94 protein-coding genes, 7 tRNA genes and 3 rRNA genes (2 of these 104 running past the window's edge) are annotated in these 115,343 nt (G+C 44.5%); 55 read left to right on the top strand and 49 right to left on the bottom strand.

All coding sequences use genetic code 11. The features are described from left to right. Positions 1-529, top strand: partial view of a DNA-binding transcriptional activator PunR gene (punR, locus tag VCA1004_RS11230; protein ID WP_086981831.1) — the 3' portion only. The gene continues 371 nt to the left of window position 1, outside the view; the window shows 529 of its 900 coding nt (coding positions 372-900); its start codon lies beyond the left edge, outside the window; its stop codon occupies positions 527-529. A gap of 48 nt (positions 530-577) precedes the next feature. Here punR and murQ read toward each other — a convergent pair whose 3' ends face one another. The 6 genes from murQ to ilvG all read right to left on the bottom strand — a co-directional run bounded on the left by murQ (position 578) and on the right by ilvG (position 7,919). Beyond that, the gene (murQ, locus tag VCA1004_RS11225; RefSeq protein WP_086981830.1) at positions 578-1,477 is read right to left on the bottom strand and encodes an N-acetylmuramic acid 6-phosphate etherase; all 900 of its coding nucleotides are present in this window, start codon (positions 1,475-1,477) and stop codon (positions 578-580) included. Positions 1,478-1,591: 114 nt separating this feature from the next. Then, positions 1,592-3,136, bottom strand: coding sequence for a threonine ammonia-lyase, biosynthetic (ilvA, locus tag VCA1004_RS11220; RefSeq protein ID WP_086981829.1), 1,545 nt, complete (start codon positions 3,134-3,136; stop codon positions 1,592-1,594). A 6-nt stretch (positions 3,137-3,142) separates the two neighbouring features. Further along, on the bottom strand, positions 3,143-4,984 hold the full coding sequence (ilvD, locus tag VCA1004_RS11215) for a dihydroxy-acid dehydratase (RefSeq protein ID WP_086981828.1): 1,842 nt from the start codon (positions 4,982-4,984) through the stop codon (positions 3,143-3,145). A 65-nt stretch (positions 4,985-5,049) separates the two neighbouring features. Continuing rightward, complete coding sequence (locus VCA1004_RS11210; RefSeq protein WP_086981827.1) at positions 5,050-5,988, bottom strand: branched-chain amino acid transaminase; 939 nt, start codon at positions 5,986-5,988, stop codon at positions 5,050-5,052. Between the two features lie 30 nt (positions 5,989-6,018). Continuing rightward, positions 6,019-6,273, bottom strand: a complete 255-nt coding sequence (gene ilvM, locus VCA1004_RS11205; protein WP_086981826.1) for an acetolactate synthase 2 small subunit — start codon at positions 6,271-6,273, stop codon at positions 6,019-6,021. Continuing rightward, complete coding sequence (gene ilvG / locus VCA1004_RS11200) at positions 6,273-7,919, bottom strand: acetolactate synthase 2 catalytic subunit (RefSeq protein ID WP_086981825.1); 1,647 nt, start codon at positions 7,917-7,919, stop codon at positions 6,273-6,275. The genes ilvM and ilvG overlap by 1 nt, the downstream gene beginning before the upstream one ends. A 460-nt stretch (positions 7,920-8,379) precedes the next feature. Between ilvG and VCA1004_RS11195 the strand changes: the two genes are divergently transcribed. Together VCA1004_RS11195 and VCA1004_RS11190 are read left to right on the top strand one after the other, a co-directional pair. Continuing rightward, positions 8,380-9,903: a YifB family Mg chelatase-like AAA ATPase gene (locus tag VCA1004_RS11195; RefSeq protein WP_086981824.1), complete on the top strand. Its 1,524-nt coding sequence runs from the start codon at positions 8,380-8,382 to the stop codon at positions 9,901-9,903. A 103-nt stretch (positions 9,904-10,006) separates the two neighbouring features. Continuing rightward, on the top strand, positions 10,007-10,894 hold the full coding sequence (locus VCA1004_RS11190; protein ID WP_086984586.1) for an acyltransferase: 888 nt from the start codon (positions 10,007-10,009) through the stop codon (positions 10,892-10,894). A 240-nt stretch (positions 10,895-11,134) separates the two neighbouring features. Here the strand turns inward: VCA1004_RS11190 and VCA1004_RS11185 are convergent, their stop codons facing one another. The 4 genes from VCA1004_RS11185 to VCA1004_RS11170 form a co-directional block, all read right to left on the bottom strand. Next, on the bottom strand, positions 11,135-11,734 hold the full coding sequence (locus tag VCA1004_RS11185) for a thiol:disulfide interchange protein DsbA/DsbL (protein ID WP_086981823.1): 600 nt from the start codon (positions 11,732-11,734) through the stop codon (positions 11,135-11,137). Positions 11,735-11,800: 66 nt separating this feature from the next. Further along, on the bottom strand, positions 11,801-12,802 hold the full coding sequence (locus VCA1004_RS11180; RefSeq protein ID WP_408646858.1) for a serine/threonine protein kinase: 1,002 nt from the start codon (positions 12,800-12,802) through the stop codon (positions 11,801-11,803). Between the two features lie 57 nt (positions 12,803-12,859). Continuing rightward, positions 12,860-14,242 (bottom strand): cytochrome c oxidase accessory protein CcoG, encoded by a 1,383-nt coding sequence (gene ccoG / locus VCA1004_RS11175; RefSeq protein ID WP_086981822.1) that lies wholly within the window; start codon positions 14,240-14,242, stop codon positions 12,860-12,862. Positions 14,243-14,465: 223 nt separating this feature from the next. Continuing rightward, positions 14,466-14,732, bottom strand: a complete 267-nt coding sequence (locus VCA1004_RS11170) for a YihD family protein (protein ID WP_086981821.1) — start codon at positions 14,730-14,732, stop codon at positions 14,466-14,468. 676 nt (positions 14,733-15,408) lie between these two features. Between VCA1004_RS11170 and VCA1004_RS11165 the strand changes: the two genes are divergently transcribed. Together VCA1004_RS11165 and trhA are read left to right on the top strand one after the other, a co-directional pair. Beyond that, a complete protein-coding gene (locus VCA1004_RS11165) occupies positions 15,409-16,194 on the top strand; it encodes a sporulation protein (RefSeq protein ID WP_086981820.1) in 786 nt (261 codons plus the stop codon). Between the two features lie 83 nt (positions 16,195-16,277). After that, a complete protein-coding gene (trhA, locus tag VCA1004_RS11160) occupies positions 16,278-16,928 on the top strand; it encodes a PAQR family membrane homeostasis protein TrhA (RefSeq protein ID WP_086981819.1) in 651 nt (216 codons plus the stop codon). A 32-nt stretch (positions 16,929-16,960) separates the two neighbouring features. Here the strand turns inward: trhA and VCA1004_RS11155 are convergent, their stop codons facing one another. The 5 genes from VCA1004_RS11155 to def all read right to left on the bottom strand — a co-directional run bounded on the left by VCA1004_RS11155 (position 16,961) and on the right by def (position 22,735). Continuing rightward, positions 16,961-18,406, bottom strand: coding sequence for a TrkH family potassium uptake protein (locus VCA1004_RS11155; protein ID WP_086981818.1), 1,446 nt, complete (start codon positions 18,404-18,406; stop codon positions 16,961-16,963). Positions 18,407-18,422: 16 nt separating this feature from the next. Next, entirely contained in the window at positions 18,423-19,799 is a 1,377-nt protein-coding gene (gene trkA, locus VCA1004_RS11150; RefSeq protein ID WP_086981817.1) for a Trk system potassium transporter TrkA, read from the bottom strand. A gap of 73 nt (positions 19,800-19,872) precedes the next feature. Next, a complete protein-coding gene (gene rsmB, locus VCA1004_RS11145) occupies positions 19,873-21,153 on the bottom strand; it encodes a 16S rRNA (cytosine(967)-C(5))-methyltransferase RsmB (RefSeq protein ID WP_086981816.1) in 1,281 nt (426 codons plus the stop codon). 79 nt (positions 21,154-21,232) lie between these two features. Continuing rightward, complete coding sequence (gene fmt, locus VCA1004_RS11140) at positions 21,233-22,192, bottom strand: methionyl-tRNA formyltransferase (RefSeq protein ID WP_086981815.1); 960 nt, start codon at positions 22,190-22,192, stop codon at positions 21,233-21,235. A gap of 30 nt (positions 22,193-22,222) precedes the next feature. Further along, positions 22,223-22,735 carry a peptide deformylase gene (gene def, locus VCA1004_RS11135; RefSeq protein ID WP_232012601.1) on the bottom strand — a complete coding sequence of 171 codons (513 nt, stop codon included), beginning with the start codon at positions 22,733-22,735 and terminating at the stop codon, positions 22,223-22,225. Positions 22,736-22,865: 130 nt separating this feature from the next. Between def and VCA1004_RS11130 the strand changes: the two genes are divergently transcribed. From VCA1004_RS11130 to VCA1004_RS11115, 4 genes are read left to right on the top strand one after another with little or no spacing between them, the layout of a single operon-like run. After that, the gene (locus VCA1004_RS11130; protein ID WP_086981814.1) at positions 22,866-23,972 is read left to right on the top strand and encodes a LysM peptidoglycan-binding domain-containing protein; all 1,107 of its coding nucleotides are present in this window, start codon (positions 22,866-22,868) and stop codon (positions 23,970-23,972) included. Beyond that, positions 23,969-25,120: a DNA-processing protein DprA gene (gene dprA / locus VCA1004_RS11125; RefSeq protein WP_086981813.1), complete on the top strand. Its 1,152-nt coding sequence runs from the start codon at positions 23,969-23,971 to the stop codon at positions 25,118-25,120. The genes VCA1004_RS11130 and dprA overlap by 4 nt, the downstream gene beginning before the upstream one ends. A 24-nt stretch (positions 25,121-25,144) precedes the next feature. Next, the gene (locus VCA1004_RS11120) at positions 25,145-25,618 is read left to right on the top strand and encodes a DUF494 family protein (RefSeq protein ID WP_086981812.1); all 474 of its coding nucleotides are present in this window, start codon (positions 25,145-25,147) and stop codon (positions 25,616-25,618) included. 41 nt (positions 25,619-25,659) lie between these two features. Next, positions 25,660-26,274 carry a DNA topoisomerase family protein gene (locus VCA1004_RS11115; protein WP_086981811.1) on the top strand — a complete coding sequence of 205 codons (615 nt, stop codon included), beginning with the start codon at positions 25,660-25,662 and terminating at the stop codon, positions 26,272-26,274. Between the two features lie 151 nt (positions 26,275-26,425). Here VCA1004_RS11115 and VCA1004_RS11110 read toward each other — a convergent pair whose 3' ends face one another. Together VCA1004_RS11110 and purE are read right to left on the bottom strand one after the other, a co-directional pair. Further along, on the bottom strand, positions 26,426-27,562 hold the full coding sequence (locus VCA1004_RS11110) for a 5-(carboxyamino)imidazole ribonucleotide synthase (protein ID WP_086981810.1): 1,137 nt from the start codon (positions 27,560-27,562) through the stop codon (positions 26,426-26,428). A 5-nt stretch (positions 27,563-27,567) separates the two neighbouring features. Continuing rightward, positions 27,568-28,053: a 5-(carboxyamino)imidazole ribonucleotide mutase gene (purE, locus tag VCA1004_RS11105; protein ID WP_086981809.1), complete on the bottom strand. Its 486-nt coding sequence runs from the start codon at positions 28,051-28,053 to the stop codon at positions 27,568-27,570. Between the two features lie 237 nt (positions 28,054-28,290). On the opposite strand from purE, the gene VCA1004_RS11100 reads away from it, so the two are divergent. Genes VCA1004_RS11100 through VCA1004_RS11085 form a run of 4 tightly spaced genes read left to right on the top strand, consistent with a single transcriptional unit; the run spans position 28,291 to position 30,901 of the window. Then, a complete protein-coding gene (locus VCA1004_RS11100; protein WP_086981808.1) occupies positions 28,291-28,848 on the top strand; it encodes a Sua5/YciO/YrdC/YwlC family protein in 558 nt (185 codons plus the stop codon). An 8-nt stretch (positions 28,849-28,856) separates the two neighbouring features. After that, on the top strand, positions 28,857-29,771 hold the full coding sequence (gene hemF, locus VCA1004_RS11095; protein WP_086981807.1) for an oxygen-dependent coproporphyrinogen oxidase: 915 nt from the start codon (positions 28,857-28,859) through the stop codon (positions 29,769-29,771). A gap of 35 nt (positions 29,772-29,806) precedes the next feature. Beyond that, positions 29,807-30,634, top strand: a complete 828-nt coding sequence (gene aroE / locus VCA1004_RS11090) for a shikimate dehydrogenase (RefSeq protein ID WP_086981806.1) — start codon at positions 29,807-29,809, stop codon at positions 30,632-30,634. A 3-nt stretch (positions 30,635-30,637) separates the two neighbouring features. Beyond that, positions 30,638-30,901 carry a DUF1488 family protein gene (locus tag VCA1004_RS11085; protein WP_086981805.1) on the top strand — a complete coding sequence of 88 codons (264 nt, stop codon included), beginning with the start codon at positions 30,638-30,640 and terminating at the stop codon, positions 30,899-30,901. Between the two features lie 37 nt (positions 30,902-30,938). Here the strand turns inward: VCA1004_RS11085 and VCA1004_RS11080 are convergent, their stop codons facing one another. Beyond that, entirely contained in the window at positions 30,939-31,478 is a 540-nt protein-coding gene (locus VCA1004_RS11080; protein WP_086981804.1) for a gamma carbonic anhydrase family protein, read from the bottom strand. A gap of 643 nt (positions 31,479-32,121) precedes the next feature. Here VCA1004_RS11080 and VCA1004_RS11075 point away from each other — a divergent pair. The 6 genes from VCA1004_RS11075 (at position 32,122) to VCA1004_RS11050 (ending at position 37,513) form a co-directional block, all read left to right on the top strand. Further along, positions 32,122-33,664: ribosomal RNA gene (locus VCA1004_RS11075) — 16S ribosomal RNA — on the top strand. A gap of 68 nt (positions 33,665-33,732) precedes the next feature. Continuing rightward, positions 33,733-33,809, top strand: a tRNA-Ile gene (locus VCA1004_RS11070). A gap of 35 nt (positions 33,810-33,844) precedes the next feature. After that, a tRNA-Ala gene (locus VCA1004_RS11065) sits at positions 33,845-33,920 on the top strand. A 308-nt stretch (positions 33,921-34,228) separates the two neighbouring features. Then, positions 34,229-37,116 (top strand): 23S ribosomal RNA (locus VCA1004_RS11060). A 137-nt stretch (positions 37,117-37,253) separates the two neighbouring features. Then, positions 37,254-37,369: ribosomal RNA gene (gene rrf / locus VCA1004_RS11055) — 5S ribosomal RNA — on the top strand. Together the 16S, 23S and 5S rRNA genes with 3 tRNA genes alongside form the textbook arrangement of a ribosomal RNA operon. A gap of 67 nt (positions 37,370-37,436) precedes the next feature. Further along, positions 37,437-37,513 (top strand) — tRNA-Asp (locus VCA1004_RS11050). A gap of 529 nt (positions 37,514-38,042) precedes the next feature. Here VCA1004_RS11050 and pssA read toward each other — a convergent pair. Beyond that, a complete protein-coding gene (gene pssA, locus VCA1004_RS11045; RefSeq protein ID WP_086981803.1) occupies positions 38,043-39,383 on the bottom strand; it encodes a CDP-diacylglycerol--serine O-phosphatidyltransferase in 1,341 nt (446 codons plus the stop codon). Positions 39,384-39,469: 86 nt separating this feature from the next. Continuing rightward, positions 39,470-39,907, bottom strand: a complete 438-nt coding sequence (locus VCA1004_RS11040) for a GNAT family N-acetyltransferase (RefSeq protein WP_086981802.1) — start codon at positions 39,905-39,907, stop codon at positions 39,470-39,472. A gap of 66 nt (positions 39,908-39,973) precedes the next feature. Here VCA1004_RS11040 and murB point away from each other — a divergent pair, with 66 nt between their 5' ends. Then, on the top strand, positions 39,974-41,032 hold the full coding sequence (murB, locus tag VCA1004_RS11035; RefSeq protein ID WP_086981801.1) for a UDP-N-acetylmuramate dehydrogenase: 1,059 nt from the start codon (positions 39,974-39,976) through the stop codon (positions 41,030-41,032). Positions 41,033-41,043: 11 nt separating this feature from the next. After that, positions 41,044-42,018 carry a bifunctional biotin--[acetyl-CoA-carboxylase] ligase/biotin operon repressor BirA gene (birA, locus tag VCA1004_RS11030; RefSeq protein WP_086981800.1) on the top strand — a complete coding sequence of 325 codons (975 nt, stop codon included), beginning with the start codon at positions 41,044-41,046 and terminating at the stop codon, positions 42,016-42,018. A gap of 12 nt (positions 42,019-42,030) precedes the next feature. Here the strand turns inward: birA and coaA are convergent, their stop codons facing one another. Next, the gene (gene coaA / locus VCA1004_RS11025; RefSeq protein ID WP_086981799.1) at positions 42,031-42,954 is read right to left on the bottom strand and encodes a type I pantothenate kinase; all 924 of its coding nucleotides are present in this window, start codon (positions 42,952-42,954) and stop codon (positions 42,031-42,033) included. 206 nt (positions 42,955-43,160) lie between these two features. On the opposite strand from coaA, the gene VCA1004_RS11020 reads away from it, so the two are divergent. The 16 genes from VCA1004_RS11020 to VCA1004_RS10945 all read left to right on the top strand — a co-directional run bounded on the left by VCA1004_RS11020 (position 43,161) and on the right by VCA1004_RS10945 (position 59,624). Then, positions 43,161-43,236 (top strand) — tRNA-Thr (locus VCA1004_RS11020). A 54-nt stretch (positions 43,237-43,290) separates the two neighbouring features. Then, positions 43,291-43,375, top strand: a tRNA-Tyr gene (locus VCA1004_RS11015). Between the two features lie 61 nt (positions 43,376-43,436). Next, positions 43,437-43,511: transfer RNA gene (locus VCA1004_RS11010), tRNA-Gly, on the top strand. Positions 43,512-43,525: 14 nt separating this feature from the next. Further along, a tRNA-Thr gene (locus VCA1004_RS11005) sits at positions 43,526-43,601 on the top strand. 99 nt (positions 43,602-43,700) lie between these two features. After that, entirely contained in the window at positions 43,701-44,885 is a 1,185-nt protein-coding gene (gene tuf / locus VCA1004_RS11000) for an elongation factor Tu (RefSeq protein WP_086981798.1), read from the top strand. 252 nt (positions 44,886-45,137) lie between these two features. Next, positions 45,138-45,515, top strand: coding sequence for a preprotein translocase subunit SecE (gene secE / locus VCA1004_RS10995; protein WP_086981797.1), 378 nt, complete (start codon positions 45,138-45,140; stop codon positions 45,513-45,515). An 11-nt stretch (positions 45,516-45,526) separates the two neighbouring features. Beyond that, on the top strand, positions 45,527-46,075 hold the full coding sequence (nusG, locus tag VCA1004_RS10990; protein WP_086981796.1) for a transcription termination/antitermination protein NusG: 549 nt from the start codon (positions 45,527-45,529) through the stop codon (positions 46,073-46,075). A 145-nt stretch (positions 46,076-46,220) separates the two neighbouring features. Next, positions 46,221-46,649 (top strand): 50S ribosomal protein L11, encoded by a 429-nt coding sequence (gene rplK, locus VCA1004_RS10985; RefSeq protein WP_086981795.1) that lies wholly within the window; start codon positions 46,221-46,223, stop codon positions 46,647-46,649. Positions 46,650-46,653: 4 nt separating this feature from the next. Beyond that, on the top strand, positions 46,654-47,358 hold the full coding sequence (rplA, locus tag VCA1004_RS10980; protein WP_086981794.1) for a 50S ribosomal protein L1: 705 nt from the start codon (positions 46,654-46,656) through the stop codon (positions 47,356-47,358). A 277-nt stretch (positions 47,359-47,635) separates the two neighbouring features. Continuing rightward, a complete protein-coding gene (gene rplJ / locus VCA1004_RS10975; protein ID WP_086981793.1) occupies positions 47,636-48,130 on the top strand; it encodes a 50S ribosomal protein L10 in 495 nt (164 codons plus the stop codon). Between the two features lie 57 nt (positions 48,131-48,187). Then, the gene (gene rplL / locus VCA1004_RS10970; RefSeq protein ID WP_086981792.1) at positions 48,188-48,556 is read left to right on the top strand and encodes a 50S ribosomal protein L7/L12; all 369 of its coding nucleotides are present in this window, start codon (positions 48,188-48,190) and stop codon (positions 48,554-48,556) included. 278 nt (positions 48,557-48,834) lie between these two features. Then, positions 48,835-52,863 (top strand): DNA-directed RNA polymerase subunit beta, encoded by a 4,029-nt coding sequence (gene rpoB / locus VCA1004_RS10965; RefSeq protein WP_086981791.1) that lies wholly within the window; start codon positions 48,835-48,837, stop codon positions 52,861-52,863. Positions 52,864-52,954: 91 nt separating this feature from the next. After that, entirely contained in the window at positions 52,955-57,154 is a 4,200-nt protein-coding gene (rpoC, locus tag VCA1004_RS10960; protein WP_086981790.1) for a DNA-directed RNA polymerase subunit beta', read from the top strand. Between the two features lie 270 nt (positions 57,155-57,424). Continuing rightward, positions 57,425-57,934 (top strand): helix-turn-helix domain-containing protein, encoded by a 510-nt coding sequence (locus VCA1004_RS10955; RefSeq protein WP_086981789.1) that lies wholly within the window; start codon positions 57,425-57,427, stop codon positions 57,932-57,934. Then, positions 57,931-58,776 carry an IS3 family transposase gene (locus VCA1004_RS10950; RefSeq protein WP_086981067.1) on the top strand — a complete coding sequence of 282 codons (846 nt, stop codon included), beginning with the start codon at positions 57,931-57,933 and terminating at the stop codon, positions 58,774-58,776. Before VCA1004_RS10955 ends, VCA1004_RS10950 begins: the two co-directional genes overlap by 4 nt. Positions 58,777-58,781: 5 nt before the next feature. After that, positions 58,782-59,624 carry a DMT family transporter gene (locus VCA1004_RS10945; RefSeq protein WP_086981787.1) on the top strand — a complete coding sequence of 281 codons (843 nt, stop codon included), beginning with the start codon at positions 58,782-58,784 and terminating at the stop codon, positions 59,622-59,624. A 68-nt stretch (positions 59,625-59,692) separates the two neighbouring features. Here VCA1004_RS10945 and rsd read toward each other — a convergent pair whose 3' ends face one another. Further along, the gene (rsd, locus tag VCA1004_RS10940; protein WP_086981786.1) at positions 59,693-60,184 is read right to left on the bottom strand and encodes a sigma D regulator; all 492 of its coding nucleotides are present in this window, start codon (positions 60,182-60,184) and stop codon (positions 59,693-59,695) included. Between the two features lie 449 nt (positions 60,185-60,633). On the opposite strand from rsd, the gene nudC reads away from it, so the two are divergent. The 6 genes from nudC to VCA1004_RS10910 all read left to right on the top strand — a co-directional run bounded on the left by nudC (position 60,634) and on the right by VCA1004_RS10910 (position 67,632). Continuing rightward, the gene (gene nudC, locus VCA1004_RS10935) at positions 60,634-61,410 is read left to right on the top strand and encodes an NAD(+) diphosphatase (protein ID WP_086981785.1); all 777 of its coding nucleotides are present in this window, start codon (positions 60,634-60,636) and stop codon (positions 61,408-61,410) included. A gap of 240 nt (positions 61,411-61,650) precedes the next feature. Further along, positions 61,651-62,718, top strand: a complete 1,068-nt coding sequence (gene hemE / locus VCA1004_RS10930; protein ID WP_086981784.1) for a uroporphyrinogen decarboxylase — start codon at positions 61,651-61,653, stop codon at positions 62,716-62,718. Positions 62,719-62,947: 229 nt separating this feature from the next. Continuing rightward, the gene (locus tag VCA1004_RS10925; protein ID WP_408646905.1) at positions 62,948-64,333 is read left to right on the top strand and encodes a TolC family protein; all 1,386 of its coding nucleotides are present in this window, start codon (positions 62,948-62,950) and stop codon (positions 64,331-64,333) included. Further along, entirely contained in the window at positions 64,333-65,313 is a 981-nt protein-coding gene (locus VCA1004_RS10920) for an HlyD family secretion protein (protein WP_086981782.1), read from the top strand. Before VCA1004_RS10925 ends, VCA1004_RS10920 begins: the two co-directional genes overlap by 1 nt. Continuing rightward, complete coding sequence (locus VCA1004_RS10915) at positions 65,300-66,481, top strand: ABC transporter permease (protein ID WP_331813064.1); 1,182 nt, start codon at positions 65,300-65,302, stop codon at positions 66,479-66,481. Before VCA1004_RS10920 ends, VCA1004_RS10915 begins: the two co-directional genes overlap by 14 nt. Then, positions 66,478-67,632 carry an ABC transporter permease gene (locus VCA1004_RS10910; protein ID WP_086981781.1) on the top strand — a complete coding sequence of 385 codons (1,155 nt, stop codon included), beginning with the start codon at positions 66,478-66,480 and terminating at the stop codon, positions 67,630-67,632. Before VCA1004_RS10915 ends, VCA1004_RS10910 begins: the two co-directional genes overlap by 4 nt. A 6-nt stretch (positions 67,633-67,638) precedes the next feature. Here the strand turns inward: VCA1004_RS10910 and VCA1004_RS10905 are convergent, their stop codons facing one another. Further along, positions 67,639-68,223 (bottom strand): uracil-DNA glycosylase family protein, encoded by a 585-nt coding sequence (locus tag VCA1004_RS10905; protein ID WP_086981780.1) that lies wholly within the window; start codon positions 68,221-68,223, stop codon positions 67,639-67,641. Continuing rightward, positions 68,223-69,164, bottom strand: coding sequence for a D-2-hydroxyacid dehydrogenase (locus VCA1004_RS10900; RefSeq protein WP_086981779.1), 942 nt, complete (start codon positions 69,162-69,164; stop codon positions 68,223-68,225). The genes VCA1004_RS10905 and VCA1004_RS10900 overlap by 1 nt, the downstream gene beginning before the upstream one ends. Positions 69,165-69,271: 107 nt before the next feature. Between VCA1004_RS10900 and VCA1004_RS10895 the strand changes: the two genes are divergently transcribed. From VCA1004_RS10895 to VCA1004_RS10885, 3 genes are all read left to right on the top strand, one after another. Then, positions 69,272-69,865 carry a YjaG family protein gene (locus VCA1004_RS10895; RefSeq protein WP_086981778.1) on the top strand — a complete coding sequence of 198 codons (594 nt, stop codon included), beginning with the start codon at positions 69,272-69,274 and terminating at the stop codon, positions 69,863-69,865. Between the two features lie 285 nt (positions 69,866-70,150). Then, a complete protein-coding gene (hupA, locus tag VCA1004_RS10890; RefSeq protein WP_086981777.1) occupies positions 70,151-70,423 on the top strand; it encodes a nucleoid-associated protein HU-alpha in 273 nt (90 codons plus the stop codon). 94 nt (positions 70,424-70,517) lie between these two features. Next, positions 70,518-71,249: a DUF1481 domain-containing protein gene (locus VCA1004_RS10885; RefSeq protein ID WP_086981776.1), complete on the top strand. Its 732-nt coding sequence runs from the start codon at positions 70,518-70,520 to the stop codon at positions 71,247-71,249. Between the two features lie 100 nt (positions 71,250-71,349). Here the strand turns inward: VCA1004_RS10885 and purD are convergent, their stop codons facing one another. The 4 genes from purD to malI form a co-directional block, all read right to left on the bottom strand. Continuing rightward, positions 71,350-72,636 (bottom strand): phosphoribosylamine--glycine ligase, encoded by a 1,287-nt coding sequence (gene purD, locus VCA1004_RS10880; protein WP_086981775.1) that lies wholly within the window; start codon positions 72,634-72,636, stop codon positions 71,350-71,352. Between the two features lie 109 nt (positions 72,637-72,745). Then, positions 72,746-74,356: a bifunctional phosphoribosylaminoimidazolecarboxamide formyltransferase/IMP cyclohydrolase gene (purH, locus tag VCA1004_RS10875; protein WP_086984582.1), complete on the bottom strand. Its 1,611-nt coding sequence runs from the start codon at positions 74,354-74,356 to the stop codon at positions 72,746-72,748. Between the two features lie 538 nt (positions 74,357-74,894). Beyond that, positions 74,895-75,098: a hypothetical protein gene (locus VCA1004_RS10870; RefSeq protein ID WP_086981774.1), complete on the bottom strand. Its 204-nt coding sequence runs from the start codon at positions 75,096-75,098 to the stop codon at positions 74,895-74,897. A 91-nt stretch (positions 75,099-75,189) separates the two neighbouring features. Beyond that, the gene (gene malI / locus VCA1004_RS10865; protein WP_086981773.1) at positions 75,190-76,212 is read right to left on the bottom strand and encodes a Mal regulon transcriptional regulator MalI; all 1,023 of its coding nucleotides are present in this window, start codon (positions 76,210-76,212) and stop codon (positions 75,190-75,192) included. Between the two features lie 275 nt (positions 76,213-76,487). On the opposite strand from malI, the gene malX reads away from it, so the two are divergent. Both malX and VCA1004_RS10855 read left to right on the top strand, forming a co-directional pair. Then, positions 76,488-78,068: a maltose/glucose-specific PTS transporter subunit IIBC gene (malX, locus tag VCA1004_RS10860; RefSeq protein WP_086981772.1), complete on the top strand. Its 1,581-nt coding sequence runs from the start codon at positions 76,488-76,490 to the stop codon at positions 78,066-78,068. Between the two features lie 75 nt (positions 78,069-78,143). Then, a complete protein-coding gene (locus VCA1004_RS10855) occupies positions 78,144-79,313 on the top strand; it encodes a MalY/PatB family protein (protein WP_086981771.1) in 1,170 nt (389 codons plus the stop codon). A 32-nt stretch (positions 79,314-79,345) separates the two neighbouring features. On the opposite strand, the gene VCA1004_RS10850 is transcribed toward VCA1004_RS10855, so the two are convergent. The 10 genes from VCA1004_RS10850 to VCA1004_RS10805 all read right to left on the bottom strand — a co-directional run bounded on the left by VCA1004_RS10850 (position 79,346) and on the right by VCA1004_RS10805 (position 92,954). Further along, a complete protein-coding gene (locus VCA1004_RS10850; protein ID WP_086981770.1) occupies positions 79,346-79,615 on the bottom strand; it encodes a hypothetical protein in 270 nt (89 codons plus the stop codon). A gap of 187 nt (positions 79,616-79,802) precedes the next feature. Beyond that, positions 79,803-82,703, bottom strand: a complete 2,901-nt coding sequence (locus tag VCA1004_RS10845; RefSeq protein WP_086981769.1) for a type I restriction endonuclease subunit R — start codon at positions 82,701-82,703, stop codon at positions 79,803-79,805. A 3-nt stretch (positions 82,704-82,706) separates the two neighbouring features. Next, complete coding sequence (locus VCA1004_RS10840; protein ID WP_086981768.1) at positions 82,707-84,755, bottom strand: RNA-binding domain-containing protein; 2,049 nt, start codon at positions 84,753-84,755, stop codon at positions 82,707-82,709. A 563-nt stretch (positions 84,756-85,318) separates the two neighbouring features. Beyond that, a complete protein-coding gene (locus VCA1004_RS10835) occupies positions 85,319-86,521 on the bottom strand; it encodes a restriction endonuclease subunit S (protein WP_086981767.1) in 1,203 nt (400 codons plus the stop codon). Next, positions 86,518-88,086, bottom strand: a complete 1,569-nt coding sequence (locus VCA1004_RS10830) for a type I restriction-modification system subunit M (RefSeq protein ID WP_086981766.1) — start codon at positions 88,084-88,086, stop codon at positions 86,518-86,520. Before VCA1004_RS10830 ends, VCA1004_RS10835 begins: the two co-directional genes overlap by 4 nt. A 310-nt stretch (positions 88,087-88,396) precedes the next feature. After that, a complete protein-coding gene (fis, locus tag VCA1004_RS10825) occupies positions 88,397-88,693 on the bottom strand; it encodes a DNA-binding transcriptional regulator Fis (protein WP_027695356.1) in 297 nt (98 codons plus the stop codon). A 329-nt stretch (positions 88,694-89,022) separates the two neighbouring features. Next, on the bottom strand, positions 89,023-89,991 hold the full coding sequence (gene dusB, locus VCA1004_RS10820) for a tRNA dihydrouridine synthase DusB (RefSeq protein ID WP_164520872.1): 969 nt from the start codon (positions 89,989-89,991) through the stop codon (positions 89,023-89,025). Between the two features lie 160 nt (positions 89,992-90,151). Further along, positions 90,152-91,039 carry a 50S ribosomal protein L11 methyltransferase gene (gene prmA / locus VCA1004_RS10815; protein WP_086981764.1) on the bottom strand — a complete coding sequence of 296 codons (888 nt, stop codon included), beginning with the start codon at positions 91,037-91,039 and terminating at the stop codon, positions 90,152-90,154. 129 nt (positions 91,040-91,168) lie between these two features. Beyond that, on the bottom strand, positions 91,169-92,632 hold the full coding sequence (gene panF / locus VCA1004_RS10810; RefSeq protein WP_086981763.1) for a sodium/pantothenate symporter: 1,464 nt from the start codon (positions 92,630-92,632) through the stop codon (positions 91,169-91,171). Then, on the bottom strand, positions 92,625-92,954 hold the full coding sequence (locus tag VCA1004_RS10805; protein ID WP_086981762.1) for a YhdT family protein: 330 nt from the start codon (positions 92,952-92,954) through the stop codon (positions 92,625-92,627). The genes panF and VCA1004_RS10805 overlap by 8 nt, the downstream gene beginning before the upstream one ends. A gap of 371 nt (positions 92,955-93,325) precedes the next feature. On the opposite strand from VCA1004_RS10805, the gene VCA1004_RS10800 reads away from it, so the two are divergent. From VCA1004_RS10800 to VCA1004_RS10785, 4 genes are all read left to right on the top strand, one after another. Then, positions 93,326-93,796 carry a hypothetical protein gene (locus VCA1004_RS10800; RefSeq protein ID WP_086981761.1) on the top strand — a complete coding sequence of 157 codons (471 nt, stop codon included), beginning with the start codon at positions 93,326-93,328 and terminating at the stop codon, positions 93,794-93,796. Positions 93,797-93,815: 19 nt separating this feature from the next. Next, positions 93,816-94,742: a tripartite tricarboxylate transporter substrate binding protein gene (locus VCA1004_RS10795; protein WP_086981760.1), complete on the top strand. Its 927-nt coding sequence runs from the start codon at positions 93,816-93,818 to the stop codon at positions 94,740-94,742. Positions 94,743-94,821: 79 nt separating this feature from the next. Then, entirely contained in the window at positions 94,822-95,265 is a 444-nt protein-coding gene (locus VCA1004_RS10790) for a tripartite tricarboxylate transporter TctB family protein (RefSeq protein ID WP_086981759.1), read from the top strand. Positions 95,266-95,274: 9 nt separating this feature from the next. Further along, positions 95,275-96,771, top strand: a complete 1,497-nt coding sequence (locus tag VCA1004_RS10785) for a tripartite tricarboxylate transporter permease (protein WP_086981758.1) — start codon at positions 95,275-95,277, stop codon at positions 96,769-96,771. 160 nt (positions 96,772-96,931) lie between these two features. On the opposite strand, the gene accC is transcribed toward VCA1004_RS10785, so the two are convergent. The 6 genes from accC to VCA1004_RS10750 all read right to left on the bottom strand — a co-directional run bounded on the left by accC (position 96,932) and on the right by VCA1004_RS10750 (position 104,499). Continuing rightward, complete coding sequence (gene accC, locus VCA1004_RS10780; protein WP_086981757.1) at positions 96,932-98,275, bottom strand: acetyl-CoA carboxylase biotin carboxylase subunit; 1,344 nt, start codon at positions 98,273-98,275, stop codon at positions 96,932-96,934. A gap of 53 nt (positions 98,276-98,328) precedes the next feature. Further along, entirely contained in the window at positions 98,329-98,790 is a 462-nt protein-coding gene (gene accB / locus VCA1004_RS10775; RefSeq protein WP_086981756.1) for an acetyl-CoA carboxylase biotin carboxyl carrier protein, read from the bottom strand. A 108-nt stretch (positions 98,791-98,898) separates the two neighbouring features. Then, positions 98,899-99,357, bottom strand: coding sequence for a type II 3-dehydroquinate dehydratase (aroQ, locus tag VCA1004_RS10770; protein WP_086981755.1), 459 nt, complete (start codon positions 99,355-99,357; stop codon positions 98,899-98,901). Between the two features lie 488 nt (positions 99,358-99,845). Then, the gene (gene acs, locus VCA1004_RS10760; protein WP_086981754.1) at positions 99,846-101,792 is read right to left on the bottom strand and encodes an acetate--CoA ligase; all 1,947 of its coding nucleotides are present in this window, start codon (positions 101,790-101,792) and stop codon (positions 99,846-99,848) included. 257 nt (positions 101,793-102,049) lie between these two features. Then, complete coding sequence (locus VCA1004_RS10755) at positions 102,050-102,688, bottom strand: 3'-5' exonuclease (protein ID WP_086981753.1); 639 nt, start codon at positions 102,686-102,688, stop codon at positions 102,050-102,052. 5 nt (positions 102,689-102,693) lie between these two features. After that, complete coding sequence (locus tag VCA1004_RS10750; protein ID WP_086981752.1) at positions 102,694-104,499, bottom strand: DUF294 nucleotidyltransferase-like domain-containing protein; 1,806 nt, start codon at positions 104,497-104,499, stop codon at positions 102,694-102,696. Between the two features lie 172 nt (positions 104,500-104,671). On the opposite strand from VCA1004_RS10750, the gene VCA1004_RS10745 reads away from it, so the two are divergent. From VCA1004_RS10745 to VCA1004_RS10735, 3 genes are all read left to right on the top strand, one after another. Then, on the top strand, positions 104,672-105,817 hold the full coding sequence (locus VCA1004_RS10745) for a 3-phenylpropionate MFS transporter (protein WP_086981751.1): 1,146 nt from the start codon (positions 104,672-104,674) through the stop codon (positions 105,815-105,817). A 234-nt stretch (positions 105,818-106,051) separates the two neighbouring features. Further along, on the top strand, positions 106,052-109,492 hold the full coding sequence (locus VCA1004_RS10740; protein WP_086981750.1) for a hybrid sensor histidine kinase/response regulator: 3,441 nt from the start codon (positions 106,052-106,054) through the stop codon (positions 109,490-109,492). Positions 109,493-109,503: 11 nt separating this feature from the next. Then, on the top strand, positions 109,504-109,755 hold the full coding sequence (locus VCA1004_RS10735; RefSeq protein WP_086981749.1) for a hypothetical protein: 252 nt from the start codon (positions 109,504-109,506) through the stop codon (positions 109,753-109,755). Between the two features lie 194 nt (positions 109,756-109,949). Here the strand turns inward: VCA1004_RS10735 and VCA1004_RS10730 are convergent, their stop codons facing one another. The 5 genes from VCA1004_RS10730 to VCA1004_RS10710 form a co-directional block, all read right to left on the bottom strand. Then, a complete protein-coding gene (locus VCA1004_RS10730) occupies positions 109,950-111,653 on the bottom strand; it encodes a sodium:solute symporter family protein (protein ID WP_086981748.1) in 1,704 nt (567 codons plus the stop codon). Between the two features lie 9 nt (positions 111,654-111,662). Then, positions 111,663-111,929, bottom strand: coding sequence for a DUF4212 domain-containing protein (locus VCA1004_RS10725; protein ID WP_086981747.1), 267 nt, complete (start codon positions 111,927-111,929; stop codon positions 111,663-111,665). Between the two features lie 272 nt (positions 111,930-112,201). Further along, positions 112,202-112,825 carry a MarC family protein gene (locus VCA1004_RS10720; protein ID WP_086981746.1) on the bottom strand — a complete coding sequence of 208 codons (624 nt, stop codon included), beginning with the start codon at positions 112,823-112,825 and terminating at the stop codon, positions 112,202-112,204. An 87-nt stretch (positions 112,826-112,912) separates the two neighbouring features. Continuing rightward, the gene (locus VCA1004_RS10715; RefSeq protein ID WP_086981745.1) at positions 112,913-114,634 is read right to left on the bottom strand and encodes a potassium/proton antiporter; all 1,722 of its coding nucleotides are present in this window, start codon (positions 114,632-114,634) and stop codon (positions 112,913-112,915) included. 202 nt (positions 114,635-114,836) lie between these two features. Next, a protein-coding gene (locus tag VCA1004_RS10710) for a response regulator (RefSeq protein WP_086981744.1) crosses the window boundary here: on the bottom strand, positions 114,837-115,343 show its 3' portion. The gene runs 129 nt beyond the window's last position; only the last 507 of its 636 coding nucleotides appear in the window; its start codon lies off the right edge, out of view; its stop codon occupies positions 114,837-114,839.

The raw sequence follows: 115,343 nt of genomic DNA, 5'->3' as shown, positions 1-115,343 counted from the left end.
GATCAATATGGAAGTATTTAACGGTTCATGGGAAGCCATTTCTGAAGGGCGAGCCGATGTTGTGATTGGTGCCACATCGGCCATTCCTGTCAGTGGTGATTATGGGGTGAAATCCATGGGCAGTATTGACTGGGCTTATGTGATGGCCTCCGATCACCCATTAGCCAACAAACCGGAATTAACCGATGACGATTTATCTCGAATTCCCGCTATTTGTTTAGACGATACCTCAATTATTCTACCCAAACGCCATACTTGGCATTCAGCGCAACAGCGTCGTTTATTATTACCTAATTGGTTTAGTGCGATTGAATGCTTGAAAAGTAAGGTAGGAATGGGCTACATGCCTCGTCATATGGCCAGCCATTTTATTGCTCAAAATGAACTCATCGAAGTAAAACTGAAAGGCGACAAACCACTCAGTGCTTGTTGTTTAGTTTGGCGTAAAAACCAAGATAACAAGCTGGTGGAGTGGTTAATCGATTATCTAGGTGATAGTGATAAGTTGTATCACGATTGGTTAGAGTAGCGGTTGAGTTATCATTTTAATGCTAATAATTTGATGCAAACAATTCGCTTAGCCTGTTAATGCTTGGCGTATAAAACCGTTGTGGTCGGCTAAACGTTGCTTTGCTTGCTTAGCATCTATATCAGCTAATAACATTAAAATCGCGGTTTTACAGTGGCGCTCACAAGCATTCAGTGCTTGCTCGGCTTGTTGTGGGCTAACCCCAGTGGCTTCGACAACAATATTGGTTTGTCGTTGAATGAGTTTGGCATTGGTGGCTTCTACATCGACCATTAAATTACCAAATACTTTACCACTGCGGATCATCGCTCCTGTAGTGAGCATATTGAGTATCAACTTTTGTGCGGTTCCGGCTTTCATGCGAGAGGAACCCGTTACGATCTCTGGCCCAACAATAGGAGTGATAGCAATGCGCGCTTCTTTCTCCATTGGGCAGTCTGGGTTGCAAGCGACAGAAACGGTCATTGCCCCCACGCTATTAGCATAGTGTAAGCCGCCGATCACATAAGGGGTTCGTCCACTGGCAGCAATACCGACTACCACATCTTTGGCGCTGAGGTTTAGCGCTTTTAAATCATCTTGACCAAGTTCGGCATTATCTTCCGCATTTTCAACCGCCTTTAAAATCGCTTGGTGGCCACCAGCAATTAAACCGACAACGAGATCCGGATGGGTGCCATACGTTGGTGGGCACTCGCTGGCATCTAAAATACCTAAACGGCCAGAAGTTCCTGCCCCCATGTAAATCAAACGGCCACCATTGGCAAATGCTTGAGTAATCGCATCAACAGCTTGTGCAATATTGGGGAGTTGGCTTTGTACCGCAAGAGCGACTTTTTGATCTTCTTGGTTAATAACGCTGAGCATATCCAAGGTTGAAAGGGTGTCTATTTCAGCGCTGGCTTGATTGCGACTTTCGGTGACTAACTGGGTTAAATCGATGTTCATGGTCTCTCTCGCTCAAACGGGTTTGACATAACATAAGCCCGATAATGGAGAAAGTAAACGCAGTAACGATGAGAAAATAAAGCGACCAGATGAGGTCGCTTTTTATAAGGTTGGTTATTTCGCTAAAAAGAACTTATACGATGGGCTGTCGTTTTCATCTTTGTATTGATAGCCAAGCTCTTTTAGGTGCGCTGAGAAACGCTCTAAATCGGAATCTTCTAGTTCAAAACCACATAATACGCGGCCGTAATCAGCGCCGTGGTTGCGGTAATTAAATAAACTGATATTCCAATGAGTGCCCAGTGTGCTTAGAAAGTTTAATAATGCCCCAGGGGATTCTGGAAATTCAAAACTGTATAAGCGCTCTTGTAAGGCTTTAAGTGGCTTACCTCCCACCATATAGCGTATGTGTAGTTTGGCCATCTCGTCATCGGACAAATCCGCCACTGGATAACCACCTTGACGTAACTCAGCAACAATGCGATCTAACTCTTGTTGGCCTTCTTGCAAACGTACACCCACAAAAATATTGGCTTGGCTGTCATCATTGTAACGATAGTTAAACTCAGTCACCGCACGGCCACCAATTAAGTTACAAAACTCAAAAAATGCGCCTTTGCGTTCTGGAATGGTCACCGCCAATAAGCCTTCGCGTTTTTCACCAAGCTCACAACGCTCCGAGACATAACGCAGGCCATGGAAGTTGGTATTTGCCCCAGACAGTACGGTGCCTAATTGTTTGCCTTTGAGTTGGTTTTGCTCGGCAAATTTCTTAAGTCCGGCTAAGGCTAGTGCACCAGAAGGCTCAGCAATGGCGCGAGTGTCTTCAAAAATATCTTTGACGGCGGCGCAGATTTCATCGCTAGAGACACAAATATGGCCATCAAGATGTTGTTGGCATAAGCGGAAGGTTTCGTTACCAATAATCTTCACCGCGACACCGTCGGCAAACATACTGACGCGATCTAATGGTACTGGCTTACCAGCATCGAGCGCTGCTTTTAAACAGGCTGAATCTTCAGGCTCTACCGCAATCACTTTGATTTCTGGCATCAATTGTTTAATTAATACTGCGACACCCGCCGCTAAACCGCCACCACCTACTGGCACAAAGATATAATCTAAGTGGCCGTTTTGTTGCAGCATTTCCATGCCTATGGTGCCTTGTCCTGCGATCACCAGTGGATGATCAAAAGGCGGCACATAAGAGTAGCCGTGCAATTGGGCTAAACGTTCTGCTTCGGCTTTGGCTTCATCAAAATTACTGCCATGCAATAGTACTTCGCCGCCAAAATTACGCACCGCGGTGACTTTAATGTCTGGCGTGGTTGTTGGCATCACTATGATGGCTTGTAATCCTAATAAGCTGCCAGAAAGTGCAATACCTTGGGCATGGTTACCGGCAGAGGCGGTGATCACGCCTGCTTGTTTTTGTGCATCGGTTAAACTGGCGACCATGTTATAGGCTCCGCGCAGTTTAAAAGAATGCACCGGTTGACGGTCTTCACGCTTTAATTGCACTTTATTGCCTAAACGCTCGGATAAGCGAGTCATGTCTTGCAATGGTGTGACGATCGCCGCTTCATACACTGGCGCACGTAGGATGTGGCGCAGGTATTCTGCACCAGTGTGAGGTAATGAGTGTGTGTCTTCAGGCATAAAGGATTACTCCTCTAGCTTAGATTTATCACGCACCGCACCTTTGTCGGCGCTGGTGGCCAGCATCGCGTACGCTTTCAATGCATAAGAGACTTGACGCTCACGATGAGCTGGTTTCCAGCCTTTTACTTCTTGTTGGGCGCGACGTTCAGCTAGTTCTTGTTCGCTGACTTCAAGCTCAATGGTGCGGCTTGGAATATCAATTGTGATGATATCGCCTTGATTCACCAAACCAATGGTTCCTCCATTCGCCGCTTCAGGAGAGGCGTGGCCAATAGACAAACCTGACGTGCCACCAGAGAAGCGACCATCGGTTAACAGCGCACATTCTTTGCCAAGGCCCATCGATTTTAGATAGGTGGTTGGATAGAGCATTTCTTGCATGCCAGGCCCACCTTTTGGACCTTCGTAGCGGATGACTACCACATCACCGGCTTTGACTTTACCTCCAAGAATGCCTTCGACCGCATCTTCTTGGCTTTCAAATACTACGGCAGGCCCTTGGAATTTGAGAATACTCTCATCCACTCCAGCGGTTTTTACGATACAGCCATCTAGGGCGATATTTCCGCTCAGTACCGCAAGGCCACCGTCTTGGCTGAAGGCATTTTCTTTGGTGCGGATACAGCCGTTTTCACGGTCATCATCTAGAGTGTCCCAACGACAATCTTGTGAGAAAGCCTTAGTGGTACGAATACCTGCAGGGCCGGCACGGAAGAAGGTTTTTACTTCTTCTGATTCGGTTTGCATGATGTCGTATTGTGCTAGTTGCTCTTTTAAGGTTAACCCTAATACGGTTTTGGTTTGATTATTGACTAAGCCTGCGCGATCAAGCTCGCCTAAAATTGCCATTACCCCACCGGCGCGATGAACATCTTCCATGTGGTATTTAGGCGTCGATGGAGCCACTTTACAAATATTAGGAACTTGGCGAGACATGCGGTCGATATCGCTCATGTCAAAATCCACTTCCGCTTCTTGCGCTGCAGCCAATAAGTGCAATACGGTGTTGGTTGATCCACCCATCGCAATATCCAGAGCCATGGCATTTTCAAATGCCGCTTTATTGGCAATATTGCGAGGAAGGGCAGAGGCGTCGTCGTCAAGGTAGTAGCGCTTGGTCAGTTCGACAATGCGTCGACCGGCGTTAAGGAATAGTTGCTCACGATCAGCGTGGGTGGCGAGCATTGAACCATTACCTGGCTGGCTTAAACCCAGCGCTTCGGTTAAGCAGTTCATTGAGTTCGCCGTGAACATGCCAGAGCAGGAACCACAAGTTGGACAGGCTGAGCGTTCTACTTGCTCGCTTTGGGCATCAGATACTTTAGGATCGGCACCTTGGATCATGGCGTCGACTAAATCCAGTTTGATCAGTTGATCCGACAGTTTAGTTTTACCCGCTTCCATTGGACCGCCAGAAACAAAGATTACTGGAATATTGAGGCGCAATGAGGCCATCAACATTCCCGGAGTGATTTTGTCACAGTTAGAAATACACACCATGGCATCGGCGCAGTGGGCATTGACCATGTACTCTACAGAGTCGGCAATCAACTCACGTGAAGGCAGTGAATACAACATGCCACCGTGACCCATGGCGATACCGTCATCCACGGCAATAGTATTGAATTCTTTGGCAATACCGCCAGCTTTTTCAATTTCAGCAGCCACTAATTGGCCCATGTCTTTTAAGTGCACATGGCCCGGTACAAATTGAGTAAATGAGTTCACCACAGCAATGATAGGTTTGCCGAAGTCTTCTTCTTTCACGCCAGTAGCACGCCATAAAGCACGAGCACCAGCCATATTACGACCATGAGTGGTGGTGGCGGAGCGGTAGATAGGCATAATATAAAGTCCTTTTTAAATCTTAATAAATTGATAATACAGAGAAATTGTTCATCTACTGGGCGTTATTTACCTTGTGGGTAGACAGGATCGAGCCATCCCCATTTATCTTCAGTGGTGCCATTAAATAAGCCAAAGAAGGTGGATTGAATCTTCTCAGTGATCGGGCCACGTTTACCTGCGCCGACGGTAATTTGGTCGACACTGCGTACCGGTACAATTTCCGCAGCTGTGCCGGTCATGAAGATCTCATCGGCAAGGTAGAGCGCTTCACGAGCAATATTCGCTTCTTCTACTTGGTAGCCTAACTCTTTGGCGAGAATAACAATCGAATCACGAGTGATCCCCGGTAAGATAGAGCTGGTGGCTGGTGGGGTAACAATTTTGCCATTCTTCACCACAAAGATGTTTTCGCCGGCACCTTCTGAAATGTAGCCATTCACACTCAGGGCAATACCTTCATCGTAACCATGGCGACGAGCTTCACCACCTACTAATAAAGAAGAGAGGTAGTTACCACCAGCTTTAGCGGCAGTTGGAATGGTATTGGGTGCGGCGCGATTCCAGCTTGAAATCATCGCATCAACGCCATTGGCGAGCGCTTCCTCACCAAGGTAAGAGCCCCAAGGGAAAGCCGCAATGATAAGCTCCATTTTACTATCAGTAGGAGGACAAACCCCTAAGCCGACATTGCCGATAAAGCCAAGTGGTCGAATATAGGCGGAATCAAGCTTATTAGTACGTAAGGTTTCACGGCATGCTTCCATCATTTCTTCCACAGAATAAGGGATCGGAAAGCGATAAATTTTGGCGGAGTCTTCAAGGCGCTGCATGTGCTCTTTATGACGAAACACAATTGGGCCATTAGGGGTGTTGTAGCAGCGAATCCCTTCAAATACTGAAGTGCCGTAATGCATGGCGTGGGTTAATACGTGAACATTCGCCTCCGCCCAAGGCACCATTTCTCCATTGAACCAAATAAAATCCGCGGTATTTGTAGCCATAGTATTATTCCTTTAAAAATGCTGTTCTTTTTATTCTGTCAGATGCGTTTGCAGCAGTTGGGTATCGACGGTGCGGATGTCCCACAATTTCTCTATTTGATTGGTCAAAATTGAAATAGGACGACTGCTATCAACGATAATTTCAACACTGGCAATATTGCTTTCGTGGTTTACGGTGGCGATCACTTGTCGAATGGTAAAACCACGATGTCGAATCACACGCAATACGCGCTCGAGTAATACCGGCTTGTCGTCGGCTTTTATATTTAATTGATATCTGTCCATTAGGTATTCTCCAACATATCTTGGTTTGCGGCGCCCGGTGGCACTAATGGCCAAACATTTTCTTCTTCTGAAATTAAAACATGCAATAAATACGGAGTGTTGCTGGCAAGCATTTCTTGGAGCGCAGGTTCGACTTCTTCTTTACGCGTAATGGTTTTGCCTGGAATATCGAATGCTTTGGCGAGCATGATGAAATCAGGGTTATCATCCAAGATGGTTTCGCTGTGGCGACCATCAAAAAATAGCGATTGCCATTGGCGCACCATACCTAAACGTTGGTTATTGAGGAGTACCATTTTGACGGGAATTTGGCGACGCTTTAAGGTGCCCAGTTCTTGAATATTCATCATAAACGAACCGTCTCCGGTGATCAGAATTGATTCATCTTGTGGACGAGCAACTTTTGCACCCATTGCCGCAGGTAGACCAAACCCCATAGTGCCAAGGCCGGCTGAGGTGATGTAGTTTTGTGGATCGCGCGGCTGAATGTGCTGTGCCGCCCACATTTGATGCTGACCCACATCGGTCGAGATTATTGAGCTGTCAGGCATCATATCGCTTAATTGTTTGAGAAGCTTGGGGGCGTAGATTAAATCGCCTGGATGATCATAACGCCATTTGAATTTCTTTCTTAAGCGATCGCAATGTTCGCTCCATTCAGAAATATCATTGCTCACTTCTAATAAAGGCAATAATACGTTGAGATCACCACGAAGCGGAGCATGCGCGTGACGAAGTTTGTTAAATTCGGCTGCATCAATATCCAGATGAATAACTTTTGCATGCGGAGCAAAGGTATCGAGTTTGCCAGTAACTCGGTCATCAAAACGAGCGCCGACCACTATCAATAAGTCACATTCTTGAACTACTAAGTTGGCAGCTTTGGTGCCGTGCATTCCTAACATGCCTAAGTAGTGAGGATAATGACGTTCAATGGTACCTAACCCTTTTAAGGTACTGACGGCAGGGATCGGATTCAGTTTTAAAAATTCGCGTACCGTGTCGGTAGCTTTGGCCAGTTGCACCCCACCGCCGACATACAACACCGGTTTGCGGCTTTTGGCTAACACTTGTTGGGCTTGTTCGATGGCATTGTTGCTGGCAACAGGAAGAGCTGGTGGGGTAAATTCCGGTAAGATTCTGACCGGAGCTTGAGCGAGTTGCACGTCTTTGGCGATATCCACTAAGACTGGGCCAGGGCGACCCGATTTGGCCAGTTCAAAAGCTTCAGACAGGGTAGGCGCCAGTTCATTGACATCGGTGACGAGATAGCTGTGCTTACAACAGGACAACGACATTCCGATGACATCCATTTCTTGAAACGCATCGGTGCCGATGTGAGTACTGGCGACTTGTCCGGTGATGGCAACAATAGGAATGGAATCCATTAATGCATCGGCAAGGCCCGTGACTAAGTTGGTCGCACCGGGGCCAGACGTTGCCATACAAACCGCCACATCTTGAGTGGAGCGAGCCATTCCGATTGCCGCCATTGCTGCGCCTTGTTCGTGGCGACATAAGATATGTTCGACCCCACCATCGTATAGAGCATCGTAGATGGGCATGATGGCTCCGCCCGGATAACCAAAAACGGTTTTGATGCCTTCTTGTTGTAATGCGCTGACTACCAATTCTGCTCCATTCATCGTTGGCTCTCCTGCGCGTGCTGTACGTTATCTTCCTGTCGTCTCTGCATGGGCTATATTCCTTGTCCTGCTTTTTTGGCTCTATCTTATTATTCTGTCATCGCCGTGAGTGTGTATTTGGTTTTAAAGTGTGTCTTTGGTTTTAAAAAAGATAAAAAAAAGCCCCCGACTTAGAGTGCGGGGGCTGAATAGTGTTTGGTGTTACTTATCGCTCACTAATCCCCGCGCGGACCGAATAATGACCACGACTAAGAGAATAATCAGAGAGTGAAGACGAGCGATTGGTTTCATTTCAATTCCGTTTGAAAGCGTAACTAAATCCGTACCGTTAGTGGTATCACAAAAATCGTTCAGATTACAAGCAAAAACTCACACTTTTTTCACCAACAGCAACGCCATAAAGTTTGTATATAAGGACTCAGAGTAATGAAATCCATAACTTGAGTGGAATAGGTGAACAATGGAGTTAGCAATAATACATAGCCGGGCCTGCGTTGGGGTTGAAGCGCCGGAAGTTACGGTCGAAGTGCATATTAGTAATGGGATGCCCGGATTTTCTTTAGTGGGGCTACCTGAAACCACGGTGAAAGAATCAAAAGACCGAGTACGGAGCGCGATTTTAAATTCTAATTTTGAATTTCCATCAAAGCGAATTACGGTCAATTTAGCTCCCGCCGATTTACCCAAAGAAGGTGGCCGATTTGATTTGCCGATTGCTTTAGGCATTTTGGCGGCGTCACAACAAATTGCGCTTAATAAGTTGGACAGTCATGAATTTGTCGGTGAACTGGCATTATCAGGGGAATTGCGTCGAGTCAAAGGGGTACTACCCGCCGCATTAGCTTGCTTGAAAATACCCAGAACCTTAGTGGTGCCCAATGATAATGGTGATCAAGCGGCCTTAGTGGGGCAAGAGTTACATAAATCGGCGGCGACTTTATTAGAGGTATGCGCCGATTTGTGTGGTCAGCAAACCATGGGGTTGTTTACTACCTCGGAGACCGCTGTTGAACCTAGTAATGAGCGCGACCTGCAAGATATTATTGGCCAGCAGCAAGGTAAGCGCGCGCTCGAAATTGCCGCCGCAGGTTCACATAACCTGTTATTTCTTGGACCTCCCGGGACGGGGAAAACCATGTTAGCGTCACGCCTGTGTGATTTGTTGCCTGAGATGGACGATGATGAAGCCTTAGAAAGTGCCTCGGTGGCGTCATTAACCGAGTTAGAAATTAATCACCATAATTGGAAGAATCGACCTTTTCGTGCACCGCATCATTCCAGCTCTATGGCAGCGTTAGTGGGCGGCGGCTCGATCCCAAGGCCGGGTGAAATCTCATTGGCTCATAATGGCTTATTATTTTTAGATGAAATGCCTGAGTTTGATCGTAAGGTGCTCGATTCCTTGCGTGAACCCTTAGAGTCGGGGGAAATTATTATTTCACGGGCGGCGGGTAAAACGCGTTTTCCAGCACGCTTTCAATTGGTCGGGGCGTTAAATCCAAGCCCTACCGGTTATTATGAAGGTTCACAAACCCGAGTCAATCCCCAAACCATTTTACGCTATTTAAGTCGTTTATCAGGGCCATTACTGGATAGGTTTGATATGTCGATAGAAATTCCAGCGCTTCCTAAAGGGACGTTATCGCAAGGAGGAGAGCGGGGTGAATCAACCCAAGTGGTCAAGCAACGGGTTTGGCAAGCAAGGCAAGTGATGCTAGAGCGTAGCGGCAAAGTGAATGCGTTATTAAATAGTCGAGAAATTGAAGTGTTCTGTGCGTTGCAAAAGCCCGATGCGGAATTTTTAGAGCATGCCTTACATCAATTAGGATTATCAGTACGAGCTTATCACCGCATTTTAAAAGTAGCGCGCACGATTGCCGATTTATCTCAAGCGCAAGCCATTGAAAAAGCCCATTTAGCAGAAGCGTTGGGCTATCGCAACATGGATCGTTTGTTAAAGCAGCTGACCGCTCAGGCTGTGTGAGTGCTATGAAGCTGTTGACTAAATAGACTCAACAAACAGACATAACAGTATATAATGTTGTGTTTTTTATGAGTTTATTAATAGTGAGGCTGATGTGACGGTGATGGTTTTTATTGCTAGCAGCTTGCTTGTTATTGTGAATACGGCGGTAATTTCGGTTGGGATCTGCCTGATAGCGATCATTAAATGGTTAATCCCCATCGCTGGTTTGCAGCAGCGCATGACCGCGTTAGCTAATGGGCTGATGTGGTTATGGTCAACTGTTAATCATGGCATTCTCAATACCATTAATCCGGTGCAATGGCATATTGAAGGTGGAGAGCAACTGACCAAGCAAGGCTGGTATTTGGTGATGTCGAATCATCAAAGCTGGGCAGATATCGTGGTACTTTGTAGCGTATTGCGTAACCGTATTCCAATGCCTAAATTCTTTTTAAAGCATGAATTATTGTACGTTCCTTTTCTTGGCATGGGATGTTGGGCACTCGATATGCCTTTTATGCGTCGTTATAGTAAAGATTATTTGGCGAAACATCCGCAGAAAAAAGGCCAAGACTTACGTACCACTCGCCGCTCGTGTGAAAAGTTTCAACATAGCGCTACCACGATCGTGAATTTCGTGGAAGGCACTCGCCACCGTTATGATAAAGCCCAAACAAGGCATTCACCTTATCAGCATTTATTATCACCCAAAGCGGGCGGTATGGCTTATACCTTAGCTGCCATGGGGGAGCAATTTGAATACGTGGTCGATATTACTTTGGCTTATCCTGATAATAGGGAAACACCATTTCGCGATATGTTAAGTGGTAAGTTAAAGAAAGTGGTGGTGAATATTGAAGTCATACCTATGACAGATGTCCCCCAAGGAGATTACTTCAACCAAGCGACTTTTAAGCGTCAATTTCAAGCGTGGCTGAGTGGGCGTTGGCAAAGCAAAGATACTTATTTAGAGGCGCTTTATCAGCAACACCATTCATCAGATATTTAACCTCAGCTGTCGATTTGTGATGTTGCCTTATTATTCATCGCAAATTGCAGCATTGAGAGAAAGTCATCAACCTTAGGTACTTGATGGATATTTTTATTAGCTTTATATCAGAAGGTGAGAATTGTTATTGTGACACTCTTATCTGCGGTTGAGGTTAATTAGTGCGGTTGTATTCATTTCAGTCTTATAAAAATGGGAAGCGTTGCGGCTTCCCATTGATGATGAGTTTTTGATCCGAGATTATTTCTTCAATAAGAAATCAATTAAGTCAAAGTACTCATTAATATCTTTAATCTTGCTGGCATCAACAATGTATTTGTTGTTCACAATCACAGTCGGTACGCCTGATAATCCGGAATCTTGGAAGGATTTATCAAAACGACGCACCATAGAGTCAACCGCAAAACTGTTGTAAGTGCCATCAAAGTCTTCAGCCGAAACGCCGTTATCTAAGAATATTTGACGTAATTCAGCTTCATTTTTAGGTGGGTTACGTTGATCGTGAATGCGTGAAAACATCACCGGAACCAATTTATCATCAACTCCAAGAGAGACCATAGTGGCGTAAGCTTTGCTCATTGGTTTACCCATGTTGCCGCCCATGAAAGACACAGAGACTTTTTCAAAATCGGCTTTGCCATTCAGGTGTTGTTTTAGCGCACCGATCATAGGTTCAAAAGCGTGACAATGAGGGCAGTAAAAAGAGAAAAACTCGGTCACGGTTGGCGTGGTTGATTTGGTTAGGTCGATGGTTTTGTAGTAATCGCCTTCCGGAAAACGTTCCGCTTGAGCCGCAAAGCTTAATAACAGCGCAGCAAAAAGGGTAAAGATTTTTTTCATTATAGAATTAACTCCATTTCATTGACGGCGTTTGGCCGCATTGTCGTTGATTATCTCGTACTCTCATTACCATTGAGGAGTAAGGGATAACGCAGGTTGTTGTAAGGCAAAGATTTGCTCTTTAAAGGCTAATACTTGATTTTCCCAGTATTTTGCATCGTTAAACCATGGGAATGCAATTGGAAAAGCCGGATCGTGCCAACGTTTTGCTAGCCAAGCCATGTAGTGCACCATTCTAAGACCGCGTAAAGGCTCGATCAGTTTCAACTGTTGAGGGTCAAAAGTCGCAAATTCGGAATAAGCTTCCAAAATCACTTCTAATTGCAAGCGTTGCTCAGCTTGATCGCCACTGAGTAACATCCATAAATCTTGAATAGCAGGCCCATTACGCGCATCGTCTAAATCGACAAACATGGGGCCATCGCGCCAAAGAATATTACCGGGATGACAGTCGCCATGTAAGCGAATTTGGGATGGAGCGTTGACCCAATGTTGCTCTAGTTGACCAATCAAGCTATCAAGATCACTAAAGAAACTGTTTTCTAAATGACTTGGAATAAAGGACGATTGTTGCAGTAATTGTCGGGGTTGATACAGGTATTCTTCGAGCCCAATAGTGGGACGATGGATGAAAGGCTTGGCTTGGCCCACTTGGTGAATGCGCCCCATAAAGCGGCCAACCCATTCCACTTGATCCAAATTATCCACTTCAAATTGGCGGCCACCGACACTCGCAAAGAGGGCAAAGTAATAACCTTGGTATTGATGCAATGTCATCCCATTGATAAGGCAAGGTGGCGCGACTGGAATATCTTGCTCTAATAGCGCTAAAGTAAACTGATGTTCTTCTAAAATTTGTTCCTGAGTCCAACGCTGAGGGCGATAAAATTTCACTACATAACGTTTTTTCTCTTCATCAACAAATTGATAAACACGGTTTTCATAACTGTTGAGTGCCAGTAACCCGGATTCAGCTCGAATACCGATACTCTCTAAGGCATACCACATAAAATCGGGTGTTAAAGCGTCAAAATGAAAAGCCGTCATCGGAGCATCATGTGTTGTCATATAATAAAAAAGGCCAATTGCTCAGCCTTTCCTTATTCAAATAGATAGAGTGTCGAATTAGAGTTTCTTAATAAAACGACTTTCAACATGCAGGGTAAACCCATTGTTATCGCTGAGTATAAACTCAAACTTGACGATCGGCGAGGTTAACTCATCAGGGTTAACAGCCAAACTTAGTGGTTGGCTGATGAGTTGCCCTGCCGGCACGCTAATGGTTTGACTGCCATACCATTTGACCTCATTTAAGCCATTCACATCAATGTGATATTGCTGAGTTTGTTGAGTTTTATTAAGAACCTTCAAGGTGTAAGTATTTTCAATCCAGCCATGGTTATCGACGCGATACATTTGAGTGCGATCGCGCAATACACTGAGGTTAACAGGATCGGTGGCCACAACTTGAGTAATAAACAGGCCTAGGATCAAGACAAGAGCCACGCCATAGCCTAATAATTTAGGGCGCATGACTTTGGTATGATGACCCGCTAATTTATGTTCGGTGGTGTAGCTAATTAAGCCGCGTGCGTAGCCCATTTTATCCATGGTTTCATCACAAGCGTCAATACAAGCCCCGCAGTTAATGCATTCATATTGTAGGCCATTACGGATATCAATCCCGGTAGGGCAAACTTGTACGCATAAGTTACAGTCGATGCAATCACCAAGATGAGCGGGTTTTTCGCTTTTACGTGAGCGAGGGCCACGCTGTTCACCGCGTTTGGCATCGTAGCCGACAATGTAAGTATCTTTATCGAACATCGCTGATTGAAAGCGGGCATACGGGCACATGTGTAAACACATAATAGAGCGCATCCAACCGGCATTACCGTAAGTACAAGCAGCAAAAAACCACACCCAGAAAGCGGGCCAAAAACTGAGTTCAAAGGTGACAAATTGCGGTAACAGCTCGCGCACTGGAATGAAATAACTAATAAAGACTAAACCGGTAAAAATCGAAATAATCCACCAGGCTGCATGTTTGAGCGTCTTTCTGATGATAAGAGCGTTAGTATATTTAGAGTTATCTTGCTTGCGACGCTTATTGGCTGGGCCTTCTAGCTTTTCTTCAAACCAAATAAATAAAAAGGTCCAAACCGTTTGAGGGCATAAATAGCCACACCATACTCGGCCTAAAAATGTGGTTAAAAAGAAGAGGCCAAAAGCGGCAATCACAAAAATTAATGCCAATAAGGTGAGGTCTTGTGGAAAGAAACTGGCGCCAAAAAAGAAAAATTGTTGCTTGGCAAGATCAAATAGAATGGCTTGGCGTCCTTGATAAGTAAACCAAGGCAGTGCAATAAACAATAAAATTAAAAACCAGCCACCATAACGGCGCAGCATTTGAAAAGCGCCTTGGCTCTTTCTGACGTAAATTTTGCCATTAGCATCCCGATTAGTTTTGGGATCGATGACTTTAACCTCGATTCGTTCATTGCTCATGTCACTTCCTTATGTAAAAGGTATCTCTAGGAGATGGTATGTTCTTTTTATTATGAGAAATCCATGTGCCACAGTATATCGAGAATAAAAAAATGAAGCCGCTATGTGCTTCAAGGTTTGTCATTTTAATGTTGAATATTGGTTAAAATAAAGCCAAGCTACCTCACTAATTTGCAGGAAATTAAGTAGGTGGCTTGGCTGTTATTTATTGATAATAAGAAGCTTATTCAATAATTCCGCGTGCACGCAGTAAGGCGGTTTTGAAGTCATCTTCTTTATCTTTAGCCAGACCTGGGATCATGTCGTCTTTAGCACTGTTACGCATTTTGAGGTGATAAATTAAAATATCATCAGTGAGCTCTTCTAATTTACCTTGGTAACCGGCTTCTTGGCTTAATTTAACGAGAAATTCGAGTAGATTTAAATCGGGATCTTTTTGCCACTCAGGATGGAGTAATTCAATGAGTTCATTAACGCGATGGCATTTCATTTTTTCACCATAAATATAGTAATACGAATCGTGCTCATTATTTGATCATTCTTGTTGGTTAAAAGGCTTGATAACGGTGTTTAACTTTTCGTTTATAAAAGAAGTTAATTGTAGAATAACGACTTATTGAAATTTTAGCTTTGCACTCAAGTCTTTTCCTAGGCAATTTCTGACCATCTAATGAGTGTGATCGGTATAAGGGTAATTGTCTTCAAGCTACGTTAACAAATTATAAAAAAAAGCGCAGCATCTAAATGACGCTACGCTCTTATATACGTTTGTTTGAGCCGATTATTTTTGCTCATTTTCAGCGACAGGAACCTTCGCCGGTTTTGCTACAGGTACAGCAACAAAGTTGGGGCGACGACGAGAAGCGGATCCACGACAAAAAGAAGCTCTAACAGGAACGGGACGCATAGAATTGATTGCCTATAAAAACGCACATCCTTGGCAATTGTTACCTGATCCAACCATTATTTATTTAGATTGTTTGTCCTAATAATGACCAGTAATCGAACATTTTTTCGACTGTGTAATAGTATAGTCATAATGATTTGTTAATGCGATAACCTTTTTATCTCTAAGCGAATAAATTGAGCTAACGCTAAAAATTTAACGGAAGCTAAAATTTAATTAAAGCTAGAAAGCTAGAAAGCTAGAAAAGCGAGGAATATGTATGTCGTTTTTTAAGAAAACCTTAGCCAGTTTTGGCGTGGGCTCGGCTCGAGTGGATGCTGTGTTAAAACAAGATGTGGTGTATCCCGGTCAGACGGTTGCCGTGGATATTCATACTTATGGCGGGGCGACCACGCAGTCCATCGATAATATTTATCTCAAGTTATGTTGTCGCTATCGTGCTGAAAGAATCAACCAAGATGGGCGAAAGGTGGAGGGAAGTAAGGTGGCTCAAACGTATGTTCTGGATAAGTGGTCCTTACCGCATGCGTTTGAAATCGAACCTCATCAAGACAAAGTGTTTTCTGCCGAGCTGCAAGTGCCGTGGAATACACCGATTACCTTGGGGGATTCTAAGGTGTGGTTAGAGACACAATTAGACATAGCGCAAGCCTTGGATCCGAAAGATACGGATTTGTTAACGGTACGTCCTCATCCCTTAGAAGATGGTATTTTTTCTGCTTTGGAAGCGGCAGGATTACGCATCCGTCAAGTGGAATGCGAAGCCGTTGATGGGTTTGAACTGCCTTTTGTGCAAGAGTTTGAGTTTGTTCCTGTGCATGGTGAATATCATGGGCGTTGGCGCGAGCTTGAAATAGTGACCTACCGTACTGAGCATGCACTTAAGATTTGGTTTGAAGTGGATCGCCATAAAAAGGGTATGGGAGGCATGCTGTCTAGTTTTATTGGCAGCAATAAGTTGAAGCGAGAATTGATTTTGCAGCACGACGAAACCCCCGCACAAGCTGGCCGCAAAGTGTTAGCATTTTTGCAGGAAAGCACCTAAATAAACACTTTTTGGGCTTACAACTGTAAGCTCAATGTGACAAAATAATGGCTCTGTTATTTGGATTGCACAAGGTTAGTGATATGTCATCTCAGGAATATACGGTTCGTGAAGAGATCGCCAATAGTATCAGTCATGGTTTAGGGGTGATTTTTGGTATTGTGGCTTTAGTTGCTCTGTTACTCAAGGCGGCAGATTATGGTGCCGATAAGATGACGTATATCAGCATGAGCATTTATGGTGCTAGTGTGATTGTGCTCTTTTTGGCATCCACCTTGTACCATGCGGTGGCTTATCCTCCGGCCAAGCGCTGGCTAAAAACCTTAGATCATAGCGCCATTTATTTACTGATTGCTGGCAGTTATACGCCTTTTCTATTGGTTGGCCTACGAACTCATTTAGCCATTGGTTTGATGGTGGTGATTTGGTCGATTGCTATTTTTGGCGTGATCATGAAGATTTCGTTTGTGTATCGTTTTAAAGCTTTTTCTTTAATCAGTTATTTGGTTATGGGTTGGCTTTCTTTGGTGGTGGTGTATCAATTGGTTACGCATTTGGATATTGGTGCGGTGATTTGGCTGGTTGCGGGTGGAATCATATACTCGTTAGGGGTTGTGTTTTATACCGTCAAGCGCATTCCGTACAATCACGCCATCTGGCACTTGTTTGTGTTGGCTGGTTGTGTGTGCCATTTTATCGGCATTTATTATTATGTTGAGCCGGTTGCAGCTTGACGGTGATGGGGAGTCATCGCGGATTTATGTGTTTAAGTGCGCCAAAATGCTGGGAAGAAAATCACTAAAATAGTCAGGATTTCTAAGCGCCCCATCAACATCCCTAAACTGAGTACCCATTTAGCACCATCAGGTAATGGGGCAAAGTTACCGGTTGGGCCAATGACATTGCCAATACCGGGACCTACATTGGCCACGGCTGTCATGGCGCCGCTGATGCTGGTAATGGGATCTAGCCCCATAGCACTGAGCGCGCCAGCAATGAAAATCACAGTTAAGAGAAAGGTTAATACTAAGGCAACCACTGACCGCACGATATCATCATTAACTGGGCGTTGGTTATAGCGTTGCACAAATACACCAGAAGGATGAATTAATTTCATGATTTGCTTATTTAATAGCGTCGCAGCAATTTGAAAGCGGAAGATTTTTATCCCACCTGAAGTTGAACCTGAACAAGAGCCTACCATTAATAAAAACGCGAAGACGACCGTAGGTAGCGCCCCCCAAGAGGTGTAGTCATCGAGTCCAAATCCTGTGGTTGTCAAAACGGAGATAATATTGAAGGTTGAGATTCGAATGGAATCGAGGAAGGTATAGTTATCTTGGATGGTCATCCATAAGGCCACCAATAAGCTTGTCACGACAACTAAGTAAAAAAAGCCGCGTACTTGCGCATCACGTAATAAGGTTTGGGGGTCTTTTTTGCGTAATGCAGTGACAAACAATAAGAAAGGTAAGCCGCCGAGGAACATAAAGAGTGAACCAACCCAATGTGCGCCATTCGAAAAGTGATTCATTGATTGGTCAGTGGTTGAATAGCCACCGGTGGATAAAGTGGTAAAGGCATGGTTAATCGCATCAAACAGCCCCATTCCAGTGTAAAGGTATCCCAAGGTACATAACAGGGTGAGGGTGATATACACAGCCACGATATTTTTGGCGACGTTTTTGGCGCGTGGGCTGCTTTTATCGGACCAGTCGGAAGATTCGGTTTGGAAGAGTTTCATCCCCCCAACGTTTAGCATCGGTAGAATGGCCACCGCCATCACGATAAATCCTACCCCACCTATCCATTGCAAGGTCGAGCGCCACAAGAGAATGCTAGGCGCCATGGTATCTAATCCACTTAACACGGTTGAGCCAGTGGTGGTAATGCCGGACATGGTTTCAAAGTAGGCATCAGTAAAACTGATGTGGTTGATAAATACAAAAGGTAAAGCAGCGAAGCAACTGGAGACCGACCACACTAAGGTGGTGATTAAAAACATGTCACGGACACCAAGACGAAAATTCTTGGTACGCCCGATGGATAAAAAGAGAAAGGCGGCAAGGTGGGTGATTAATAACGCCTTACCAAATTCAATAAAGCCATAAGTACCGGTGAAAAAAGCCATCAAGGTTGGCACATACATGAATAGGGCGATTTTTGATAATACCAAACCTAAAACAAATGATATGGGACGATAGTTAACCATAGATGACTCGTGCAGATTATAAGAAGAAAGGGCTTGGTTGGAATAAGCGCTCAACGTCTGGCACGTACTTCTTGTCGACTAAGAACATCACCACATGGTCATCTTGCTCGATGACGGTTCGGTCATGGGCTATTAACACTTCTTCACCGCGAACAATGGCCCCAATGGTAGTACCCGGTGGCAGTTTGATATCGCCGATGGCTTTACCGACGACTTTAGACGTGGTTTCATCACCATGAGCAATCGCTTCAATGGCTTCGGCTGCGCCACGGCGTAAAGACGATACGTTGACAATATCAGCACGACGCACGTGAGTTAATAGTGCTGAGATGGTAGCTTGTTGTGGTGAGATTGCCACATCAATCGCACCGCCTTGGACTAAATCTACATAAGCACTACGCTGGATCAGCACCATCACTTTTTTCGCGCCCAGACGTTTTGCCAGCATCGCTGACATGATGTTGGTTTCATCTTCGTTGGTAAGCGCAATAAACACATCGACTTGGTCGATATTTTCTTCGTTTAATAATTCTTGATCGGCTGCATCACCACAAAAGACGATGGTGTTTTCTAGTTCTTCCGACAACCGTTCCGCTCGTTGATAGCTGCGTTCAATCAATTTGACGCTGTAATCTTTTTCTAAACATTTGGCGAGGCTCGAACCAATATTCCCCCCACCGACAATCATGATTCGGCGATAGGTTTTTTCTAAGCGTTGTAACTCACTCATTACCGCACGAATGTGGTTACTGGCGGCAACAAAGAACACTTCATCATCAGCTTCAATAATGGTGGTGCCTTGTGGACGAATAGGGCGACCTTGACGGAAAATTGCGGCTACACGGGTATCAATGTGTGGCATGTGCTCACGTAGCGTAGACAGCGCATTACCCACTAATGGACCGCCGTAATACGCTTTGACGGCCACTAAACTGACTTTTTTATCGGCAAAGCTCACCACTTGAAGCGCACCAGGGTACTGAATTAAGCGTTCGATATAACTGGTTACTAGCTCTTCTGGCGCGATCAGGTGATCGACTGGAATCGCTCCTGATTGGAATAAGGCGTCTTTTTCCGCTAAATATTCAGGCGAACGAATACGCGCAATCCGGCTTGGGGTGTTAAATAAAGTAAAGGCCACTTGGCAAGCGGCCATATTCGTTTCATCCGAATTGGTTACCGCCACTAACATGTCCGCATCTTGAGCGCCGGCTTCACGAAGAGTATCCGGGTGGCTGGCATAACCATTTACCACTCGTAAATCATATTTATCTTGCAGCTCACGTAGGCGGTCGGTATTACTATCAATGACGGTAATATCGTTGTTTTCACCCACGAGGTTTTCCGCTAATGTGCCGCCCACTTGTCCAGCACCAAGAATGATAATTTTCATAATATTTCGTGAACCTTGAATTAACCTTTATTTCGAATGAGAGGTAACCTCGAAAGGTCAACAATCCTGACTCTTATGCCGTTTTACGTAACACCGCATAATAGAAACCATCCATGTTTTCTTCGCCTGGCAGGATTTGACGTCCAGGATTATCCTCCTGTGAGCCAATTAATTCCACATTATCCGTGCGTTTTAAGAAGGCGCGGACTTGTTCCACGTTTTCTTGTGGCGTAATCGAGCAGGTTGCATAAACCAAAGTACCTTGTGGTTTTAATTGAGCCCACATGGCATCTAAGATTTCACTTTGTAATTCAGCTAAAGCGTCAATGTCATTTGCACGGCGTAGCCACTTAATATCTGGATGACGTCGAATTACCCCAGTCGCAGAACAAGGCGCATCTAATAAAATGCGGTCAAATTTTTCGCCATTCCACCAATCTTGTGGGTAACGAGCATCACCACAAATCACTTGAGCTTGTAGATTTAGGCGCTCTAGGTTTTCATGAACGCGTTTTAGTCGAGATTCGTCACAGTCGATGGCAACCACTTGAGTCTCTTGCGTGTGCTCTAAAATGTGCGCCGTTTTACCACCAGGGGCGGCACAGCAATCCAAGATAAGCTCACCGTCTTGGGGTTGTAGATAATCAACCGATAATTGCGCGGCTGCATCTTGTACGGAAACCCAACCTTGCTCAAAACCAGGTAGGGTCATCACATCACAAGGTGATAATAAACGCAGGGCATCTGGTGCTTGCGGGTGAATTTCCGCGTCAATACCCGCTTGCTCAAGCAAGGCCAAATACGCATCACGGTGATGATGTTGACGATTGACTCGCAACCACATTGGAGCTTTACTGTTGTTGGCCTCAATAATGCTTTCCCACTGGCTTGGGTAGGCTTGTTGTAACAGTTTCAATAACCAGCTTGGGTGGACATATTTGCCCGCATTATGGCTGAGCGCTTGAGCATCTAATTGTTCTTGATTGCGTTGATAGTTACGCAATACCGCATTAATCAGACCGCGAAGTCTTGGGCCTTTTAGGGCTTGAGTACCTTCAACGGTTTCTCCTACCGCCGCATGAGCTGGAATACGCATAAAGCTTAATTGATAAATTCCAACCAAAATAAGGTGGTGGAAAACACGCTGTTTGCCTTTTAAGGGCTTATCCATGAGCTCATTAACGATCGATTCTAAGCGCGGTAAATAGCGTAGTGCGCCGTAGCAAATTTCTTGTAATAACGCGTGGTCTCTTGGGCGAATGGTTTGCTGCGCAGTAGGAAGAGCGGCTGAAAGTGAGTAGCCTTGATCAACAACTTCAAATAAGACTTTGGCTGCAGCGGCGCGAACGTTCATGGTGTTTTCTCTTGTCTATAATCGAGATCGATTACATGGGTAATAAAAGCAAATAAGGCACATTGCTGCGCCTTGATGGTTAAGCTAAGTGGTTTCCGACAGTAAACCATTGGCTACGAGCATTGAGTATATCTTGAACTGGTAAGGCTTTTTTGCCTGGAATTTGCAGTTGCTCTAATACCAGTACCCCTTTGCCTGTAGCCACATAAATTCCAGTTTTATCGGCACGGATAATTTGCCCTGCTGGGGCTTGAGTGGTTTGGGAGTCAACGCGAGATTGCCAAACTTTGATGTTATTGTCCTCGACACTAAAGAAGCTCATTGGCCAAGGATTGAAAGCGCGTACGCAACGTTCAATGTGCTCTGCTTCATCGTGCCAATTGATTTTTGCTTCTTCTTTGCTGAGTTTTTTCGCATAGTTAGCATAATCATCATTTTGCTTTTGTGGCAAAGCCTGACCTTGTTGAATGTCGGCTACGCATTCTAATAAGGCTTGTGGGCCAAGTTGTGCCAGTTTTTCATACATGGAAGCACTGGTGTCAGTATTGGCGATAGGCAGGGTGGCAATTTTCAACATATCACCAGTATCAAGGCCAATATCCATTTGCATGATGGTTACGCCCGTTTCGGCATCACCCGCCCAGATAGCTCGTTGGATCGGTGCAGCACCACGCCAACGCGGTAAAATGGAGCCGTGAACATTAATACAGCCTAAGCGCGGGGTATCTAATACCGCTTGCGGCAGCAGTAAACCGTAAGCGACAACGATCATTAAATCGGCATCTAATGCTTTCAGTTGTTGTTTGGCTTCTTCTGATTTGAAGTTTTCGGGTTGATAAACCGGGATATCGTGTTCTTGTGCCAGTTGTTTAACTGGACTTGCCGTGAGCTTTTTACCGCGACCGGCTGGGCGGTCGGGCTGAGTATAAGCCGCGACAATGTGATATTGAGAATGTTGTTGCGCAGAAAGTAACGCCGCCAAGTGACGGGCGGCGAAATCTGGAGTACCTGCGAAGACAATACGTAAAGACTGGCTCAAGGTAACCTCATTAATTGGGTGATGGCGTAATTATTGGTTTTTCTCATTAAAGCGTTTAATTTTTTCAAGTTTATCCTTGATACGCTTACGTTTTAATGGAGAAAGGTAATCGACAAATAACTTACCAAGTAAGTGGTCACATTCATGTTGAATACAGATAGCTAATAAGTCATCCGCTTCTAAGGTGAACTCTTGGCCATTGCGATCCAAGGCTTTGACTGTAATAGCAGAAGCTCGAGGCACTAACGCACGCGCTCCAGGAACAGATAAACAGCCTTCTTCGATACCATCTTCACCATGTTTTTCAATGATTTCAGGGTTAATTAACACTAATCGTTCATCGCGATTTTCTGAAATATCGATCACAATCAGTTGTTTATGAACATCTACTTGAGTGGCCGCTAAACCAATCCCTTCTTCGTCGTACATGGTATCAAACATGTCATCGATCAGAGTTTGGAGTTCAGGAGTAAACTCAGTGATAGGTTGGGCGACCGTGCGTAGACGATCATCTGGGAACGTTAATACATTTAATACAGACATATACACTCTAAATATTGAACTGTGCCGAAACAGCTTAAACCTTATTGCCTCAATTCTAGACATTTTAATGACCAAATGACAGCATCGGATCACATTAAGGGACAAAATGTCGACCAAGGAATCTAAGGTCATGCGCAAAATTACACAATCTTTTTTTTATTTCTTGCTCTTTTTAGGAGGAAGTTGCGCGGTTGTCGCGGCGACATCTTCTACCTCACCTCTGGCATTAAAAGAGGGCGCACCAAACACTTACGTTGTAAAAAAAGGCGATACCTTGTGGGATATTTCGGCCTTATTTTTGGACAGTCCATGGTTATGGCCGCGCTTATGGCAAGTGAATGCCAATATTACAAACCCTCATTTAATTTACCCTGGCGATAAGCTGATATTAACTTGGCAAAATGGGCAACCGTTGCTGAGTTTAAAGCCAATGAAAAAAGTGAGCCCTCATGTGCGTAAAATGGCGAAAGAGGCCATCTCAACATTGGATGATGGCTTGTTATTACCTTACTTACGTTCAGATCACCTGTTAGCTGAACAACAGACACAGCAAGCGTTAAGAGTGCTAGGCACGAGTGAAGGTCGGAAGTTTTTAAGTGCCAATGAGCGCATTTATATTGATGGCCAAGTCAGTCATCATGATTGGGCGATTTATCGACTGGTCGAAAAATATCAGCGCAGTGGCGATGATGTGCAGGCTAGTGCTTATTCCTTGCGTTTAGTGGCGCGCACGCAATTAAAAGAATCCAATGAGAACGTCAGCGCCTTGCAAGTGGTTAAGCAGTACCAAGAAGTGCAGCAAAATGATATTGCATTACCCATCAATCAAGAGACACTCACTTTGTCTACAGTCTTTCAACCGACTCCAGCTCCTGCCGGATTAGTCGCCAATATTAAAGGCTCAATGGAAAGCTTGAATTTTATGGCGGTCAATCAAGTGGTGATCATTGATCGTGGTTTAGATGATGGGGTAATTCAAGGCAGTAGTTTTAATTTGGCGAAACCTGGTGCAGAAGTTTATGGCGAGAAAGGTGAGTACCATTATAAAAAACCGTTAGGCGTAAATGGCTTTCAATCTGCGGCGTTGCCTCCTGTGGCGATTGGTCAAATGGTGGTTATTCGACCTTATGCCAAGTTTAGCTTAGCGTTAATTACGCAAAGTTTAGAGCCGATTCGAGTAGATTCATTAGCGATTTCACCGATGGCCCCACCACGACAAGGTGATACTGCCGGATGACGGAAGCACAATTAACCGCTTGGTTAACATTAAGCTTTACTCCTCAGCTCGGTGGGGTTGGGCTCGCGCGTTTAATCAGTGTCGATTCTGCAGAAAATATCGTGCGTTATTCCAGCCAACAATTACAGCATTTGGGATTAAAAGCCGCGCAAATCCGTTATCTTCAACAGCCGTCGCACCCTGAAGTAGAGCAATGTTTACAATGGCAAGCTGAGTCTGATTGGCATCATATTGTGTCGCCATTAGAAGATGACTATCCTTATTTACTCAATCAAATGTCTTCTCACCCTCCGGTGCTTTTTGTTAAAGGTGATGCTTCTGTTTTACATCGTCAACAAGTGGCAATCGTCGGTAGCCGCCATGCCAGCTTGGAAGGATTAAAAGCGGCCAAGGAGTTTGCCTATCAATTAGCAGAACAAGGCCTCACTATTACCAGTGGTTTGGCGTTAGGGATTGATGGTCATGCTCATGATGGCGCTTTATTGGCGCAAGGAACAACGGTGGCGGTCTTAGGTTCAGGGGTTGAGCAAATTTACCCTGCTCGCCATAAAGGGTTAGCGGAACGTATTGTGCAACAAGGGGGGGCGTTAGTGTCGGAACTGAGGCCCGATACCAAACCACGTGCGGAACATTTCCCTCGGCGCAATCGTATTATCAGTGGCTTATCTCAAGGTGTGTTAGTAGTAGAGGCGGCAGAGCGCAGCGGTTCTCTGATCACGGCCCGTTACGCCATTGAACAAAATCGCGATGTTTTTGCTTTGCCAGGTTCAATTTATCAAGCTGGGTTTGCAGGTAGTAATCGATTATTGCAGCAAGGAGCGTATTTAGCGTTAAGCCCACAAGATATTATTGATGAATTAAATCCCTCACTGACTCGCCCCTTTTCTCTTCCTAGGTCTTCACAAAGTCAGCTAAACTTAATACCAGAGGCATCACCGCCTCCTGTAGAAAATCACAGTCAATCATTGCCATTTCCACAACTGTTCGCTAACGTAGGAAATGAACCAACCCCCGTTGATATTTTAGCGGAACGTACCCATATACCGGTACATGAAGTTATGATGCAAATATTAGAGCTGGAATTAGCCGGTTATGTTAGTTCTGTGCCAGGTGGGTATATTCTCAATCATGGGAGTAAACCAAAGTAAAGTGTTGCCGTGGAGGGTAAAGCTATGATGGACATCCTTATGTACCTGTTTGAAACCTATATCCATAGCGATGCAGACCTCATGATCGATCAAGATGAGCTTGAAGATGAATTGCTGCGAGCGGGTTTTCATCAACAAGAAATTTATAAAGCTTTGCATTGGTTAGAAGGTTTAGCCGCTTTACAACAAGGTGGTGATCGCCTTGATATGGCAACCGGCTCAGCGACTTCTACTCGAATTTTTACTCAAGAAGAAATGCTACGTTTAGACGTTACCTGTCGTGGCTTTTTATTATTCCTTGAACAAGTTCAGGTGTTGACCGCAGAAACGCGTGAAATGGTCATCGATCGTGTGATGGGTTTAGAAACCAATGAATTCATTTTAGATGATCTTAAATGGGTTATCTTGATGGTGTTGTTTAATGTACCTGGTAATGAAAGTGCTTATACCCAGATGGAAGAGCTGCTGTATTCTACTGAGCAAGGCATTGTGCATTAAGTGTGATGGCTAAATTGAAGCCTGATGTGTGAACCGGTGTTATGAACAACAAAATTGACCAGACTTTATTTTCTGCCCATGAGCAGGCTTTGCAACATGAAGCCTGCCCCAAATGTGGCGTTGAACATCATGGTGAGCTGCAATTGCGTCATGGCAAGCGTGGGCCTTTTTTAGGCTGTCATCGCTATCCACAATGTGACTACATTAAACCACTTCATCAAAATGATGGTCATATCATTAAAGCGCTCGGAGTTGCCTGCCCGGAATGTGGCGAGACATCACAAGGTGAGTTGGTATTACGCCAAGGGCGATTTGGGATGTTTATTGGTTGCAGTCGCTTTCCTGAGTGCCACCATCTTGAATCACCGACCGCGTCACCTAAACAAGATAACTTAACCTCTGTAGCTTGTCCGGAATGCGCTTCAGGTCATTTGATTGAGCGCCAATCTCGATTTGGTAAAAGTTTCTATGCTTGTGATGCTTACCCTAAATGTAAATTCTCTATTAATTTGCCGCCATTGGAAGGGCAATGCGAACAATGTGGGTATCCGCTCTTGGTGGAAAAGCATTTATCCAGTGGCCGTAAAGTGTTGTGTGCCGATAGAAAATGTCAGCATACTCAAAGCGGGGATGCAAAAGAGTCATCGCTATCTTAATTTGATTAAAAAACGTATCGATAATAAAAACCGCTGAACAGGATGGGCTCACATCATGTTCGGCGGTTTTTTTATTTGTCGTATTCTTTCTTATACCCGAGCTCGTGGTCGACCCCAGATTAGGTCGCCGATTCTAGAATATGTTACAGCGCTATAATTGTTCTATATGGTGCTGCAATTCTGGAAAAGCGGCCGGATCGAGTACGCTTGCTAATTGGCGTAGATTGAGTGTTAACTCCTCACGACTATGAGCGCACACATTAATGTGTCCCATTTTGCGTCCTGGACGTTTTTCTTTACCGTACCAATGGACATGACATTGCGGCATGTTCATCACGGCGTCTGGTAAGCTATCTTGCCCTAAAATATTGACCATGGCGGTAGGACGAATGGTTTTAGTACAACCTAAAGGTAAATGACACACCGCACGTAAATGGTTTTCAAACTGGCAGACTTCAGCACCTTGTTGAGTCCAGTGGCCGGAGTTATGCACACGAGGGGCGATTTCATTCACTAATAGCTGACCTTGAACATCAAAGAATTCAATGGCTAACAATCCCACATAATTGAGTTGCTCTGCTACCGCGGTAAACATCTGCTCAGCTTGAGCTTGCAGTTCTGGCTCATCAATAGCAACAGAGAGGCTTAAGACGCCATTGACATGAACATTTTCTGCGAGCGGATAAATGGCCAGTTCTCCTTTCGCATTGCGAGCGCCGACGAGTGAGACTTCACGTTGAAAACTGACAAATTGTTCAGCAACAATAGCTTGCTGTGGGTTAACTTCTAAACTTGCGCTAATTTTATTCCAGATAGAATCGGCCTGTTGTGGTTCGGTTAAACGCCACTGTCCTTTTCCATCATATCCACCCAGTGCGGTTTTGAGCACCATTGGAATACCTACGGTTTGAATCGCCTGATTAAAGTCATCGCGAGTATTGATAATGGCATACTTAGCGTTAGCAACATTGGCATCATCTAACAGTTGTTTTTCAATGCGGCGATCACCGCCAGCTTTAATAGCTTGAGTGGTGGGTAAAAATTTGCCGCTTTGTTCACAGATATCCAGAATGGAATGGGGAATATGTTCAAACTCTGCGGTAATGACATCGGCGGCGGCAATGGCATTATTTAAACCATGACCAATGACGTTACCTGTAAGGGGATGAACAATTTGCTCACTGCCTACATCAAAGGCAGAAATATTGATATTCAACGGTGCTCCGGCTAAAGACATCATTCGTGCCAATTGACCGGCACCGAGCACTAATACTTGTTGCTTGGCCATCAATCTTAATCCTCTGCTGGGTTGGGATTGGCTAGGACGGTATCCGTTTGTTCTTTACGGAAGGCTTCAACTTTCGCCATGACGGTCTCATCAAATGTACCAATGATTTGTGCGGCAAGAATACCGGCGTTAGCGGCTCCTGCTTCACCAATCGCTAATGTTCCTACCGCAATCCCTTTAGGCATTTGTACAATGGAGTAAAGAGAATCAACACCTGATAAAGCGCGAGATTGCACTGGAACCCCTAATACTGGCAAGCTGGTATAGGCCGCGGTCATACCGGGTAAATGGGCTGCGCCACCGGCTCCTGCAATAATGACTTTAATGCCTCGTTGTTTGGCACTTTCAGCATATTCAGCTAAAAGATGTGGTGTTCGGTGAGCTGAAACCACTTTGGTCTCGTATGGCACATTAAAACGGTCAAGCATTTCAGCAGCCAGTTTCATAGTTGGCCAATCAGATTTTGAACCCATGATGATTCCAACAGTCATCGATCACTCCTTAACGAATCAGTTATTGGTGGACTAGTTGTAATGAACTAGTGATATTCACGATATTGCCCGCATTATACTGAGAAAAACATCCAAGGAAAACGTTTGCGTCAGGTTGTTTTTCGATGTCAGTATAAATTCCTGTTGTTACATAAAAAAAACGTTTAGTCATCGGGCGTGAGGTTTTATACACTGACCGTATTGATCTATGACAAAGTAATACAGGGAAGAGAAAACGTGAATAATTTTGAATCGGTGCTACAAGCGCTACAACAAGGTGAGGTGATTGCTTATCCTACCGAAGGAGTATTTGGCGTTGGTTGTGATCCTGATAATCAATCTGCCATTGAAAAACTGTTGACCTTGAAGCAACGACCGATTGAAAAAGGGCTGATATTAATCGCCGCTAATTATGAGCAAATTCTCCCTTATATTGATGAAAGCCAATTAACGGCAGCGCAATTAGAGGCGGTACACCATACTTGGCCAGGACCTGTGACTTGGGTGATGCCAGTAAAGCCACAAGTGTCTTCTCATCTTACCGGTCAATTTGATTCGATTGCGGTACGTGTGACCGACCATCCATTAGTTCAACAACTGTGTCTGGCATTGGGTAAGCCGCTCACCTCGACCAGTGCTAATTTGACCGGATTAGAACCTTGCCGAACTACGCAAGAAGTTGAGCAACAGTTGGGTGATAAATTAGTGGCTATTTTACAAGGCCAAGTAGGGGGGCGAACCCAGCCTACTGAAATTCGTGACGCCAAAACGGGCGCAGTATTAAGACAAGGATAACCTCCGGGATGACGACTCAAAATCAACAAGTGGATAAAGACGCAGTAAAAGCGTTTCTGATGTCGCTACAAGATTCTATTTGTGAGCAATTAGAGGCAGTAGATGGCGGTCAATTTATTGAAGATGCCTGGCAGAGAGAGCAAGGTGGTGGTGGCCGGAGTCGCGTGATCCGCCAAGGTGAGATTTTTGAACAAGGTGGCGTGAATTTTTCTCATGTGTTTGGGGATAAAATGCCCGCTTCAGCCACGGCCCATCGTCCTGAATTAGCGGGTCGTCGTTTTGAAGCGATGGGCGTCTCTTTAGTTTTGCATCCACACAATCCTTATATTCCCACTTCGCATGCTAATGTTCGTTTCTTTATTGCTGAAAAAGAAGGGCACGATCCGATTTGGTGGTTTGGTGGGGGTTTTGACTTAACCCCATTTTATCCTTTTGAGGAAGATTGCCAGCACTGGCATGATACCGCGAAATCCATTTGTGCACCTTTTGGCGAGTCGGTTTATGCACAACATAAAGCGTGGTGTGACCGATATTTCTTCTTGCCACACCGCAATGAAACTCGAGGCGTGGGTGGTTTATTCTTTGATGATTTGAATCAATGGGACTTTGCGGTGTGCTTTGATTACCTTAAAGCGGTTGGCGAAGGCTTCACTCAAGCTTATTTACCTATTGTGCAAAAGCGTCGTGATCACGCTTATGGGGAACGTGAGCGACAATTCCAGTTGTACCGTCGTGGCCGCTATGTTGAATTTAATCTCGTGTATGACCGAGGTACTTTATTTGGTCTACAAAGTGGCGGGCGTACCGAGTCGATTTTAATGTCGATGCCACCTTTAGCGCGCTGGGAATATGATTATTCTCCTCACCATGAATCAGCAGAAGCGAACTTGTATCAACATTATTTACAGCCTCGCGACTGGTAAGTATGACGCTAATCGGGCAAGGAAAGGCCAACAATATGAACAATCTTGATCAATATGTAGTATTTGGAAACCCAATCTCACACAGTAAGTCTCCTTTTATTCATACCTTATTCGCTCGTCAAACTAATCAAGCGATGCAATACGGTATTATTGAAGCGCCGCTGGATGAGTTTACGCTTTCTGCGCAACGCTTTTTTGCTGAAGGGGGAAAAGGCTGTAATGTCACCGCCCCTTTTAAATTGGATGCTTATCAATTTGCTGACCGCTTAACTGAAAGAGCACAATTGGCTCAGGCGGTAAATACGCTTAAGAAGTTAGATGACGGGCAGATTATTGGAGATAACACTGATGGCGAAGGTTTAGTTCAAGACCTACTGTTAAATCAGGCTCCTATTCAAGGTAGTCGTATCTTGTTACTTGGTGCGGGTGGGGCAGCACGGGGGGTGATTAAGCCACTATTGGATCAGCAGCCTCAGCAATTAGTGATAGCCAATCGTACACTAACTAAAGCACAAGCGCTGGTGGAGGGATTTTTGCCTTATGGTCCGGTGAGCGCACAAGCCATGGACAGCATTGAGGGCTCATTTGATATTGTGATTAATTCTACATCTGCCGGACTAACTGGCGGATTACCGGATATCAGTGCGAGTATATTTTCTCCTCAAACGATAAGTTACGATATGAGTTATGGTGGCGATAAAACCTTATTTACTCAGTGGGCCAAAGAAAATGGTGTCGTACATGCTTATGATGGTTTAGGTATGTTAGTCGGACAAGCGGCGGAAAGTTTTATGTTGTGGCGAGGGTTACGTCCGAGTCTTCGTCAGGTATTGCGAGAACTGAGAAAAAACTTAGAGAGTTAAAGCATGAATCAAAATATTTTGTTTACCGATCAAAAACACTGGGATGATTCACGTCAATGTGTGGTCTTTTTTGCCCAGCAATCTGGACAGCTGATCGCTTGCAGCGCTTCTTTATCTTTATTATCGCAATTAGACCATCAAACGCTATCTTCTGAAAAGCAGGCGTTGGAAGCTTTTCAGCGTGTGCAATTTGATTTAGAAGAATTAGCCGAGCAGGCCATTGAAGACGAAGCCTTTAGCCCAAGCGGTGAAATAGACTTAGGCTAAAAGAAGATTTAGGTTATAAATATAAAGAAGACAATGACTAGCTGACTTGGTGAAGATAGTCATTTTTATTGTCGACATAATTATTTGCAGACTTTAATAAAAAGGCTTTTTCAGTCTCAGTTAAAGGACGGGCTTGTTTTACAGGGCTCCCAATATAAAGATAGCCACTTTCTAAACGTTTATTGGGCGGAACCAAGCTACCAGCACCAATCATTACATCCGACTCAATGACAGCACCATCTAAAACAATAGCTCCCATCCCAACCAAGACTCGGTCATGAATCGTGCAGCCATGTAACATGACTTTATGGCCAACCGTCACATCGTGACCAATGAGCAATGGAAACCCTTCGGGATGATCTGCATTTTTATGAGTCACATGTAAGACACTACCATCTTGAATATTCGTTCGCTCGCCGATGTGAATATGATTAACATCTCCACGAGCCGCAACGAGAGGCCAAATACTAGAATCATCACCAATTTTTATATCACCAACGAGAACGGAAGATTCATCAATGTAAACCTGATGACCTAATTGTGGACTAATGCCTTTATAGCGACGAATATTGTTCATTTTTACTCCTTATTTAGACTGATTATGACGAAATATAAGTTCGAAACTAGTGAAAACACCCTCTCTTGGCGCAAAAGTAACCAAATGATCAAAAAAAACAAAAAAAGTCGGAAAAAGGGCTTGCCAATATTCATCAGCTCTCTATAATGCGCCCTCACTGACACGGAGCACGCAGCCAAGCTGCAGCACGGGTTAGAGGTCAAAACCTTCTCAAAAAGGTTAGCGAAAACAGCTTCGGCTAGTTTGATTTCACTTTCGAAAGTGAAAGAAATAAAAGTTTTAAAAAAGTGTTTGACACGAGCTTTTAAATCGCTAAAATGGCCGCCCTGTTCAACGAGATGCGCTAAGCATTATCGATAAGAACAACGCTCTTTAACAATTTAAACCTATCAATCTGTGTGGGCACTCGTTGATGATAATCAAAAAGATTTATCAATGAACTGAGTGACCAAACGGCTATTAAAAGAGTCAGCCTTGAGCTGGTTTGATTTCACTTTTTAAAGTGGAAATAAATAATAGCGGCACAGTCAATTCATTATCTATCTGTTGGATAGATAATAGCTTTAAAGTTACTTCTTCTTTTTTAAGAAGAATAGTTTTGAAGTCAGTATTCGTTGAGCCGGTCGCAAGACCACAAAAACTTTAATTGAAGAGTTTGATCATGGCTCAGATTGAACGCTGGCGGCAGGCCTAACACATGCAAGTCGAGCGGTAACAGGAAATAGCTTGCTATTTCGCTGACGAGCGGCGGACGGGTGAGTAATGCATAGGAAGTTGCCCAGTAGAGGGGGATAACCATTGGAAACGATGGCTAATACCGCATAACCTCTTCGGAGCAAAGCAGGGGACCTTCGGGCCTTGCGCTATTGGATACGCCTATGTGGGATTAGCTAGTTGGTGAGGTAATGGCTCACCAAGGCAACGATCCCTAGCTGGTCTGAGAGGATGATCAGCCACACTGGGACTGAGACACGGCCCAGACTCCTACGGGAGGCAGCAGTGGGGAATATTGCACAATGGGCGAAAGCCTGATGCAGCCATGCCGCGTGTATGAAGAAGGCCTTCGGGTTGTAAAGTACTTTCAGTTGTGAGGAAGGTTTCGTAGTTAATAACTGCGTTGCTTGACGTTAGCAACAGAAGAAGCACCGGCTAACTCCGTGCCAGCAGCCGCGGTAATACGGAGGGTGCGAGCGTTAATCGGAATTACTGGGCGTAAAGCGCATGCAGGTGGTTTGTTAAGTCAGATGTGAAAGCCCGGGGCTCAACCTCGGAAGGTCATTTGAAACTGGCAAACTAGAGTACTGTAGAGGGGGGTAGAATTTCAGGTGTAGCGGTGAAATGCGTAGAGATCTGAAGGAATACCAGTGGCGAAGGCGGCCCCCTGGACAGATACTGACACTCAGATGCGAAAGCGTGGGGAGCAAACAGGATTAGATACCCTGGTAGTCCACGCCGTAAACGATGTCTACTTGGAGGTTGTGGCCTTGAGCCGTGGCTTTCGGAGCTAACGCGTTAAGTAGACCGCCTGGGGAGTACGGTCGCAAGATTAAAACTCAAATGAATTGACGGGGGCCCGCACAAGCGGTGGAGCATGTGGTTTAATTCGATGCAACGCGAAGAACCTTACCTACTCTTGACATCCAGAGAAGCCAGTAGAGATACAGGTGTGCCTTCGGGAGCTCTGAGACAGGTGCTGCATGGCTGTCGTCAGCTCGTGTTGTGAAATGTTGGGTTAAGTCCCGCAACGAGCGCAACCCTTATCCTTGTTTGCCAGCGAGTAATGTCGGGAACTCCAGGGAGACTGCCGGTGATAAACCGGAGGAAGGTGGGGACGACGTCAAGTCATCATGGCCCTTACGAGTAGGGCTACACACGTGCTACAATGGCGCATACAGAGGGCAGCGAACTTGCGAAAGTAAGCGAATCCCAAAAAGTGCGTCGTAGTCCGGATTGGAGTCTGCAACTCGACTCCATGAAGTCGGAATCGCTAGTAATCGTGGATCAGAATGCCACGGTGAATACGTTCCCGGGCCTTGTACACACCGCCCGTCACACCATGGGAGTGGGCTGCAAAAGAAGTAGGTAGTTTAACCTTCGGGAGGACGCTTACCACTTTGTGGTTCATGACTGGGGTGAAGTCGTAACAAGGTAGCCCTAGGGGAACCTGGGGCTGGATCACCTCCTTATACGAAGATTATTTTTGATGAGTACCCACACAGATTGATTAGGTTTATATAGAAAAGAGTTTCATGTTGGGTCTGTAGCTCAGCTGGTTAGAGCGCTCGCCTGATAAGCGGGAGGTCGGTGGTTCAAGTCCACTCAGACCCACCAATCTTTCCTAAAAGATTGGTCAACATGATTTCGATGGGGCTATAGCTCAGCTGGGAGAGCGCCTGCCTTGCACGCAGGAGGTCTGCGGTTCGATCCCGCATAGCTCCACCATCTTTAAGCGCATTTACGAATGCTTTTAAAAATGGTTTCGTAAGAAACTCTTTGCTCTTTAACAATTTGGAAAGCTGACTGATAACGACTTTATGTTGTTATCAAATAAAAGTTCTCAATGTTTATCTTAAAGATAAACACACAACACACATTCAAGTGTCTTGTATTCTAGTTTTTATCTACTTTTTCATAAAAGTAGGCAAAAACATCTATTGAGTCCGGCAACGATATTTAAGATTACCCTCTTAAATATCAACAAACTAAAACCTTATTTAGTTGAACATACATAAGACCCTTTTGGGTTGTATGGTTAAGTGAATAAGCGTACACGGTGGATGCCTAGGCAGTCAGAGGCGATGAAGGACGTATTAACTTGCGATAAGCGTAGATTAGGCAGTAAAAGCCACTTGAGTCTACGATTTCCGAATGGGGAAACCCAGTTGCATAAGCAACTATCATTAACTGAATACATAGGTTAATGAGGCGAACTCGGGGAACTGAAACATCTAAGTACCCGAAGGAAGAGAAATCAACCGAGATTCCGAAAGTAGCGGCGAGCGAAATTGGATTAGCCCTTAAGCTTTTAATGATGCAGGTGAACAAGCTGGAAAGCTTGGCGATACAGGGTGATAGCCCCGTAACCGACACATCATAATCAGTGAAATCGAGTAAGGCGGGACACGTGTTATCCTGTCTGAATATGGGGGGACCATCCTCCAAGGCTAAATACTCCTGACTGACCGATAGTGAACCAGTACCGTGAGGGAAAGGCGAAAAGAACCCCTGTGAGGGGAGTGAAATAGAACCTGAAACCGTGTACGTACAAGCAGTAGGAGCACCTTCGTGGTGTGACTGCGTACCTTTTGTATAATGGGTCAGCGACTTATATTTAGTAGCAAGGTTAACCGTATAGGGGAGCCGTAGGGAAACCGAGTCTTAACTGGGCGTCGAGTTGCTAGGTATAGACCCGAAACCAGGTGATCTAGCCATGGGCAGGTTGAAGATTGAGTAACATCAATTGGAGGACCGAACCGACTAATGTTGAAAAATTAGCGGATGACTTGTGGCTAGGGGTGAAAGGCCAATCAAACCTGGAGATAGCTGGTTCTCCCCGAAAGCTATTTAGGTAGCGCCTCGGACGAATACTACTGGGGGTAGAGCACTGTTAAGGCTAGGGGGTCATCCCGACTTACCAACCCTTTGCAAACTCCGAATACCAGTAAGTACTATCCGGGAGACACACGGCGGGTGCTAACGTCCGTCGTGGAGAGGGAAACAACCCAGACCGCCAGCTAAGGTCCCAAAGTATAGCTAAGTGGGAAACGATGTGGGAAGGCTCAGACAGCCAGGATGTTGGCTTAGAAGCAGCCATCATTTAAAGAAAGCGTAATAGCTCACTGGTCGAGTCGGCCTGCGCGGAAGATGTAACGGGGCTAAGCTATACACCGAAGCTGCGGCAGTACAGTTTACTGTGCTGGGTAGGGGAGCGTTCTGTAAGCCGTTGAAGGTGAACTGAGAAGTTTGCTGGAGGTATCAGAAGTGCGAATGCTGACATGAGTAACGATAAAGGGAGTGAAAAACTCCCTCGCCGGAAGACCAAGGGTTCCTGTCCAACGTTAATCGGGGCAGGGTAAGTCGACCCCTAAGGCGAGGCTGAAAAGCGTAGTCGATGGGAAACGGGTTAATATTCCCGTACTTCTTACAAATGCGATGGGGGGACGGAGAAGGCTAGGTGGGCCTGGCGATGGTTGTCCAGGTTCAAGTGCGTAGGCTGATTTCTTAGGTAAATCCGGGAAATCTTAAGGCCGAGACACGACGTCGAGCTACTACGGTAGTGAAGTCATTGATGCCATGCTTCCAGGAAAAGCCTCTAAGCTTCAGTTTGTAAGAAATCGTACCCCAAACCGACACAGGTGGTCGGGTAGAGAATACCAAGGCGCTTGAGAGAACTCGGGTGAAGGAACTAGGCAAAATGGTACCGTAACTTCGGGAGAAGGTACGCTCCTAGCGGTGATGAGACTTGCTCTCTAAGCTGCCGGGAGTCGCAGATACCAGGTGGCTGCAACTGTTTATTAAAAACACAGCACTGTGCAAAATCGTAAGATGACGTATACGGTGTGACGCCTGCCCGGTGCCGGAAGGTTAATTGATGGGGTTATCTTCGGAGAAGCTCTTGATCGAAGCCCCGGTAAACGGCGGCCGTAACTATAACGGTCCTAAGGTAGCGAAATTCCTTGTCGGGTAAGTTCCGACCTGCACGAATGGCGTAATGATGGCCACGCTGTCTCCACCCGAGACTCAGTGAAATTGAAATCGCTGTGAAGATGCAGTGTACCCGCGGCTAGACGGAAAGACCCCGTGAACCTTTACTACAGCTTGGCACTGAACATTGACCCTACATGTGTAGGATAGGTGGGAGACTTTGAAGCATTCACGCCAGTGGATGTGGAGTCAACCTTGAAATACCACCCTTGTAGTGTTGATGTTCTAACTTAGCCCCATTATCTGGGGTGAGGACAGTGCCTGGTGGGTAGTTTGACTGGGGCGGTCTCCTCCCAAAGAGTAACGGAGGAGCACGAAGGTGGGCTAAACACGGTTGGACATCGTGTGGTTAGTGCAATGGCATAAGCCCGCTTGACTGCGAGAATGACAATTCGAGCAGGTGCGAAAGCAGGTCATAGTGATCCGGTGGTTCTGAATGGAAGGGCCATCGCTCAACGGATAAAAGGTACTCCGGGGATAACAGGCTGATACCGCCCAAGAGTTCATATCGACGGCGGTGTTTGGCACCTCGATGTCGGCTCATCACATCCTGGGGCTGAAGTCGGTCCCAAGGGTATGGCTGTTCGCCATTTAAAGTGGTACGCGAGCTGGGTTTAGAACGTCGTGAGACAGTTCGGTCCCTATCTGCCGTGGGCGTTGGAAGATTGAAGGGGGCTGCTCCTAGTACGAGAGGACCGGAGTGGACGAACCTCTGGTGTTCGGGTTGTCATGCCAATGGCATTGCCCGGTAGCTAAGTTCGGAATCGATAAGTGCTGAAAGCATCTAAGCACGAAGCGAGCCCTGAGATGAGTCTTCCCTGGCACTTTAAGTGTCCTAAAGGGTTGTTCGAGACTAGAACGTTGATAGGTTGGGTGTGTAAGCGCTGCGAGGCGTTGAGCTAACCAATACTAATTGCCCGTGAGGCTTAACCATACAACACCTAAAGGGTTTTGATGGACTTAATAGATATAAGACATGCTTGAATGAGTGTGAGAACGAGTTAGAGATAACAAAGCAGCTTTCCGAATTAAGTTAAAGCATCATAAATGATGTTTTAACAAAAGAATTTGCTTGGCGACCATAGCGCTTTGGACCCACCTGATTCCATGCCGAACTCAGAAGTGAAACGAAGTAGCGCCGATGGTAGTGTGGGGTCTCCCCATGTGAGAGTAGGACATCGCCAGGCTTACTTTCCGTTTTTAGATTTTAGAAAAATCTAAAGGCAAAAGTTTGAAATACTGAATAGACACTGCGGAGTGGTAGTTCAGTTGGTTAGAATACCGGCCTGTCACGCCGGGGGTCGCGGGTTCGAGTCCCGTCCACTCCGCCACTTATTTTAAAATCCTGATTCGAAAGAGTCAGGATTTTTTCGTTTATGCTAACCTAAAAAATTAATTGTCTAGATTACTCCCGTTTCTAGTGCATATTTTTGTTACCCTGCCGGTGCTCTCCAAGAAACGATTCCATGCATGACACACCTTTTCGATAATATTCTGGTAGTTTTATACCAAGGGTACAAAATAACTGCGCCTCCTTGTTGGTTAAAAGGCTTGATAACGACTTTATACTTTTGTTTATAAAAACGTTGATTATAGAGCCTCTATTTATTGAAAATTTCAGCCTTGTTCTCAAGCCTTTTTCCTACGTAATGTCTGACTCTCCAATTGGTGTGATTGGTTATTTTCATACTTATTTTATCGACTTTAGCTTTGGTGAATAGGTTAGGAGCTGGATAATGCTGAAATAGCTTTGTGAGGTTGGTTGTTATTGGATAGCTAAATGTGGTTCAAGGGCGTGAAGGATAAAAAAGCCTAACGGGATAGGTTAGGCTTCAGTGGGATTATTCATCGTGATCGCGATTATAAAATCTGTTTTAAAATACGATCAACTTTAACTCTTTTTATCTTGCGAATAAGCTTTTGGACTTCTTCAGGGTAACTGTCGATGGTATCTAACTGTTTAAAGCTTCCAATCAGAGTGGTGTGTTCTAAGATTGAAGATAACTCAAGCTCAAACTGTGCAGTTAGTTTTTGTGCAGGGTCTTGGATCAAGAGTCCATTTTCTAAGTCAAGCTTCCAAGCTCGTGGGTTAAGGTTATTACCCGTCAATAACATGTATTCTTTATCGACCCACATACCTTTTAAATGAAAACTATTGTTGTCGTGTTTCCATAAATGAATAGAAAGTTGGCGACTGGCAATATGTGCTTCATTGATACGAGCGAAATGACGCAGGTTGATTTCGTATAGATAAGGTAACCCTGCAATGGTTTTGAATTCTTCTTCTGGCGGAATATAGAAGTCATTTGCGGTCTTATCACCAACAATAATCGTGACTTTAACACCTCGTCGAATGGCGCGTTTGACTTCTTTTGCAATGCTTTTAGGGAAGTTAAAGTAAGGCGTTAGAATGGTAATCTCTTTTTCGGCACAGGCAATAAGATTATTGATGTGCAAGTTCAGTTTATTGCGACGCTTACCGACACCAACCAAAGGAGTGATTCCCACTTCATCGTCAGAACGTGTTTCTGGTGTAAATTGATAATGCGATTGAGTGAGAGAGGTTCGGAATTGTTTAATCGCTGTTTTTAATGATTTAGTGCTTGGTCGCTCTGGTTGAGATAAACAGTTTACGGCACTGTTATTGCTAATATAGTGTTGGATATATTGCACCATGGTATTGGCGAGCGTTGGGTTTGTCATTACATGGTAGCGATCAAATCGATATTTATCATTCTGGTGTAAATAAATATTGTTGAGGCTAGCACCGCTGTAAATCACAGTATCATCAATAATAAAACCTTTAAGGTGTAAAACACCAAACACTTCTTTACCACGTACCGGTACCCCTAAAATAGAGATAGGGTGTTGGTATTTTTGTGCAAACTCTTTATATAACGCCGCATTTCCTTCACTGTGTTGTGCGCCAATTAATCCTCGTTGTGCGCGGTGCCAATCGACACAAACAGTAATGTCTAGTTGTGGATTGCGCTGCTTAGCTTCGTATAATTCAGTGAGGACTTCTCTACCGGCTTCATCATTTTCTAAATATAAAGCGACTAGGTAAATGCGAGATTTTGCTTGTTTTATTTTAGACAAAAGCCGATCACGAAATTGGTGTGCAGAGAAGAGCACTTCAAATTTTGTTGGATCTTGCGCTATGGTAGGTAGCTGTTCCAGTAAATTCTTACTAGCTATCATATTTAATAAACCTTACATGCTGCTAATGTCTAAGAGACGACATTTTATCAAATAACGGATAAATATTCCTATATATCGCAGCGAAGTTATGTCAGAACTGTTGCTTTATATTGCATTGGTAACAGTTTTTTACCGTTTGCCGTGTAACGTTGGAATAGCTGCTGCAATGAAGGAGGCAAGGTTTCAGGAGTGATGGTGATAAAACCGCAAGATTGATACAGGCATTCAAGATGATCATAAGCAAAGCAGAAGGTATCTGAATTCACATGATCTTTGTGGCAAAAATTGAGCAATTGATGGGCAATACCTTGCTGACGATACTCTGGAATAACCAAAAGCCCCGTTAATAAAGAATAGTGTTCGATAGGGCGAAAGCGTACCACGGAAATAATTTGTTGCTGCACATAACCCACAACAATGACTTCTGACTTTTTGGGTTTAGCCGAAGGGTAGAAGTGCTTATATATCGGCTTAATAAGAGGCAACTTCATAGGGTCAAGTTGCTGAAAGTTAACTTCAATCATACAGAGACTGTGTTTATTGGGTGTATAAGGTAGAATATTACGACACAAGTTTAGGTAATGAAATCTATGAATGTAAATAACAACGTAAATCTAAAACCATTCCATACCTTTGGTATTGATATGCCGTGTGATGTCTTAGTTGAAGCGACAACGATAGAAGATATTATGGCGGTTTATCGTAACCCCGAGTGGGAATCATTACCTAAATTGATCTTAGGAAAGGGCAGTAATGTGTTGTTTACGGAACCCTTTCATGGTGTTGTGATCATCAATCAGCTATTGGGGAAATCCATTACTGTGGAAGAAGATGGCATTTTGTTAACCGTCTCCGGTGGTGAAGATTGGCCAAGTTTGGTTGAATGGTCTTTAGAGCAAGGCTTATCTGGATTGGAAAACCTGGCCATGATTCCCGGCTGTGCAGGCAGTGCCCCTATACAAAATATTGGTGCCTATGGCGTTGAATTTAAAGATGTTTGTAGTTATGTCGACTATGTGGATTTAACGACTTTTAAACGAGTAAGATTATCCGCAGAAGAGTGTCGTTTTGATTATCGTGATTCTATTTTTAAGCATGAATTATTAGGTCGTGTGATGATTGTTGAAGTGGGGTTGAAGCTTCCAACCACTTGGGCTCCTACTTTAACCTATGGCCCACTAAAAGCGGATAAAGATTTATTGACGACCCCACGTGAAGTCTTTGATTTAGTTTGTGATATTCGAGGTACAAAATTACCGGACCCTCAAGTCACTGGCAACGCGGGCAGTTTTTTCAAAAACCCTATTATCTCCTCAGAAAGCTTTCAGACATTACAAGCTTTGTATCCAGAATTAACAGGTTATCCGGTGACGGATGGTGTCAAAATTGCGGCTGGTTGGTTGATTGACCGCTGTGGATTGAAAGGACATCAAATTGGAGGGGCACAAGTTCACCCTCAACAAGCGCTGGTTATTGTTAATGTAGGTGAAGCAACCGCCACGGATATCTTGGAATTGGCTTGGTTTATCAAATTAGCCGTGAAGGATAAGTATGGCGTCGAGTTGGAGCATGAAGTGCGCTTTTTTGATAGCCAACAAGAAACACGCTTAGAAGCCATTTTTGCTCAGAGCCAGCCATTTTCTCACTAAGGTTGCTATTCATGTCTGAAAATAAATACAAACAACATACGCTTAAATTAGAGATTATTAAGCAATTGTCTGATGGGCAATTCCATTCTGGTGAAGAGTTAGGTGAACAATTTGGGATATCAAGAGCGGCGATCAGTAAGCATATTAAGGGTATTCAACAATGGGGCATCACCATCCATCGAGTTCAAGGAAAGGGTTATCAATTATCACAGCCGTTAGATTTATTAAATGCTGAGGTCATTCAGCAAGCCTCTAGTGTTCCTATTGAGTTAATTCCGATCATCGACTCAACCAACCAATATCTATTAAATACGATGGGTGACAAGCCGAGTGGCTCGGTATGTATTGCTGAATATCAATCTCAAGGCCGAGGTCGCCGAGGCCGTCAATGGCAGTCCCCTTATGGCTCGAATTTATATTTTTCAATGTATTGGAAACTTGAATCAGGGGTCGCCGCTGCCATGGGGTTAAGCTTGGCAATTGGTGTCGCTATTGTGGATGCCTTACAAGGATTGGGCGCTCAAGATATTAAATTAAAATGGCCGAATGACTTATATTATCAAGATAAAAAGCTAGCGGGGATTTTAGTTGAAATGTCGGCGCAAACCGGTGGTGAGGCTCACTTGGTGATAGGAATGGGGCTCAATATTGATATGCAAATCGATCAAGAAGTTATCGAGCAACCATGGGCCAACTTAAATCAAGTTTTTCAAGGGGCTTTGCCTTCACGTAATGAGATTGTGATTGCGCTGATTCAAGCTTGGCATACCGTACTAGAGCAATACGAAGTTCAAGGCATGCAAGGCTTTGTAGAGCGATGGAATGCGTTAGATAACTTTAAAGATAAGCCGATCAAATTAATCATGGGTGACAAAGAAGTTCACGGTATTGGTAAGGGTATCAACGCACAGGGCGGTATTGTGTTACAAACTGAGCAGGGCCTAGAAACTTATGTTGGTGGTGAGATTTCTCTGAGAAAAGCCTGATAAGCAGAAGTGCTACTTTCTTAGCAGCACTTCTTCCACCATGTGGTTTTGACCTTTACGTAAGATCAACTGAGCACGATCTCGAGTCGGTAAGATGTTTTGCTTGAGGTTAACCCCGTTGATCGTCTGCCAGATACTCTTCGCTTTATCGATTGACTGCTGCTCTGTGAGTTGAGTGTAATGGCTAAAATAGGATCCTGGCTTAGTGAAGGCCCCTTTGCGCAGCTTCATAAAGCGAGAGACATACCAGTCTTCAATTTGATGGGTATCGGCGTCCACATAGATAGAAAAATCTAAAAAATCCGAAATAAACACTTTAAATGGATTATGTGGATAGTCGTTACCACTTTGCAGAACGTTTAATCCTTCAATAATCAAGACATCCGGTTGATCAACAATTTTTACTTCATCGGTAATATCGTAAGTAATGTGTGAGTAAACAGGGACTTGAATTTGTCGCTTACAAGCCTTCACATCACTTAAAAACTCCACCAATGACTTAGTATCGTACGACTCAGGAAAGCCTTTTTTGGTCATCAAATTATGGTCAAGAAGTTTTTGATTGGGATGAAGAAAGCCATCCGTTGTGATTAGCTCTACCTTGGGGTGATTTTCCCAACGTGATAACAAGGCGGTCAATAAGCGAGCGGTCGTACTTTTGCCGACAGCCACACTGCCTGCAATACCAATAATAAACGGTGGAGACTTCTCTTGTTTATTAAAAAATTGATGCAGAACTTGATTACGGCTTTGTCGCGCTTCAACATAAAGATTCAGCAAGCGAGAGAGCGGTAAATAGATTTGGGTGACTTCATCCATTGAGAGATTTTCATTAATCCCTTGCAGCTCTTTTAAATCGTCAGGAGTTAGGGTCATCGGGACGGAATTACGTAATTCTGACCACTGACTTCTGTTGTAAGAAAGATAAGGACTCATAAAAGGACTCTAAATAACCCAAAAGGATGAGCGAAGATACACCAACCCGACACGTTTTCAAATAACTGTTGATGGACTTTAGTGATAAATTAATGAATTTTTGCTGTATTTATGCACAATTTACGATTCTATTAAGGAAAATAATGCTTTTTTGCATTTTACTCTTGCAAGCTTTTCGAACATTCAATAGAATTCGCACCACTTGCGCCGACTTAGCTCAGTAGGTAGAGCAACTGACTTGTAATCAGTAGGTCACCAGTTCGATTCCGGTAGTCGGCACCATTTTCTGTTTAATAAGCAATTTTTATAACAGAGTGGCAAGCAATAAAAAATTTTGGAGGGGTTCCCGAGTGGCCAAAGGGAGCAGACTGTAAATCTGCCGGCTCCGCCTTCGATGGTTCGAATCCGTCCCCCTCCACCATATTCGCGTTCATGTTATGAATGCAAAAAATTGCGAAAATAGCGCTCAGAGTTACACGTGTGCGGGCATCGTATAATGGCTATTACCTCAGCCTTCCAAGCTGATGATGCGGGTTCGATTCCCGCTGCCCGCTCCAGCCGTACTTGTGTTGCTGATATAGCTCAGTTGGTAGAGCGCACCCTTGGTAAGGGTGAGGTCGGCGGTTCAAATCCGCCTATCAGCACCAGCTTTAAGCAATATTTTCCTTTTGATATATACTTAATTACCATTTTTTTGGTTGCGTGGTCATCAAAGCCACCTAAATCCGTACCTAGAGGGACTATCCATGTCTAAAGAAAAATTTGAACGTACGAAACCGCACGTAAACGTTGGTACTATCGGCCACGTTGACCACGGTAAAACTACTCTAACTGCAGCTATCTGTACGACACTTTCTAAAGTGTACGGCGGTTCAGCTCGTGACTTCGCTTCAATCGATAACGCTCCTGAAGAGCGTGAGCGCGGTATCACAATCGCTACTTCTCACGTAGAGTACGATACTCCAACTCGTCACTACGCACACGTTGACTGCCCAGGACACGCCGATTACGTTAAAAACATGATCACTGGTGCTGCGCAAATGGATGGTGGTATCCTAGTTGTTGCTGCAACTGATGGTCCTATGCCTCAAACTCGTGAGCACATCCTACTTGGTCGCCAAGTTGGTATCCCTTACATCATCGTATTCATGAACAAATGTGACATGGTTGATGATGAAGAGCTTCTAGAGCTAGTTGAAATGGAAGTTCGTGAACTTCTATCTGAGTACGACTTCCCAGGTGATGATCTACCAGTAATCCAAGGTTCAGCTCTAGGCGCACTAAACGGCGAAGAGCAATGGGAAGCGAAAATCATTGAGCTTGCAGAAGCACTAGATTCTTACATTCCTGAGCCAGAGCGTGCAGTAGACCAACCATTCCTACTACCAATTGAAGACGTGTTCTCAATCCAAGGTCGTGGTACGGTTGTAACTGGTCGTATCGAGCGTGGTATCCTACGCGTAGGTGACGAAGTAGAAATCGTTGGTATCAAAGATACTACAGTAACTACATGTACTGGTGTTGAAATGTTCCGTAAACTGCTTGACGAAGGTCGTGCAGGTGAGAACGTTGGTGCACTTCTACGTGGTACTAAACGTGATGACGTAGAGCGCGGTCAAGTACTAGCAGCTCCTAAATCAATCAACCCACACACAACTTTCGAATCAGAAGTATACGTACTTTCGAAAGATGAAGGTGGTCGTCACACTCCATTCTTCAAAGGTTACCGTCCACAGTTCTACTTCCGTACAACTGACGTAACTGGCGACATTCAACTACCAGAAGGTGTTGAAATGGTAATGCCTGGTGATAACGTACAAATGACTGTTACTCTAATCGCACCAATCGCGATGGACGAAGGTCTACGTTTCGCTATCCGTGAAGGTGGCCGTACAGTTGGTGCTGGTGTTGTAGCAAAAGTTATCGCTTAATAGGCAGACTTTACAGTTTAAATACGAATTGTATTTGACTAACGACTACTAAAAAGGGCATCATTTGATGCCCTTTTTCTGCGCTGAACAAAATGACGGCGAAATATAGCCATTTTGTAAGCAAATCAGCAAAGAAATGTATTAGATCTTTATCTAATTTATTTAGTTGATGGCTTGTCCTGAACTAATGAGTTAGCCCTGCCAAATGCGGGGTTATTGTCGTTTTTAGTAAAACTTATCACAGGTTTGTATATGAAAGCCAAAGCTGAAACTCACGAGAGCTCAAAAGCGGCCGATACCTTTAAGTGGTTGATCACTTTTGCACTGTTAGCTGCTGCCGTTGTGGGTAATTACCTGTATGGTGAAATGTCTGTTGCGATTCGTGCAGCAGCCGTTGTTATATTGATTGCAGCAGCGCTTGGCGTTGCCGCCCTAACAACGAAAGGTAAAGCTGCGATAGCATTTGCTCGTGAAGCAAAACTTGAAGTTCGCAAAGTGATTTGGCCGACGCGTCAAGAAACTATGCAAACAACATTTATCGTATTAGCTGTAAGTATTGTAATGGCTCTATTGCTTTGGGGAATTGACGGCATCATGGTTCGTCTAATTGCTCTAGCAACTGGAGTGTAAGGGGTTTAAACATGAGTGAAGCACCAAAAAAACGCTGGTATGTCGTTCAAGCCTTTTCTGGCTTTGAAGGCCGTGTTGCACAATCTCTTCGTGAACATATCAAAATGCACGCAATGGAAGATCACTTCGGCGATGTATTGGTCCCAACTGAAGAAGTTGTTGAAATGCGCGCAGGTCAACGTCGTAAAAGTGAGCGCAAATTCTTCCCAGGCTATGTATTAGTCCAAATGGTAATGAATGACGAATCATGGCACTTAGTACGCAGCATTCCGCGTGTTATGGGCTTTATTGGTGGCACCTCTGATCGTCCTGCCCCTATTACGGATAAAGAAGCGGATGCTATCTTGAACCGTCTTGAGCAGGCGAGTGAAGCTCCAAGACCGAAAACATTATTTGAAGCAGGTGAAGTGGTTCGTGTTACAGAAGGCCCATTTGCTGACTTCAATGGTACGGTTGAACAAGTTGATTATGAGAAGAGCCGCTTAAAAGTGTCGGTATCGATCTTTGGTCGTGCAACACCGGTTGAGCTTGAATTCAGTCAAGTTGAAAAATCGAACTAATAAATTTGCTTAATAAAGCACCAAAAGACTTGTTTTTAGCGTGAACTTTGACTACAATTTCGCGCCTTTTTACAGGTATTAATGTAAAGCAACGGGGAGCTGGTGAAGAGTCACTAGCGATTGTACCCAAAATTTAGGAATTAAAATGGCTAAGAAAGTAGAAGCTTATATCAAACTGCAAGTTGCAGCTGGTATGGCAAACCCAAGTCCACCGGTTGGTCCTGCACTAGGTCAACACGGTGTAAACATCATGGAATTCTGTAAAGCGTTCAACGCAAAAACAGAATCAATTGAGAAAGGTCTTCCAATCCCAGTTGTTATCTCTGTATACAACGACCGTTCTTTCACATTTGTAACTAAGACTCCACCTGCTGCAGTTCTTCTTAAGAAAGCGGCTGGCCTTAAGTCTGGTTCTGGTCGTCCAAACACTGAGAAAGTGGGTACTATCACTGACGCTCAAGTGCAAGAGATTGCTGAAACTAAAGCTGCAGATATGACTGGTGCTGACATCGAAGCGATGAAGCGTTCTATCGCGGGTACTGCTCGTTCAATGGGCCTAGTGGTAGAGGGATAAGATCATGGCAAAACTTACTAAGCGTATGAAAACAATCCGCGAAAAAGTGGATGTGACTAAAGAATACGAAATCAACGAAGCTATCGCTCTTCTTAAAGAATTAGCAACTGCTAAATTCGTAGAAAGCGTAGACGTTGCTGTTAACCTAGGCATCGATGCTCGTAAATCTGACCAAAACGTTCGTGGCGCAACAGTACTTCCACATGGTACTGGCCGTGAAATCCGCGTAGCAGTGTTCACTCAAGGTGCAAACGCTGAAGCAGCTAAAGAAGCTGGCGCAGATATCGTTGGTATGGAAGATCTTGCTGAGCAAGTGAAAAAAGGTGAAATGAACTTCGACGTTGTTGTTGCTTCTCCTGATGCAATGCGCGTAGTTGGTCAACTAGGTACTATCTTAGGTCCACGTGGCCTAATGCCAAACCCTAAAGTTGGTACTGTAACTCCTAACGTTGCTGAAGCAGTTAAAAATGCTAAAGCTGGTCAGGTTCGTTACCGTAACGACAAAAACGGCATCATTCACACCACTATTGGTAAAGCATCTTTTGAAGCTAACCAACTACAAGAGAACTTAGAAGCTCTTCTAGTAGCACTTAAGAAAGCGAAACCATCTTCAGCGAAAGGTACTTTCCTGAAGAAAGTAAGCATCTCTACTACTATGGGTGCTGGTGTTGCTGTTGATCAAGCGACTCTTAATACAACTGTTGCTTAATTAATTTGCTTAGGCGCGAAATTTGTGTATAATTTTGCGCCTAATTATGGTTGGAGTGTTGCTTATTTTGCCTGATTCTTTTTAGAAAATGGCAGAGCAAATGATGCTTCCATCCAAGACCGTAGGCGTTAATTGATTTTCATTAACTTAATAATACCTACGTAGATGGTGCCCGAACTGATGGTCGTATTTCATAAGAAATATTCATTTGGGAATGCACCGAAAGAACACTCATTATTTTAATGAGTGGTGTAACTACAACCAGGAGTAAATCCAAATGGCTTTAAACCTTCAAGACAAACAAGCAATTGTTGCTGAAGTTAACGAAGCAGCCAGTGGTGCACTTTCTGCAGTTGTTGCTGACTCTCGTGGCGTTGCTGTTGGCGCGATGACTTCTCTACGTAAACAAGCTCGTGAAGCTGGCGTTTACTTGAAAGTTGTTCGTAACACACTAGCTCGTCGTGCAGTTGTTGGTACAGACTACGAATGTCTAACAGACGTATTCGTTGGTCCTACTTTGATCGGTTTCTCTAATGAGCACCCAGGTGCTGCAGCGCGTCTTTTCAAAGACTTCGCTAAAGAGAACAAAAAATTCGAGATCAAAGCGGCTGCATTTGAAGGCGCTTTAACTGACGCTGATGTACTAGCGACTCTACCTACTTACGACGAAGCGATTGCAAAACTAATGATGTGCATGAAAGAAGCTTCTGCAGGCAAGTTGGTACGTACTATCGCTGCTGTTCGCGACCAAAAACAAGATGCTGCGGCTTAAGCCTTGCATTTTATTGGTTGCTAAATAAACTTATTGTTAACTTAAAAGAGAATTGTTATGTCTATTACTAACGAGCAAATCCTAGACGCAGTTGCAGAAATGTCTGTAATGCAAGTTGTTGAGCTTATCGAAGCTATGGAAGAAAAATTCGGCGTTTCTGCTGCAGCAGCTGTTGTTGCTGGCGGCGCAGCTGCAGGTGATGCTGCTGAAGAGCAAACTGAATTTGACGTAATCCTAACTGCTGCTGGCGGTAACAAAGTTGCTGTAATCAAAGCAGTACGTGGCGCAACTGGCCTAGGTCTTAAAGAAGCTAAAGGTCTAGTTGACGGTGCTCCAGCTCCGCTTAAAGAAGGCGTTTCTAAAGAAGAAGCTGACGCTCTTAAAGCACAACTAGAAGAAGCTGGTGCTTCTGTTGAAGTTAAGTAATTTATACTTAATTTCTTAGCCGAAAGGCTAATGGCTGGTGGTTAAATAACCACCGGCCTTTTTGCGCTGTAGGGTATAGATTAATTTTCCCGCTGTTTAGGCGTCTATATCCAAGCAAAAAACACTCCTAAAGCTCTGCTGAAATACAAACGTTCAGGTGAGGTTAGGGTGTCGCCACACAAAACAGTGTTGTTAGTCACTGTCCCCGTTATATCAATAGGTTGATATCAACGTGTCTTGGGCAGTTTGGGTCACTTATCAGCTAGCTGAGGAACCCCATGGTTTACTCTTATACCGAGAAAAAGCGCATCCGTAAGGATTTTGGTAAGCGTCCACAAGTTTTGGACGTCCCATATTTGCTATCGATCCAGCTCGATTCATTCGACAAGTTCATTGAACAAGATCCTGAAGGTCAATATGGTCTTGAAGCTGCCTTCCGTTCTGTTTTTCCAATTCAGAGCTACAACGGCAATTCTGAGCTGCAATACGTTAGCTACCGTCTTGGTGAGCCTGTATTTGATGTTAAAGAATGTCAAATTCGTGGTGTCACTTATTCGAAGCCGCTACGCGTTAAACTGCGCTTAGTCGTTTTTGATAAAGACGCACCAGCAGGTACCGTAAAAGACATTAAAGAACAAGAAGTCTACATGGGCGAAATTCCGCTGATGACAGACAATGGTACCTTCGTAATTAATGGTACTGAGAGGGTTATCGTATCCCAGCTGCACCGAAGCCCAGGCGTGTTCTTCGACAGCGATAAGGGTAAAACCCACTCTTCAGGTAAAGTTCTTTATAACGCACGTGTGATCCCTTACCGTGGCTCATGGTTAGACTTTGAGTTCGATCCTAAGGATAACTTATACGTACGTATCGACCGTCGTCGTAAGCTTCCGGCATCAATTATTTTGCGTGCACTTGGCAAGACAACCGAAGAAATCTTAGATATTTTCTTTGAAAAAGTACGTTTCGAAGTGAAAGACCAAACTCTACTTATGGAGTTGGTTCCAGATCGTCTACGTGGTGAAACTGCCTCATTTGATATTGAAGCGAATGGTACAGTTTACGTAGAAGCTGGTCGTCGCGTAACGGCTCGTCATATCCGTAATCTTGAAAAAGATGGCGTAGAATTCATCGAAGTACCAGTTGAGTACATCGTAGGTAAAGTTGCGTCTAAAGATTACGTTGATGAATCTACTGGCGAACTTATCGTTGCGGCGAACCAAGAAATTTCATTAGAAGCGTTAGCAAACCTTTCTCAAGCGGGTTACAAGAAGCTTGAAGTTCTGTTTACTAATGATTTAGACCATGGCCCATTCATGTCTGACACATTACGTGTTGACAGCACCACGGACCGTATTTCTGCACTTGTAGAAATCTACCGTATGATGCGCCCTGGCGAGCCACCAACAAAAGAAGCAGCAGAATCATTATTCCAAAGCTTATTCTTCTCTGAAGAGCGTTATGACTTATCGACTGTAGGTCGTATGAAGTTTAACAGCTCAATTGAACGTGAAGATGCGCAAGACCAAGGTATCCTAGACGAAGCGGATATCGTGGCAGTAATGAAGAAACTGATCGGTATTCGTAACGGTATTGGTGAAGTGGATGATATCGACCACCTTGGCAACCGTCGTATCCGTTCTGTTGGTGAAATGGCTGAAAACCAATTCCGTGTTGGTCTAGTCCGTGTTGAACGTGCAGTGAAAGAGCGCCTAAGTCTTGGTGATTTAGATGCGATCATGCCTCAAGACCTTATCAATGCTAAGCCGATTTCGGCAGCAGTGAAAGAGTTCTTTGGCTCATCACAGCTTTCTCAATTTATGGATCAGAACAACCCGTTGTCAGAAGTAACGCACAAACGTCGTATTTCTGCATTAGGTCCTGGCGGTTTGACACGTGAGCGTGCTGGCTTTGAAGTACGTGACGTTCACGTAACTCACTACGGTCGTCTATGTCCGATCGAAACGCCTGAAGGTCCAAACATCGGTTTGATCAACTCATTATCAGCGTTTGCGCGTTGTAATGAATACGGCTTCCTAGAAACTCCTTACCGTCGTGTTGTTGATGGTGTGGTAACGGAAGAAGTGGATTACCTATCTGCTATTGAAGAAGGTCAGTTTGTTATCGCTCAGGCGAACGCACACTTGACTGACGATAGCCGCTTTGCTGATGAACTTATTACCGCTCGTCAAAAAGGTGAATCAGGTCTTCACCCACGTGAACATGTTAACTACATGGACGTGGCAACAAACCAAGTCGTATCGATCGCTGCCTCGCTTATCCCGTTCCTAGAACACGATGATGCGAACCGTGCATTGATGGGTGCGAACATGCAACGTCAAGCAGTACCAACACTAAAAGCGGATAAGCCATTAGTAGGTACAGGTATTGAACGTAATGTAGCCGTTGACTCAGGTGTAACTGCAGTAGCGAAACGTGGCGGTACAGTTCAATCTGTTGACGCATCTCGTATCGTTATTAAGGTAAATGAAGATGAGCTTGTACCTGGTGAAGCAGGTATCGACATCTACAACCTAACTAAGTACACACGTTCAAACCAAAACACATGTATTAACCAACGCCCAACCGTATTGCCTGGTGAACCAGTAGCACGCGGTGACGTTCTTGCTGATGGTCCTTCAACTGACCTTGGTGAGCTGGCGCTTGGCCAAAACATGCGTATCGCATTCATGCCTTGGAATGGTTACAACTTCGAAGACTCCATCTTAGTCTCTGAGCGCGTTGTACAAGAAGACCGTTTCACGACGATTCACATTCAAGAACTTTCTTGTGTGGCTCGTGATACCAAGCTTGGTAGTGAAGAAATTACTGCGGATATTCCAAACGTGGGTGAATCTGCTCTGTCTAAACTAGACGAGTCAGGTATCGTTTACATTGGTGCTGAAGTGAAGGGTGGCGACATCCTAGTTGGTAAAGTGACGCCTAAGGGTGAAACGCAACTGACACCAGAAGAGAAGCTACTACGTGCGATCTTCGGTGAAAAAGCATCTGACGTGAAAGATACATCACTACGTGTGCCTAACTCTATTTCAGGTACGATCATTGATGTTCAAGTCTTTACTCGCGATGGCGTAGAAAAAGACAAGCGTGCGCTTGAAATTGAACAAATGCAGTTGAAAGACGCGAAGAAAGACTTAACTGAAGAGTTCCAAATTCTTGAAGGTGGTCTATTAGCACGTGTTCGTTCTCTGCTAATTTCTGGTGGCTTCTCTGAAGCGAAACTAGACGCTATCGATCGTAAACAATGGTTAGAGCAAACCTTAGAAGATGACGCATTGCAATCTCAGCTTGAGCAACTTGCTGAACAGTGGGATGAGCTAAAAGCTGACTTTGATAAGAAGTTTGAAACTAAACGTCGTAAGATCACTCAAGGTGATGATCTTGCACCGGGCGTACTGAAGATTGTTAAGGTTTACTTAGCCGTTAAACGTCGCATTCAGCCGGGTGATAAGATGGCGGGTCGTCACGGTAACAAGGGTGTTATCTCTAAGATTAACCCTGTTGAAGACATGCCTTACGATGAAAAAGGTCAACCTGTTGATATCGTGTTGAACCCACTGGGTGTACCATCACGTATGAACATCGGTCAGATCTTAGAAGTACACTTAGGTCTTGCTGCGAAAGGTATTGGCGACAAGATCAACCAGATGGTGAAAGAACAGCAAGAACTGGCTAAATTCCGTGAGTTCTTACAGAAAGTTTATGACTTAGGTGATACTCGCCAAGAAGTAAACATCGCTGAACTGTCTGATGATGAAGTACGTACTCTTATCGGAAACTTACGTGGCGGTCTACCAATCGCAACGCCAGTATTCGATGGTGCAAACGAACCAGCAATTAAAGAATTGCTTGCTCTTGCCGACCTTCCAACTTCAGGTCAATTAGACCTTTATGATGGTCGTACTGGTGATAAGTTTGAGCGTCCTGTAACGGTTGGTTACATGTACATGCTGAAACTGAACCACTTAGTCGATGACAAGATGCACGCACGTTCTACTGGCTCGTACAGCCTAGTAACTCAGCAACCACTTGGTGGTAAAGCTCAGTTCGGTGGCCAGCGTTTCGGTGAGATGGAAGTATGGGCACTAGAAGCATACGGTGCTGCTTACACGCTACAAGAAATGCTAACTGTTAAGTCCGATGACGTGAACGGCCGTACTAAGATGTATAAGAACATCGTAGATGGCGATCACAGCATGGAACCTGGCATGCCAGAATCGTTCAACGTATTGTTGAAAGAGATCCGCTCGCTAGGTATTAACATCGAGCTAGAAGACGAAGAGTAACTACGAACATTAGTAAGTGGGCTCGGATTAACCCGGTAGAAAAGAGGCGTTCAATGTTTGGGCGTCTCTTAACTCCTTACAGGAGCTGATTGTGAAAGATTTACTGAACTTTCTAAAAGCACAGCATAAGACCGAAGAATTTGATGCAATCAAAATCGGTCTAGCTTCTCCAGACATGATTCGCTCATGGTCTTTCGGTGAAGTTAAAAAGCCAGAAACTATTAACTACCGTACGTTCAAACCTGAGCGTGACGGTCTGTTCTGTGCGCGTATTTTTGGTCCAGTAAAAGACTACGAATGTCTTTGTGGTAAATACAAGCGCTTGAAACACCGTGGTGTTATCTGTGAGAAGTGTGGCGTAGAAGTTACACAAACTAAAGTGCGTCGTGACCGTATGGGCCACATCGAACTTGCTTCTCCAGTGGCACACATCTGGTTCCTAAAATCACTACCATCTCGTATCGGTCTATTAATGGATATTCCGCTACGTGATATCGAACGTGTTCTTTACTTCGAAATGTATGTAGTGACTGAACCTGGCATGACTGATCTTGAAAAAGGTCAAATGCTAACGGAAGAAGAATACTTAGACCGCTTGGAAGAGTGGGGCGATGAATTCGTTGCGAAAATGGGCGCTGAAGCGATCAAAGATCTGCTACACACCATGGACATGGCAGCGGAAGCTGAGCAAATGCGCGAAGAGCTAGAAACGACTAACTCTGAAACTAAGCGTAAAAAAATCACTAAGCGTTTGAAATTGGTTGAAGCCTTCATCGCATCAGGGAACAACCCTGAGTGGATGATCTTAACGGTTCTTCCTGTTCTTCCGCCAGATCTACGTCCTCTAGTACCACTAGATGGCGGTCGTTTTGCGACTTCAGATCTGAACGATTTATACCGTCGTGTGATCAACCGTAACAACCGTTTGAAGCGTCTTCTAGACCTAGCGGCTCCAGATATCATCGTACGTAACGAAAAACGTATGCTGCAAGAATCTGTTGATGCGCTATTGGATAACGGTCGTCGTGGTCGTGCGATCACAGGTTCTAACAAGCGTCCTCTAAAATCTTTGGCTGATATGATCAAAGGTAAACAAGGTCGTTTCCGTCAGAACTTGCTTGGTAAACGTGTAGACTACTCTGGCCGTTCTGTAATCACAGTAGGTCCATACTTGCGTCTACATCAGTGTGGTCTTCCTAAGAAGATGGCACTTGAGCTATTTAAACCATTCATCTACAGCAAGCTAGAATCTCGTGGCATGGCTACAACGATTAAAGCAGCGAAGAAAATGGTAGAGCGCGAAGAAGCGGTTGTTTGGGATATCCTAGACGAAGTGATTCGTGAACACCCAGTGCTACTAAACCGTGCACCAACACTGCACCGTCTTGGTATCCAAGCATTCGAACCTGTACTTATCGAAGGTAAAGCGATTCAGCTTCACCCACTTGTGTGTGCGGCATATAACGCCGACTTCGATGGTGACCAAATGGCGGTTCACGTGCCTCTAACTCTAGAAGCACAGCTTGAAGCACGTACATTAATGATGTCAACCAACAACATCCTTTCACCAGCATCTGGTGATCCGATCATCGTACCTTCTCAGGACGTGGTATTGGGTCTTTACTACATGACTCGTGACAAGATCAATGTGAAAGGTGAAGGTATGTACCTTGCTGGCCCTGCAGAGGCTGAGAAGGCGTACCGTACTAAGACTGCTGAGCTACACGCTCGCGTTAAAGTACGTATCACTGAAACTGTGGTTGATGAAGACGGTAACAGCACAACTTCAACGGGTATGGTAGATACCACTGTTGGTCGTGCCATGCTTTGGCAAATCGTGCCGAAAGGTCTGCCTTTCAGCATCGTGAACCAAAAGTTAGGTAAGAAGCAAATTTCTAACCTACTGAACGAGGCATACCGTAAGCTTGGTCTGAAAGATACGGTTATCTTTGCTGACCAAATCATGTACACAGGTTTTGCATACGCAGCACTTTCTGGTGTGTCAGTTGGTATCGACGATATGGTTGTACCGGCAGCGAAATACACTGAAATTTCTGAAGCAGAAGAAGAAGTACGCGAAATCCAAGAGCAATTCCAATCTGGTCTTGTAACTGCGGGTGAGCGCTACAACAAAGTTATCGATATCTGGGCGTCTACCAACGACCGCGTTGCGAAAGCGATGATGGATAACCTTTCTTCTGAAACTGTGATCAACCGTGATGGTGAAGAAGAACAACAAGAATCGTTTAACAGCATCTACATGATGGCTGACTCCGGTGCTCGTGGTTCTGCCGCTCAGATTCGTCAGTTGGCGGGTATGCGTGGTCTGATGGCGCGTCCAGATGGTTCAATCATCGAAACGCCGATCACAGCGAACTTTAAAGAAGGTCTAAACGTACTTCAGTACTTTATCTCAACCCACGGTGCTCGTAAGGGTCTTGCCGATACGGCACTTAAGACAGCGAACTCCGGTTACTTGACTCGTCGTCTTGTAGACGTTGCGCAAGATGTTGTGGTAACAGAACACGATTGTGGCACGTTAGAAGGCCTAGATATGATGCCTCATATCGAAGGTGGTGACGTTAAAGTTGCACTATCTGAACTTGCTCTTGGCCGTGTTGTTGCTGACGACGTGGTGAAACCAGGTACAGAACAAGTATTGATTCCACGTAACACTCTACTTGATGAGAAGTGGTGTCAAATTCTTGAAGAAAACTCGGTTGATAAGATCAAAGTACGTTCAGTAGTAACGTGTGATTCTGACTTCGGTTGTTGTGCAAACTGTTACGGTCGTGACCTAGCTCGTGGTCATAAAGTGAACCAAGGTGAAGCGGTAGGTGTTATTGCAGCACAATCTATCGGTGAACCGGGTACACAGTTAACCATGCGTACGTTCCACATCGGTGGTGCGGCATCGACAGCAGCAGCAGAAAACAGCATTCAAGCGAAAACAACGGGTACCGTTATCCTGCACAATGCTAAGTATGTAACCAATAAAGATGGCAAGCTTGTTATTACGTCTCGTGCTTCAGAAATGACTATCATTGATGAGTTCGGTCGTACTAAAGAGAAACACAAACTGCCATACGGTTCTATGCTAAGCAAAGGCGACAACGAAGCAGTAACTGCTGGTGAAGTTGTGGCTAACTGGGAAGCGCACACCATGCCAATCATCACTGAAGTGGCAGGTCGTATCCAGTTCGTAGACATGATTGATGGTGTGACTATCTCTCGCCAAACTGATGACCTAACTGGCCTATCTTCAAGTGAAGTTGTAGACCCAGCACAACGTCCATCAGCGGGTAAAGATATGCGCCCAGTGATCAAATTGGTTGATGCTCAAGGTAATGATGTAATGATTCCTGGTACTGATATGCCAGCAGCTTACTTCCTACCTGGTAAAGCTATCGTTAACATTGAAGACGGTGCAGAAGTGGGTATCGGTGATACTCTAGCTCGTATCCCTCAGAAATCTGGCGGTAACAAAGATATCACCGGTGGTCTACCTCGCGTAGCGGACTTGTTCGAAGCTCGTAAGCCTAAAGAGCCTGCGATCCTTGCAGAACACACAGGTACAGTATCGTTTGGTAAAGAAACCAAAGGTAAACGTCGCCTAATTATCACTCGTGAGGGTGGTGAGACTTATGAAGAAATGATTCCTAAGCATCGCCAGTTGAACGTGTTTGAAGGTGAAAAAGTGGAACGTGGTGATGTGATCTCTGATGGTCCAGAAACACCGCATGACATTCTACGTTTACGTGGTATTCACGCTGTTACTCAATACATTGCTAACGAAGTACAAGAAGTTTACCGCTTACAAGGCGTTAAGATTAACGATAAGCACATCGAAACTATCGTTCGTCAAATGCTACGTAAGTGTACAATCACTCACGCGGGTGATTCAGACTTCTTAGAAGGTGAGCAAGTTGAGTACTCACAAGTTAAAATTGCTAACCGTCAATTAGAAGCGGAAGGTAAAGAGCTTGTGCGTTACGAGCGAGATCTACTAGGTATCACTAAAGCGTCTCTAGCTACTGAATCGTTCATCTCGGCTGCATCGTTCCAAGAAACGACGCGCGTATTAACAGAAGCAGCAGTTTCTGGTAAACGTGATGATCTACGTGGCTTGAAAGAGAACGTAATCGTGGGTCGCTTGATCCCAGCAGGTACAGGTTATGCTTACCACCAAGAGCGTCAAAAACAACGCGAAGGTGAAGAGCAAGGCCCATCAGCTGAGCAAGCTACTGACAACCTAGCAGCGCTACTTAACGCTGGTTTCTCTGAAGAGTAATTCTCACGAGATTCACTAGAATAGACAAAAGGCACCTTCGGGTGCCTTTTTTAATTGTTGATTCAGGTTGAGCAAGCATAGCCATTGCTTATAGAAAGCGTATACTGCTGCGCATTATCCACGAGTTGTTGCTAAGTTTTTGCTATGCTTTATTTTTTTCCTCTGATTACGGTATTTATTTGGGCAGGAAATGCCATCATTAATAAAATGGCTTCGACCGTCATTTGAACTGACCCCCAATAGTTGGACACCAACATTGGGGGTTATTTTATGTCTAAGTACATCAGAGAATTAAAGCTGTGCATTGCTCAGCGTTGCCTTGATGGCGAATCATCGACATCTCTTGCAAAAGAGTTATCTATTCCTGCGAACCAAATTCGTTATTGGACTTCTGTTTACAGGATCCATGGTTCATCTTCATTTTTACCTCTTGATTATGAAAACTCCGCAGATTTTAAATTCTCGGTATTAAAATCAATGTGGGAAAATAACTGGTCTATAAGCCAAGCGAGTGCTGAATTCAATTTTTCTTCTAACGGGACTATTTCTGTTTGGTTAAAGCTTTATAATCAGTCGGGATTCCAAGGCTTACATTCCCGACCTAAAGGCAGACCATCTATGAAAACTCAATCAAATAAGCGTCCGACTAAACCTGATGAAGACATGTCACTTGATGAACTCAGAGAGGAACTGGCTTATTTGAGAGCGGAGAATGCTGTTCTAAAAAAGTTAGAGGAGCTGGACAAGTTAAAACGTCAAGCAGCAAAGAAAAAGCGTTGACTGTTCAAGCTCTAAAACACCAACACAAAATCCAGCATTTATTGCAATCCATTGGATTGCCCAAGAGTGTGTATTACTACCAATGCCAAGTGTTGAGCACTCCCGAGCCTTACGCGAATGAGATAGCGAGTATTGAAAGAATATTTCATAAGCATAAAGGTCGATATGGTTATCGACGCATTCATTATGCTTTACGTAGAGAAGGCATCTACTTAAATCATAAAACGGTTCAGCGCTTAATGGCAAAACTAGGGCTAAAATCGACCGTAAGACCGAAGAAATATCGTTCTTATAAAGGTGCGATTGGGCGTATTGCCCCGAATATTCTGAAGCGAGACTTTAAATCGACGAAACCAAATGAAAAATGGGTGACCGATGTGACGGAATTTAAAGTGGCAGGTGAAAAAGTCTATTTATCTCCTATCATCGATTTATTTAATCAAGAAGTCGTTAGTCATACTGTAGCGAGCTCACCTAAATTACATCTCGTGACCGAGATGCTAGAAAAAGCGACGAGTAAGTTAAGTCAAGCGTCCTCGTTAACTTTACATAGTGACCAAGGGTGGCAATACCAACACCGTGATTATCGTAACAAGCTAAAAGAGAAAAGAATAAATCAGAGTATGTCGAGAAAAGGAAACTGTCTTGATAATGCTGTGGCTGAAAACTTCTTCGCACTTTTAAAAACAGAAATGTACCATGGTTACCACTTTGACAGTGCTGAGCAACTTATGGCATGCATTGATGAATATATTGATTATTACAATAACGATCGGATTAAGGTGAAATTAAAAGGCCTAACTCCGGTAGAATACCGAAATCAGGCCTTAGAAGCCGCATAACAGAAATGTCCAACTTTAAGGGGTCACTTCACATTGACCCGGGAGCGATTTCTTTTTATCGCTGGCTGGTGGCATTTATTGTCTTAACGCCATTTTTAGCTATTCCCACCTGGAAAAGGCGTAAGCTGATTATTCCTTATTTACCTAAACTGGCCTTTTTATCCTTACTTGGCATGGTGCTCAATCAGTCTTTAGGTTATTACGCCGGCTTAAGTACCACTGCCCTCAATTTATCGTTAATTACCTCTTTAGTGCCGTTAATGGGCTTATTTCTCAGCATTCCACTGTTGCATCAAAAACTGACTCTTTTTGCTTTTGTTGGCGCGGTAGTGTCATTTGTCGGTTTATTGATCATGTTAAGTCATGGCGATATGGCCGTTTTATTTTCACATGGTTTGAATCGAGGTGATGTGCTGGTGCTATTTGGGACTCTAGCCTATGCCCTGTATGTGGTATTAATTAAACGTTGGCGTATGCCTATATCCAACTGGCAATCGGTTTATGTACAAGTGTGCTGCGCGGTGGTTATTCTGTTTCCATTGTTTGCCTTCAGTGAACAATCAGCGATCAATGCACAAACGATTCCCTTAATTATGTATGCCGGCTTATTAGCTTCAATTATTGCTCCTTGGTGTTGGATGATGGGAATCGAGCATTTAGGGGCAGACAAATCGGCCATCTTTATGAATTTAATGCCTGCGGTTACCGCGATTCTCGCTAGCGTTTTGTTGAATGAACAACTGACGGTCTTCCATTATATTGGGATGGTGATGATTATTGGTGGGGTGGTGATGGCACAACGAAGCCATAAAGTAAAAGTGATGATGGCAAAGGTGCCACAAAAATAAGCGGTTCGGCAACGATGAGCTAGGTTGCCGAATGAATGTCATTAACCGAGGCGCTGAATGGATCTCGTTTATGCGCCCGGTGGGATCGCCAAGCTTTCTGCGATCATTTGGATCAATTCATCTTCCAATTCAAAACGCTCTTCAAGCACTTCTCCTATTTGCGATAAATCGATATCAAAATCTTCCAGTTCGTCTTCTGCATCCACATCCGCATATTTATCAGTGTAATTGAGCAGCGGTTCGGTGGTATCAACGATTTTAAAGTAAGTCTGATTGATTTCTTCAGTTGGAGAAAAGCCAGTTGATTGCCATGAGCTCATCACCATGTCATAGATTTTAAAGTGGCCTTCAGAAATGTAGTCGACTACCTGTTGGCAAAAGGTTTGTAATTCTTGTGGTGATGGAAGCTTGGTTAGGGCGGCTTTTTTATGTGCTGTTGGTTTGAGTGCCGCTAATTTCCAATATTCCACAATAAGATGTTGTCGGGTATCTAACCAATGATCAATCACCTCACTGGAGCCACCAAATTGTGCTTGAGTCTGTTTCAGTTTATTTAGCATGGCTGTATCCTCATAATAGCTAACGCATTTTTTAGCGTTTAGCCACTCTATTTTTTAATAGAGGGTCCTTTTGATAGTTTATACCCAAGTAACTTCAAGATGCGAGTTTCAGCAAGAATAAAACAAGCTTTAGGCAAGGCAAATTGAATATGATCATAGGCTTCTATCTCTGTTCAATTTAACGCAGCATAACGCTTGTTTTAACTTGCCCTTTGGGAGCTTCATCCAAACCTTTATTCTGCGTTAGATTGGTTTGAAAGGTGCCTACATTCCTTCTCCAATCTTCCTTGTCTAAAGGTCTGGATGATAGCTCTGAATTCTGCATCTTGAAGTCACTTGGGTATATATCATGTAGTGATATGAGTGATTATAGACAGCAAATCGATAAGCACTGGTATGAAATTAGATTGCCAGTAAAATGGTGCAACTTCAAGCAATGAGATGATCCTATGTTAAAAAAAGATCAAAAAGTAAACTGGTGTATCGTTGATGGCAGTGCGTTACATTTACACGACAAAAGCTTGCCTTATGGATCGGCTCAAGAGTTAGGATTTCCGGTTGATCATGCGGTGGTGATCGGTCAAGTGGATGGGATCGCTTGTGTCTGGGTCAATGCGTCTGAGATAGAAGCGCCGCTAGAGATGACATCGTTACGAGACATGCTTTCGATGCCAGAAGCGATCTTTTTGATCGCTAGTCGTGCAGTACAATATGGCTATATGACGAGCTCGCAACGCTTTTGTTCTCATTGCGGTGGGCGCAATCATTTAAATCATAATCAGTTGGCAATGCAGTGTAATGATTGTCGAACCTTACATTATCCACGTATTTTTCCGTGTATTATCGTGGCCATTCGTCGAGACAATACCATCTTGTTAGCACAACATGCGCGGCATAAAAGTGGCATGCACACCGTGATAGCTGGGTTTGTTGAGGCAGGGGAAACACTTGAGCAGTGCGTTGCCCGTGAGGTTCAAGAAGAAACCGGAATTAAGGTGAAGAATATCCATTACTTTGGGAGTCAGCCTTGGGCTTTTCCTTCGAGTATGATGATGGCATTTGTGGCTGAATATGACAGTGGTTCAATACGTGTTGATGATTGTGAGTTATCTTCAGCGGGTTGGTTTAGTGCCGATGAAGTGCCAGCGATCGCACCAAAAGGAACCATTGCTCGCGCTTTAATTGAACATACTTTACAGTGTGAAATCTGTGATGATGAGAGATAAAAAAAACCTCCGGGTTAGCCGGAGGGGTAAGTAAGATGTCGTTATGAGATGCTGAACCTCAGGTGTTCAAGCTCGTTATAATTGTGCTAGCGAGCAAAGTATTAACAAATAGCGTGATTGACGCAAATATCGACAGATTTAAATGTTCAAGAACATGATCTGTATTACAAACCATTAGCAAAATGTGCGCTGTGCAATGGTAGAATGGCCAGCAAAGAGCTCAAATTTTAGGATAGAAAAATGACCGAATTGAAAAATGATCGCTATCTACGTGCCTTACTTAAGCAACCCGTAGATTACACGCCAGTCTGGATGATGCGGCAAGCAGGTCGTTACTTACCAGAATATCGTCAAACACGCAGTATTGCGGGTGACTTTATGTCGTTGTGTAAAAATGCCGAGTTAGCCTCAGAAGTCACTTTACAGCCATTAAAACGTTTTCCTTTAGATGCGGCGATTCTGTTTTCTGATATTTTGACCATTCCTGATGCCATGGGCTTAGGGTTGTATTTTGAAGCTGGCGAAGGGCCGAAATTTGAACGTCCGATCACCTGTAAAGCCGATGTTGATAAAATCGGTCTGCCAGATCCAGAAGGCGAACTGCAATACGTGATGAATGCGGTGCGTCAGATTCGTAAAGACTTACAAGGTGAAGTGCCACTGATTGGTTTTTCTGGCAGCCCTTGGACATTAGCGACTTACATGGTCGAAGGAGGCAGCTCAAAAGCCTTCACTAAAATCAAAAAAATGATGTACGCTGAGCCAGCAATTCTACACGCTTTATTAGATAAACTAGCCGACAGCGTCATTGAATACTTAAATGCCCAAATCAAAGCCGGCGCTCAGTCTGTGATGGTGTTTGATACTTGGGGTGGCGTATTAACTCCGCGCGATTACCATGACTTTTCTTTGCAATACATGCATAAAATTGTCGATGGCTTAATTCGTGAAAATGACGGCCGCCGTGTACCGGTGACACTATTTACCAAAAACGGTGGCATGTGGCTTGAGAAAATCGCTGCGACTGGGTGTGATGCAGTGGGTCTGGATTGGACCATTAACATTCAAGATGCTGTTGCTCGTGTTGGGGATAAAGTGGCGCTACAAGGCAACATGGACCCTTCTATTTTATATGCGCAACCGGAGCGTATTCGTCAAGAAGTTGCCTCAATATTAGAAGGCTTTGGTGATGCGGGTACTGGTCATGTGTTCAATTTAGGCCACGGTATTCACTTAGATGTGCCACCAGAAAATGCTGGAGTATTTGTAGAGGCCGTCCATGAATTGTCTAAGCCTTATCATCGCTAAGTGGTAGCAAACAATTCTCATCTTAAAAGCGCAGCGTGGCCTGCGCTTTTTTTATGGTTTTTATATGCGTCTTTAATATACGTTTTTATAAATCGGCTTTTTGTAAATCAGATTTTATAACCACAAAAGGTTTTTCTGGCTCTACAGATCGGAGCAGTCTATTGCAGTTTATCCAGACAAGCCCTAAGCTATACACCATTGCGCTACAGGGTTCGGGAATAAGATTAACATTATGATTAAGTTGAAGTTGACCACAAGTACCAGTTTGGTTTTATTGCTATTTTCCTTTTCGAGCTCTGCCCAAGACGTCACTTTTTATCAAGCTTGGCAATCCCTCCTGACCAATAATGATGGTTTAGCTGCAGAGCGTGCCAGTGTCGAACAAGCACAATATAAGCAAGATGCAACAGGGGCGCTCAATTTTCCGAGCCTTACGCTAAGTGCTAATTACACACGATTAGATGATGATGTGACGGTTTCTCCTTCCGATCTTGCAGACAGTACCTCTCTCGGAGCCAGTGCATTAACTCAAGCTTTTGATGGCATGCTGACCTCAACGTTAATGGAAAAGGATGTCTTTACTAGTTCTATTCGGGCGATTTGGCCTATCTTTACTGGAGGGCGAATTTCTGCGGCGCAAGATATCGCCAAGGCAAAATCAGAAGAAGCTCAGTATTTATTAGCCATGAAGCAACAAGGTAAATTTGAAGATTTATCGAAATACTATTTTGGGGTGGTATTAGCTCAGCAAGTGTTAACGACTCGCCAAGAAGTAGAGCAAGGCTTAAAAGAACATCTTGATCACGCTATAAAAATGGAGCAACAAGGGCAGATAGCCAGAGTTCAGCGACTACAAGCTGAAACCGCGTATGATAAAGCCAAAGTCGATACCAAAAAGGCACAACGCGATGTGGAAATTGCCCAAATGGCACTGACTCATTTGATTAAATCACCAACACTGGTGGAGCCTTCAACCCACTTATTCATCAATAAAAGTTTGCCGCCGATGCAGGCTTTTCTCGATAAAACACTACAAGATTACCCGGGATTAAATATCCTCGCGGCCAAAGAAAAACAAGCCAATGGATTGGTGGAGGTTGAGAAAGGGAAATACTACCCAGAAGTGTATGTTTACGGTAATTATAACGTTTACCAAGATGATACGCTGGTGGGCAAAACTACCCCAGATTGGTTAGTGGGCGTGGGCGTGAGCATTCCACTTTTGGATAATTCGGGGCGCTCTGAAAAAGTTGGGGCGGCGCATACCGCGATTAAAAAAGTTGGCTATTTGCGAGCCCAAGCAAAACAAGATCTCTCTTTATTAGTCGAAAAAACCTACCGAGAAGCTAATCAAGCTTTAGAGGAATACCAAGGTTTAGCCTCAAGTATTTCAATGGCGCAAGAGAATATCCAATTACAGAAAAAGGCGTTTAGCCAAGGCATTGCGACCTCGTTAGATGTGGTCGATGCGGAGTTGTATTTAAACAGCATTAAAACGCAACGTTCGGCCGCCGCTTATCAATATGTGTTGTCTTTATCGCGTTTATTAGCGGTGAGCAGTGAAGTAGATAGTTTTAATCAATACCAACAATATCAAGGGCTAGAGGTTCAATGATGCGTTCTCGTAAATCCATTATATTCGCCATTATTGTCGCATTTGTAGTGATTTGGCTCAGCTATACGTTTTGGCGTGCTTACCAACCTCAAGCGGAACGTTTTCAAGGTCAAATTGAAGCGCAGCAATATTTGATTTCATCTAAAGTTCCAGGCCGGATTGATCAAGTGTTAGTGAAAAAAGGTGATCAAGTGGTTGCCGGTCAGAAAATTTTCACCTTATTAAGTCCTGAAATAGAAGCAAAACTCGCTCAAGCCAAAGCGGCGCAAGGGGCGGCGGGAGCCATAGCCGAGCAAGCTGAAAAAGGCGCTCGAAACCAAGAGATTGCGGCAGCACAAGATCAGTGGCGTAAAGCAAAAGCCGCCGCAAGCTTAATGGAAAAAACCTATCAACGAGTACAAAACCTGTATCAAGACGGGGTGGTTGCCGAGCAAAAACGCGATGAAGCTTATACTCAATGGCAGGCTTCAAAATATACAGAACGAGCGGCGTATCAAATGTACCAAATGGCGCAAGAAGGTGCTCGTGATGAAACCAAACGTGCTGCTCAGCAACAAGAAAAACAAGCGGCAGGTGCGGTAGCGGAAGTTGAAGCTTATGTGGCCGATACACAAATCGCCAGTTGGCATGCGGGTGAAGTCAGCGATATCTTATTGCGTTCCGGAGAGCTGGCTCCACAAGGGTTCCCTGTGGTGACGATTTTAGATATGAATGATGCCTGGGCCGTGTTCCATGTGCGTGAAGATAAGCTACAACAGTTTAAACAAGGTGCAAAATTGCAGGTTCGAATTCCCGCTCTGGGAGAAGAGCAATATACCTTTGTCGTGTCACATGTTGCGGTGATGGGTGATTTTGCTACGTGGCGTACCACAGATGCCAATCAAGGCTTTGATATGCGTACCTTTGAAGTCGAAGCTCGTCCTACTCATCCTATCGAGGGATTACGAGTAGGCATGAGCGTGTTGCTTGACGATCAATAATGTTGGCTTAATGGTGATGATTCAAGGTCAAATGTTACAACGAGAATGGTTGCAAATCACTCAACAGCCGTGGTTAAAGGCGATGCTGTGGTGGCTACCATTATTGTTGTTTTTGTCATTATGGTGGATTTTCTCGGCTGGGAGTGCCAGAGATTTACCGATAGGTGTGGTAGATTTTGAGCACAGCAGCTTATCGCGTGCCGTGATTCGTTATTATGATGCCAGCCCGACCTTACAGGTTAGCCAAGCTTATACCTCGGTATCACAAGGAAAACAGGATTTACAAAGCGGTAAGATTTATGCCTTGGTTGTGATACCCGATCAGTTAACCCAAGAAGTACTCCTTGGACATCCTCCCACTATTACGACCTTTTATAATAGCCAGTTTCTATTAATTGGGAAGCTGGTGAACGCCGCTATGCAGCAGGCACAAGGTACCTTTAATGCCCAAATTGATGCAGTAAAAAGTATGAGCAAAGGGGACACTCTACCTCAACAGGCTTTAGCGCAGGCGGTACCGATTCAAACCCAAGTGACGGCATTATTTAACAGTAATAGTCATTATGGGCAATTTTTGGTGTCTGCGGCGATCCCAGCATTATGGCAAATTTTTATTGTGGCAACCACGGTATTAAGTTTCTCTCTAGAGCAGCGAAAACAAGGGCTATCTCAATGGTTAGGGCGTAACCCTATTCCTATGGTGGTTGCAAAAATTTTGGCCTACACCCCGCTTTATCTTGTGCAGGGAATGGCGTTTTTATCCATGCTATATCTTTGGCTAGATTGGCCTATGCATGGGCATTGGGGCATTTTATTACTCGCACAATTGCTCATGGTATTGGCTTGTCAAAGTCTAGGAGCATTATTTTTTATGCTGACTTTAGATGTGACTCGCTCGATGAGTTTTGTCGCCGCTTTTACCGCACCAGCTTTTGCCTTTATGGGTATTACCTTTCCCGCATCCGATATGCCTTGGTTAGGGCAGGTTTGGCGGAGCATGTTGCCAGTGAGTCATTATATCGATGTGCAAGTGATGCAAGTTAACAATGGGGTCGGTTTAATGCCAGTCTCACAGCCTTTGTTCGCGCTTAGCCTGTTTTTGTTGTTACTGCTGGTGGTGGGGCTGCGCGCTAAAGCATTAGCGATGCCATCAGGAGGCCGCTCATGAATTGGTGGCAAGTCTTTCGTTGTGAGATAAAAGGGATCTTGACCAACCCTGCACTCTTACTCACGGTATTTGGTGGGGTGGTCATGTATTCATTTTTATACCCACTGCCTTATAGTCAGCAGCTACCACGTGAGCAATCTATCGTGGTGGTGAATCTGGATAACACCGCCAAAAGTCGCCAATTAGAAAGAATGGTGGAGGCGACACCACAGGTCAACATCACTGAACATGCCTACAGTTTAGACGCTGCGAAACAGCTATTTAATCAAGGTAAAGTGCATGGCATTTTATTGATCCCTCGTCATTTCAGCCGTGACCTTTTACTCGGTCGTAGTCCGACATTAGCGTACGCTGGTGATGCGGCCTATTTTTTAATTTATGGCACTGTTGTCGAAGGGTTAGCTACAGCCGGTGGAACGTTATCGGCGCAAGCGAAAGTATCACGCATGGTGATGTCGGGAGAGAATTTAGTCTTAGCGGCTCAACAATATGCGCCGATTAAGTTATCAATGCAGCCTGTTTTTAATCCCACTAATGGCTATATCAACTATATAGTTCCAGCGGTGTTTGTGCTGATTTTGCATCAAACCTTGTTGATTGCCGCAGGGCTATTAGGGGGAAGTATCAATGAGCAACGACATGCTCAACAAGGTGGTTATTGGCAACACTGCCAACCGTTCGATATGTGGTCAGCGCGAGGGTTGCTACTGTTGCTGATTTATATTCCGTTAGTAATGTACTATTTTGGTTTCAGCTTTGATTTTTATGGTGTCAGTCGTTTAGCGTCAATTTCAAATCTGTTTGTGTTGATCATTCCCTTTTTGTTGGCGGTTATTGCCTTGGGGATGATCATGGGAGAATTGATCCCACGTAAAGAGTTAGCCACCTTGATTGTAGTGTTGAGTTCACTGCCTTTGGTGTTCTGTGCAGGCTTTGTATGGCCAACCGCAGAGCTGCCTTTCGCATTACAAATTTTGGCACAATTGGCACCTTCTACACCGGCAATTAATGGTTTTTTACGTTTAAATCAAATGGGCGCGAGTCTTGAGCAAGTGTTGCCTTATGCGTGGCAATTATGGCTACAGAGTGCAATTTACGGCGGGTTGGCTTTATGGTTAATGCAACGCAAACGGATTAATCATTCTGGCTAATTTACCTCAGTTGCGGTGAATTAATGCCGATACGCTTTGTTGTAAATAGGGGATGACTTGCTGCTCAAACCAAGGGTTGTTCTTCAACCAAATATTATTACGAGGTGAAGGGTGAGGCAGTGGAAGCATGCGGGGGGCAAATTGCTGCCAAGCTTGTACTGTTTCGGTGAGTGTTTTTGGCTTATCGGCTAAATAATACTGTTGAGCATATTGGCCAATTAATAAGATTAACTCAATATTGGGTAAATGCTGTAACAGGGGTTGATGCCAGGTCGGAGCGCATTCTTTTCTTGGCGGTAAATCACCACTTTTCCCTTTTCCGGGGTAACAAAACCCCATCGGCATAATCGCCAATAAGGTGGGATCATAAAACTGATGGCGTTCCATTCCTAACCACGCTCTGAGGCGATCGCCACTAGCGTCATTAAAAGCGACCCCAGTTTGATGCACTTTGCGGCCAGGTGCTTGGCCTATGATCAAGATTTTGGCCTCTGGGTGCACTTGAATCACAGGACGACATCCTTCGCTCAGTGATGGTGCACAAATCTGACACTGCGCAATCTGCTGGGTAAGCTCAGTAAAATGGCTCATTAATACCCTCGCTCAAAATCAACGAGATTAATTAAAGGTTGCTTTGCTGACCAACGTTGGCAATTTTGCTCAAAAATAGCAAAAACCTGCTCAGGAAAGCTGGTGGCTGCAATGTGTGGCGTTAAGGTGATATTCGGATGTTCCCAATATGGGCTTTCATTGGGTAATGGCTCCACTGGGAAAACATCTAAATAAGCATGAGCGATCCAATGCTTTTCTAGCGCTAACAGTAAGCCGCTTTCATCGAGTGCATCGCCCCGGCCAATATTAAATAGTAACGCTTGCTGACAATGAGATAAATGATTGGCATTTAAAATATTGCGTGTTTGTTCGGTGCTCGGTAGGGCATTAACGATGATATCCGCTTGTGCTAAGGCTTGATCAATCTGCTCAATGGCATAGACATGTTTGAAATCGCTGTGCGCCGGAAGTTGCCCACGACGGTTTACCCCAATAGCCTGAAAACCAAGAGCTGTGACTGTGGTCGCCAATTTATTGCCAATTGAGCCAGTACCTAAGATCACGACGGTTTTACCTAATACTGATTGATAATGGTGGGGCTGCCATTGTCGTTGCTGTTGTTGCTGTTGATATTGAGGGAAATGTCGATAATAACCTAAGCTGTAAGCCAGTACGTATTCACTGATTAACTGCCCGAAAATACCTTTCACATTTGTCAGTTGATAATGTGTGGGGCAATGAGGTTGGGTTAAGGTTTCTACTCCAGCAAAAGTGGATTGCGCCCATTGGAGGTGCGGAAACTCATCGATATGCTGCGCTAAGAGCGGCGGATCGGCCAAGACTACGGTCGCTTGTGATTTGTCTTGAGTGCGCTTCATGCCCGGAAAATGACCACTTGCCCACATCTTTTGATAGATATCGGCTTGTTTAGAAAGAATATAAACCCATGTCGGTGTGCGCTCGGTTGTGTCTAAAATCATAAAATAACAAAGTTCCTTTGAGTTAATTGTATTCTTTTATAAGTAAACGAAGCGGTTATCAAGTACACTTCCCTTGTTTAGTATTCATTGAAAAAGTTTGAGTAATTATGCTACAGAATCCGCTTCAAGTCCGCTTAGAAAAATTCGTTCCTTGGCAACAAATGACCTTTATGGCTTGTCTGTGTGAACGCATGTACCCCAATTATGCTTTATTTTGTCAAAACACTGAGTTTGCAGATGCCCGCAAATATCGCGAAATTTTAGACAGTGTTTGGGAAGTATTAACGGTAAAAACCGCCAAAGTAAACTTTGAACGTCAGCTTGAGAAATTAGAAGAGTTGATTCCAAGTTCTGAAGATTATCAGTTTTACGCGGTTTACCCTGCAATTGATGCGTGTATTGGTTTATCCATTTTATTGCATGCGCTTTTGGATCGTGAAGAAATGTTTGAAGCTATGATCGATTTGAGCCAGCTTTCCGTTAAAACCGTTGCCCAGTTGGAAGAAGCTCAAGGCAGTGAAGAGATCACCAACGCAAACCAAAAAGAAAATGAAGCCGTATGTCAGGAGTGGGATGTGCAATGGGCATTATTCCGTCCTTTGCGTGAAACCGAAACTCGAGATATTGAACTGATCAAAGAATTACGCAGTGAATTGCGGGAAGAAAACATCAGTAATATTGGCATCAGTGTTGACTATTGAGTGCTTGATTTTTCAACCAAAAATATTATTTCGCTGAATAATCATTTTTGAGCGAGCTCGTTTAGCTAATAGTTGAAAATTCACAAATTTTTCATAGAGATTGCTTTAAAAAGACAAAATGTGAGTCAAGGCTCAAATTCCGGTTAAAATTACGTCAATAAAGCACAAGAATGGCCACAAACCTTTGCCAGACGGGGCCTTTATGATTTAGAGTGGATTCAGACTTTAAAACAACCGATCTTCAAAAAGAATCGATCTTCAAAATAATGAGAAGGGAAACCTAGAATGAACAAGACTCAATTAATCGATGCCATTGCAGAAAAAGCAGACCTATCTAAAGCTCAAGCAAAAGCAGCTCTTGAAGCTACGCTTGGCGGTGTAACTGAAGCGCTAAAAGATGGCGATCAAGTACAACTAATTGGTTTTGGTACTTTTAAAATTAACCATCGTGCAGCTCGCACAGGTCGTAACCCTAAAACTGGTGCTGAAATCCAAATTTCTGCAGCAAACGTACCAGCTTTCACAGCAGGTAAAGCACTTAAAGACGCGGTTAAATAATTCTAGCTCAGCCATCTTCTGGCTGATTGCAACTCGCATACCGTGCTAGTTTGTGTATATACTACGCTGAGTATTTCACCAGCGTAGTTTTTTTATGAAACGTCCAATATTTTCCATTCTTTTACTTTCTTTGCTTGCCGGCTGTAGCTCTCCAGGCTCTTGGACTGAGCATATTAGTAGCAAGTTTAGCGGCTCCGTCGAACCGGTTGATTTATCCGGTGGCGAACTCAACGGCCAATCAAAAGCCTTCTATTGGTATACCCGAGCCTTAGCTAAGCCAACGACTGGCTCTGACTATGTGATGCTGCCCGGTCAGGCTTGGTATAAAAGCAGTTATCAGTGGCAAGATGGCACCATAAAAGAAATTGTACGTGAAGGTGAAATGCACCAAAACGGCAGAGACCTTGAACCCTTCCTAGTACATATTCGTTTTAGCACAGAAGGCGAAGCCATCTATCAACGTTATCGAGTAGACAATCAAATTTTGCCTTTAAATCAAGCGGACTTGGATTATTATGCGCAGCAAGCGAAAGCCTTGGTGAGTAAAGTGGATAATATCCATGGTCAAGGTTATGAATTGATTCAAGGGATCTGGAATGGCGCGACATTTGAGTCATGCGATGGTGGTCAATACAATCACTTGAAATTTGAGCATGAATTGAATATGCCCGAGATGATGAAGCAACGTTTAAGTAATTTATCCAGCTATGCCGCTTTTATCGGTGAAACAGATAAGAAAAGCAAAACTGTTACGATAAGCCAATTACTCAGTTTAGAAAAAGCCGATCACGGTTGTGTGCAACGTGCGCACCTCATTATGCAATAACCTTTTTATCTATTCCTAAAAAATAAAACAAAGGCGCTCATTATGAGCGCCTTTGTGTGTTAAAAGGCTCGATAAGCGCGGCTAATGAGTATGAGTGCGCTTATTTCTCACGAGCAATCGCGCGATAGCCAATGTCATTACGATGGAACATACCATTCCAACTGACTTGTTTGGCAAGCGCATAAGCACGTTGTTGCGCTTCTGATACGCTATGACCTAATGCGGTCGCACACAACACACGACCGCCAGCGGTTACAACCTCGCCATTGGCGTTATTACTGGTGCCAGCGTGGAAGATTTTCTCACCTTCGACCTCATCACCGCTTGGCAAGCTGATCACATCGCCTTTAGCGTAATCACCGGGGTAACCGCCCGCCGCTAATACAATGCCAATTGATGCGCGCGGGTCCCAATGAGATTCGGCTTCATCTAACTTTTCATCAATCGCCATTAAGCACAGCTCAACTAAATCAGATTGCATGCGCATCATGATAGGCTGGGTTTCTGGGTCACCAAAGCGGCAGTTGTATTCGATGACTTTTGGTGTCCCGTCGGCCATGATCATCAGGCCAGCATAAAGGAAGCCAGTGTAAGGGTAACCTTCGGCGTCCATGCCACGCACCGTTGGGTAGATGACTTCATCAAGTACGCGCTGGTGGATTTCAGGGGTCACCACGGGGGCTGGAGAATAGGCTCCCATCCCGCCAGTATTTGGCCCAGTATCTTTATCGCCGACACGTTTGTGGTCTTGACTGGTGGCCATTGGCAGTACGCTTGAGCCATCAACCATCACGATAAAGCTCGCTTCTTCGCCATCCAGAAACTCTTCAATCACCACACGACTACCCGCCTCACCAAAGGCATTACCGGCTAGCATATCTTGAATAGCATCTTCGGCTTCTTGCAGTGTCATCGCCACGATCACGCCTTTACCAGCCGCGAGGCCATCAGCTTTCACCACTATCGGTGCGCCTTTTTCGCGCACATAAGCTAACGCAGGTTCGATTTCGGTAAAGTTAGCGTAATCAGCAGTTGGGATTTTATGACGTGCTAAAAAGTCTTTAGTGAAGGCTTTCGAGCCTTCTAGTTGAGCGGCATCTTTAGTCGGGCCAAAGATCGGCAGTTTAGCCGCACGGAAAGCGTCAACCACACCAATAACAAGCGGGGCTTCAGGGCCAACAATCGTCAATTCAATGCTGTTGTTTTGTGCAAATTCAACCAAGCCATCAATATCTTCAACGCCAATATCGACATTTTTAAGCTTAGGCTCAAGTGCAGTGCCCGCATTACCCGGCGCTACATAAACGGTCTCAACATTTGGGTTTTGCGCAGCTTTCCAGCCTAGTGCGTGTTCGCGGCCGCCAGAGCCGATGATAAGTATGTTCATATATGGTATCTCTTGTTAAAAGCGTATCTCGAATGCTCGTGTCTCGTTGCTCGGAAAATCAAAAGCGATACATCGAGCAACGAGAAACGTAATACGAGAAACGAAAATATTAATGACGGAAATGACGCATGCCGGTAAAGATCATCGCCATGCCGTGTTCATCGGCAGCGGCAATCACTTCATCATCACGCATGGAACCGCCTGGTTGAATCACGCACTTAATTCCCGCTTCTGCAGCGGCGTCGATGCCATCACGGAATGGGAAGAAGGCATCTGATGCCATCACACAGCCTTCAACTTGCAAACCTTCATCAGCGGCTTTAATACCGGCGATTTTCGCAGAGTACACGCGGCTCATTTGGCCTGCGCCGACACCGATAGTCATGTCGCCTTTTGAATACACAATGGCGTTTGATTTCACGTATTTGGCGACTTTCCAACAGAATAGCGCATCTTTGAGCTCTTCTTCGGTTGGTTGACGTTTTGATACCACTTTTAAGTCATCCAGCGTCACCATGCCTTGGTCACGGTCTTGCACTAACAGGCCACCGTTGACACGCTTAACATCAAAACCAGTCGTCTTAGTTGTCCACTCACCACACTCAAGCAGACGCACGTTTTTCTTCGCTTCGACCACTTTAATTGCTTCTTCAGAAACGCTTGGCGCAATAATCACTTCTACAAATTGACGCTCAACAATCGCTTGTGCGGTTGCCGCATCGAGCTCACGGTTGAAGGCAATAATGCCACCGAAGGCTGAGGTTGGGTCAGTTTGATAAGCGCGGTTGTAAGCTTCTAAAAGGTCAGAGCCTAGTGCCACACCACAAGGGTTGGCGTGTTTTACGATCACACAAGCGGGTTCGTTGAATTCTTTTACGCACTCAAGTGCTGCGTCGGTATCGGCGATGTTGTTATAAGACAGGGCCTTACCTTGGATTTGACGTGCAGTAGAAACCGAGGCTTCTTGAGGGTTTGCTTCAACATAGAAAGCGGCGGCTTGGTGGCTATTTTCACCGTAGCGCATGTCTTGCTTTTTCTCGAACTGTTGATTGAAAGTGCGTGGGAACTTAGCTTTGTTTTTAGGAGAAGGGGCTTCATCACCTTCTTTGTTCTCGCCGTAGCTAGGAACCATAGTGCCGAAGTAGTTGGCGATCATGCCATCGTAAGCAGCCGTGTGTTCAAAGGCAGCAATCGCTAAGTCGAAACGAGTTTCTAGAGTGAGTGATTTGTCGTTAGCGTCCATTTCAGCGATAACGCGCTGGTAGTCTGATGCGTTGACGACAATAGTGACATCTTTGTGGTTTTTGGCTGCAGAACGAACCATAGTTGGCCCACCGATATCGATATTTTCTACCGCATCTTCAAGGGTACAACCCGCTTTAGCAACGGTTTCAGCGAATGGGTAAAGGTTGACGACGACCATATCGATGGGTTGGATGCCGTGTTGTTCCATGACAGCTTCATCCGTACCACGACGACCTAATACGCCACCATGTACTTTCGGGTGAAGGGTTTTTACACGACCGTCCATCATTTCAGGGAAACCGGTGTAATCAGACACTTCTGTGGCGGTGATGGCATTGTCTTGCAGTAGTTTGAATGTACCACCTGTTGAAAGAATTTCCACACCACGTTGAGTCAGTGCTTGGGCAAATTCAACAATACCAGTTTTGTCAGATACGCTGATTAGAGCGCGACGAATTGGGCGAGCGTTTTCCATGGCTTCCATATTCCTTAAATCACGGAGTTAAAAACAAATATACCCAAGTCACTTCAAGGTGCGAGTTTCAGCAAGATTAAAACAAGTTTTAGGCAAGGCAAATTGAATATGTTCATAGTGATTCTATCTCTGTTCAATTTAACGCAGCATAAAGCTTGTTTTAACTTGCCCTTCGGGAGCTTCATCCAAGCCTTTACTCGGCGTCAGATTCGTTTGAAAGGTGCTTACATTCCTACGCGAATCTTCCTTGTTTAAAGACTTGGATGATAGCTCTGAATTCTGCACCTTGAAGTCACTTGGGTATAAAGATGTTTGCCAAAGCGGTATCTGACGCTACGAAAAGCGAGTACCACGCTTTGGTAAAAACCTTTCTAATGCTGTGCTATTAACCCAACTAGTAACCTAATGATCAACTCAACATCCCTGTGAGTGGCTGTTATGGTTCTCCAAACTTTGTTGCAGCGTATTCTAACTAACTTCATTACAAAAAGCTCGCGCAATCGTTTGGCTTTTTATGTTTTGCTTTAAAATCAGTTGATTAGTCTTTAAATATGTCACGGAAAAAGTGACCAGTTTCTTTGGCGGCATCTCGAGTCGTATGACCAATTGTGCGCCCAGCGTCTTTGGTGGCTTGCGCCGCTTCACGGGCATTGGTTTTAAATTCTTGCTTATCTTGATGCGCACAACCGGCAAGCATCATGAAAATGGCCAGTGTGGCGAAGGAATGGCGTAGAGATATCATCTTAGTACCTTATGTAATAAAAATCGGAAATATAAAAAAACCGTAAATATAAGAAAAACCGTATAAATCATAACCTGTCATCGCTAGCTTGTTAAGCTGACTCACGACCAATAATCGTGGCGGGTATGATGATGCGTTGCGGTGATGGTTGTGGCTGCTGGATGTTGCGCACGATTTGTAACGCAGCTTGTTGTCCGATTTGCTCCGGCGAAGTACTGACAACGCTCAGCGTCGGTGTCGTCAATGAGGCTTCTGCTACATCATCAAAACCAAGTAAAGCGACTTCTTGACCGATGTAGTTATCTTTACCGACCGTTTTTCCGGCGGCTTGTGCGCCATAAAGTGCCCCAATGGTGGTGCTGGCATGGTGGCATAAGATAGCGGTGATTTTAGGGTGTTTATTTAAGAGTGCTTGGGTTGCTTCACTCGCTGCTTGCTGACTTTTATCGCATTCAATGATCCACTCATTTTTAAATGGTAAGCCGTATTGCATTAAGGTGGAGCAATAACCCCCGATACGTTCAGCGCGAGTTAATGAATCCCCACGACCACCTAAGTAAGCAATATGCCGATGCCCTTGTTGCACTAAATGAGTGGTCGCTAACATCGCCGCTTGAGTATTATCTGGGCCGACATAATCGAGTGCGGTATTGATTTCTGCACGCGCAATACTGGTGATCGGGACTTGAGCCTGTTGGGCAAGATCTATAATCGACTGGGTGTTTTCACGTATCGGACACAGCACAATCCCTGCGACACCTTGTTGAAGCAGCGATTGCAAGCAGCGTATTTGTTGGTCTTGACGATGACCTGATTGGGTCAAAAATAGCATATAGCCTAGCTTATCTAGTTGCTCACTGAGGCCTGCGGTGATCTGCATATAAAAAGGGTCGGTAATGTCTTTGACAATCAGCCCAATTAAATTGGAAGTATGGGCACGTAAATTAGCGGCAGCGTGGTTGCGGACATAGCCTAAGCGTTCGATGGCTTGATTGACTTTTAAAATGGTGGCTTCAGAGATTCGGCCTTTACCACTTAACGCTAACGATACGGTAGAAACGGAAACGCCCGCTTGTTTAGCAACATCGGTAATTTTAGGTTTAGGGGTTTTCATAGCGCTCTACGATATCAAAAAATGAGTTAAAAAGACTTTAGGTATCCGGATCACAAAATCAAACAATGGCGTTTTTTATCACTAATAACCGTGATCAAGCCAGCAAAACATATAGGTAAAACGTTTTATCCTCCGCTCCAATATAAAGACGATGCTGACCATTACTACCTTGATAAGGCGTCAGCATTTTTTATACTCAATTCGGTAAAACGTTTTATCAATGGCGACGACTGAATTGGACCGCTAATTTTTTTGATGCTGTGGAGTGACACGCTATGTCAAACACCAAGAAAAAAACCACAATTTGGGAGTTTTTCCAAAGTTTAGGTAAAACCTTCATGTTGCCAGTGGCCTTACTGGCTTTTTCTGGGATCTTGCTTGGGGTCGGAAGTTCATTATCGAGTACCGCGGTAAAAGAAAGTCTGCCATTTTTAGATAACTTCATCCTACAGCTGATCTTCATGTGGATGACTAAAATCGGTTTGGTGGCGTTTATTTATTTGCCGGTGATGTTCGCGGTCGCTATTCCTCTTGGATTAGCGCGTGAAGAAAAAGGCGTGGCCGCATTTGCCGGTTTTGTTGGCTTTGCGGCTATGAACTTATCGGTCAATTTCTATTTAAGTGTGGCAGGTGTGATTGGCCAAGCGGATTTAGAAGCGGCATACGGGGTTAAATCGATCATTGGGATTGATTCCATTGATACTGGTATTTTAGGTGCGGTGATCGTGGGGATTATCGTCGCCAAGTTACACGCCCGTTTTTATACCTACAAAATGCCAGATTCTTTAGCTTTCTTCGGTGGTGCGCGTTTTGTGCCAATTATCACCGCCGTAGTACTTGGCTTGGTGGGTTTGATTGTGCCGCTCGTTTGGCCTTACTTTGCGATGGGCATTAACGGCATCGGTTCGGTGATTTCTCATGCAGGTCCGTTTGGCCCATTCTTATTTGGCACGGGCGAACGCATGTTATTGCCATTTGGTTTACATCATATTTTGGTGGCCTTAATTCGCTTTACAGAAGCCGGTGGCACATTAGCGGTGTGTGGTAATGACGTGAGCGGGGCATTGAATATTTTCTATGCGCAATTGTCTTGTTCAAGCGTGACCAGTTTTGACCCGCATGCCACGGCCTTTTTATCGCAAGGTAAAATGCCAACTTTCTTAGGTGGCTTACCGGGCGCGGCTTTAGCTATGTATCACTGTGCACGTCCTGAAAATCGCGGCAAAGTAAAAGCGCTATTACTGTCCGGTGTGGTGGCCTGTGTCGTAGGTGGCATCACTGAACCGCTAGAGTTTTTATTCTTGTTCGTTGCCCCTGTGTTGTACTTTGTGCACGCGATCTTAACGGGCCTTGGTTTCATGGTAATGGGGCTACTTGGTGTGACCATTGGTAATACCGACGGTAACATCATTGATTTCCTTATCTTTGGCGTGTTGCAAGGCACTAAGACCGAATGGTATTTGGTTCCGCTAGTTGCTGCTGTTTGGTTTGTGGTGTACTACGGGGTGTTCCGTTTTGCGATTACTCGTTTCAACTTAAAAACACCAGGACGTGAAGCCGAAACCAATGATGAATTGGCTTTTGCTGCCGAAGTGAAAGACAGCCAATTAGGTTACAAAGGTGACATCATTTTAGAGGCGCTAGGTGGAGCACAAAACATCACCTCATTAGACAACTGCATTACCCGTTTACGTATGTCGGTGGAAGATATGTCTCTGGTCAATGATGCCGTGCTTAAAGCTAATGGCGCATTAGGTGTGGTGAAGCTGGATGAACATAACTTACAAGTCGTGATTGGCCCACAAGTACACATGGTTAAAAATGAAATGCAAAGCTTAATGAAAGCTCATGCTTAACGGATGGAGTGGGGTAAGTGGTGACGCTTATCCCTTTTCATACCCATCTTATTTTAAGTCTTAAGGTAATGTTTGATGTTCGATTTTTCTCAAACCGTTGATCGCCATGGCACATTTTGTACTCAGTGGGATTACGTACAAGACCGCTTCGGTCATGCTGATTTGTTGCCATTTACTATTTCTGATATGGATTTTGCAACCGCCCCGTGTGTGTTATCAGCACTGAAGCAGCGCCTTGAACATGGCGTGCTGGGGTATAGCCGTTGGAATCATGATGAATTTAAAACTGCAGTGACACAATGGTTTGCCAAGCGTTATGCCGCTCATCTACCCGCAGAGTCGTTAGTCTATGGCCCTTCTGTGATTTACCTTGTTTCCCAATTGGTTCAACTGTGGAGCAAGCCTGGTGATGGGGTGCTAGTGCATACTCCAGCTTATGACGCTTTCGGTAATATGTTATCGGCCAACTATCGTCAGATGCTCACCAGTCCTTTAATCAAAACCGACAGCAGTTATGAGATTGATTGGCCGCAGTTTGAAGCCCAAGCCGCGCTGCCACAATGCAAAATTCTTTTATTATGCAGCCCACACAACCCAACAGGCCGGGTGTGGACACAAACAGAATTACAACGCATGGCGGAGATATGCCACCGCCATAATGTTAAAGTGATTTCCGATGATATTCATATGGATATGGCTTTTGAGCGTTATCTTCCTTGGTCACAAGTTGCCTTAAATGATCAGTGGGCTTTAATCAGCTCAGGCTCTAAATCCTTTAACATTCCAGCACTGACTGGGGCTTATGGATTCATTGTCAATCAAGAGCATCGAGAAGCCTACTTAACTCAACTTAAAGCGGCTCATGGATTATCGTCACCATCGATTCTAGGGGTTATCGCCCATATCGCGGCCTATCAGCAAGGTGGTGCTTGGCTAGATGCATTGAAAGACTACTTGCATGACAACTTAGCTTATGTCGCACAGCAGTTGAATAACGCCTTCCCTGAGCTGAATTATCGGGTTCCGCAAGGCACATATTTAGCTTGGATTGACTTGAAGCCACTCAACATCAACATGGAAGCGCTGCAACGCCTTCTGATTGAAGAACATAAAGTGGCGATCATGCCGGGTGATACTTATGGACCAGAAGGACAGGGTTACTTGCGCCTTAATGTAGGTTGTCCACGCAGTAAAGTGGAAGCAGGAGTAAGCGCCTTAATCGCGGCTATTCAGGAATTGCGTTAAACTGGTAGGGTGAAATAACACCCTACCGATATTTAGCGTGTTTCTTGTTCTTGTTGGGCTTGCTCTACATCCTGCCGACGATACATTTCTAATTTACACTGGCTGCATTGCCAACGAGGTAAAGCCGCTCCAGGATTGACGGCAATGCAGCAGCCTCCGAGAGCAATACGGCCTTGTTCCATTTTTAAAGCGAAATCGTCATCAAAAGCAGGATGCCCATATAAAATAGAGGCTACAGGGGAGTGCTTACACTGCGGGCATTTCGCCGGCTTTCTTGCGTAGATTTTAAGGTTGTCATTCATAGAAAATCACGACCATCATCGGTGTGTATTTTGTCTAAATCTTCTTTCGTGAAGGTCGTGTTTTTATCTATTGAAAAGTCAAAGTTCTGGGCTTTTTTTAACCAATCTGTTCCATATTTTTGAGTAAATTGTTGAAGCGTTAATTTGATCATGATTTTAATTAAGTTTTTGATTTAATTTATTTATTCTATATCCCGCCCACAAACGTTTCAACAAAGCCTTTGAATTTCTCGGTGAGGCGGCTGACGATTTTCTTGCGCTGTAAAATCGTTGGCTTGGTTTCTAGAGTATCGGCAAAATCATCACGCAAAGGCAATTCTTCACTTAACTCATAACGGTTAACCAAGCTTTGCAGCTTGTCTTTATTGAGGTTTTCTTCTGCCGCCAATTTTTCGATGGCTAGGCGTTTTTCTTTTTCCCAGAAAAACTCAAATTCTTCTTCTACGCTGCTATTGGCCGGAATACCGTTTAGGTGCTCATCCATAAACTTCTCGATTAGGGCTTTCTTACTGAGTAGTGTTGGGTCTGAGCTGATGAGATTCACGATCGCACTACGTTTGGTGGCTTTGGCCTCTGTACTGTCTTCGTCATTTAAATCACGGAGTAAGTGCAGAATATACGCCACATTGACTTCATCACGGTGCAGTAGCTCTAATTCAAAATCGACATCATCCAGAACAGACACCTTTTCTTTGCTGGAGGTTTCGCGTATCTGGCGGTTTAAGTCTGCATATTTACTGGTGAAGTCTTGAAACTCTTGTTCATCCATCGCGGTGGAGGCCATATCAAAATCAGCAAAGTTACTCAGCATGTTCTTGAGCTGCATTAGACGACGGAACTGTAACACAAACAACTTTTGTGCTTCTTCATCTGGCAAACTATCGACAGAATCAACCGTAGGCGTAATGGCTAATAGCGCTTGATAAGCGTCGTTAAAATCGGCCATTAAGTCATCAAACGGTGGTGTTTCAATGAACTCTTTTGGCTGCTTATTTGAGAATAGGCTAAACGCTTCATCGGCCGCTTTTTTCAAGTTGCGGAAGGCGACAATATTCCCGTGAGACTTCGCTTCATCTAATAAACGGTTAGTGCGTGAAAAGGCTTGGATTAACCCATGATGTTTGAGGTTTTTATCCACATACAAAGTATTGAGCTTAGGCGCGTCAAAGCCAGTTAAGAACATATTGACCACGAGTAAGATATCAATTTCCTTATCTCTGACACGCTTGGCAATGTTCTTGTAGTAATCATAGAAAGAATCGCTGTCTTTGGTGGTATAACTGCTACCAAACATGGCGTTATAGTCTGCCATAAAGGATTCAAGCTTATCTCGGCTGTGTAGCTTGACCGCTTGGCCTTGATTTAAGTATTTGGCAGAGGCTTCTTTGAGTTCGATAGTATGAGCATCATCCGCTTCACCGTTAAGCTCATATTCTCCCTCTTCATTCGCCTTATAGCTGAATATGGTCGCAATCTTGAGGTTGTGCTTGCCTTCGGCTTTCTTTTTAGCAAACAGCTCATAATACTGGATAAGCTCTGGAACACCGGAGACACAAAACATCGCATTGTAATCGCGGCTGTGAGTTTTGCGCTTATGATTAGCAAGAATGTAATCCACAATCTTTTCTAAGCGTTCAGGAGAAGCCAATAACTCTTTAGTGTCGATGTCTTCCACTTCAATATCAAGATTGTTGTTTGAACCATCTTTGTATTGGTAGCGCCCCACGTATTCAATGGCAAACTTGAGCACGTTCTGATCACGAATCGCATCGACAATCACATAAGCGTGCAGCCTTTCATCAAATAAATCTTTGGTGAGTTTTTTGACGGAGTTTTTCGCGACCGCATTTTCCGCAAAAATAGGTGTTCCGGTAAAGCCAAATAGTTGCGCTCCTTTAAAGAAGCTCACAATATTTTGATGAGTATCCCCGAACTGGCTACGATGACATTCATCAAAAATAAACACGATGCGCTTATCTTGTAGTGAGCTCATGTCTTTCAAGTAGCGTTGCTTAGTGACGACATTATTGAGTTTTTGTAGCGTAGTCACCACCAACTTGGTATTACGATTCTCGTTTTGCTTGCGGCCTTTTATCGGCTTATCAAGAAGCTGATGGAAGAGCATATTGGTGTTATCGGTGGAATCAACACAGCCTTTGCTAAAAGCATTAAATTCTAATGCGGTTTGATAATCGAGGTCTTTTCTATCGACCACAAAAACCACTTTGTCGACCTCATCTAATGAAGTCATAATTTGCGCTGCTTTAAACGAGGTGAGCGTTTTACCTGAGCCGGTCGTGTGCCAAATATAGCCATTTTTACGGGAGGTTTTCACTTGGTTGATGATCGCCTCTACCGCATAAAACTGATACGGGCGCAGCACCATTAAAAACTTACCCGTTTCATTTAATACGATGTATTGGCTCAGCATCTTTGTTAGATGTTCTGGGGTTAAGAAGCTACGGGCAAAGTCATGCAATTTACTCAGGCGATTGTTTTGGTTATCAGTCCAGTCAAAGGTTTGTTTGGCGGACATCTTAGCATTGTTCGAGAAATACTGAGTGTTCACACCGTTCGAAATGACAAACAACTGAATGTAATTAAATAAGCCATGATTGGCGTTAAATGAGTCCTTCTTGTAGCGTTGAATTTGATTGAACGCTTCTTTTAATTCAATTCCTCGGCGTTTAAGCTCAATTTGGATTAAAGGTAAGCCGTTCACTAAAATGGTCACATCATAACGATTGGTATAAATGCCTTTAACCGTGATTTGATTGGCGACTTGAAAACGGTTTTTAGCGTGCTCGCTAAACAATAAACGCAAATGCTTGGATTCACCGTTATCGAGGGTGACATCAAGGCGATCACGCAAAATCTTGGCTTTAGTAAAAATGTTGCCTTTTTCAAGCTTACCCAGTACTTGACGAAATTCGCTGTCAGTTAACTGGCAATCATTCACTTGCTCTAACTGGCTTTTCAAGTTGGCTTCAAGGGCTGCATTATCAGGCAACACAACACGCTCAAAGTCTTGTTTGACTAATTGAGCAATAAAGTCATTTTCTAATTGTTGTTCGCTTTGATATGCCATGTTTTAGTCTTCCTTACTGCCAACATGTTGTTGTGTTGTGTAGCCTTGTTCTGGGTGATTCGGAATGGTTGGATAAGCCAGATAGAGCTTTTGAGCTTTTATCATTTTACTTAAATAGTTACGTCTTAAAGTATCGGGTTTCATCATTAACAATGTGGCGATGTCCGCGAGCTTCAAGCAGCTTGGTTCTGCTATTTTGCAAAGGGTGATAATCGCTTGTTCAATCTCCGCCTTTGGTTTTCTTCCCTGAGACTGAATAATTGGGGATACGACAGACTGAAGTTGTTGCCATAATAATTGGTTCTGTTTGTCGAGGTCCGGACTTTGGTTGTCGAGGTCCGGACTTTGGTTATCGAGGTCCGGACTTTGGTTATCGAGGTCCGGACTTTGGTTATCGAGCTCCGGCACTTTTCGGTTTAACTCCGGACTTTGGTTATCGAGGTCCGGCACTTCTTGATTGAACTCCGGCACATTACCTGTGAAAAGTGATAACTGTTCTTCGGTTGGCGTGGTGACAAACTTGATACTTTTGCCTGCATCGTTGTCTGGCGTTGGAACTTCAATACCTTTTAGGTGATAAGTTTTGCCTTTTTGCTTGCCGGATGAGTCTAAGTACCCACTTGCCACCAGCTGACTTAAGGCCAAGGTGACTTCTCTTGTATATTCAGAGGTGATCGCGCAGATACGTTCATGATTAAACCAAGATTCGGTCATGGCTGTGATCAAAATGGTGCGTTTCAGGTCACTAAGCTGATTAAAACGTTCACCAAATCGAGCGATGAGCTTTTGCTGCATTTCCTCAGAAATGATATCGACCATACGTAATTCAAGTATGGTTTGCCCAAGTTCGTCATTTTCATATAGGTTAGGTTGTTGCCAGTTTTGTCTTTTACTATTGCGGTAGATATTTGGAATCCCTGAACCTGCCTTTTCGCTTAAACCAATATTTAAGAACATTTGATGAATGGCTGGATTACGGCATTGGCTATTGCCACCCGCAATGGCTTCTTTAACGGGTACACGCATTAAACCCGGATTGCGAAAGCCAATAAAGTCCGGGTGCTTTTCAATCAATATATTACCTTCCGCATTAAAATCCGCATGAGCGATAGTGTTGACTAAGGCTTCACGAATCGCTTCATGGGCAGGCGTTCGGTCGATTCGTTTATCACCGACAAGGTTAAATGGCACTTTTAAATCTGCCGTGAGCTTGCGATACACCTTGCGATAAAAATCAAACAGGTTGCCAGACCAAGATCCATCGGTATAAATGCGGTCAATCCAGCGCTCGAGAGTTGGGCTCTTTTCTTGATAATCCAAAGCAAATGCAGGAAGGGCATCAAGAATCGAATTACCGCGGCCAAACATCACTAGCCCTGCTAGTGTTAGCCACTCTTTGCCTGTTGAGCGATCTTTACCAATACAGCGAATTGAGCGTAAAAACTCATGGTCAGAAAGCTCAGAAAAAGCATGGTCTGGTTTAGCATCCACAAACAACTGGCGGTAAACACGTAAACTTTCGGGCTCAATATCGTCAATGGTGAAACCTTCCATTAAGCGGTTATCACGAACTTCTTCTTGTTCAGCCATCATTTGGTTAATGGCTGAGGGTAAGCACTTTTGATCGGCTTCATAGCGACGAATATACGTGCCAGTGTGAGGATTATTGTTGATGAATACCGGGCGAATTTTACGCGGTGCTCGTGGCACATGAACCACAATGATGTTTTTTCCGTCGATGGTTTCAACGCTCACATCGGCTTCGCTAAGCAAGTTAATACTGACTTTGTTTGGGTTATTGACGGTATCCCAAATATTTTTAACCAGTGGGGTTGGGTTCGTAATGCCTTCCAGCGTGAAATGGCCTTTCTTCTCTTGAATACCCAGTAGAATGATTCCACCACGAGTGTTCGCAAATGCGCTGTAGGTTTCCCACATGTCATTTGGAACCGCACCTTTACCATCACGGCCACCCGCGAGCTTGCACTCAACTTCGGCACTTTCTTGCAGTGCTTGAATGTCGGCCAATGTGGTAAAGATATTATCTGTCATGAGTGTTATTTCCTTAATTCCATTCTTGTCTCAATACGCAGCAAAAGGTTACCTGAAAAATACTATGAAACCGTCATCCTGAAAAGCGACGAAGGAGTGCAGTTCAGGATCTCCTACCGCATGTTACTCACTTAATTCAGTCTCAACACGCTGTGGGAGATTCCGTACCTCCAGTCGCTCCGCTCCTTACACGGAATGACGGGCTTTATTGAACCCGTCATCCTGAAAAGCGACGAAGGAGCGTTGTTCAGGAGCGCCTACTGCATGTTACTCACTTAATTCAGTCTCAACACGCTGTGGGAGATTCCGTACCTCCAGTCGCTTCGCTCCTTGCACGGAATGACGGGCTTTATTAAGCCTGTCATCCTGAAAGCGACGAAGGAGTGCTGTTCAGGATTGCCTACCGCATGTTATTCACTTAATTCAGTATCAACACGCTGTGGGAGATTCCGTATCTCCAGTCGCTTCGCTCCTTGTACGGAACGACGGGCTATTTTAAAGCCGTGTTCGCTTTTTCTTCCTAGCCACGAGCAGCGCAGCGCCCGAGTACCGAGCCCCGCCGCCTACACAAACATCTGCTGCAATAAGCCTTTTTTAAACAGCTTAGTATCTTCAATTTGTTGATTCACTGCATTAATTTTGGCATCAATGGCTTGTAGGTATAGAGCGATTTTTTGTTGTTCAGTTATACATGGAATTGGAAGCTCAACAGTTTCTAAATTTGTTTTTGATAGACCAAGAACTGAAACACCTTGAGCCAATTTTTTAATTTGATTACGTGTATCGTTAAATTGAAAAAGATATCCTATATAACCAGAAGCAAACTCTTTAATAGGTCGAGCTATGTAAGTATGAAGCCCTGCCACTAATGTGTTGTTTTTCACACTTATGATTTCAATAGCTTTACCAATATCAGCATAATCTTCAGAAGCGTCCGCAATGACAAGATCTCCAACTTGGCAAAAATCAGCTTGTGAAATCAGTTTATCTTGTTCCTCTTCTACGACATAAGGCACTAACTCTTTATCTTGAGCAAACAAAGCCGGAAAACGCATGTGAATATCACCATAATGAATATTCTGAATCTTTGTCTCTGTACTTGTTAGTTTTTCTCTCGATAGATTGTTCGTTCTAATCCAATTAAATAATTGACCAAATGTCGAAACTTCCCACTCAGGAAACGCTTCCCCATTCTCATCTTTAAAACGAATCTTTTGGCTAAAAATCTGCTGCATCACACCTTTCTTGTACTCTTTGAGTAGGCGATGCTTTTCTGTTAGTTGGCTGATTTTGGTGTCGACAGAAGTAAGGAAGTCAGCGATTTTTTGTTGTTCTTGTTTGCTAGGATGGAAAACCTTTAGACGCTTTAAACGTCCTACAGATAAACCAGGTTGTGCTGATGATTCAGAGTATCTATTTAGCTCCATGTAATCTAGTTTGTACTTTAACCATTTAATATCTGAATAATCATTTTCACCAATTACAATTGCATGCTCTGAAATAAATGATTTACCAGAACATTCATTGATATTTCCACATAATGCTCCTTGACGACCAATCAGAACATAATCGCCATCATGAGTATAGGTACTAGTAAAACCTCTTAAACCATTTCCACCATAAACAGGATAATCTCCATTAGAAGTTATAGTTGCAGAAGTAATAGTGGAGCCACTCTTAAAGTTTGCACATAAGGTATCCAAACAGCTTTCTTTCCAGTCAGAAACAAACCCACCAAACCTCAACTTCGGCACTAGCTCACTCATTTGCTCACCTCAAATGGTGCTTCAATGCCCAACTCAGCACAAAAATCGGCAATGGTTTTATCGGTTTCCAGCATAGCCTCATCATTGGCTTTAAGCTGTTTGGCAATCTCGGCCAAATCAACTAAGGCTTCTTCTTCAAAGGTATCGACATAACGAGGAATGTTGAGGTTGTAGTCGTTATCCGCGATGTCTTGCGGGCTGGCGACATAAGCAAACTTATCAATGTTCTCTCGCTTGGTGACGGCATCTAAAATGCGTTGTAAATCTTCTTCACGCATCACATTGGTATTAGTGCCTTTTTCAAAATGCTTACTGGCATCAATAAACAAAATGTTGTCATCGGCTTGGCGCTGCTTGCTAAACACCATCACACAGGTTGGAATCGAGGTACCAAAGAAGATATTGGCAGGCAGGCCGATCACCATGTCTAAATAGTTTTTCTCTTTGATTAAGTGCTGACGAATATGGCCTTCGGCTGCGCCACGGAATAACACGCCATGTGGCAGCACCACCGCCATACGACCTGTGTCATTAAGCTGGTGGATCATGTGTTGCACAAAAGCAAAGTCGGCTTTCGATTTCGGCGCCAGCTTGCCGTAGTCTGCAAAGCGATCATTATTCAAATGCAAAGGGTTGGCTGACCATTGGGCAGAAAACGGCGGGTTAGCGACCACTGCATCAAAACGCTGATCAAAATGCAGCGGCGTCTCTAGGGTGTCGTCGTTTTCAATATCAAAACGTTTGTAGTGAACCCCGTGCATGATCATGTTCATGCGCGCAAGGTTGTAGGTACTCGGGTTGCGCTCTTGGCCGACGTATTTTATGTCCTGATTATTAGACTCTTTTGCGACACGCAATAATAAAGAGCCAGAACCACAGGTAGGGTCGTACACCGATTTGACCGTGTTGTTGGTGGTCACCAGTTTGGCTAACAGTTTGGAGACCATTTGTGGGGTATAGAACTCACCGGCTTTCTTGCCTGCGCCGCTGGCGAACATGCCAATTAAGTATTCGTACGCATCACCGAGAATGTCGATTTCGCTGCTTTCTAAGTGGAAGTCGATGTTGTTTAAATGGCCAAGAATTTGCCCCACCAGTTTGTTACGTGCATCAGGGGTTTTACCTAACTTGTTGGAGGTGAGATCTAACTCATCAAACAAGCCGTTGAAGTCGTCGGCACTGTCTGAGCCCATGGTGCTTTGTTCAATGTCGTTTAAAACATCTCGCACATCATCAAGAATGAACTCGCCATTTTCGGCATCTTGCGCCAAAACGTGAAACAGTGAACTAGGCTTAAAGAAGTACCCCAGTTTGTCGATAGCTTCTTCTTGTACGGCTTCTAGGATCTCTTGGCCTTCTTCGCTACTGGCATCAATACCAGTAAAAGTGATGCCATCTTCGGCCAGCAGTTCATCGGCGTAGGTATTTAGCTTGTCAGATAGGTACTTGTAGAAGATTAAGCCTAAAATGTAATCACGAAAATCATCGGCAGACATGTTGCCACGTAAGGTATTGGCAATATTCCAAAGTTGTTTTTTGAGTTCTTGTTGATGTTGCTCGACCATGATGAGTCCATAAAGAGAGAAAAAACGATGGCAAGCATGATAACAAAGTTATTGAAGGTAATACCAATCGTACTAATTATCTAATCATCCTTGCTTGTTAAAAGGCCCGATAACTGCGTTATAAATTTTGATTGTAGAATAACTACTTATCGAAAATTTCTTCCTTGTTCTCAAGCCTTTTTTCTACGCAATTTCTGACCATTTAATTAGTGTGATTGGTATAAGGCGAAGAAAGCAATGGGATTTTGATAAGGATAAAAAAAAGGCTTACGAATTATCATAAGCCTTTCTTATTCAAACTAATTTAATCTTAGTTCATGCCGTATTTTTTCAACTTCTTGCGAAGAGTGCCACGGTTGATACCCATCATGTTTGCAGCGCGAGTTTGGTTACCGCGAGTGTACTGCATAACCATATCAAGCATTGGTTGCTCAACTTCTGCTAATACTAATTCGTAAAGATCGTTAACGTCTTGACCATTTAATTGAGCAAGGTAATTCTTTAAAGATGCTTTTACAGAGTCACGTAGTGGCTTCTGTGTGATCTGGTCTTGTGATGTAACAGTAGTAACTGTGAATGGTTCTGAAGTCAGATTTTGTTCGAACATAATTAGTCTTAGCTCTTCTTCTGGTAATTATAATGCAACGTATACTCTTCGTATTTGAAGCTGCAGCGTTGTTGACGGCACTCACTCGCCCTAATCACATAGACGAGCTATGCTCATAGGGTCTCATTCGCTTGTCGCCTAGCTGCAACTTCAACTACTCGGGTCTACCTTTTGTTTTGAAGCTGCAGCGTTGTTGACGGCACTCACTCGCCCTAATCACATAGACGAGCTATGCTCAGAGGGTCTCATTCGCTTGTCGCCTAGCTACAACTTCAACTACTCGGGTCTACCTTTTGTTTTGAAGCTGCAGCGTTGTTGCACGCGTGCTTTTACATACTCTGAGTAAAAAAATAATTTCTCAGCACATCGATTTGCTGGTGAGCATCTTCAATGGCGTTGAAAACACGGCGGAACTCACCTTCATTATCATGTTCTTTTAGATACCAACCGACGTGTTTACGTGCGATTCGAGGACCTAAAAACTCACCATAAAATTGATGGAGAGCTTGAACATGACCAATCAGGATATCTTGCACTTCTTCCATTGGAAGGGGGGGCAAGTGTTCTCCCGTTTGTAAATAGTGTTGGATTTGTTGAAAAATCCAAGGACGACCTTGGGCAGGCCTTCCTATCATCAGAGCATCTGCTCCCGTGTAATCGAGAACAAATTTCGCTTTTTCTGGGCTATCGATATCACCATTGGCAATCAAAGGGATCGAGATAGCTTGTTTTACGGCTCTAATGCTGTCGTATTCTGCTTCGCCTTTGTACATGCAAGCGCGAGTTCTCCCGTGGAGTGCCAGTGCTTGAATGCCACATTGCTCAGCCATTTTAGCAATCTCAACACAGTTTTTATTGTCTGTGTCCCATCCTGTGCGCGTTTTTAGGGTTACCGGAACCTCAACTGCATTCACCACCGCTTTTAGTATCTGTTCGATAATATCGGGGCGCTGCAACAACGCGGAGCCTGCCAGTTTTTTATTCACTTTTTTTGCTGGGCAGCCCATGTTGATGTCGATGATTTGTGCACCGTTTTCAACACTGACTTGCGCAGCTTGTGCCATAAGATGAGGGTCCGCTCCGGCAATTTGTACACTACGAATGCCCGATTCGCCTTCATGTACCATGCGTTGGAGGGATTTTGATGTGTTCCAAACTTTAGGGTTCGAGGACATCATTTCACTGACGGCCATACCTGCCCCATATCGAAGACACAATTCACGAAAGGGTCTATCTGTTACACCCGCCATTGGGGCAACAATTAGGTTGTTCGGTAAAGTGTAGTTTCCGATTTTCAAAACAGCATCACAGTTCATCTCAGCAAGGGCGCGCATTTTACGCATTTTTTCGGGGCGTGAAAAGACTAATATTTGACCATTTCACAAATAGTTTTGTAAATCGTCTAATTTTCAGTCAATTAGCCCCGAATGTACCGATAAAAACTTTTATTTGAATGGATTAGGCTTTCTTCTGACCTGAAATTCGACACCATTCTTGTTGCTCGATAATCGGATCAAGCTGGAAGGCTTCTTGGTAATAAGTGGCAACATCGGCTGCTTGTGAGTCTAAGACGCCAGACATTGCCAGTAAACCGTTGGGTTTGACGAGGCTGGTGATCACGCCTGAAAGTTCGCGTAATGGGCCAGCTAAAATGTTGGCAACCACGACGTCGGCAATTAATCCTTCAGGTTGGTCTTGAGGTAAGAACAGTTCTAATTGGTCAGCAACGCCATTGCGCTCGGCGTTATCACGTGACGCTAAAATGGCTTGTGGATCGATATCAATACCGATGACTTTGGCCGCGCCCAGTTTGATGGCCGCAATCGCTAAGATACCCGAGCCGCAACCAAAATCGATGACGGTTTTACCTTCAAGATCTAACCCTTCTAACCATTCTAAACACACTGAAGTGGTTGGGTGGGTACCTGTGCCAAATGCCAAACCGGGGTCAAGCATCACGTTGACGGCACTTGGATCAGGGATGTCACGCCAGCTTGGGCAAATCCATAAGCGTTTACCAAATTGCATTGGGTGGAAGTTATCCATCCATTCACGTTCCCAGTCTTTGTCTTCGATTTGTTCAATTTTATAGGCAAAATCAGCACTTAACATATTGCTGCTTTTGATTTGGCTTAAGACTTGTTGGGTATCAATTTCGGCATCATACAGCGCTAGGATATCGGTTTCGCCCCATAAACGAGTTTCACCCGGCAGTGGTTCAAATACAGGGGTGTCTTTGGCATCCAGAAAAGTCACCGATAAGGCTCCGGTTTCTTCCATTAACATATCGCCGATGGCTTCTGCGTTAGTATCGGTTGCGTTGAGTTTAATTTGAATCCAAGGCATGGAATTGATCTCTCGTCATGAATAAGAATTGAGGCGAAGTGTAGCAGATGACGGCAAACTTGTAGAGATCTACTCCAATCATGGGCTGGATTTGCCATGATTGGAGTGAGGGTTTCAGAGGAGGAAAGCTTACGCTGTTTGTGGCGGTTGGGTTTGCAACTGGGCGGTTGGTTTGAGTTTGCTACCCACGATGAAGGCAATCAGCCCTAATAATAAGGTCGGTACAATCGCATGTACGCCGCCGAGGTCGGGTTTGAAAGTGCTTAAAGCAATGTAAGACACTAAGCCGACTAACATTGAAGCAAACGCTCCAGTGGCCGAAGCCTTTTTCCAATATAAGCCTAAGACTAGCGGCCATAAGAACACGGCTTGCATGCCACCAAACGCCAATAAGTTTAACCAGATGATCATATCAGGTGGATTGAGTGCAGCAACAAACACTAACGCGGCAAAAATTCCGGTGACCCATAATGATAATTTAGGCAGCGTTTTTTCGGCTTTTTCACCTTGTGCCATGCTGGGGTTGATGTAGTTGATGTATAAATCTTTGAGCAGAGTCGCTGAGGCTTGGATCAGTTGCGAGTCGATGGTCGACATGATCGCTGCCATTGGCCCTGCCAAGAAAATACCCGCGACGACTGGCGGCAATACGGTGATCATCAAAGTGGGCATGATTTGGTCAGGGCTGCCAATATCCGGCACGATAGCACGACCAAAGGCTCCGGCTAAATGCATTCCAAGCATGAGTAAGGCCACCATGATGGTACTGATCACCATACCTTTATGTAAGGAAGCGCTGTCTTTATAAGACATACAACGTACTGCGGCATGAGGCAGGCCAATCACCCCAAAACAGACTAACACCCAAAAGCTCATCATAAAGGGGGCGGTGAGAAAGTGATTGGGGCCATAAGGGGTAATTAAGGCAGGATCTATGGCGTGTAAGTCAGTTACCAGCTCACCAATGCTGCCTCCGGCGTGGACGATGCCAATTAATAAGGCAATGGTGCCGATGATCATCATTATGCCTTGTAAGGTATCAGTCATCACGACCGCTCGAAAGCCGCCAATGGTGGTATATAGACCAACGGTAATCGCAAAAATCATCAAACCATGGGTGTAAGACAGCCCGGTAACGGTTTGCAATAAACGCGCTCCACCGACAAATTGAACCACCATGGTGCCGAAAAAAGCTAAGAGTAACGATAACGAAGCAAAAATCACGACCCCCCGATTTTGATAGCGCGCATATAAAATGTCATTCAAGGTAAGCGCATTATGACGACGTGCTTCAATGGCAAACTTTTTACCCAACACGCCTAAGGTCAGCCAGGTGGCAGGTAATTGGATCATCGCCAGTAAAACCCAGCCTAAGCCCATTTTATACGCGGCTCCCGGCCCACCAATAAAGGAACTGGCACTGGCATAGGTGGCAGCTAAAGTCATCGCCAGCACAAAACCGCCCATGCTACGTCCACCAACGAGGTATTCGTTTAAAAAGCCTTTCTTGTTGGTGTGTTTACTGCTCAAAAAAGCCAGAGCAAAGACGGCAATCAAATATAAAACGAGTGGGATGAGAATCTGGTTATTCATGAGGTTGCTCTTGTTCGACGTTGTGGTGCTTGATGGTGTCTTTGGATGTGTTGTCGGCTTCGATTTCTAATGACATATCACGGTAAATCCACTTCACCATTGCCGCGCATAATATCGTGAAGACTAAAGGGCCAATCACACAAGCCATTAAAAACCATAATGGGAATCCAAAATACAGAGTCGGCACTGCGGCCATATCCTTTACGCTGGGTGAGAGCCCATAAGCGGAGGCGGCCCACCAAAGCATATAGGCTAAGGCTAATCCAATGGCCCATTTGGCTTCCTTGTGTGCTTGCTGATAGCGTGCATTAAGCGTTTTCATGATACGGAACCTTGCTGATAGCAGTAAAAAGAAAATAGCAGTACAGAGAAAAAGAAGCGTATTTTGACAAAACTTAGAGGTGGAAACAAACAATAGCCGCAAAGTCGGGCTGGCTTCTATGATGAGAGGATGGGGTTCTGTTGAAATAATTATGATTTTATAAGACAAATTCGAGTTATTACTCTGTTAAATGTTTATTAACCAGCTTGTTAGTTACTTTGTTTTTTAATGACTGACAAGCTAATAAAGGTGATCTATGTCTTGTATGTAAAGTGTTTGCCGTGATCGAGAATGGATTATTGTTGAATCTTTGTTGCTGTAATTTTGTCATACAATACTCTGATTGGTAAGGACGCAATGAGGAGTTATGGATGAAAGATCTTAAAGAAATTGCCGCTGATGCTGTGGCGTTAGTTTCACCCGCGATTGAACAATTATTTGAGAGAACGAATCGAAAGGAGTTACATATTGTGGTGATGAATCCTCAAGTAAAACCTTGGGAGTCATCTTTTGAGGAGGCGATCCTTTTTGAAAAATCGTTAGGCACACCTGAATCTTGGTCCATCCCCTTTGATCAATTCGCTCGCAAAAAAGCTCAACAGGCATGGCGAGAATCTACCAGTAATATTCAACTTCAATATTTACACCCTTCGGCATTACGTAAAGATGATCTGCTTTTTTATGGCTCATTTGTGTATGGCAATCTTGTTGTTGCCTGCAGTGGTGTCGAGCAATGGTATGACATGCTAGTAAGCGGTTGGATTGCCGTCGCAATTGAGCAACTTACGATACATGAATACCAAACGCAAAAAATAGAAAACCCTACAAAAACATATCGTTAATTATTTAAAGGTCTCTATTATGAATAAATTACTTAAATCCTTAATGCTTGCTGCCGGCATTCTTGTTTCTGCGACTGCTGTGGCAGCCGATTACCCAACAAAAAACATTCGCTTAATTGTTCCCTTTGGTGCTGGTGGTGGTACTGATGCGGTGGGGCGTACATTGGCTAATAGTGCGAAAGATGTTCTTGGACAAAACATTTCAATAATGAACCGAACCGGAGGTGCAGGAGCAGTTGGAATGAGTTTTGGTGCACAGCAACGACCAGATGGTTATACCTTAACAGTGGTGACCCGTGAAATTGCGTCCTTGCCTCAAATGGGATTAATGCAACATACGGCGGATGACTTTAAATTGATTCGTATGGTGAACTTAGATCCTGCGGTGGTACTGGTTGCCGCGGATAGCCCTTACAACACCATCAATGACCTAATTAAAGAGGCGAAAGCGAACCCAGGTAAAATTAAATTTGCTTCAACGGCGGCCCCAAATTTTTATTTGATGGCTTTGGAGAAAGACCAAAACATTAAATTGAATGCTATCCCTTATAACGGCGCTTCTGAAGCTATCCCATCGGTTTTAGGTCATCATGCTGATGTTACTATGGTAACCCCAGGAGAATCCATTGCTCAACTACGTTCTGGTCAGTTGAAAGCATTGGGCGTGATGTCGAATGAACGTATTGAATATATTCCAGATGTACCGACTCTGAAAGAGCAAGGTGTGGATGTGGTGACGGGGACATGGCGTGGTATCGGTGCTCCGAAAGATACGCCGGATGCCATCATTGATACTTTAGGTAAAGCTTTTGATCAAGCTATGGCTTCTGAAGAGTTTAAAAATTTCATGGCGAAAGGAGCAATGACCATTCATAACATGGATGCAGCAACTTTTACTCAATTTGTAAAAGATGACACTAAAACCTTAGGCGAGTTAATTAAATAACTGCTTGTATTAGTCACAGCAGCACCATGCTTTGGTGCTGCTTATCTTGATGTTGAGTTTGTTTATAAGGATGGATTCTATGCTCAATAGAAATGTCGTTTTCCCGTCCATTATCATTGTGTTGAGTGCCATTGCATTTGCTGTTATTGCACAATTTGATAGTCCTAGGTACCAAGACTCTAGCGTGGGTGCTCAATTTTTTCCAATGGCAATTGTTGTCTGTCAAATCGTCATTTGCGTGTTATTGCTTGTGCAGCATAAATGGCAGGGAACCACGACCAGACAAGCCGCCTTTATATCTAAAATGTCCTTATTTGGTATTGGCTTTCTGATTGGTTATGCCTTGCTTATTGGTGTGATTGGTTATCTATACGCTAGCTTGGCTGCTTTTTTATTTTATTTGATTTATTTCAAAATCAAGAAGCCGATTTATTACCTCATTGCCATCATTTTTGTTTTTGCCGTGAATTATTTATTTGGTGAAGTCTTTTATATATCACTACCGCAAGCGATGTGGTCATAGGATGTCATTATGTTTGAATATTTAATGGATGGCTTAACGACAGCTGTCAGCATGACTGTTTTCCCTGTACTTTTTTTTGGGGTATTAGGTGGAATCATCCTTGGGGCGTTACCGGGATTAACTGCTACCATGGGAGTGGCGATCTTACTTCCTTTTACCTTTGGAATGGAGCCTACCGCAGCACTTGTGATGTTGATTGGGGTTTATATTGGTGGCATTTATGGTGGTTCTATTGCGGCTATTTTATTAAAAACACCGGGTACCCCAGCTTCGGCAGCCAGTGTATTGGATGGGCATACGTTAGCCGCAAGAGGACAAGCAGCCAGGGCGCTTAGTATTTCTGCGGTCGCCTCATTCGTCGGTGGGTTGATCAGCACATTGATCCTTATTGCGATAGCGCCTAAGTTGGCGGATTTTGCCTTGAGGTTTAATGCCCCTGAATATTTTGCTTTAGCACTCTTTGGCTTAACTATCATTGCGAGTGTTTCTTCAACCAATATTTTGAAAGGGTTATTAGCAGGAACTATAGGCTTGCTAGTCTCAACAGTTGGGTTGGATCCCATCAGCAGCGTACCGAGATTCACTTTTGGTATCATGGATTTATATAGTGGTATTAATGTCATACCGGTGTTAATCGGCTTATTTGCGCTTTCAGAAGCGTTGAGCCAGCTTGAAAAAATACGTTCAGAAAAAAACGTTACTCCACCCAAATTTGATCATAAATTGTTGAGCGGTAAAGATTTAAAAGAAATTTTACCCACGACGATTAAAAGTGGATTAATGGGGACGACTATAGGATCTGTACCTGGTGCTGGAGCGGATATATCGGCTTTCGTTTGCTATAACGAAGCGAAGCGTTCTTCCAAAAATCCTGATGAATTTGGTAAAGGATCGATTCGTGGCTTAGCGGCGGCGGAGTCGGGCAATAATGGGGTAACAGGTGGATCGTTAGTTCCGTTATTGACCTTGGGCGTACCAGGAGATGCGGTGGCGGCCGTTTTATTGGGAGCCTTGATTGTGCAAGGGTTAACACCTGGGCCATTGTTGTTCGCACAAAACCCTGAAGTGGTTTACGGCGTATTCAGTTCGATGTTAGTAGCAAATGTGGTGATGCTTGGTATTGGTTTATTAGGGATTCGTTTCTTTTGTCGAATCATTGAAGTTCCCAAAATTATCATGATTCCTATCATTGTCTTTTTATCGGTGGTGGGGGCTTATGCGATTAATAATTCAATGTTTGATGTTGGTATTGCTATCGTATTTGGTTTGATCGGATTTATTTTTACTAAGTTGGATATTCCGTCTTCACCGGTGTTACTGGCAATTATCTTGGGGCCAATGGCGGAAACCAATTTACGAAAATCGCTCATGATGTATGAAGGAAGTTGGTCATTTTTATACGATCGTCCTATTGCCTTAGCTTTCATTGTATTAGCGGTTTTTTCTGTTTATTCAACCATGAAGATGAAAAAGAAACAGAAAGCACAACAAGAGGTATCCGATTAATCATTGGTAAACGGGTGAGTAGATTGATTCATATCTATCCACCATCTTTTTATTCGAGAAACGAGTAGCGCCCGAGCCCTGATAAACGAAAAAAAGACCGCAGTTCTCACTACGGTCTCTTATCTTTTTCTAGTAACTAGGGACTAGCACCTAAGAACGTTTATTGTAACCCAAGCTTCTTCTCAAGGTAGTGAATGTTGGCACCACCGTGTTGGAAGTTTTCATCGCTCATGATATCAAGCTGTAGAGGAATGTTGGTTTTGATGCCATCGATGATGGTTTCACCTAACGCATTCTTCATACGAGCAATCGCCACGTCGCGGTTTTCACCGAAAGTGATCAGTTTGCCGATCATTGAATCGTAGTGTGGCGGTACTGAGTAGCCTGCGTACACGTGAGATTCCCAACGAACGCCCATGCCACCTGGTGGATGGAAGTGTTGGATTTTACCTGGGCAAGGTAGGAAGCGCACTGGATCTTCCGCATTGATACGACACTCAACCGCATGGCCGCGGATTTTGATGTCGTTCTGCGTGAAAGATAATGGCTGACCTGCTGCAATGCGTAATTGCTCTTTGATTAGGTCGATACCAGTCACCATTTCCGTCACTGGGTGCTCTACCTGAATACGGGTGTTCATTTCAATGAAGTAGAACTCACCGTTTTCATATAGGAATTCGAAAGTACCTGCGCCACGATAACCGATTTCAATACAAGCACGAGTACAACGCTCACCAATGTATTGACGCATTTCTTCTGTGATGCCTGGAGCTGGAGCTTCTTCTACCACTTTTTGGTGGCGACGTTGCATTGAACAGTCACGCTCACCTAAGTGAATCGCACCGCCTTGACCATCAGCAAGAACTTGAACTTCGATGTGACGAGGGTTTTCTAGGTATTTCTCCATGTAAACCATGTCATTGTTGAAGAAAGATTTTGCTTCAGAGCGAGTCATCGCAATCGCTTCAACTAGGTCTTCGTCTTTACGAACTACACGCATACCACGACCGCCGCCGCCACCAGAGGCTTTGATGATCACAGGATAGCCAATGCGTTTAGCAAAGGCACGGTTTTTCGCATCGTCGTCATCAAGTGGGCCATCAGAACCTGGTACACAAGGAACGCCGGCTTTTTTCATTGCATTGATGGCAGACACTTTATCACCCATTAGGCGAATGGTTTCTGCTTTCGGGCCAACGAAAATAAAGCCTGATTTTTCTACTTGTTCCGCAAAATCGGCGTTTTCAGATAGGAAACCGTAACCTGGGTGAATCGCAACGGCACCAGATACTTCTGCTGCTGAAATAATGCGAGGAACGTTTAAGTAGCTATCGGTACTACGTGCAGGACCAATACAAATGGTTTCGTCTGCTAATAATACATGTTTTAAATCGCGGTCAGCCGTAGAGTGAATGGCGACCGTTTTAATGCCTAGCTCTTTACATGCGCGAAGAATACGGAGGGCGATTTCACCTCGGTTCGCGATGACAATTTTATCTAGCATTGTATTGCCTCTTGTTGCTGTGTGAATGGGAAATGCGCTGTTAAAAAACAGAGTTACTCAATCACAACAAGTGGTTGATCAAATTCAACCGGTTGACCGTCTTCCACTAGGATAGCTTTCACTACACCAGATTTATCCGCTTCGATTTGGTTCATCATTTTCATCGCTTCAACGATGCAAAGTGTTTGACCTTCTTTTACCGTTTGACCGATTTCGATGAAAGATTTCGCTTCTGGGCTTGGTGAACGGTAGAAAGTACCAACCATTGGAGATAATAGTTTGTGACCTGTTTCTACCGGTGCTGGAGCCGGAGTTTCTTCTGCTGCTACTGGAGCAGGTGCAGCCGCAGGCGCTGCTGGAGCCGGTGCTACAGAATATTGAACAGGCGCTGCTGGAGCCGCTTGATTGCTATAACGGTTGATGCGTACTGATTCTTCACCTTCAGAAATTTCAAGTTCAGCGATACCAGACTCTTCAACTAGTTCGATTAGCTTCTTTATTTTACGAATATCCATAATGTGTTCTCTATCTGTTTAATTATTCATTTCACGGCAACAGGTAAACTCTTGCCGATGGTTGAGCTGATCAGTCATGATCGAGCTGAATATCGTCGGTGTTGCCCATTAAGCGGAATGAGTTTGGCTTAATTGTGCATGCGCCGCCGAGAGTGCAAATTGATAACCTTGCGCGCCAAGCCCACAAATAACGCCTACCGCCTTATCTGATAGATAGGAGTGATGGCGAAAAGGTTCCCGAGCATGAACATTGGAGAGATGAACTTCAATAAAAGGAATATTCACCCCAAGCAATGCATCTCTTAGTGCCACACTAGTATGAGTAAAGGCTGCCGGATTAATGATGATAAAGTCGATGGTATTATGAGCGGCATGAATCGCTTCAATCAGTTCGAATTCTCGATTGGATTGTAAGTGCGATAATTGAATGTCTAACGCTTGAGCTTGCGTTGTTAAGTCGCTCATAATATCGGCTAATGTCTTTGAGCCATAATGCGTCGGTTCACGTAACCCGAGCAAATTTAAATTCGGCCCATTTAAGACTAGAACTCGTAATTTTGCTGACATTGTGTGGCTAATATCCATTAAAGTGTATGAAAAATGCATCATGTCATAATTTATAGACTTTGCTAAGTCAGAAAGCAAAAAAATTGACCGCGCACTCACTAATTTCACCGATTATAGCGAATTCAAAGCAAATCGCAGCAAATTACTGGTCTAATGAGGTAAAAGCGAGTTTATAGGTAACGAGTTCCTAGTTCCTAGGAAAAGCAAAAGAAAAAAGATTGACCTGGGCTTGGACAATAACAATGAATACCTCCAGGAACCAGGAACCAGGAACCAGGAACCAGGAACCAGGAACCAGGAACCAGGAACCAGGAACCAGGAACCAGGAACCAGGAACCAGGAACCAGGAACCAGGAACCAGGAACCAGGAACCAGGAACCAGGAACCAGGAACCAGGAACCAGGAACCAGGAACCAAAAAATAAAAACCGCAGCCTAAGCCACGGTCTTTGTTCTCTATTTTTACGCTTTAGGTGTCGCGATCGCTATTTACACCAAATTGGCTTTTTCTTCGATAAGTTTTTCCACCACACTTGGATCTGCGAGGGTGGAGGTATCACCTAAGTTACTGGTGTCACCGGTGGCAATCTTACGTAAGATACGACGCATGATTTTGCCTGAACGGGTTTTTGGAAGTGAATCCGTCCAATGAAGGACATCTGGGGTGGCGATGGGGCCGATTTCTTTGCGTACCCAGTCTTTCACTTCTTTATGTAATTCAGCTGATGGGAACTCTCCATCATTAAGGGTGATGTAGGCGTAAATCGCTTGGCCTTTAATGTCATGTGGGATGCCGACAATCGCCGCTTCTGCAATCTTATCAAAGGCCACTAATGCTGATTCAATCTCGGCAGTGCCCATGCGGTGACCAGACACATTTAAGACATCATCGACACGACCGGTGATCCAGTAGTAACCATCTTCATCACGACGGGCACCATCACCGGTGGTGTAGACGCCTTTGAAGGTGGAGAAGTAGGTTTGTTCAAAGCGTTCGTGATCGCCATAAATGGTGCGCATTTGGCCGGGCCATGAATCGGTAATCACTAAGTTACCTTCATTCGCCCCTTCAAGAGGATTGCCTTCGTTATCCAGTAATGCCGGTTGCACGCCAAAGAATGGGCGAGTGGCTGAGCCTGCTTTCAGTTCAGTTGCACCCGGCAGCGGCGTGATCAAAATGCCCCCAGTTTCGGTTTGCCACCAGGTATCGACGATCGGGCAACGCTCATCGCCGATGGTTTTGTAATACCACTCCCATGCTTCTGGGTTAATCGGTTCGCCCACCGAGCCCATAACACGCAAGCTTGAACGGGAAGTGCCTTGGATCGCTTCATCCCCTTTTGCCATGAGAGCTCGGATGGCCGTTGGAGCGGTATAAAGAATGTTGACTTGATGTTTATCGACTACTTCACTCATGCGACTGGTATTTGGATAATTCGGCACCCCTTCAAACAAAATGGTTTTAGCGCCATTAGAAAGAGGCCCGTAAACTAAATAAGTGTGGCCGGTGATCCAACCGACATCGGCGGTACACCAGAAAACCTCTCCCGGTTGGTAATCAAAAATATATTTAAAGGTCATGGTGGCATACACCAGATAGCCGCCAGTGGTGTGTAAAACGCCTTTAGGTTTACCGGTTGAGCCTGAAGTATAAAGAATAAAGAGTGGGTCTTCGGCATTCATCGGCTCTGGTGCACACTCTGAAGAGGCTTGCTCAGTTGCTTCATGCCACCACACATCGCGCTCGCTATTCCAGTCCACTGAGCCACCGGTACGCTGGAAGACCACCACACTGCGTACTTGGGTTTCTGGGTTATTTAATGCCTGATCGACATTGGCTTTAAGTGGCACAGCACGGCCACCACGCACCCCTTCATCAGCGGTGATCACAACATGGGCATTTGAATCAATAATGCGACCGGCTAAAGCGTCAGGAGAGAAGCCACCAAATACGACGGTATGAACGGCACCAATCCGGGTACAAGCTAGCATGGCCACCGCCGCTTCAGGCACCATGGGCATGTATAAACACACCACATCGCCTTTTTTTACACCCTGCGCTTTGAGCACGTTGGCAAAGCGACAAACTTGGTCATGCAATTGGTTGAAGGTGATTTGAGCGTCGTCGTTAGGGTCATCGCCTTCCCAAATGATGGCTACCTCATCACCACGTTCTGCCAAGTGACGATCAATGCAGTTTGCCGAGACATTTAACTGCCCATCTGCAAACCATTTGATATCAATATTGCCCGGTTCGAATGAGGTGTTTTTGACTTGAGTAAATGGCGTCATCCAGTCAACAATCTTGCCATGTTTCCCCCAAAAGCCTTGTGGGTCTGTAACCGATTCTTGGTACATGCTTAGGTAAGTGTCATTGTCGGCGTGAGTGTGTTGTAAGATATTGTCTTTGACGGGATGAATATGAATATCACTCATTGGGCTCTCCTTGCTGAGTCAGACTCAACGCTCTCATAATAAGTTGGGATGTTGTGTTTGTTCTTAATAATTGTGTTTGTTCTTAATAATTGTGTTGATGCTCTGTATAGGTATTTACTTTCTGCCGAACCGTGGTGCACTACAATTAGACTTTAGGCTTAGAGTTTGTAAATAAAGGCTTTTTGACTATAAATAAGCGATAAAATGAGAACTGGATCGGATGTTTGAAGTCTGTTGTGGTCTTATTTTTGTGAGGGTCAGTGGCGTTTCTTATATGCCAAGCTCGGGTTAGGTAACGGCCCATAGGTTAAACGCACATAAATTAAGGCCGCGGTAATGGCGTCTTGTAACGCATCATGGCGATCTTGCAACGGCAGCTCTAAATGACGACAGATCGCCTCTAAACTTAAATCACAATACGCATTGGGCAGTTGGCGTTCGAGCTGAGCGTGGTACAGGTGGCTCACTTCAATCAGAGGATTGGGCAGCGGAAAACCAAAATGCTTTTTGTAGGCGCGGTCCAAAATCGTTTTATCGTAACGAATGTGATAGCCAACCAAAGGTCGGTTACCAATGAAATCGAGTAACTTGCTCAGTCCTTCTTGCTCGCTGTACCCTTCAGCTAAATCATGGTGGCGCAATTGGTGTATTTTTATTGACTGACTGCTGAGGGATTGAGGCGCTTGAAATTTAAGATGAAAAGGCTGGCTAGTCATGATTTTGTTATTGATGATTTTGGTCGCCGCCACTGTAACCAGTTCCGCTTGTTGAGGGTTCAGGCTGGTGGTTTCACAATCGAGAGAGACAAACTCGCCTTTCGGGATCGCGGCGAATAAGGGCTGGTAAGGAGAATGTTTGAGGCGATAGAACCACCATAAGCGTTGTAAGCTATTCATAACGATTACTCACGTATTTGATAATGGTAACCAAGCCATTGCTTGAATTTTTTAACCACGTGTAGGCTGTGACGCAATAAATCACGTTCCGCGCGATTCAAGTGTTGGACGTTAAGGCGATTATGTTGATGGGAGTCAGACAATTGTTGCTCAAGTCGCCATTTGATAAACAGTTTTAAGGCTTCGGACAGGTTATCGGCAGTCAATGGTTCTAAAATATGTAGGGTTTGCAGCTGTTCAATTCGCTCAAAGGTATTGGTGCTCATGATGTGATGTTCTAAGGCCAAAGTCCGAATGCCATGCACGATTGGGAAAATACCGCCTTGTTTAATATCAATGCCTTGTTTGTCTTGCTTGACGGTGCCAAAAATGGTCAAGGGAACCGCAAAACCTAACGCGGGGCGCGCGAAGGTCATTAAGGCAATTTCATTTTTTTGCATCACTTGTTGAAGATGCTGTTTGAGAGGTTGGAGCAAACCAGTATTACCTGCTATGGCTCTGGCATCTGAGAAAATGGCCAGTTTCATAACCGATTCTGGTGAGTGGTCTTGGGCCCAATGTTGCAAGGATTTTTTCCAAGCAAGCTGGTTTTTGACCCATTCAGGGTTATTGACCATCACTTTGCCAGGACACAGCGGGTAGCCTAATTTGACTAAGGCTTGTGTCAATCTGCCCATGAGTTCATCACATTGATGCCAATGAAGGCCATCTTTAATGATCAGAGCATTATCTTGATCGGTTTTGAGTATTTGCTCTCCTCGACCTTCGGAGCCTAACGCCACCAAACAACAATGGTCATGCAAATGCTGAGGCACGATGAGCGCAAATGCTTTTTCGATAATTTGTTCATTAATGGTCGAGATCAATTCCATGATAAAGCGTGTGCGAATGCCATTGCGCTGCAGCGTTTGTACTAATTGATATTGTGGGCGAGATGTTTGATACAGCGCTTCTAAACTTTGAGCGTTAGCAATGCGTAAACTTAACACGTGCGAATGAGTTGAAAAGGCGCTTAATACTTGAGTGAGCTGCAACATTCCGACTACTTGGTTTTGTTGAGTGACAGCAAGACGCTTACATTTATGCCGAGTCATGGTGATCATGGCATCAAATAAATAGTCACCTTGTTTAACATGATGAACGGGTGAGTGAGCGATGTGCTTAATTGGGGTCTCGAATGGCTGTTGCTGTAAGGTAATGGCGTGCAATAAATCAGTACGTGTGACAATGCCATAGCTCAATTCTGTGCTTGAGGTGGTTAAGCGCGTTAAGGCGGCGTCGCTAGCATGTTGCTGCATAAGTTCTACCGTTTGCCGTAAGCTGGTATGCGGCTCGACGATCAGAGCTGGGCTATAAATGGCAGCATCAATTTTGGTCAGCATGAACTCAGCCAAGTTTTGTTGTTGATGGGCGATTTCAACAGGCTGTTGTCTGGTGACTAAGTTGCGATCAAAATAAGCCGCAAATTCAGGATTATCGTGATACAGCGATAAGAAGAGGTGACTAGGAAGTAAATACGCTAAGGTATCTTCTAGTGCGGTATAACGATGTTTGACGGTTTTATCTAACAGGGCTCGGACATCAAACAGGTCGTCGTGCGCGTAATGGGCAAAAACTTCCTTGCCATCATCACTGGTTTCTTCCACCCCTCCTTTGATAATGATGTATAAATAACCATCGCTTGGGCCGGGAGTGAGTATGGTATCGGAGTGACGAAAATAAGCGACATCAAGGTTTGAACGTACCTCATTTTGTTGAAGAGGAGTTAAACGGTCAAACGGCGCTAAGGTCATATTGAATTTATCCGGCATCGCGACACTCACACCAAAAAAACAGAGTTATAGTGTGGCTATTTTCCAAAAGTCACGCCAGACGACTTTGGTCTAAGCCTTTTATTGGAAAAGATGTGTTTTCAGATCATGGTTAGCGCCTTTTAAGATAGGCATAATAGCGCCTTTATTTATGTTTCTTAGGCTTTTAAACATGCTTACACCATCACCTTTTGGTTGGATTTCTCAATATTTCTTTGGATTTTTCTTTGTTTATGGAGTGTATTTACCTTTTTGGGGGATATGGTTATCCGCACAAGGCGTTTCCTCTGGAGATATCGGGATATTATTAGGCTTAGGTTTTGCGACTCGTTGTGTTGTGAACTTAGCCTTAACGCCACGCTTACATAAAGTAGAAAACTTATTACCTGCGTTACGACTAGTTACCTTTGGATCATTAATTTTTGCTAGTTTACATTTCGCAAGTGGTGGGCACTTTATTTGGTTGGCATTGGCTGTTATTGGCTTTAATGCTTGTTTCGGCCCGGGGATGCCTTTATCTGACTCTGTGGCGAACTACTACAGTAAATTAAAGCTGATCGATTATGGGCGTAGCCGTTTATGGGGCTCGGTGGCCTTTATCGTGGGTTCCACTGTGGTCGGTTATTTGGCCAATGATTTTGGTAGTGACATGATCATCTACACGGCGATTGCTGGTTTGATCGTCACCGTGATGCTTTCTTTGCGTAAACCAACACAATTGCCCGTGAGCCAAGCGGATGTTGAAGACAAAGAGCCGCCTCGTTTATGGGGGATGATGAAGCAATGGCCAGTCTTGAAGTTTTTAATTTTGGTCGCGTTATTACAAGGTTCTCACTCTGCGTATTACAGCTTTAGCTCGATTCATTGGAAAGACGTTGGTATATCTGAAGCAACGATTGGTTATTTGTGGAGCTTCTCGGTCGTATCGGAAGTCTTAATTTTTGCTTTTAGTGCTCGTCTATTTTCCAGTTGGTCGCTGAGAAAAATGTTCTTAGTCGCTTCTGTTGCAGTGGTTGTGCGTTGGAGTGGTTTAGCGTTAACCAATGATGTGTGGTTATTAGCTATTTTACAAACCTTACATGGCCTGACCTTTGCACTGACGCATTTTGCAACTATTCGCTATATCTTGCTGGCAGAAGATGATCAAATCGTGCCATTGCAGGCGTTATATAATGCGATTCCATTAGGCGCTTTTGTCGCGGTGATGACCACGATCAGTGGCTGGGGATATGAATATTGTAATGCAGGCATTTTCTGGTTAATGGCGGCCATGGGCCTAGTTGCGATGTTGATTAAATTGGAACCACAAAAAAGCTAACGGATTAACCCATCGCTCGGTTTAAACCAACCGAGTGAAATGCCGACTATCATTACCACTGGATGTGGTGAATGCTCGCTCAAATGAGATTGCTTTTATGCTTAGAGAATAAGAGTAATTTGATAGGGCGGGCATTTTTTGTACTGAGCCCACACTTCAACGCCAAAGAGATTGAGCCTGTGGCAACGACGTTGCACAATCTCTGGTATACATGGCGGTATGATTTGAGGACGTATGCAAGGATGGATCGTAATCCCCGTATCATTGGCGTATTTAGGGGTGTTGTTTCTTATCGCCTGGTATGGTGATCGACAAAAAAGTTGGTTATATCGTTGGCGTCCTTGGATTTATAGCCTTTCGATTGCTGTGTATTGTACCTCATGGACCTTTTATGGCACGGTTGGACAAGCCAGTGCTGATATGTGGTCTTTCCTGCCTATTTATCTTGCTCCCATTCTCGTTTTTACCTTTTGTTGGCGTATTCTGGCGCGTTTAATTCTTATCACGAAACGAGAACACATTACCTCAATTGCTGACTTTATTGCCGCACGTTATGGTAAGTCACAAGGTTTAGCGATCACCGTGACGGTGATTGCGGTTGTGGGAATTTTGCCTTATATCGCTTTGCAATTGCGGGGCATTACCATGGGGTTGGAATTGGTCGCGCCAAACTTAATGACACAACTGGGTTATCAAGATTTACAAGTTTCTTGGTTTGTGGTGTTAGTGATGGCTGTCTTTACCATGCTGTTTGGTACCCGTCATATTGATAATACCGAGCATCACCGTGGCATCATGATGGCGGTGGCGTTTGAATCTGTGGTCAAATTGTTAGCGTTTTTAGTGGTAGGCATTTTTGTGGTGGTGCTTATCTATCAATCGCCTGCAATCAGTTTGTCGCAACTAAGTCGTCAGTATTATCAATCTCCGAATATTCCCACCTTATTGATCCACATGTTGCTGACGATGGCGGCGATCATTTGTTTACCGCGTCAATTCCATACCACGATCGTTGAAAATGATCAGGCGAAAGATTTGCATGTCGCAAGGCGCGTCTTCCCGCTGTATTTATTACTCATGGGGTTATTTGTGTTACCGATTGCTTGGGCCGGGCAGGCGTTGTTGGTTGGTAACAGTGCTGATTCTTATGTGATTAGCTTGCCTTTGTCGGTTGGGGCCGATCAAATTGCGCTTTTGGCGTATTTAGGTGGAACCTCGGCAGCCAGCGGTATGGTGATCGTGTCGACCATTGCGCTGACTATTATGGTTTCTAACGATTTGGTTTCTCCAATGTTATTGCGGCGCATGCGTTTATCTAGTTCTCGACCGGGGCAAATTGGCGGCTTCTTGTTGAATGTTCGTCGTGCCTTGATTGCTTTATTGCTGTTAGGCGCGTGGGGATTTTATGCCATTTTGGATAAAGTGCCGTCTTTGTCGGTGATTGGATTATTGTCATTTGCCGCGATTGCTCAGTTCGCCCCTGCTTTACTTGGTGGCTTGTATTGGCGCAAAGGTAATCGACAAGGGGTGTATGCGGGGTTAATTCTCGGCTTTGTGGTGTGGATTTTGACGTTAATGCTGCAAACCAACATGCTGGCGGGCAGTGAAGAAACCAATCTTTTAGTTTGGATGATGACGCCTCCACTATGGTTACAATCTTTGCAGCTGCAATCGTCGGATTGGGGAATGGCACTGAGTTTAGTGGTCAATAGTATGGCTTATATCTTGGTGTCATTATTAACCCGTTCAAGTTTGAGCGAGCGCTTACAAGCGGCTTCGTTTGTTGGTACTCCGCTACCTGAAAATGAAGATGTGAGCTTATATCAAAGCCGGGTTAGCGTGGCGGAATTAGAAATGTTGGCCTCGCGCTTTGTCGGCAGAAAACGCGCTCGCATGGCTTTTCAACTCTTTTGGTCACAGCAACCAGAAACCCAATTGCCTCAACAACAAGCATCTGCGCCTTTGATTCGTCATACTGAAAGAGTACTGGCTGGGGTATTTGGAGCCTCTTCCGCTCGGCTGGTTCTGACCTCGGCCTTGCAAGGTCGTAATATGCAATTGGAAGAAGTGGCAGCGATTGTCGATGAAGCTTCAGAACTGTATGACTTTAGTCGTGGTTTACTGCAAGGGGCGATTGAGCACGTTAGTCAAGGGATTGCAGTGGTGGATAAACAGTTGCGGCTGGTGGCATGGAACCAACGTTATTTAGAGCTATTTGATTTCCCCCCAGGGCTGATTCAAGTGGGCCGACCGATTGCCGATATTATTCGTCACAATGCGCAACAAGGTTTATGTGGTCCGGGAGATCCAGAAGTGCATGTGCGACGTCGAGTAGAACATTTAGAGCGAGGGACTAAGCACACGTCGTCTCGGATACGTGAAGATGGTCAAGTGATCGAAGTTCAAGGAAACCCAATGCCCGGGGGCGGATTTGTGATGAGCTTTTCTGATATCACTGCGTTTCGCCGTGCTGAGCAAGCCTTAAAAGAAGCCAATGAAACTCTGGAAGACCGAGTGCAAGAACGAACCCATGAGCTTGAGAACTTAAACACTAAATTAGTGATGGCAACGCGCGATGCCCAACAAGCGTCACAATCGAAAAGTCGATTATTGGCTGCGGTCAGCCATGATTTAATGCAACCTTTGAATGCTGCGCGTTTGTTTGCCTCCTCGTTGACGGAAACCGCGCAAGATGATCAAACCAAACAGTTTTCTGCCCACATTGAAAGTGCGCTGGGGGCGGCGGAAGATTTGATCAGCGATTTATTGGATATCTCGCGCTTAGAGTCTGGCAAGGTGCCGACCGATGTGCGTTGTTTTGAGCTGAGAGAAGTTCTGGATAAATTGGATGCGGAGTTCAGTGTGTTAGCCGCTGAGCAGAATATCCATTTTGACCGCGTGGCGACACAACTTAAAGTTAATTCAGATCCTAAGCTGTTGCGCCGAGTGTTACAGAACTTGCTGACCAATGCGTTTCGCTATAGCCAACAAGAAGCACGTCTTGGCAAGGTGGTGTTAGGGGTTAGGCGCACTCAACATCAGGTGCGTATTGAAATCTGGGATAATGGCATTGGCATTCCGTATGAGAAACAAGGCGAGATTTTTGAAGAGTTTACTCGAGTTGATGCCAACCGAGCCGACCAAGGGTTAGGGTTAGGGCTTGCCATTGCGCGCGGGATTACCCGCTTATTGGATCATAAATTAGAGCTGCGCTCTTGGCCGCAACAGGGAACGGTGTTTTCTGTCACTTTGCCGCGTTGTCATCAATCCTTGAGTACGGTTAAAAAAGAGAACTGGGTGCAGCCGGCGCCGCTGGCCAATATTAAAGTGTTGTGTGTTGATAATGAGCCAGACATTTTATTGGGCATGAAAACCTTACTCACCCGGTGGGGATGTGAGGTGCGTACAGCGGTCGATTTAAAGCAAAGTTTACAAGCCTTGGAGCAAGATTGGTGCCCAGAGGTAGTTTTTTCTGATTATCATTTGGATCAAGGTAAAACCGGCTTGCAGGTGTTGTATCAACTAAGAGCCCAATTAGGGAACAGCTTTGTGGGAGTGGTGATCAGCGCTGATCGCTCCGATGATGTCAATCAAGCCATTCAACAAGGTGGTTTCCAGTTCTTGACTAAACCAGTCAAACCATTGAAATTAAGAGCCATATTAAATCGTTTATAAGGATGTAGAACATGATGGGTGAATATCAAACCAAGCAAGGGGTATTAGTCGAAATTTACCAAGGGCAAGTGCGTATTGCGATGGGTGGTTTAGTAGTGAGTGATAAAGTGGACAATCTGCACGCCATCACGATTAATACTCCAGACGGTCAAACCAGCAGTTATCTTGCGATTGATGATTCTAATGCCTTGTTGTTTGTGGAAGATTTAACCGAGCTTGAAGCTGTCGCGCAAGTGTTGGGGATTGAGGTTGAGAAAGGTTAATACTCTCTAGACCCTAGACCCTAGACCCTAGACCCTAGAGGTAGGTGCTGAATATTTACCGCAATCAATATAGGTATTAAGTCGCTTTAATATGCTTGTCACAGAAAGCTGTCCTCCAGGAACCAGGAACTCAAAAGCCCGAAGTATTGACACTTCGGGCTTGTTCGTTTTAGCAAGACTGTACACCATTCAGATTAGTGATCGTGCGCGGCGCCTGCTCCTTTTGGATAACGGATAGATTCCACCATGTCCTGTACATCTTTGGGTACTTCTGCAGTGAATTTGTTGACCACAATCGAAACCACAAAGTTCAAACACATGCCTAGCGTACCAATTCCTTCAGGGCTGATGCCGAAGAACCAGTTATCTGGCGTACTAGCCGCTGGGTTAATAAATTTGAAGTAGATGATGTAAGCGGCAGTAAAGGCAATACCTGTCACCATACCGGCAATCGCACCTTCTTTGTTCATCTTCTTATAGAAAATACCTAAGATGATGGCCGGGAAGAACGAGGCTGCCGCAAGACCAAAGGCAAAGGCTACCACTTGCGCCACAAAGCCGGGAGGGTTAATACCTAAGTAGCCGGCCCCGACAATCGCAACGGCAGCAGCAATCCGAGCGTAAATCAATTCCTGTTTATCACTCATATTGGGTTTAAATTCTTTCTTCAATAAGTCGTGAGAAATTGAGGTTGAGATCACCAAGAGCAATCCAGCCGCTGTCGACAGTGCCGCCGCTAAACCACCGGCCGCCAAGAGTGCTACTACCCAGTTAGGTAATTTTGCAAGCTCAGGAGAAGCCAGTACGATGATGTCACGGTTGATGTTCATCTCATTACGCTCATCGCCAGAGTAGAACATTTTGCCATCTCCGTTCTTGTCTTCCCAAGAAACAAGACCAGTGCTTTGCCAGTTGTTGTACCAGCTTGGGGCATTTTCAACCGCAACCCCTTGTTGATCTGGGCCGTTAATGGTTTCAATCAAGTTGACACGAGCAAATGATGCTACTGCTGGAGCGGTGGTATAAAGTAGTGAGATGAATAGAAGTGCCCAACCAGCTGAGATACGTGCATCTTTCACTTTTGGTACGGTGAAGAAACGAATAATGACGTGCGGTAAACCCGCCGTACCTACCATGAGTGCCGCGGTAATGAAGAAGATGTCTACGGTACTTTTTGAACCATCAATGTAGGAGTTAAAGCCCAATTCTTGCGTTAACCCTTCTAAGCGATCCATGAGATAGACATCAGAGCCAGAGATAGTGGAACCCATACCGATTTGTGGGAACACATGTCCTGTCATCATAATTGAGGTGAAAACCGCAGGCACAAGGAAAGCAAAAATCAGTACGCAGAATTGTGCAACCTGAGTATAGGTAATGCCTTTCATGCCGCCTAATACCGCATAGAAGAATACAATCGCCATCCCAATGATGATGCCGAGGTTAATGTCGACTTCTAAGAAGCGGGCAAACACCACACCAACACCACGCATTTGGCCTGCCACATAAGTGAATGACACAAAGATGGCACAGAAGATAGCCACTAAGCGTGCAGTACGAGAGTAATAACGGTCACCGATAAAGTCAGGAACCGTGAACTTGCCGAATTTACGTAAATAAGGGGCTAAGCAAAGGGCTAATAATACGTAACCGCCAGTCCAGCCCATTAAGTAAACCGAACCGTCGTAGCCGGCAAAAGAAATGATACCTGCCATTGAAATGAAAGAGGCTGCTGACATCCAGTCGGCAGCGGTCGCCATACCATTGGCAACAGGGTGAACCCCACCGCCAGCGACATAGAATTCACTGGTTGAGCCCGCGCGCGCCCAAATTGCAATGCCGATATACAACGCAAAGGTGATACCGACGAGAATAAACGTCCAAGTTTGAATATCCATATAAACCCCTTAGTCTTCCTGAACTTTGTATTTTTTATCAAGCGCATTCATACGCGCGACATACACGAAGATCAGCGCAACGAAGGTATAAATTGACCCTTGCTGGGCAAACCAGAATCCTAATTTAAAACCTGCAAATTGGATGGTGTTGAGTGCATCGACAAATAAAATGCCGGCACAATAAGACACCACAAACCAAATGGTCAGCAGTGTCGCCATAATACCTAGGTTTTCCTTCCAATAGGCTTGAGCATGTTGATCCGATTCAAACGCCATGGCCCTTCTCCTTTGTTGTACTTATTGTTATCCCTCAAATTTCAAGGGTGTTTTATGTTAATAAAAAGTAACAATCAAACGATAGCAGCACTATGGCAAAGCAGCTTTGCAACTTTAGTCGGGCGAGAAAGTGGTGGTATTTCAAAGGAAAGAGGGTTTTTGTGAAGTCGGTTGTAATAATTTAGCCTAGCTTTCGATGAAGGCTAGGCTAAGGTCTAATAAGGTTAGGCTAAGGTCTAATAGGGAAATCTATTTTAGACGATGAATTGGGGTTAAAAATAAAAGTCTCGAATCCCCATTAATAAGTTATTGACTGCCACGGCGGCCAAAATAAGCCCCATCACTCGGCTAATAATGGCCGCGCCCACATTACCGATGAGTTTATGAATGCTGCTCGCACCTAGCAATAACGCCAAGGTTGCCAATAAAACTAACACCATGACTCCGGCGGTTAAGCTTTGATCAATAATCGAATTACGATGATTGTCGGTCAATAACACAATCGCCATCATGGCACCTGGGGAGGCAATCGATGGAATAGCTAAAGGGTAGACCGCTAAATTAGCCAATTCTGAGCGACCTAATTGTTTGCTGAGTTTGGTTTCTTGAGCCGGTTTGCCTTCTCCAAAAATCATACTCAAGGCGAACAGTAAGAGCACTAAACCGCCCGCCGCTTGGAAAGCCGGTAATGGGATTTGCATGGCTTCGAGCAAAATTTGTCCCATGATTAAGAAGAACAGCAACACGCCAGTGGCAATACCTACTGCTTTCAATGCCACCAGTCGTTTTTGTTTACTGGTTAAGCCATGTGTTTGAGAAAGATAAACTGGAACGGTGCCGACAGGATCAATGACCGCCCATAACACAACAAATTGGGTGATTAAGATGGTTAACAAAAGACTTCCTTTTTAAATAGCTATCCTAGATACAAGAGATGATGACTGACCGAGGGCGGTGAGAAAACCGAGCGCGGTCAGTAACCGTTAATCTTCTTGGTGCGAAGGTAATACCACTCCCACAGTGGTAATTCGACGATGAACTATATCACGAATAAAGAGGGTGACAGCGCCAAATTCTTTCCCTACATCTTGTTGGGGTTGACCTTCAAATGCCCTCATTAATACTTCAGCCAATGATAAGTGATCTTCGAGTGGCAAGGTAATGCCATAAGCGTGTCGCATATCACCAACTGTGGTAACACCTCTTAATAATAGCTCACGATCTGCTAATGCGGGACTTGGTTGCTCATCAACACTGGCACAGGCTAAGTCAACAAAATCGTGGGCTTCCGGTGTCATCATTATGAATAAATGATCGCCCGCGAGCAGTCGCGTTGAACCTCGAGGAGGGATCACTTTGCTTCCACGAGAGATCATCGCCACTAAACTGCCATCGGGTAGCGCCATTTCTGATAAGTGGCGTCCGGCGGCACGTGAGTCTTCGCCTAATTGATATTGTACGATTTCGGTATCACTTTCCCCTAAGGTTGTGATTTCTAAGGTCGCACCCGGAGTCGGTGGTGGTGGCTCGGTTAGCCCTAACTGTTTGGCCGCTAAAGGTAAGGTTGAACCTTGAATCGTGGCTGAAATTAAGACCACGAAAAATACCACATTAAAAATAATTTCCGCATTGGGAAGACCGTACATTAACGGGTAAATCGCTAAAATGATCGGCACTGAGCCTCGTAAGCCAACCCACGATACTAAGGTGCTTTCCCGCTTGTTAAAGCCAAAGAAATGCAGAATAGGGTAAATTGCCAAAGGCCTTGCAACTAAGGTTAACACAGTGGCAATCAACAAGCCTTCCACCCAAACATCTAACAGTGAGGATGGGTTAATTAACAGCCCTAAGATCACGAACATGGTGATTTGACCGAGCCAAGCCAGTCCATCATGAAATAAGAAGGTACTTCTTTGAAAGACAAAGCGGCTGTTACCAATGACCACACCGGTTATAAAAATGGCGAGGAAGCCACTGCCGCCTAAGTTGGCGCTGATGCCAAAAGATAACAAACCAAGAGCCGCAACCATGACTGGATATAAGCCTGAAGTGGTGAGGTTAATGTTATTAATAATACGAACAGCAACCCAGCCACAGCCTAAGCCGACCAGAGAACCTACGCCCATTTGTTGTAAAAACAGCATCAAAAGGCCAGTACCCGGTTCGATTTTATGGGTCATAACTTCTAATAACCCGACGGTTAGGAAAATCGCCATTGGGTCGTTGGTGGCACTTTCAATTTCCAGGGTTGATTTTAAGCGAGAGTTAATGTGAATGCCGGCTGTACGCAGTAAGGAGAAAACGGCGGCGGCATCGGTTGAGCCGACAATCGCACCGATTAATAGACCGTACAGTAAAGAGGTATCTAGAATATAAGCCGCGGCAACCCCAGTCACTATGGTGGTGATCAAGACCCCAAAGGTGGCCAAAATAGATGCGGGTTTCCAAACTTGTTTTATCGAAGCGGTAGGGGTTTGTAGGCCACCATCAAACAAAATAATGGCTAAAGCGATTGAGCCTAATGAATGGGCGATTTGCGCATTATCGAAATAAATGCCTCCCGGGCCATCTTCCCCGGCGAGCATGCCGACAATTAAGAACATGACCAGTAACGGCAAGCCTAAACGTGCCGATAATTTGCTTGAAATAATCCCTAATACCAGTAAAACGGCAGCTAATAAAATCAGTTGATCAATAATAAACATAGGCGACACTCTTCATTAACGTTATAAGATGGAAGAGAAAAATTTGTCGCTACACAGCAACTCAGCTCATGGTCTTTGAGCAAAAAATAAAGACGACGAATATGAGCGCAGAGGCTCATTGCTGAGTTTGGGTAGAAATGGAGACGACCTTAAGAAAATACCATGTTTTTAATAAGATACCGAGTAAGTCAGCAAGTATTTTTTAATTATCTGTTTCTAATTGTTGCAATAAGATCACCGCTTGCGTGCGATTTTTGACATCCAGTTTGCGGAAGATCGCCGTCATGTGCGCTTTAATCGTTGCTTCAGAGACATTAAGCTCATAAGCGATTTGTTTATTCAGCAAACCATCGGATAACATGCCGAGCACTTTGTACTGCTGTGGGGTTAAAGAGGCGAGTTTTTGCGTCAAGGCATCGCATGCTTCATGGTGTTGCAATAAGGTCTCAGGAAAGAAAGGATCGCCATTTAATACTTGGTTTAGCGCATTATTAAGCTCACGCATATCACTGGATTTAGGAATGAAACCAAAAGCGCCATGACTTTTGACTTGGCTAACCACGCTTGATTCTTCACTCGCGGAAATTACCACAATCGGTAGGTCGGGGTATTCGGCTCTCAGTTGGATTAAACCGGACATACCGTTTGAGCCTGGCATTTTTAAATCCAAGAGTAATAAGTCAGGTTCCTCTACTTTTTCTAATAACGT

This window comes from Vibrio aphrogenes (assembly GCF_002157735.2).
Lineage (GTDB): Bacteria > Pseudomonadota > Gammaproteobacteria > Enterobacterales > Vibrionaceae > Vibrio > Vibrio aphrogenes.
This window is presented reverse-complemented; position numbering and strand designations above follow the sequence as displayed.

Coding starts and splice junctions, on each gene's coding strand:
- VCA1004_RS10800 (WP_086981761.1), top strand. CDS start 93,326: ATGAAAGATCTTAAAGAAATTGCCGCTGATGCTGTGGCGTTAGTTTCA.
- nusG (WP_086981796.1), top strand. CDS start 45,527: ATGAGTGAAGCACCAAAAAAACGCTGGTATGTCGTTCAAGCCTTTTCT.
- VCA1004_RS10840 (WP_086981768.1), bottom strand. CDS start 84,755: ATGACAGATAATATCTTTACCACATTGGCCGACATTCAAGCACTGCAA.
- VCA1004_RS11040 (WP_086981802.1), bottom strand. CDS start 39,907: ATGATTGAAGTTAACTTTCAGCAACTTGACCCTATGAAGTTGCCTCTT.
- acs (WP_086981754.1), bottom strand. CDS start 101,792: ATGAGTGATATTCATATTCATCCCGTCAAAGACAATATCTTACAACAC.
- rplJ (WP_086981793.1), top strand. CDS start 47,636: ATGGCTTTAAACCTTCAAGACAAACAAGCAATTGTTGCTGAAGTTAAC.
- tuf (WP_086981798.1), top strand. CDS start 43,701: ATGTCTAAAGAAAAATTTGAACGTACGAAACCGCACGTAAACGTTGGT.
- murQ (WP_086981830.1), bottom strand. CDS start 1,477: ATGAACATCGATTTAACCCAGTTAGTCACCGAAAGTCGCAATCAAGCC.
- rsd (WP_086981786.1), bottom strand. CDS start 60,184: ATGCTAAATAAACTGAAACAGACTCAAGCACAATTTGGTGGCTCCAGT.
- VCA1004_RS10905 (WP_086981780.1), bottom strand. CDS start 68,223: ATGAGCCATTTTACTGAGCTTACCCAGCAGATTGCGCAGTGTCAGATT.
- nudC (WP_086981785.1), top strand. CDS start 60,634: ATGTTAAAAAAAGATCAAAAAGTAAACTGGTGTATCGTTGATGGCAGT.
- murB (WP_086981801.1), top strand. CDS start 39,974: ATGAATGTAAATAACAACGTAAATCTAAAACCATTCCATACCTTTGGT.
- VCA1004_RS10750 (WP_086981752.1), bottom strand. CDS start 104,499: ATGCCGGATAAATTCAATATGACCTTAGCGCCGTTTGACCGTTTAACT.
- rsmB (WP_086981816.1), bottom strand. CDS start 21,153: ATGAACGTTCGCGCCGCTGCAGCCAAAGTCTTATTTGAAGTTGTTGAT.
- purE (WP_086981809.1), bottom strand. CDS start 28,053: ATGACTGTTGGAATCATCATGGGTTCAAAATCTGATTGGCCAACTATG.
- VCA1004_RS11110 (WP_086981810.1), bottom strand. CDS start 27,562: ATGGCCAAGCAACAAGTATTAGTGCTCGGTGCCGGTCAATTGGCACGA.
- purD (WP_086981775.1), bottom strand. CDS start 72,636: ATGAACATACTTATCATCGGCTCTGGCGGCCGCGAACACGCACTAGGC.
- ilvG (WP_086981825.1), bottom strand. CDS start 7,919: ATGAATGGAGCAGAATTGGTAGTCAGCGCATTACAACAAGAAGGCATC.
- ilvM (WP_086981826.1), bottom strand. CDS start 6,273: ATGGACAGATATCAATTAAATATAAAAGCCGACGACAAGCCGGTATTA.
- VCA1004_RS11085 (WP_086981805.1), top strand. CDS start 30,638: ATGAATCAAAATATTTTGTTTACCGATCAAAAACACTGGGATGATTCA.
- VCA1004_RS10835 (WP_086981767.1), bottom strand. CDS start 86,521: ATGAGTGAGCTAGTGCCGAAGTTGAGGTTTGGTGGGTTTGTTTCTGAC.
- ccoG (WP_086981822.1), bottom strand. CDS start 14,242: ATGAGCAATGAACGAATCGAGGTTAAAGTCATCGATCCCAAAACTAAT.
- VCA1004_RS11115 (WP_086981811.1), top strand. CDS start 25,660: ATGAACAACAAAATTGACCAGACTTTATTTTCTGCCCATGAGCAGGCT.
- accC (WP_086981757.1), bottom strand. CDS start 98,275: ATGCTAGATAAAATTGTCATCGCGAACCGAGGTGAAATCGCCCTCCGT.
- VCA1004_RS11195 (WP_086981824.1), top strand. CDS start 8,380: ATGGAGTTAGCAATAATACATAGCCGGGCCTGCGTTGGGGTTGAAGCG.
- panF (WP_086981763.1), bottom strand. CDS start 92,632: ATGAATAACCAGATTCTCATCCCACTCGTTTTATATTTGATTGCCGTC.
- secE (WP_086981797.1), top strand. CDS start 45,138: ATGAAAGCCAAAGCTGAAACTCACGAGAGCTCAAAAGCGGCCGATACC.
- dprA (WP_086981813.1), top strand. CDS start 23,969: ATGACGGAAGCACAATTAACCGCTTGGTTAACATTAAGCTTTACTCCT.
- VCA1004_RS10885 (WP_086981776.1), top strand. CDS start 70,518: ATGAAACGTCCAATATTTTCCATTCTTTTACTTTCTTTGCTTGCCGGC.
- def (WP_232012601.1), bottom strand. CDS start 22,735: ATGTCTGTATTAAATGTATTAACGTTCCCAGATGATCGTCTACGCACG.
- aroQ (WP_086981755.1), bottom strand. CDS start 99,357: ATGTCAGCAAAATTACGAGTTCTAGTCTTAAATGGGCCGAATTTAAAT.
- VCA1004_RS10850 (WP_086981770.1), bottom strand. CDS start 79,615: ATGAATGACAACCTTAAAATCTACGCAAGAAAGCCGGCGAAATGCCCG.
- VCA1004_RS10745 (WP_086981751.1), top strand. CDS start 104,672: ATGCTTACACCATCACCTTTTGGTTGGATTTCTCAATATTTCTTTGGA.
- hemF (WP_086981807.1), top strand. CDS start 28,857: ATGACGACTCAAAATCAACAAGTGGATAAAGACGCAGTAAAAGCGTTT.
- VCA1004_RS10725 (WP_086981747.1), bottom strand. CDS start 111,929: ATGGCGTTTGAATCGGATCAACATGCTCAAGCCTATTGGAAGGAAAAC.
- VCA1004_RS10790 (WP_086981759.1), top strand. CDS start 94,822: ATGCTCAATAGAAATGTCGTTTTCCCGTCCATTATCATTGTGTTGAGT.
- coaA (WP_086981799.1), bottom strand. CDS start 42,954: ATGAGTCCTTATCTTTCTTACAACAGAAGTCAGTGGTCAGAATTACGT.
- VCA1004_RS11165 (WP_086981820.1), top strand. CDS start 15,409: ATGTCGTTTTTTAAGAAAACCTTAGCCAGTTTTGGCGTGGGCTCGGCT.
- ilvD (WP_086981828.1), bottom strand. CDS start 4,984: ATGCCTATCTACCGCTCCGCCACCACCACTCATGGTCGTAATATGGCT.
- trhA (WP_086981819.1), top strand. CDS start 16,278: ATGTCATCTCAGGAATATACGGTTCGTGAAGAGATCGCCAATAGTATC.
- VCA1004_RS10920 (WP_086981782.1), top strand. CDS start 64,333: ATGCGTTCTCGTAAATCCATTATATTCGCCATTATTGTCGCATTTGTA.
- VCA1004_RS10785 (WP_086981758.1), top strand. CDS start 95,275: ATGTTTGAATATTTAATGGATGGCTTAACGACAGCTGTCAGCATGACT.
- VCA1004_RS11185 (WP_086981823.1), bottom strand. CDS start 11,734: ATGAAAAAAATCTTTACCCTTTTTGCTGCGCTGTTATTAAGCTTTGCG.
- VCA1004_RS11130 (WP_086981814.1), top strand. CDS start 22,866: ATGCGCAAAATTACACAATCTTTTTTTTATTTCTTGCTCTTTTTAGGA.
- VCA1004_RS10955 (WP_086981789.1), top strand. CDS start 57,425: ATGTCTAAGTACATCAGAGAATTAAAGCTGTGCATTGCTCAGCGTTGC.
- VCA1004_RS10805 (WP_086981762.1), bottom strand. CDS start 92,954: ATGAAAACGCTTAATGCACGCTATCAGCAAGCACACAAGGAAGCCAAA.
- malI (WP_086981773.1), bottom strand. CDS start 76,212: ATGAAAACCCCTAAACCTAAAATTACCGATGTTGCTAAACAAGCGGGC.
- VCA1004_RS10945 (WP_086981787.1), top strand. CDS start 58,782: ATGTCCAACTTTAAGGGGTCACTTCACATTGACCCGGGAGCGATTTCT.
- rpoB (WP_086981791.1), top strand. CDS start 48,835: ATGGTTTACTCTTATACCGAGAAAAAGCGCATCCGTAAGGATTTTGGT.
- fis (WP_027695356.1), bottom strand. CDS start 88,693: ATGTTCGAACAAAATCTGACTTCAGAACCATTCACAGTTACTACTGTT.
- VCA1004_RS11155 (WP_086981818.1), bottom strand. CDS start 18,406: ATGGTTAACTATCGTCCCATATCATTTGTTTTAGGTTTGGTATTATCA.
- VCA1004_RS11120 (WP_086981812.1), top strand. CDS start 25,145: ATGATGGACATCCTTATGTACCTGTTTGAAACCTATATCCATAGCGAT.
- VCA1004_RS10735 (WP_086981749.1), top strand. CDS start 109,504: ATGATGGGTGAATATCAAACCAAGCAAGGGGTATTAGTCGAAATTTAC.
- VCA1004_RS10855 (WP_086981771.1), top strand. CDS start 78,144: ATGTTCGATTTTTCTCAAACCGTTGATCGCCATGGCACATTTTGTACT.
- rplK (WP_086981795.1), top strand. CDS start 46,221: ATGGCTAAGAAAGTAGAAGCTTATATCAAACTGCAAGTTGCAGCTGGT.
- VCA1004_RS11170 (WP_086981821.1), bottom strand. CDS start 14,732: ATGAAATGCCATCGCGTTAATGAACTCATTGAATTACTCCATCCTGAG.
- VCA1004_RS11080 (WP_086981804.1), bottom strand. CDS start 31,478: ATGAACAATATTCGTCGCTATAAAGGCATTAGTCCACAATTAGGTCAT.
- VCA1004_RS10755 (WP_086981753.1), bottom strand. CDS start 102,688: ATGAATAGCTTACAACGCTTATGGTGGTTCTATCGCCTCAAACATTCT.
- trkA (WP_086981817.1), bottom strand. CDS start 19,799: ATGAAAATTATCATTCTTGGTGCTGGACAAGTGGGCGGCACATTAGCG.
- purH (WP_086984582.1), bottom strand. CDS start 74,356: ATGGAAAACGCTCGCCCAATTCGTCGCGCTCTAATCAGCGTATCTGAC.
- aroE (WP_086981806.1), top strand. CDS start 29,807: ATGAACAATCTTGATCAATATGTAGTATTTGGAAACCCAATCTCACAC.
- prmA (WP_086981764.1), bottom strand. CDS start 91,039: ATGCCTTGGATTCAAATTAAACTCAACGCAACCGATACTAACGCAGAA.
- VCA1004_RS10845 (WP_086981769.1), bottom strand. CDS start 82,703: ATGGCATATCAAAGCGAACAACAATTAGAAAATGACTTTATTGCTCAA.
- VCA1004_RS10830 (WP_086981766.1), bottom strand. CDS start 88,086: ATGGTCGAGCAACATCAACAAGAACTCAAAAAACAACTTTGGAATATT.
- hemE (WP_086981784.1), top strand. CDS start 61,651: ATGACCGAATTGAAAAATGATCGCTATCTACGTGCCTTACTTAAGCAA.
- VCA1004_RS10740 (WP_086981750.1), top strand. CDS start 106,052: ATGCAAGGATGGATCGTAATCCCCGTATCATTGGCGTATTTAGGGGTG.
- VCA1004_RS10795 (WP_086981760.1), top strand. CDS start 93,816: ATGAATAAATTACTTAAATCCTTAATGCTTGCTGCCGGCATTCTTGTT.
- VCA1004_RS10910 (WP_086981781.1), top strand. CDS start 66,478: ATGAATTGGTGGCAAGTCTTTCGTTGTGAGATAAAAGGGATCTTGACC.
- VCA1004_RS10730 (WP_086981748.1), bottom strand. CDS start 111,653: ATGGATATTCAAACTTGGACGTTTATTCTCGTCGGTATCACCTTTGCG.
- ilvA (WP_086981829.1), bottom strand. CDS start 3,136: ATGCCTGAAGACACACACTCATTACCTCACACTGGTGCAGAATACCTG.
- hupA (WP_086981777.1), top strand. CDS start 70,151: ATGAACAAGACTCAATTAATCGATGCCATTGCAGAAAAAGCAGACCTA.
- VCA1004_RS11210 (WP_086981827.1), bottom strand. CDS start 5,988: ATGGCTACAAATACCGCGGATTTTATTTGGTTCAATGGAGAAATGGTG.
- VCA1004_RS10900 (WP_086981779.1), bottom strand. CDS start 69,164: ATGATTTTAGACACAACCGAGCGCACACCGACATGGGTTTATATTCTT.
- rplA (WP_086981794.1), top strand. CDS start 46,654: ATGGCAAAACTTACTAAGCGTATGAAAACAATCCGCGAAAAAGTGGAT.
- VCA1004_RS11180 (WP_408646858.1), bottom strand. CDS start 12,802: ATGACAACACATGATGCTCCGATGACGGCTTTTCATTTTGACGCTTTA.
- VCA1004_RS10870 (WP_086981774.1), bottom strand. CDS start 75,098: ATGATATCTCTACGCCATTCCTTCGCCACACTGGCCATTTTCATGATG.
- birA (WP_086981800.1), top strand. CDS start 41,044: ATGTCTGAAAATAAATACAAACAACATACGCTTAAATTAGAGATTATT.
- pssA (WP_086981803.1), bottom strand. CDS start 39,383: ATGATAGCTAGTAAGAATTTACTGGAACAGCTACCTACCATAGCGCAA.
- accB (WP_086981756.1), bottom strand. CDS start 98,790: ATGGATATTCGTAAAATAAAGAAGCTAATCGAACTAGTTGAAGAGTCT.
- malX (WP_086981772.1), top strand. CDS start 76,488: ATGTCAAACACCAAGAAAAAAACCACAATTTGGGAGTTTTTCCAAAGT.
- VCA1004_RS10895 (WP_086981778.1), top strand. CDS start 69,272: ATGCTACAGAATCCGCTTCAAGTCCGCTTAGAAAAATTCGTTCCTTGG.
- VCA1004_RS11190 (WP_086984586.1), top strand. CDS start 10,007: ATGGTTTTTATTGCTAGCAGCTTGCTTGTTATTGTGAATACGGCGGTA.
- VCA1004_RS10715 (WP_086981745.1), bottom strand. CDS start 114,634: ATGTTTATTATTGATCAACTGATTTTATTAGCTGCCGTTTTACTGGTA.
- rplL (WP_086981792.1), top strand. CDS start 48,188: ATGTCTATTACTAACGAGCAAATCCTAGACGCAGTTGCAGAAATGTCT.